The following is a 91,599-nucleotide window of genomic DNA, read 5'->3' on the forward strand; positions in this document are numbered from 1 at the left end:
AATTAAAAAATTAATCAAAAAAGCTATACTTTAATTGATTTTACTGCTAAAAATTAATCTCATTTTGAACAAAGTTGAACTGAACCCCAAAACTGTTTTGGATGGCTTGCAATTTTTCACTTGTGTTTTAACGCTAGGTTCATATATTATAACTTCCCCCCGTTATTTTCTAGATATGTAAATGTAGCGAGTTTGAAATCCCCCCTTTTTAACAGCATCTTTATACTATTCTGGCTGTTTATTAATAAGTCTTTCTTAAATTAAACTACTTCATTAGGTCAATAAAGAAAAAAGAGTTGCCTATGCAATTCAACATTATTCAATTAACGCACCTTGATAGATTAATAAGTCTTTAGTTTTGTCCCCATTTATTTTCGAAAATAAGATGTTCTAAAGAACGTCTTTTTTCCCAATTAGCTAACTCTAAAATGGGCTTTTCTGGGTAATTTTCAGTGTAACCGATTGATATAAGAGCAATGGGATCGATGTGTGGTGGTATTTCTAAAATGTCTCTAATATCATTCTTTTTATAAAAACTTACCCACCCCATCGCAAGTCCTTCAGCACAAGCTGCTAACCACATATTTTGAATAGCACAGGCTGTTGATAATATATCTGTTTCAGGAATTGAATTTCGTCCTAATACATGGGAACCTCCTCTTGTAGGGTCACATGTAACACAAATAGTTATAGGAGCTTCTTTTAAACCCTCAATTTTTAAATCAAGGAATTTCATTTTTTTCCCCCCATCATAATGAACAGCTAATGCTCGGCTTTCTTTTTCTGCTGCCCAAGCCAATTTTTCTTTAATTTCGTCAGTGGAAATCAAAATAAAGTTCCAAGGTTGCATAAATCCTACTGAAGGTGCATGATGAGCTGCATTTAATATTCTATGTATAATGTTCTCAGGGATAGGAGTTGATAAAAAACTTCGAATATCTCTCCTATTATAAATAACTTTATAAATAGACTCTCTTTCTTCATTAGAAAACATAAATTTCTCCCCTTTTCTATTTTTAATATTAACTAATTTTTCATTATTCTGCCACGTAAGTTGAAGTAAAAATGCACCAAAAAGCGTGGTTTGGGTATGTTTGTCCTTATCGTTGTATCCGCATAAATCTGACTCCACCTCTTCTTACTTCGGATTAACATTCGTCAAATCGTTTACCACAATTCCGTTCAGTTTCATATATGGATAATGGCACCATTAATAATAGACCGGTTTAATAGTAATTAGTTGCATAAAATTAAAATATTTTTATTATTCTATTTTAATCTAGGTCTGGCTACAAAGCCACAATCTATCGCTATTTGAAACAAGAGCAAACACAACACCTAATAAGGTTGTGCTTGCTCTTGTTTATTCATATTTGCCTTAACGTTGTAAATCCACATTTTTCTAAAGGGACCCCATTTAAATCTAAATGATTCACCAATATTTTAAAACAGATTTATCAATTGTTCTATATATTATGTAACTCAATTAAGAAGAGTCGAACATACAAATTTGCACGTTCGACTCTTCAGATATTCCCGTTCTAATATCAATAATATATGTATTTATTCTTCAACCAACATGTATCTTGATTCTGTAACAACCAGCTAAATTTGTCACTCTAATGAATATTTTTTATGAATATTGGACAAGTCTACATTGAACGATAATTAGCATTATTCAAACGAATAATCCCCCTTTGAACGATAAATTATGAGAAACATCCGATAATTAGAAAGCTGTGACCAAGGTATTTATATTATGTAAACTAAAATTATTTGGCGAGGAGAAGGGATTGGATACGTCAACTCCCCATATGTGTATTTGGACAAGAATGTCCGGACATTTCTTATGTCTAAAATCTAAAGACACCGAAGTAAAATCTTTGGTGTCTTTAGATTACTTAATTCTTAGTAAACGAAGCGAGTTTAGTGTAAAAGGACACAAGGATGTCTCACTTCGGGACACAAAGTTTACACAGTTAGTCATTCCGACTTTTTTATATTTAAAATTAAGTCCACTCTATTTTACAGTAATTTATACTCATATAAGGTGCATAAAAAATGTATAAGTTCCTTATGGTTAAAAGGACAAATAGTTCTGATTCTGTAATGGTTAAGTTAATTCATTTAATATATACGAATAAGAATGTCCAGACAACTAAAATTACTATTGAGGAGAGGATAAAAGAAATCAATAAATATTAAAAAGCATAAGCTTTTTACGCCTACGCTTTTTCAAAAATTAATGTTAAGACATCGTTATTCTTTTACAAGCTATTTTTGCTGCTGGAATTCCAACACCAGCACCAAGTGCTGCATCTACTGAATCCCCCCAAGAACCACTGCTAGCCTTTATTTCGTTCCCTGCTGTCAAAACTCCCTCTGCTACAATTTTTACACAATCATAATAGTCTGGATTAGGATTACTTTCAAGATACTGTGCAGCAAATTCGTCTGCTTTCTTTTGTATTGAAAGTCGACCTGGTTCAGCCAATGAACTAAAAACACTCTCAGCTTGCCCACCAAAATGTACTATTACGTCGTTAATGTCTCGACCAGTACGATGTATTTCTCCCATTTCAGATGACATGTTTAGTCCTCCCAATCCTTGAAATTTGAACTTTTTAAGTTCGCAAATATTTTATCCAACTGAGAAGGATCTTATCCATCAACAACTATTTCTTTATAAAAAATTTAACATGTTTGTCTGGACATTCTTGTCTTTGAATTTTAAAGAATACTATCTTGTTAATGATTTCACGCAATTTACTAAAATTTGGTATTAAGATACTTAATAGGACATCTATTCCCATTTCAACATAATCCAAAGTGTTTTGTTTATAGCAACAATCATAACTCAAATGCACTCATTTAAAGGCTGAGTTTGTTCTAAAGTTCCCTTCATCAGTGTTAATCTCGACTAAACAAATAAGTATAAGTTTCGAATGATTCTCTCTTAAGTTTATTTTCATAGTGAAAACAGTCTTTATTGGTTACGTTTAAATATACTGCAATATTCGTGTTTTATTATAATTATGAAGCATCCAGCCGATGGACGAATAGCACTTATATTGTTTAAACACGAACTTTTTATTCATATTAACTAAAAATAGTTCGTGTTTAAAAGCGCTTTTTATTTAGGGCTATGAGAGCAATTGAGATAAGCGACGGTACATCTTATTGATTCTTGATGCGTCTCAGGCTTTTTAGTTGTAGCGACAGCTGTGCCAGCAGAAGACTAGATTTTGCCAATTTACTTGTCACTGTAATGATGATACGGTGTAGCACTGATCAAGAGGAATACTTCCCCTTCAAAATAGCACTACTATAAAAGCGTATTCGAAAAAATCCCGAATACGCTTCATTTAATCTTCCGTTTCTAAATAGCCTTGCTGTAAACATGTATCCGTCAAAAACTTCTTAATCCCGGAAGCAAATGACAATTCAATCGTGCTACTCGTAACAGCTAATATTTCCCCTTCTCCAAAAATCATATGCTTTACTTTTGAGCCAACGATTAACGTTGACTCGGTTGTAATCGTCCGCTCATTACGGTACTGTTTCAGTTCTTTCCTTGGACTTTTCGGCGCTTTCTTTGGCAATTCCTGCGGTGAGACGATTTGTTTTAACGCCTTCATGAAAATCGATGGCACCACACTTGTTTTAAAGCGCTTACTATACGAAATTAATTCCAAATGGTGAATCGCTCGCGTGATACCGACATAAAAGAGTCGTGTTTCTTCCTCGATTTCTTCTTCTGCCTCACTAGGTAGAATCCCCTCAATCAAGTCAATCAAATACACACGGTCAAATTCCAAGCCTTTTGAACTGTGCAATGTTGTCAGTGTAATTGCATTCAATTCATTTTTCATATGAGACGAACGTGCTAAATTTTCAAGCTGCTTCAAACGACCCGCAAATTCGGTCATCGTCGGCGTATAACGAGCAATTAAACAAAGTACATTCACTATATCTAGCAAATTTTCATAATTAAAACCGAGTTTCTCACTCATTTTCTTTAAAGTACGCTCATAACCAAAATCATAACGGATATGCTCTAGCATGGCTGTTGGTGTCGTTTTATCAAATTGAATGCTATCATATGTTTTACGAATCCGCTTAATATATTCAGGCTGATAATCCTTTAATTCAACATGCTCTAACAACTGTGTGAATACACAGCCATCCTCCGGCACTTTCTGTAGTGCCTTCAATTGCATTGGTGTAATATAAGCATTCATTTTTCTGTAAACTTTTTCAAATACCTTGATGTTTTTTGTATTGTATGCTAGACGCATGAAGTTCTTAATATCCTCCACGACCCAATGCGTGAAAAAGCGAATCGTGGAATCTTTCATATAGAAAGGCAGACCTGCTCTGTCAAACGCGTCCATAAGCGGAATGGCTGACGTATTATTTCGATATAAAATCGCCGTTGAGCCGCGCTTAGACAGATTTTTCAACTGGTCCACTAAATATTTGGCCTGTAAATTATAATTCTCTAGGATTTTAAACGAGATGGGCTCTGCTGCAGGATTTTCCGTAAACATTTGTTTGTTATAACGCTTTTTATTTCGTTGAATGAATATATTGGCTGGCTCTACAATCGTTGCAGATGAACGATAGTTTTGCGTCATAAGTAACACATGCGCCTCCGGATATATCTTTTGGAAATTCAACAAATAATCTGGCTCTGCACCGCGCCAACTATAAATGGCCTGATCCTCATCCGCAACGACGCATAAATTTTGATGGACTGCGACGAGCTTCGCGATGAGCGCATGTTGAACGGGCGATGTATCCTGACTTTCATCCGTTAAATAATAATCGTAGCGGCGTTGGTATTGCGCCAGCACCTCTCGATTTTTCGAGAAAATATCATTCGCCATTAATAGCATATCGTCAAAATCAATTAACAAACGGTCACTTCCTGTGCGTTTATATTCCTCATAACGATGTAAAATCTCGACTTTTCTTGGCACCTTTACTTCTGCAATATCCCATTCCTGTTCTGGCAGCATTTTATTTTTGATAAACGTTATGTACGTTAGTAGATCATCTAACTGATCTTCAGTAATTTTTGTGCCATTTAACTGTTCAAAAATCCCGCGAAGCACTCGTTTTTTTGAAACAACATCAGGCTTGTCCGATTCTTCAATGATGCCGTACGAAATAGCCTGGCGTTCAAGTGTCTGTCGCACAACTTGAAATGCTAAACTATGAATCGTCGAAAAATCAACCGGTGGCAAATGCGGGAAAAACGTTGCAAAACGTGCCTTCATATCACCGGCCGATGCCTTACTAAACGTGACAGCCTTTATGCGAGAAGGTTTCACACCAAGCACCTCGATCATATAGCCAATACGCATAATAATCGTTGTCGTTTTTCCTGAACCCGGAGATGCCAATAGTAACAGCGGCCCATTCGTTTGCAACACTGCCTTCGTTTGCACATCATTTAGACGAACGCCAAGTGAACGCTCCTTTTCTTCAAAAAACGCTTTTTGCGCTACATTCATATCAATCGCTCCGTTCCCAAAAATCTACACTTTATTATATCAAATATAAGGATTCATCCGAGGAAAGCCGCACAATTTTAAAGCAAAGAAAGAATAAATGGAAGCGTCAAATAGCACCCACCTTTGTTCAGAGGGCGCTATTGTATCATAATTTAAATCATTATTTTTTCGGCACCTTTATTAATAATAATTGCTATATCATCCACCTCAGACCGTCAAATCATTTTCTGATTTTATATTAATCGCTTCTTGTAGAAGCCGTTGGAGGATAGCAGCAAAAACGGCGATAATCAACGAAGCAAAAATGATAATGAGTCCCATTATTCCAATAGGAGGGTCAACTTTTTTTGCTATAAAATGGAAGATCGGCAAACCTAATACATACAAACCACTGATTAAAATCGCACAGCACTTTATGTTCTTTAACGCCTTTACAGATAATTCCGAGAACGCCGTGTTCTCGTCAATGTATCGTAAAAGATTAAAAGCCTGATAGAAAGCAAAGTAAAAAGGCACAGCCGATCCATACATCACGATGAAAATGAGATATTGCCGAACCATGAGAGACCTTCAAATACAAGATAAAAGACACTTTCCTTTTTACAGAAAAGCGCCCTTTTATGGAGTAACTAAGTTATGTTCACCGTTACCAAGCAATGGTGATTAAGTCCGATTCAACGAATTCTATTACAAATCTGGGTGATGGGCTAAATACATACTGTGGATAGGCCTCTTCTGCTGCTAGATTAATACTATTTTCAATAATCTTTGATAGTGGCATCTTTACCCACGGCCATGTGCTAAAAGGTGGCAGGTCGTCTTGTAAGAAAAGATAAACTGAATTCTCCGTGTATAGTTCTTTATCTTTAAAAAACGATGCCACCTTATCCCTACTAACATTGTGTATCACGAACTTGTTATTCATTTTCTCTAAATCTAGACTTACCCACTCAATTATTGGGATGCTCTCTATAAGTTCAGTTTTCATTTTTTCCCTTTCCTTATCATCTAACAACCTAATACCTTCTTTAGTTGAGAAAGGTTCTAACATCCAAACTAATCGCATCTGTATTTCATCATTTTTTTCTTTCTCTTTTTGCTTTTGTAAGAGCAGCTCTAATCTGGCTTTTCGTGCATTCATGTCCATTTTTCCCACCTCTTTTCCTCATTCTTCTCTAATAATAACTTACTTTTCCCTTATTCAACTATATGGTCCTTCCCCAAAGAAAAAGACACAATTCTTGCTACAGAATTGCGCCCGTTAGCTGAATAAGAAAGTAACTCTGCTTTTCATATTATTGTATAATAAACATATTTTTTCGGTGTAAAGTCCAATCTCACTTTTTATGTTATTTATTTTGGGACGATGCCTTGCAATCTTCTACCCATTAGCCATATTGCAAGACCAGTTCCCCACAAAATCAGGGCAGAGCCAAAGCCCACTACAGACATAAATGCATTGATCTGATGTTCCCCCAGTGTGACTTTTGTAGGTACAAACAGCCATGTAATAATAGCAAGTAAACAAAGGAATGTGCCTGTAAAATAATAGAGTCTGATTTGAAAAAGAGGTGCCAATGGGAGAAAATGAACACCGACAATAATAGCTATTACGACAGGTATAAGTTCAGGGTGACGAGTAGCGTTACTGACAGCAATCGTGATTGCTATAGCCAAACCCTCTGCCGCAAAAATAATGTTAAACCAAAACCTCGTACGCTTCCCATGCCTTAAGGCTGTTTTTGAAACCTGATTCGTCAATTCTCCAGATGCGCGTAATAATGAAACACCACCGATGAACAACGCTATACCTATGGCAACAGCAGCAACTAACAATAATGGAACTCCCCAGCCCTGCAATCCCATAATTCCTGTGTACGCCCACAGAGTACCAAAAAACGCCATGAAAAATACACCAGATGCCGTTCCGCGTACTGCGGCATCAGGAATAGTTCTTGATGTTTGTGTCACAAATAAAAACCTTCTTTCAACCTAAGTATGTGTTCATTACAACCGCATATCAGCCTACATCAGTAATAGGTTTAGTTCATTCGAGAAAAAATCCTATATACCTTATTATAATTATATTCATGCAGGCAAATTGCTGAACTATTCTGCCCGGTTATCTCAATACACCTTATTCAACTAAATGGCTCGATTGTTGAACAAAGACATACTTAATAAAATTCTTCACTACATGAACATCAGTTTTAACATAAATGTCCAATAAAAAAATCATCTCAAAGAATAACTTAAGAGATGATTATTATCAAACTTTATTACTAATTATCAATCTTTAATATAAACGATCAATCTTCTTTACAAAGCTACATTTTAAAAATCTAAAAAGATTGTGTTTATAGTAGCCCAATCAAAAAAAAATCGACTTTGTCTGAACAGATAACAGTAATTGGTTATCTGTTTTTTTCATTAGTTTTTACATTTTTTTATTACTTCATGTTTCCTTTGTAATTTAATCAATCAATAACTTTCTTTTTAATCTTTCATATTTTGGGTATGTCTTTGTTAAAATCAATTTAATTTTGACTTACGCCTCTTTTATTTTCATTCACGTTCAATTGAAATACATCTTTGCGTGCATAATGCCCTACTACATCAAAGTCAAAATGCCCACGTGTTATATCATCTAAATTTAAAGTAGCATACAGAATTTCTTCTTTGCCAAATACAGGTTCAACCAAAAATTCACCAAATGGATTTACAATACAACTGCCTCCTCTTGTGATTTCATTAGGCATCTGTTGCATTTCCTCTGTTTCTAGTAAATCCTCCTCATACATTTCCTTTGTGCTGTACTGGTTGCATGATAGTACAAAGCAACGTCCTTCAATGGCAATATGTTTCATAGATGCAAACCATGTATCACGCGCATCGGCAGTTGGAGCAATATAAATTTGTATGCCCTTTTCATACATAGCAGCACGTGCTAAAGGCATATAGTTTTCCCAGCAAATAAGAGTTCCTATTTTACCATACGGTGTATCAAAGACTGGGAGCGTGCTACCATCCCCCTCACCCCAAATGAGACGTTCACTACCAGTTGGTTTTAATTTTCTATGTTTACCAATCAGTTTTCCATCTGGACTAAAGAAAATTACAGTACAATAGAGTGTTCCTCCACTAGTTTGAGAGTCGCGTTCAATGACACCGATAACTGTATAAGCGCCAGCTTTTTTTACCGCAGCACCTAATTGTTCTGTTTCTGGACCAGGTACCGTTATAGAATTTTTTGCATACCGTAAAAAATCATTTCGTCCACTGTCTGACCGACTTCCAACCAATGCTCCAAAGCTCATTCCACGTGGATAGGCTGGAATAAAGGCTTCAGGAAAAACAATAATATTGGCATTTTGTTCACCTGCCTCTTTAATTAATTTCACTGCCTTGTCAATAGTCTTCACTTTACTCATAACTACTGAACCTGCTTGAACTACGGCCACTTTACAAGTTGTCATGTATCATCCCTCCTATTTTTAAACATTTTAAAAGAAATCAATTATAATGGACAATATATATTAATCATAATGAGTATAACTAAATAGAATAATGAGGGAAAAAATAATGAATATACGTGAACTTGAGGTATTTAAGACCATTGCAGATTGCAAAAGTTTCTCAAAAGCAAGTGAAAAATTATTTATTGCACAACCCTCTCTAACTAAGACCATTCAAAGGTTGGAGAGAAATCTTGGTGTAAAATTATTTGATCGTTCAAACCGAATTTTTCGTTTAACTGATGAAGGTGAACTTGTCTATGAAAAAGCCATCATAATGTTACAACAAATGAAAGAGTTATCTATAGAACTAGAAGATACAACAAAAAACATTCAAGGACATTTAAGAGTAGGCCTTCCACAAATTATTGGTACCTTTTTCTTTCCGCAAGTTGCTAAAGCTTTCTCTCAGGCTTTCTCCGAGGTTACTATTGAAATTGTTGAAGATGGTGGTTTGACTATTGAAAAACTAGTTGAAAAAGGAGAAATAGATGTAGCTTTTGTTGTAATTCCAACTAAAAGCAAAGAACTAGAAGAACAATTATTATTTGAAGCACCGTTTGTTGCTTGTTTACCCGAGAATCACATTTTACAAAATGAACAGTCTATTACACTTTCACAACTACAAAACGATGATTGGATATCTTTTGATTCGTCCTTTGCCCTTAGTCAAGTAATTTTAGAAAGTTGTTGCAAAGAAAATTTTGTGCCTAATACTGTATATAAAACGACTCAATGGGATTTGTTAATGGCGTTGGTTCGTCATGATTTAGGTGTTACCATTCTTCCAAGTCCCCTAGTTAAAGTACACTCACAGGATCTTTGTATTAAAAGAATTAGTAGTCAATATATACCTTGGAAAATAGGTATTGTAGTTAAAAAAAATAGCTATAAAACGCGTGCATTAAAGGCATTTCTGAAAACAGCTTCGAATGTTATATTGGTAAATGAAAGCTATGATGAAATGGGTTAAATGGGTAACTTAGTTTTATTCACTAAGTTTATATAGGGAAAGCTTCTCTGTCGGCAATTTTTACTACCTTCATTTACTTCACTCCTTGACTGAAAATTTATAAGAATCACCACTTGTACAATTAACACAAATGGTGATTCCCGTAATATTTATTTGATTATTATGAATATAAAAATACTTTTTCTCAGTTTAATTTCCCCTTTTTGGCTAATGATTTAGAGTAGATGGATTAGTTTCAAAAAATTGTAAGAGCCTTGCTACATTTTATTTGTAGTAAGGCTCTTTAAAGTTGTTTAACTTCTGTTGGCATCTTATGAAAAATAATAAATTGAATAATTAATATTTCAAAATAATTATATTTTAAGGGTTATGCCGTATAATTCCCAATAAAAAAGGGATTCTGCGCCAATGTTTTATTAAAATTAGGCAGATCACATTTAAATGTATTTTTAATAGGGACAAGAATGTCCAGATGATTATAAAGCCACTTAAGTAAAATCAGGCATTATTCATTTACTGGGTAAAATCGAGATAGTCTACAAGCTTCTAGTTCTTCTAACTGCACATTATCTACGATCTCCTTCGCAACCAATCGACTAATAATAGGAGATAACGTGATTGCGGAATGCATTACTGCTAAATAAAGTCCTTTTATTTGATCATGAAAACCAACAATAGGATAGCCGTCCTTAGGCATTGGTCGTTTACCTACTTGAATACTATCTAGCTCGAGATATTCTCCTTTTATAAAATCATTTCGAAGGGTATCAAAAGCTCTTCTTCCAACCTCTTCTGGTCCGTTTTCTCCATGGTCATCCAAATAATCTTCAGCAGCAATTATAGTAGTATCAGATAGTTGTCTTGCCTCAAATCTTGAATTAGAAATTAATGTGTGAATAAGCTTTTTTGGAGATTTCATACGAATAATAATAGAAGGTGATGACTCAACAGGAACATCGATACTAAGAGGCTTACAAAGCTCAGGTATAGCTGTACCAGTTGCCAATACAATGACATCTGATTCTATAAAGCCTTTTGAAGTATGTATGCCAACAACTTTAGCGTCCTCCTTTTTAATTTGTGTTACTTTTGTGTCGAACAATATATTTACCCCATTTTCTTGCGCTTTCTTTACTAAAAGATTCGTTAGAATATTAGGGTCAACCGCACCTTCTTTAAAAGCATATAGAGCTTCCTTTGGATATTCTTTTAAATGAGGTTCTAAGTCTGATACTTGCTGGCGAGTTATTTTTTCTATATAAGATTTATGGCTGTTTACAGGAATTCCCCATGAAAGGGAGCCGTTCCAATCTACCTTTAATTCTGGGATCTCTTTTTCCAATACATGATATTCTGCTAATGACCCGTCATACAAATGTTGAAAGTTATCTGGAACACGCCCTGAAGGATTAATCCAAGCAAAGGAAGTTGATGTTACACCACATCCTGCTTTTGAATGGCTCTCAACTAAAGTGACATCCTGATTTTCCTTTGATAGATTATAAGCAATAGATGCACCAACAATCCCTGCACCAACAATTATAACTTTTTGCTTTCTAGTCATTACTTTCCCTCCTTGTTCTGTTTGTATAATTTATAGTATACATTGAATCGTCTAAACTCAGTTTACCCTCTTGCTCTATTAACAAAATTGCAAATATTTTAGAGACGGATGCGAGTTTTTTTCTATCGATTATAAACCAATATGAAAGTATGGAAATTCTTGTGTTTATTATACAAAGTCCGGAAGTTCTTGTCCACGTACAAGTGGCTAATATTCTTACAATCAAAAATCAAACAAGCATTAACCCCGTCCTAAATTTAGAACGGGGTTATGTTTGTTTGAGCTTAAATACCTTTTTTGTCTTTTTTACAATTTTCTCGGTATAGTAAGCTAGAAATTAGGTTTTTTTTAAAACTCCAGTCTGTGGTTGGTGTATTCTATAATAAATTATAGTCTAACCTTAACCTCAGTACCGTCCTTAGCTTTGACATCTACTAGCACGATTCCCTTATAATTTTTTAGTTCCTTGACAATAGGCTTTAGCGATTCTTTGTCTATTAGTGGAAAGGTAAAGTCGATTTTTTTTCTTTCAAAGTGCTCTTTTGACCATTTGTTTACATTTTGCTGTAAAAATTTTGACGATAAAATGGAAATAGCAATATTTAAAATAACATATGGAACTGGGATGGTAAACCGAACGTCTTTTGTTTTCACTTTTACATGCATCATAAGCAAATCACTAATCAATGATGACCGAAACGGTGTCTCCGTTTGCCGATTTAATATCAACGATTTGGCCATCTAGTTCGTTTTCGATTGCTTCAATAATAAGGCTGATGTCGATATCTTTCACGTATTTTTCCGCTTGAGGAATACTCGCTGCGATGCTGTGTCCAGCCATTAATACGACCTTGACAAGTTTTATAGGCAAATTGACCGTGACGTTATCATTTTCGGTTGATACTACACGAATTTTTAATGTTTTATCTAAATATTTCGTCGGTTTTTCCAACAGTTTATTACCTGTTTCTTCTTTTCCTTGTAATATTTGAATCAGTTCTGATCCCTTATCTGCATCAATCTTCCCTTCTTGAACCATTGTTAACACTCTTGTAATTTCCTCTTTCATGATAAATTCCTCCTTATTCCTCTTTTAAGAGCTTAATGGCTTCTTCTGGTGTGATTTCGCCATTTTCCAACATGGTAACAACTTTTTTCTCGTCTACTTCATTTTTCTTCTTCTTTTGTACATAGCCAAGGGATGAAATGATGTCTGTTAGCTTGCCTCGAACCGTTGGATACGAAATACCCAGTTCCTTTTCAACATCTTTGATATTCCCTCTGCATGTTAAAAATACTTCCACAAAATGAAGCTGATCCGTCGATAAGGATGCCAGCTTAGATAATTCAAACTCATTTTCAATCGTAGTGTGACAATGAGAGCACTGCAACTTTGTAATTTTTAATGTTTTACTGCAGACAGGACAATTTGTGATTACTTTATAAGCCATTATGAAATTCCTTTCTTTTAGTTGATTTGATTATATAACAAGAAATCAAAAATATAAATAATAAAATTAAATTTTTTCATTAAAAAAATTAATAATATTAATTAGTTGTTTAATATTATTAATTATTTGTTTTCATTATTCATTCAAGTATTATTTACCATAATGATTGAAAATTGTAGACATAGCTGTTGGTCAAAATTACCCTTTATAGAATGAGCACGATTCTTAGATTCTGAGATGCTGATTAATAATCCATGGATATTTGATATTTTTGCTACAGTATTGTCAGTTGGGTGATTAATATCTGTTAAAACTGATAGAGCATATTTTTGATTTTGTATTGACACAACTGACAATTCCATTTTGTATGTATTAAACTTTTATTATCCATTTGGATACTCCTTTCGTACGAAATCGGTTGACCAGACCAGACTTTATTGTACGAAAGGTTTTTTTTGTCCATTGCTAAAGCTTTCCGGAACCCCCTACACAGCAGAGGGTTTCAGTTATACAAAAAAAAGCAATTCTTATAAAGAATCGCTCCCTTCATTTCATCTGTGTTGGTCCAAAAGAATGGTATTACCATCAGGATCTTCAATTGTAAAATTCGCAGGCCCATCGCTTGTTTCATCTGCTTCAGACAGTATTTTAATTCCCTTTTCTTTAAGTTGATTTTGGATGTCTCGAATGTCCGTAAACGAATCAAGATTTTCGGCATTGTCATTCCATCCTGGATTAAACGTCAAAATGTTCTTTTCAAACATTCCTTGGAATAGACCAATTATGCAACTATCATTTTTCATAATGAGCCATTTTTGGGTAATGTCACCCATCAATACTTTAAATCCTAGATTTTCGTAAAATGATTTTGATATATTAATGTCCTTTACACTTAAACTTACAGAGAATGCTCCTAGTTTCATATTATTCCTCCGATAAAAAATTAATTGCATACATTAAGTATACACTATTACTTTGAAACTATTATTTAGTTTGTCCGAATTTTATGAATTAATACCAAAGTCCAGTTAGCTGTTTGTAAGTGGTTATTGTTCTTTTATGAAAGCTCCCGTTCGTTGAACAAAGCCTCTACTACCGTCTACATTGTATATACTTGCATCTACATGCGGCCATTGAAGAATTTTTTTGTATATTGAAATCATAAAAAATTACTCGGTTGATACGGTCTTGAGTTTTGCATATGATTTACAGCTCTTCTTAACCATTTAACGAATTATAGCTGTACAACCTGTTTACATGCGATTACCAACAACAAAAGGGCAAAAGTGTGTTTTGCTCAACACCATTTGCCCTTTTCGTTCAATTCTATCAATTTGTTTCAATTAAATAAGTAATTATGCATCTAATCCTAAGTGTGAGCGCAAAGTGTTTCCTTTGTATTCAGCTCGGAATAAGCCACGTTCGACTAGCATCGGTATAACATCGCTAAAGAATAAATCTAAAGATTTTGGAGGACCACCTGGCACAGCAATAAAGCCATCCAATGCTCCCTCTTCATAAAAAGTGACAATCTGATTCACAATATCTTGTGGTGTACCAATTGCTACTAGATGTGCAGAGCCAATTACTTCTGGGCGTGCTAACAATTCTTCAACAGTCGGTTCATTTTCAATGATATAACGGCGCACAAGTTGTGCATGCGTTTTGCTACGAACTTTTTGATCCTCTGGTGGCAACATTACTGCTGTTACATGATCCACAAGAGATAAATGACGAATGTCCATGCCTATTACGGATTCTAAGGCGGTGTAGCGGCGTTCCGTTGTAAGATGCTCATGTGCTTTACGATGCATTTCTAATGCTTCTTCATATGTATCACCAATAAAGAAATACAATCCAGGTAATAAACGAATGTCATCTGCCGAACGACCTGCTGTAATAGCACGTTTACGCAAATCATTACGTAATTCAATACCTACTTCCATCGCTGGCGTGGCAGCAAAAATCGCGTTCGATACTGTCGCTGCAAATTGACGCCCTGTTTCCGATGCTCCTGCTTGAAATAGCGGAATATCACCTGCTGGATGCATCGGAATATTTAATGGGCCTTTTACATGAAAATACTCTCCCTCGTGGTTAATTGGCTTGACAAGCTCATTAATTATCTCTAAATTACCGTCTGCCTCTAATATTTCATAAGGGTTACTATGCCAAAGCTGCTGTACAATTTCCTTACATTCAGCTGCCTTTGCATAACGCTCTTCTGATGAGGGCATTGGCTCGTTGCTGAAATTATACGCCCCATCAATGGATGTTACGAGGTTCCAACCTAAACGTCCCTCACTAATCCAATTCAAGGATTGTAATTGCCTTGCTATAATATAAGGTGGAATAAATGATGTTGAAACCGTTGTGACTAAACCTATTTGTTTAGTTTCTCTTGCTACTGTCGCAAATAAAAAACTAGGATCTAGCCCTGCTGTTCCTTTCGTTTTAGCCATTAACTCCGGATGGGCTATTAAATAATCTGCCTTAAATACAAAATCTAATTTTGCTGCCTCTGCACGTTGGGCAAATGCAATATGCTCATCAATAAACGTCCCTTTCTGGCCTTGTTCACCATTAACTGCTAAATGCATGCCAATTATAAGATGTCTTTTGGTTGTCAATTAACTCTCTCTCCTTTTTAATTGAAAATGATTATCATTATCATCTTATAATGTATTTTCTAAGAATGCAATAAATACTTTTCCAGTTTGTAACCAGCCACTTGTAGAATTTGCTGGATTTGGATTCCTTCAAGTACCTGTCACAGCAATAACAGCTTTAACATCAATGACATTTATGCCATCTCAGACTATAGAAAGTAACAATAATCAGGTTAGGAAAAAGCCACTCGCTTTCCGCGGATGAACTAGCTAGCCTTCTCCTTGTTTACGTTTCGTGCAGAATTTAGCTAAACGCTCAGCTACAAGCAACATCCACTTGAAACGATGACGATTGCTCAAGTGGTTCCACAACAACACTTAGTACGCAAATTAGAAGCTGCGATTGATTTTTCATTCATTTAATTTATCCAATGGTTGAAACGCTCTATTCACCAGATGGTCGTCCTAGTATCGATCCCGTTGTCTTAATTAAGATGACGTTTATTCACTCTGTCTTTGGCCATTTTGTAATTCACAAGGTCTCTCTAACTAATCTTTATTATTTCAGAAAAACAACCTACGCTGTCCTTTAGTCATCCAATTGTTCCTCTTCTGAAAAGCATAAAAACTCATATGCAATTTATCATTGCACATGAGTTTTCTTCACTGATTGACAGCTAGCTCAGTATTTAATTATCGCTTGTGTGAATCATTCTAATTTAATTATTTTGCTCAAGGAATTGGTAAATTGCCATCATTTCTTGTTTATTCAATTCACGGATACGTTTGAAAATTAGAAGCTCTGCAACAGCCTCAAGATTTAAGCATTCCGTAACAACGTCACTTACTTTACCAGTTAGCCATGTTTGCACGTCTATGCCCTCGACGATTTCCTTTCGCCCTTCATCATTGATACCACTTGCATAACAACTCACACATGGTACCGATAATTTATAAACGCCATCATGGAGCCCATCCTCCGATATGACTTTCTTCCCTTTGCAGAATGGACATGGATGACTTGCTTTAACTTTATTAATGAGGGTGACAATTTTTTTGTAACCGAGCGCTTCGTAGACATACGTCAATTTTTTGTATTTTCCATTGGTGAAATACTTATCAATGATGGTTTCTCTCGTTTCGGTAATATTGTCAAAATCACAGATGGTGATGCGATTATTCATGCTGATGGCTTCGATATTATCGCTAATACTGCCCCAAAATGGTAGGACATTTTGTAAAACCATTTCATAATGGGCAAAGCTTCCCTGCTCCAGTTCAAACATTTTCAGTGCGACCTGTGTTTCCCTAGGCAATAGGGAGACATCTTCAGTCAAAGTCATATCACCGCCGACGATAGCCTTTAGTTTTTCTAGTATGTGTAACTTACCAACTGTTTTCATCACTTGATTTATTGGTTGCTGAATAATGTCACGTATATCCGTGTCGCCAAATGTAAGCTTTTTATGATGGTTTAGCACAGTCCCTTGACAGATTGGACAGGTAATCATCTCTTTGGATGCTTTTATGTGCTCTTTAATAATCGATTTCGATACAAATATATAGCGCCCAATGATTAAATTAAAGCCTTCCCATGTCCTCGATGCCTTGCCTGCTTTATCATAAAATGACTTTTCCCAATACCCATATAAGAAGGTATGTTTTTCTGCTTCCGTCATATCATGATAACTTTTGCTTATATCTTGACCAAGCTCATTTTTAATCTCATCAAAGAGGAATTGCAATTTCGGATATTGATAGTATTTTAATACTTCCATGACGTCAGGATGTAATAGGCCATCCCAAAATGGCACGGTTTTGTCCTGGACAACTACATCAAAGTCAAATTTTTCAATCACCCCACGGCCTGAGCAGCTTGGACAATGATTGTCTTGATAATAGAAGTCAAAGCTATTCGTATCTTTATTGGTTGGATGAGCCGCGACTATATGGTTAATTAATCCACCGATTTCATAGAGAAAACTATATTGACTATACAAGTGACGTTCCAGATCAATGGCGATGACGGGTGCAATGGTTTCAGATTCGAACTCACCATAAATCAAACGAGCCATTGATGATAGGCTTTTCAAGATGCCGCCCTTATAGACGTTTTCTGCATTTTTAAAATAGGCAATATGATGTTCTTTTAAATAGTTAATGCCATTTTGTTGATGGATAGTTGAAGAAATTTGCAATGGAGCAACTCTATTCGCACTGTTTGGTTGACGATAATAATCAGCATGACTGACAACAGCAAGATGCGCTATAGGTGCAGGCTGTCTTTTACCAAAATCAACGATAAAATCAGAGTTTTCTAGCATATAGGCATTATGTTCAATCATTATCATTGACACGGATTCATCTTGTAGAATGACCCTAACACTATCAATGAATTGATTTAAAATATTTTGTGATAAACCTTTTGAAGGTTCGTCAAAAATAAAAAGCGTATGTGGGTTTCTTGAGTTGGCAAACAGTTCAGAAACTAAATGGACACATTGAAATTCACCAGTCGATAAAGATTGTGTTTTTCTTTCCAATGTCAAATAACCAAGTCCCAGTTTGATTAATAAGCTCAAACGTTTATGAGCGATGTCTTCATTTGGTAATTCATCAATAATATCTTCAATCGAGCGCTGAAAAATATCATCAATATCGTTACTATATTTTGTGAGTTTCTTCTTAATATCAAGAAACGTCGCAACGGTTGACCGACTCGTAATCGATTGGTTACGATCTTGCCCTACCATAACGAGTTTATCTTTTGGATAGCGCTTCACAAAATCTTTGGCCATACATTCATTGACAAGTGTAGATTTACCACATCCAGACTCTCCCGTAAATGTGACAATTCTATTTTTAGGAATGTGAATTTCAGCCATTTGAATATTACGACAGTAAAGATCATGAAATTGATAGTATTGCGTTGGTATTGCCTGATTTTGTTCACAAATGATTGATTTTGGACGAGGGGATTCATCAACAATTTTCCCACCATATTTACCACTACCAGGTCCGAAGAACAATTGCTCTTCCGCTGTGTTAAGCACCGTGTCAGAATGGTCAATAAGCCAAATTTGATTTTTATAGCCCAATTGTTTAATCTCTTGTAAAATTTTCAATAGTGTTTGGTGATCAAGACCCACGGAAATTTCATCAATAATAATAACGGTATTTTCACTTGTTGCCATGAATTCGGCCAAGTAAAGGCGTGTCAATTCTCCACCTGACAAAGTACCCATAATACGATTTAATGTTAAGTAACCAATATTCATATTGATGATATTTTTTAGAATATGTTGTTTTGCTTCACTAATATTTAAAACTTCTGCTAGTGAAAAAATGGTTTCAATGCTTAAGTCGTTGATATCGGAAATATTCTGTGCTTTATCAAGTAATTCAATTTTATATTGCTCAACTTCTGGATTATAGCGCCTGCCCTGACACTTCTTACATTCAACATTTTTGGTAGTACCGCGCCCTTTACAATCTGGACACCAGCCTAATGCATTATTAAATGAAAAAACTTCTGGCGAAAGATTAAATTGTTCAGCAAGCTGTTCGCGAATCTCTTTAAAAACACCCGTATGTGTGCCAATTGTTGAACGAGGATTGGAAGAAATGGATGATTTCCCGAGAAAAAGTACGAGAGGTATGTCTTCCATCTTGATGGCACTGAAATTTGTTTCCATAATATTAGGAAATAAATACTGATATTCTGCCTTTGGCAATAAGGAAACAAGACGCTTCTTGGATTCTTCACCAATTGTTTGGCAAAAAGTCGTTTTACCAGATCCAGACAATCCAGCAATTCCTAACGATTTATTTACCGGTAGTACTGCATCTAATTGGTTAATATTGTTGGCAATTAATTGATTTATGTTCATAGTGATATCCTTTCTGTTGTCTAAATTAAGTATTACCATGTTAGTAAAACTGCAGCATAAGTTGTGTATTTTTCGAATCGACAAATGCATACGAATTGTAGACGAAGATTTCTATATTTCTTGTTATCTATGCACTTATCCGGTTTTGAAGAAATAATTGCATGGCTCACATCCAGCAGTTAGTGATCCTTTTTTCAGTCTCAAACCCACAAAGTATATTTACTCAAATTACAAAAGTTTCTACAACCAACCATCCTGCTCATTTGCTAAATAACCAAAATTGTTATTGGACTCAATCCTTTGTCCCATTAAAAATGACGCTTTCCGTGTTCCTGAAAAGCGTCCGATTGTAGAAAATCGTTTGAAAAATACTGACTGCAATTATATGACAGATAATTGCATAAGAAGGGCGCCTTTCTTTCTTGCTTTAGAAAAGCGCCCTTTATTGTTAATGTCTCGTTAACGAGGATGAAGAAATCTCTTTTACAGTGCTAACACTTTTTCGAGCTGTTCACTCATATTCATCCAAGCATATTTAGCTCCCTCGATGGCTCCCTCGCGAGCTTTTGTTTCTTCACTAAATCCAGTTTGATCGAGATGTAGAAGGACAGTGCCATCTGAATCTTTTGTCAAAGTCCAAGTAACAGTAGTGCTTTCTCCAGCACTTGCCCAAGTGTAAGATAATAGATGAGGCTCGTTCACTTCGAGCACCTTACAATCTACAATTCCATCCCACCATTCATTTGGCTCAGCTCGGAATTGAAATTGATGACCTACGAGTGGTTTAAAGTCATTTTTCCATATCCATTTTGCGAGAGTATCCGAATCTGTTAATGCGTTCCACACCTGCTCAATTGAACTTGTAAATTTAAAATCTAATGATACATCTGATTTCATCGTTTTTCCTCCAATAAAAGTTTTAATTTATCAATTCTTTCTTTCCAGAATCCTTCGTAATAAGATACCCAATCTTGAATTTCTTTCAACGGTGTAGCATTCAACCGATACCTCGTTTCTCTACCAACCCTTCTAGTAATTACGAGATTTGCATCTTGAAGGACAGCCAAATGCTTAGAAACTGCTGTACGACCCATTCGAAAATGAACCGTTATCTGATGTAGGGGTAATTCTTCAACATCTGCCAACATTTGAAGCAATTTTCGCCTTGTTGGATCGGCAACAGCGGCAAAAACATCCCTCACTTGACTTTTTTCGTTCAAAATCCCCCCACCTTTTCATTATTATTCCCTGTAATGCCAGCGATTAAACTTCTTAATAATATGACACCTTTTGTTGTCTTAATAATTATAGGACACCAAAAGGTGACATGTCAAGTTCCCTTGCTATACCATTATCTGGCACTTTAATGAGGTAAAAATAATTTGATTATGATCGTTTTTTAGATAATGAATCTCGAGATAGCTTTGTCATACTTGACCCTCTCCAGAAGGTAGTGGTCAAGTCACTAGAATGTGCTCACCTTTTCCCCCTAACTTTGTTGAGTCAAAAAGGACTGCTAGCTTTCGCTAACAGTCGAATTATTAACAACATGTATTTGATTTATTGACAAGATTAATACTGCATACGCCTGTTTCTGGTAACACCAATTCCACACGTTGCGAAGCTTCTTCATCACCTGATAAATAGGCTGTTATTGAACGGACTTGTTCATAGCCTGTTGCCATTAAAAATGTTGGTGCGCGACCATAGCTCTTTGCGCCCACAATATAGAAATCTTTTTCTGGCTGTCGTAGTATTTCTTCTCCATGCGCTCGAACTGTTCCACAACTATGCTCATTAGGATCAATTAGTGGCGCTAATGCGTGCACACTTTCTGTTGCTGTATCAATGGAAAGACGTAGTTCGCTATTAATAGTAAAATCTGGTCGATTTCCTGCATTGACAATAAGTTCATCGAATCCTGTTAATACTTTCTGTTCTCCGTTAATAGTACCAACAATATTGATGTTCTCACCTTTTTTTACCTGTGAAATATAGAAGGGTGTAACTACCTCAATCTTACCTGTATCTACTAATTCATGCATACGTATACCGAGAGCACCCCGTGCAGTCAGCGCATCTTTTTCTTCGCCACCATAGGCTTCTTCTACAGATTTTTTACGCATAATCCAAACAAGTTTCGTTGAAGGATCCTCTTGTTGTAATTCAGCAAGAGCTAATAAGGTATTGATAGCTGAATGACCGCCTCCAATGACAGCAATCTTCTTCTTAGCATATCTTGTAGAATTCATTTTTATTTCAGGAATGCCATACTCAATATGATCTGCTAATATTTTTTCATTTTGGAGCCAAACACCTGTACAATTTGCTGGGTTTGGATTCCCCCACGTACCTGTCGCATCAATAACAGCTTTCGCCTCAATGACATTGATGTCGTTCCCCTGTTCCACATAAATCTTAAAGGACTGATTTACTCGATTTTTTGATTTCATCTTATCATTCAATTGACGTGAAATCCCTACTACTTTTGAGTTTAGTTGAATACAAGGTTTTATTTGTGCTAACGCTGCTAAAGGCTTTAAATAGAGATCAATTAACTCATGCCCAGTAGGTATTGTTTCTAAGTCAGGCTCTTGCCAATCCGTGTCCTCAAGTAAAGCTTTAGCAGCTTTATTGATGTTGTATCGCCATGGAGAAAATAGTGTGACATGGCCCCACATACGAATATTATGAGCAATTTCATTTCCTGCCTCTAGTAAAATAAACGACTGATTTCTTTCCACTAAATGAGCAGCTGCTGCTAATCCGATTGGACCAGCACCAATTATTACAATAGGGAAATTCTTATTTAAATCATTCATAGCCTCTTGCACCTCAATGCCTTTAGCCGTGGTACAACAAGAATCATTTTGTTTGATTACGTTAAGTGTTTTCATAAATATACCCTTCTTTTCTTTAAAGTTTCAATATAAGCATTCTCTTATATATAAAGTATTTTTTTCGTCTAGCATGAAGCTAGACGTAATATTGAAAAAGCTTTATGAATGGATGAACATATCTGAATTTCACAGTAGACAATCGTTCGTTCTGTGTCAGTAGATGGTCACATAAGCCTGTAGAGCGGCTCATTGCTGGCTCATGAACATGAATTTCCTTCAATTTATGTCAGCTCCTCAGCTACGAATTGTTCAATACGTTTTCCTATTGCATCGCGTACATTTTGGAAAACCGCCCACTTTTCTTCATCTGTCCCAGGTGCTTTCGCAGGATCTTCAAACCCCCAGTGCTCACGACGAACGTGCGGTGGCGTCATCGGACATTGAGCAGTCGCATCTCCACATAGCGTAACAACAAGCGTTGCGTTATTTAATGTCTCAAAATCAGTTAAATTAGATGTATGATTCGAAATATCAATTCCTACTTCTGCCATAGCTTTGATAGCATTCGGATTCACGCCGTGTGCTACAATGCCAGCGCTTTTTACGGTCCAATCTTTCGGTAGTAATTTTCTGGCCCACCCTTCAGCCATTTGACTACGACAAGAGTTCCCAGTACATAAGAAATAAAGTGTGCATGTCATATTGAGTGCTCCTTAGTTTTTAAAATATTTTTTCTGCCAGCGTAAGGCAACCCATACAAGTCCAATAAGAACGGGTACTTCGACAAGTGGACCAATTACAGCGGCAAACGCCACCCCACTATGAAGTCCAAAAACACCAACAGTTACAGCAATGGCTAACTCAAAGTTATTACTAGCAGCTGTAAAAGAAAGGGCTGCAGTGACAGGATAAGATGCTCCAGCTTTACGAGAAGAGAAGAATGATACTGCAAACATCACCACAAAGTAAATAAATAATGGAATCGCTATACGTACAACATCAAGTGGTAATTCGATTAGTTGCTCACCCTTTAAGGCAAACATCATCACAATGGTGAAAAGCAGTGCGATTAAAGTTAGTGGCGAAATCTTTGGTAAGAGTTTTTCCTCATACCACTGTTTCCCTGTTGTTTTGATGCCTATCCAGCGGGTTAAGAATCCGGCTGCAAATGGTATCCCTAAGTATATCAGGACACTCTTTGTAATTTCCCACATGGAAATGGACACATTGAAATTCTTTAAGCCAAACCAACCAGGTAAAACATTTAAGAAAAAGTAGGCAAAAATCGAATACGTTACAATCTGAAAAATGGAGTTAAAGGCAACTAGACCAGCTACATATTCTCGATCTCCACGAGCTAGGTCATTCCACACGATGACCATGGCAATACATCGAGCTAATCCAATCATAATGAGTCCTGCCATATACTCTGGATAATCATGCAAGAAGAGTATCGCTAAAAAGAACATTAAGAACGGACCAAGTAGCCAGTTTTGCAAAAGTGACAGTAAAAGTACTTTCCAATCTTTAAACACACGCCACATTTCCTCATATTTAACCTTTGCCAGTGGTGGATACATCATAACAATTAACCCTATGGCAATCGGTATGGATGTTGTACCCACAGACATGGATTCTAATGCTTCGCCAATTGTGGGCATGGTAATACTTAATAAAACGCCAATACCCATAGCAACAAAAATCCAAAGCGTTAAGTAGCGATCTAAAAACGAAAGCTGTTTTGTTAAAGATTCATTACCCATTAATTTTCCTCCCCTATGTGTGTACAGTCAGAGCCACAATTGCATCCTGTTAACGGCTCAATTTGTTCTAAAATACCTTTCATCAGCGGCGTTTGATCCTCCACTAAACGATAATGTTTCCATGTTCCAACCTTGCGTTCTGTAATAATGCCTGCCTCCTTTAATTTTCGAAGATGCTGACTAACTGCTGGTTGTGAAATCCCTAGCACATCCACAAAATCACATACGCAAACCTCCCCATTTTTCATGCATGCAAGTAATTTAATACGATTCAAATCTGCAGTCGCTTTTAATTGTTTTTCTAGTCGTGTGTTTTCCATTTATCTGCTCTCCTTATATAATCATTTACTTATATATTGTTTGAAATAAAATCCCCCAACCAAAGACAGGTGATTACATTCGTATATAACTATATACTTATATTATATTTTCTCATTTTAAATTGCAATAGGCATGTACCTATGCAAAAAAATACTTTTCTTAAGGTCTTAATTGGCCTCAATCTATGCTAAAAAAGCCTCCTACCGTTTTGGAGGCTTTAGAAAACCTGAATGCTCTTCGGCAACATTTTTTTGGAAAATGTACCCATCTTTTTAGCCTTATTTTTGTGCCCTCAACAAAAAGCCTTTACTTTTATGTCCACATAATGGGATAAAAAAAGTGAAGGCTTCTTTTGTAAAACGCACATGGTTAAGTTAATTTATACTGATGCACTATTTAAAATTGAATTCATGAAGTCCTCCACTGACAACGGTTTGCTAAAGTAATAGCCTTGAACAAAATCACAGCCATGTTCACGCAGCACCTTTAATTCAGCTTCTTCCTCGACACCTTCAGCTACAACTTTTAGGTTTAACGCATGTGCTAATGAAATCATAGCGGAAATCATTGCAATCCCTGATTTTTCAGGTACGATGTCACGTACAAAAGCACGATCGATCTTTAGCACATCAACCGGGAATTTCTTTAAGTAATTGAGCGATGAATAGCCTGTCCCAAAATCATCCAAAGAAATGGTGATTCCGAGTGATCGTAACTGCTCTATCGTGTTAATTAGATCTTCGGTGTAATCCAGCATGCTCATTTCCGTAATTTCGATTTCTAGTGTATGCGGATCTATTTTTGTTTCTGCAAGTACGCCACGTACCATATCAACAAAGCCAAACGTACTAATATGAATCGGTGAAATATTCACTGCTACTCGTAAGTTTAAGCGGTGGCTTTGATTCCAGGTATAAGCTTGAGCACAAGCTTTCTCTAATACCCATACGCCAATATCATTAATAAGTCCACATTCTTCAGCAAACGGAATAAAACGATCTGGTGGCATTTGTCCTAGTTCAGGGTCATACCAGCGAAGCAATGCCTCCATACCAACTACTTTATCAGTCTTTAAATCAATTTTCGGTTGATAATGTAATTCTAAAATATCCTTTTTTAGCGCCTGGTGTAGTTTTGTTTCTAGTAATAGCCATTTATCATTCGACTCATCCATATTCGGGCGATACAAGCGATACTGATTACCACGTGTGGTTTTTGCAGCATACATCGCTATATCAGCATTTTTTAGCAGCTCTTCAATGGAGTTTGCATGGTCTGGAAAGACACTAATCCCAATACTAATGCTGGCATAAAATTCATACGTATCCACGATAAAGCTCTCATCGAAAACACTAATAATTTCCTTTGCCTTTTCTTCTATTCGATTGACATCATTTAATATCATGACAAATTCATCACTATTGTGACGATAAAAGGAATTGGCAGTGTGATCGATATTTCGTAAACGGTTTGCCATTTCCACAAGGAACATATCCCCGATGATGTGACCCAGGCCGTCATTAATGTTTTTAAAACGATTCACATCAATGAAAAATAACGCAAACTTCTCACTCGTACGTCGGGATTGATGGAATTCATTTTCTAAACGCTGTTCTAACTTACGACGGTTTGGCAGTCCTGTTAATTCATCGTGATAAGCAATGTGGGTTATTTTTTTTATGTCTTTTTGTGCGGTAATATCAACTCGGATAGCGATATATTGATAGGGTTTACCATTATCATCTAGGAAAGGGATAATCGTCGTTTTAACCCAGTATAGGCTACCATCTTTAGCACGGTTGCATACCTCACCATTCCACATTTCCCCTTTTCCTATTGTTTTCCACATCTCTCTAAAGAAAGACTTTGGATGGAAGCCTGAATTGAGTAACCGGTGATCTTGGCCCATTAATTCTTCACGCGTATATTTAGAAATTTTACAAAAATGATCATTAACAAATGTGATTCTCCCTGTTCGGTCTGTAATCGCTACAATGATTGAACTGTTCATTGCTGAAAAAATGTCTTGTAATTCCTTCAGGCTGTAGTTCACTTGATTTATACTACCAGGCGTGATATTCATCATTTTCATTCTCCGTTCATTGAAATAAGATGGGTTTGGTACTTTTGCTATATGTATATAGTGAGGTATAAAGTTGTGGTATATCGCCCTTTTTTATGTAATTATATTATAGTCTTAGAAAAGCAGTTAATTCAACCCAAATCTAAAATCTGTATCTTCATCATTTCATAGATTTCTATAAATTAGACAAAAAATAGTTACTTTACAAATACTATTATTCCAAAAAAACAATTACCTTAGTACTAACTGCAATGTAAAAATCAGGCTATTTATCATATACAGCCTATCATTTGAAAATGCCTTACTGTCACAGTTTGGCAGTAAGGCATTTCACAAGTTAAGACACATCATATTCAATTTCACCTCCCAAAGCTTTTGCTTGTTCATCATTATATGCATCTAATTGTTCTTGCGATAAGTTTAAAATATAATAGTGAAAATTAATTGGCTCCAAGCCATGTTTTTCACTCATTTGTCGGTAAAATTCATAGCCTTTTCGATAGTCTGTCATCCTAATAACTTCCTTTCATAAATAACGTTGCGCTGTAGTAGACTTCTAATCACCGTTGCACATAATAGTAGAAATTGATTGGTAAATCACACTGCTGGCACTTCATGATGTGACATTTCAATTTCATGTCATGTTGTACTATAACAAAATTATTATTTTAAAAATAATATATAACAGAATTATTACTAAGTCAATAATAAATTTTCAGATATTTCTCATAAAAAATATAAAAGCCCAGTCCATATCTATTAGTATGGCTGGGCTTTTCATAAAATATTCGCGTCGACTTCCGTAGTAACCACATCCTTTAGTGCAATAATAATTAGATGCCTAATTGCTTTGCTTGCATGTTATATGCAGATAACTGTTCTTGAGATAGTTGGATTACATAATAGCGGAAGGAGATTGGCTCCAAACCATAACGTTCACACATTTCACAGTAAAATTCATATCCATCACGATACTTTGTCATAATAAAATCCTCCTTAGGTTAAAACTGTTTTATAACAGTTGTTTTTATTTCTATTTAATATATAACAGAATGTTTCATTCGTCAATTATTTTATAGGAATTTTCAAAAATGAAAGCGATAGTCACATTCGACTATCGCTTTCACGCACAATATTAAACGGATTATTTTCAAGTACCTGTTGCAACTCTTCATCTTCAATATGTGTATATATTTGCGTCGTCGCAACGCTTGAATGGCCCAGAATATGCTGTAGGCTTCGTATATCTGCCCCTGCCTTATACATCATAGTAGCGGATGTATGGCGTAACTTATGAGGTGTCAGTCTCTCTTTTTGTAGCCCAGATTGTTTGTTAATTTGCTTCACAATTTTTGCAACTGTTTGTCGTGTAAAGCGTGTACCCTTTTGAGATATAAACAGAGGCTCATCACCTTGTCCCCTATAAACTGTCTTGCCACTTTGCTCATAATCTGCAAGCGCCTGCATGCAACTATCGTTTAAATACACGGTACGCTCTTTATTACCTTTGCCGATAACTGTTAGGTATCTACCTTGCAGCGATGATTGATTTAGCTGACAAAGCTCTGTTACTCGAATACCTAGATTCAAGAAAAACATCATCATGCAATAGTTTCGGGGTGAAGCGCGATTTAGCTGAATGCCGTCTATAAATTGACTTGCCTCATCCATATTCATATAAACTGGTTTCCTGCGCGCTATTTTTGGTGTTTCTAATTCATCTGCTGGATTTTCCTCAATGAGACGACGTTTTCCTTTAATGTATTTAAAAAACGATTTTAATGTCGCCACTTTTCGCGCTCTAGCAGCAGCGGAATTTTGACGATGCACTTCACAATACTCCATAAATAAATACAGATCCTCCAGTGTAATTTCACGGATTTCTTCTATTGTAATGGTAGCAATATTTATTTTAGCTATTTGTGTTGTGTCAATGTCGTTTTGTACGGCTATATGGAAACGAAAAAACAATGTCAGATCGTATTCATATTCCTTTCTCGTTCGCTGGGATTTCCCTTTGATGGTTGTTAAGTACACCAGGAAATCCTTCATTATTTTTGGGAGCTGTGTATTTTGCATAAAATCACCTCTATACGCTCCATTTTACCACGAAAAACGCTCCCAAATATAAATTTGGGAACTTTATTGCAAAAAAAGTGCCCTTTTTAACCACAAGGAACAAATGTTCTATTTTTTTACGAAAAAAAAGATGATTTACTAAGTCCCTAGATAATCATCTTTTTAACGTTTTTAATTAAATTAAATCGATTTTAAGCATAAACAGCCAACTATATGAATATTAAACTCTAGGATGGAAAAACGCTGTGAGGCGCTTTGAAAAATAACTAGATGGATAACTATACGTGTCGAATCGTCTCATAACGCAGGTGGAATTATTTGGCTCAACCTAATGATTTAACAAAAATACTATAGGTTCCATCGACATGTTTCGAAAGATGCCAATTAGCTGATAGCATATGTTGTAGCTTTGTCACGATTTCCTCGTTACAGGACAAATATTGAATGCCTGTTTCTAATAATTGATAATCATCGCCTTCTTCTAGTTGAAAGCGAAGTTGTAGTAAACGTTGAATACCTGGCAATGTTACATACTTCACACGATAATTGCCATGCAACGCATCAAGGAACGAATGTTCCCCCTCTTGAAAAAGAGTTTGCGTTTCATGAAATTCAAATTGAGGTACCTTTTCCTGCCAAACTGTTACATCTCCAGATTGCAAAGTGCGTACTATCTCCTCATCCGTTAAACCTAGCTTCGAAAGTTTGTCTAGCTCGTATGCTTGCATTAGATTAATGATTGTCATTTTACTAGCTCCTTTTATGTATTTCTTACTAAGTGTAGCACGTTTTCCTTACTACTTAAATTTGGAGGCGATTCTTATATGAAATTGTACGAATCCGGTTTGTTTTTTGATGAAATGCTAGATGGAGATCAACCTAAACCACATTACCGGTCCTTCCATCGTAAGTTAAGTGCATTTTCAAAAGAACAGCTACAAGAGAAAAATCAACAAGCCCAATCAAGCTTCCTTAGACAAGGTATTACTTTTACTGTATATGGTGCACAAGGTGGAACAGAGCGTACAATGCCTTTCGATTTTGTACCGATCATTATTCCTCATCAGCAATGGACAGTAATCGAAGCGGGAATGCAACAACGTGTTGAAGCCTTGAATTGTTTTTTACATGATGTCTATCACGAACAGTTCATTCTACAAGATGGTGTCATTCCGAAATGGCTCGTAGAAAGCAATCCATACTATTTTAAAGAAATGCTTGGTGTACGAGTACCCATTGATAATCACATTTTTTTAGCGGGCATCGATTTAATACGCGACGAAAATGGCGTGTACAGAGTATTAGAAGATAATTTGCGTAATCCCTCTGGCATGTCGTATGTATTTCAAAATCGCTATGTCATGAAGGAAGTGTATCCTGAATTTTTCTCAAAGCATACAATTCTTTCACTTGAAAAACAAATGGCGTTTATGAAAAAAGCACTCCTTGCGCATCGCCCCCGTCATTTAGCGGCAAGTGCTGAACCTAAAGCTGTCTTATTAACAGCAGGCATGTATAATTCGGCTTATTATGATCACGTCTTTTTAGCTCAACAGCTGAATATTCCGCTTGTAGAAGGGCGAGATTTAATTGTACAGGGTGACAAGGTGTACATGAAGACAATCCATGGGCTGGAACAAATCGATATTATTTATCGCCGCATTGATGATGATTTTTTAGACCCTGCAATATTCCGTGAGGATTCGTTATTAGGTGTAGCACATATCATGGATGCCTATAAAGCCGGTAATATTGCTATATTAAATGCTGTAGGTAATGGTGTAGCGGATGATAAGGCAATGTACACATATGTACCTGATATGATCCGTTACTATTTAAAGGAGGAACCAATATTAGAAAATGTAACAACGTATCTGCTACATGATGATATGCAACGAGCATGGGTCCTCGATCATTTACACGAACTTGTTATTAAAAATGTCAGTGCCTCAGGTGGTTATGATATGCTGATCGGTCCACATGCTAGTGACGAGGATTTAGCTATTTTCCGGCAAAAAATTTTAGAAAATCCATCTCAATATATTGCTCAACCAACCATTCAATTGTCACGCGCCCCAGCTTATCAGGATGGTCGATTCTATCCTTGCCATGTTGATTTACGTGTGTATGTCATGAAGGGTGATGACATTTATGTACTACCGGGTGGTCTATCACGCGTTGCCCTAAAAGAAGGTTCATTAGTTGTCAATTCTTCACAAGGTGGAGGCGCAAAGGATACGTGGATATTAAAGGAGGAATGGCAGCATGCTAAGTCGAGTAGCAGATGCACTATATTGGATGGCAAGATATAGCGAACGCACAGAAACGAACGCACATATATTACAAGTACAGCTGTTGAATATGTTGGAGCAATCTGGTAATGAAAATGAATATATCGATCACTGGGAAGCCATATTAGAAATTTGTGCATCAAAGGAAGAATTTATGTCGTATTATGAATCTAGACGCGTCAATCCACTTATTGAATATCTGCTTTTTTCCGAAAAAAATAGCAATGCCCTTCTTGTAACCTTGCGTGCAGTTCGAGAAAATGCTCGCATAACACGAGATAGTATCCCCATCGAGCTTTGGGAATTGCAAAATTCTTTTTATTTGTACTTGCAGCAAGAAATCATCGAACGGGAAAAGCCTTTTCCGCTAATATCACTTAATTATTTTTTACAAAATGTTCGGAAGACCTCCTTGACTGTTACAGGGTTAATTGAAGGTTCCATGGAACGGGAATTACCGTTTTATTTTATTCAAGTTGGAAAATGGCTTGAACGGGCGGAAAAAACGATTCGGATGGTATTAATTATGTTGGAGCAACAAAAACAGCTTACTACTTCCATACAAGAAGCAGACGGAGAATTTTTACTGGATTTATCGAAAGCGACAGAATCTTACTTCCGAAAGCACAGGCAAACCAACTTGGCTAGTGTCATTCAATATTTATTGCATGATGAACATTTTCCGCGCTCCGTCATGTTTTGTTTAAAAAAATTGGAAGATGCCTTTATGCAAATCGAAAAAGACCATCAAAGCGCTCGATTTTTAGCAGTCCATAATCCGTTAAAAGCTTTATTAATGGCAATGCTAAATATAGACTTATGGACAATTACATTAGAAGAAGCTATTTTTTCAATGGAGGAAAGATTGTGGCAATGTACTGATTTTAGTCAAACATTTGCAACAATTTATCATTTATATGAGCCCAGGCTACAATCTTGAAAGAAACAATTTAAAGCTCCCTTTCAACATGCAAGTCAGTAATCAAAAGGAAGCGGACACTATGAAATTTGAAATTCAGCATACAAATGTTTTTCAATATGAGTCTGAAGTCGATCAAAGTTTGAATACAATCCGCTTAAAGCCTCGGAGCGATGAACGGCAGCGATTACTAACCTATCGTATTACAATTACACCTTCTTCACTCACGCGCGAGCATTTAGATATTTGGGGCAATACTGTTGGAACTTTTTATATCCCAGAGCAACATCAGGAGCTAGAAATTCAGACGACATCTATAGTTAGTATTCAAAGAGCGCCATTTATTCACCGTATTCAATATTCACCAGAGATGCAGACAATATTCCATTCTCAACTTTTTTATGAGCATTATTTACCCTATTTAAAGTCCACTAGCTTTACTTATATGACTGAAGCACAATTAGAGGAAGTTTATCATGCAATTGGTCATGCGGAAAACCCGGTATTATTTTCTCTTAATTTAATGCAATATATATATTCAACATTTGAGTATGACCCACAAGCAACGAACGTAACCACCACAGCAAGTCAGGCTTTCATTTTAAAACGAGGCGTGTGTCAGGATTTCACACATGTAATGCTTGCCGTTTTACGTGCAAAAGGCATTCCCGCACGTTATGTAAGTGGTTATTTATACGTTGACGAAAACTCTGGTCTAATCGGTGATATAGCTACACATGCTTGGGTAGAAGTGATGATTCCTGGTATTGGGTGGATTGGCTTAGACCCAACAAACAACGTGGAAGTACTAGAAAATCACATCATTTTATGCATCGGGCGTGATTACTCAGATATCAGCCCTGTCGAAGGGGTTTATACTGGCGGTAAACACGATTTATCAGTCAAGGTAAGTGTTAAAGCTTTAAATCACTTGTAACATAGCATGCAGCAATTAGTGTAAAGCGAAAAGTGAAACTTCAATCAGTAGGGATTGTTTTCTTCATCCCCACTGATTTTTAGTTGAACTAATCGAACTTTTGACAGTCCACCACATCAGATCGTACTTTTCCTTCTAGGCTTTATTGAAAACGTCCACCTCGTTCAGTTAATACCCACTTTCGGACATAGCCCATTGTTTGTTGAATATTTTCGATTGTTTTTTCACTTTGCAAGGCCTTTTGCATAACTGTATAGCGTAAATCGGTTGCTCGAACAGCTGTCCCGATGTCCTTTGAAATCGTTTGAAAAATGCGTTCCACGGTCTTTGTTGTAATGGATTTTGTTTGGCTCGCTTCACTTACCCATAGCCATTCCCCAACCTCCTCCTGATGAATTTCTGCAGTTGCTTCTTTGTATTGCTTTAACATCTCAATTAGAATAGTTGAAAGTTGAATTTCTCTGCGGCCATTTTGGTTCGACACATAGATTAGCGACGCATCTGCATGTAATTGTGTCCATTTCATGCGTACAAGCTCTGCTGGTTTGCACCCTGTCTCCAGTAACATTTGGACAATACAGCCGTTTCGTCTTGCTAACCATGCATGCTCCGTTGTTTTTGCATATTGAAAATACGTTGGCCATACATCCATAATTTTGATTAACTGTTCTTTGGACAGTATCTTTAATGCCTCTTTCCCTCTCTTTTTAGGTTGCAAAATCATTTCATAATCAAATGGTTCAACCCACTCTCGTAAAAATACAAATTCTACAAAACTTCGAAGTGTAGCCATTTTATGATTGTATGTATTAACATTTGGATATGTTTCCTTTAGATAACTACTATACTTAAATAATAATTCTTTGAATTGTTTGTCCAAATATAAGATGCTTTCCTCATTAGCAAATGCTAAAAATTGCTGTCCATCTAAATTATACTGCTTTTTCGTTGCTGCACTTTTCTTCAAAGAACTTAATAATAATAAGTAACTTTCCCAAGCATCCCTTAATGTGATCATCTAGATACCTCCTTATTTGCTGGTGCAGGTATTTTTCTTTCTATTTCATAGTAACTTGAGGTGTGTGTAATGTATATAATTATAACTATAGTGTCGGATAATCTGTAATATTGTAGTCGTCGACTCTTCTACTAGGAAATGCCCCTTTCGCAATAAAGAAACAAACGTTCCCACAAGAGTTTCTCATATCTTTTGCTTTATTACAATAGTAAATTATACTTGTGCTATTGTAATACATTTTCATCAGTATCACTCTATTCTTGTATAACAAGCTGGATTTATATGAAAATTCGTATAATTTAGTGTTTATCGCCGTTTGTGTTATATAATAAATGTATTATCTTAATGTAGGGGGCTATTCAATTATGCAAGTAAGAACGACACGACTTGAAGCAGAAGATGCAAAAATTATCTATCAGGAAACTGCTGGACTTGCCATCATCACAATCCATCGTCCTCAGGCAAAAAATGCATTAACGGCAAATATGTGGGATCAATTAGCAAAGATTGCATTACAAGTATTAGATAATGCCAAAAATAAAGTGCTTATCCTACGGGGTTCTGGAGAAAACTTCACAGCAGGTTCTGATATTAAAGAATTCAACTCCATTTCCCTTGAACAAGCGGAAGAAGCGTTTGTACATATGGAAAAAACAATCTCAACAATTGAACGATTGCCCATTCCAACAATCGGGGTCATCAATGGACCTGCGATGGGTGCTGGTTTGGAACTAGCTTTAGCCTGTGATATTCGCATTGGCTCTGAAAAAACAAAATTAGGCATTCCAGTGGGCAAATTGGGGATTACCCTCAATAACAAATTTGCTCAGCGCTTAGTGCAACTTGTTGGCCCTTCTACAACGAAAGATCTCGTATTCACAGGTCGTATGTTTAAAGCGGAAGAAGCCTTTAAGCTGGGCATGTTAAATTATTTAGTCGCTGAAAAAGACTTGAATAAATACATGATTCGTATGGGGAAGCTAGTCGCTGGCATGTCTCCACAAGCATTACTTGCTGTAAAGCAATCTGTACAAGAATGTGTAGATAGTGTGCCACAACTATGGCAAGGTACTACACCATTTGTAGGAGCTGATTTTTCAGAAGGCTGTGCTGCGTTCGTTGAAAAGCGCCAACCACAATTCAAGCGTCAATCTAACTAAAAAACAGGTACTCTTCTCGCCTTTTGGCAAATAGAGTACCTGTTTTTACTTTCTCATTAACATCACTGACTTAATATGAAGATGAATGGCATCGAGTTCATAGCCAAAATGCTGATAAAAAGATGCTTGCACCGCTTCTTGCACATGATACAGACGCTCTGGTAATGCATAATTAATTGGCAGCTTTAGTTGCAACGTAATGTTAGCTTTAGCCTGCTCTCCCAGCAAAAATTGCACTTGTTCCACTTTATGCACAATTTCTTGTTGTGTACAGCAATAATCGATTAGTTGCACATACACTTGTTTTTCTATGGCGATATATTGTTGTTGAAAATCTGGTCGAACGATTGTTGTTTCACCAATCTTTTCGCGTTTTGGGGAGAAAATCTCTTTCCCTTTTTGAACCAATCGTTTAAAGAAATTTTGCTCCACTTGACGATATGGTATGGGCATTACATGTTTCCCCTGTGTTTCTCGAATAAAGCGTGCTTTTTGGATTTCTTTTTGTGAACGGACATCCTCTACATAGTAATACGTGGTAATTGGCCCAAGCGCTAATCGTTTGGCAATACTTTTCGTCATTTTATCGGACGTACCAATTAGCAAAATCGATTGAACGTTATATGTACCGAGTGCTTTTTTCACTTCCTCACAATGTGCGTCATCGGAAAAAATGGCACGTCGGACCGCTGTTATTGTATTTTTCTCAAATTTTGCGGATATGCCCGCTACTTTGAGACCATTTACGATAAGTAAACCATCATCAATAATGGCCTTACTCCCTATTTTATGAGCAAAAACAAGGGCGCTTGTACTTTTTCCTGTTCCACTAGGTCCACTTAACGAACAAACTTTCATGTAACCACTCCCCCTTCTCTTAGCAATATGATAACAGAATTTCTTCATTTCCTTTAGTTTGGTCCAAGAGTTCTAAAATATTTCCGCTAGCCTAAGCGCTCATCTTCTCCATTACAAAAATATATTCTTTTTTCAGAATATCTTTCCCTTTATACGCTTTAGTATGATAAAATGTGTACTACTATTCTGTTATACAACTATAAGGAGTGTACTAGTTTGAAAATCGTACCATCTAAAAAAATGACATTATTTACTCCGGCTATTTTTGGAGACTTAAAAAACTTCGCAAAACAGCAACAAGCAAAAGGCATGACTATGATTGATTTAAGTTTAGGGAGCCCTGACCTTCCACCACATGAAAGAATTCGCGAACATTTATCATTTAGAGCGAATCTAGCTGAATCATATGGTTACACATTAACTGGCACACAACGTTTTTATGAAGCTGTTAGCAGGTATTACAAAAGACGTAACAATGTGGATTTAGATCCGACTTGTGAAATCATCCAAACGGTTGGCTCACAAGAAGGCTTGGTCCATTTACCGATTGCTTTTTGTGACCCTGGAGACATCGTGCTATCCACAAATCCAGCTTACGTTGCCTACGATGCCGGAATCCATCTAGCAGGCGCTACACCTTATTACATGCCACAAACAGCTGACAATGACTTTTTACCAGATTTAGATGCTGTGCCTGAAGAAATTGCGCAAAAGGCCAAGCTACTTATTTTAAATTTACCTGGTAATCCAGTCCCTGCAATGCCCTCTTTAGATTATTTTGCAAAAGTGATTGCCTTTGCGAAAAAATATAACGTCATTGTATTACATGATGCTGCTTATTCAGAATTTTACTTTACAGGCGAAGGACCAATTAGTTTCCTTTCAGCCCCTGGAGCAAAAGAGGTCGGCATGGAAATTAACTCACTATCAAAAAGCTTTAGTTTAGCAGGGACACGTATTGCCTATATCGCAGGGAACGCTGAGATGATTGCGATTTTAAAGCAACTTAAATCAAATTTAGATTTCGGTATCTTTGAACCAATTCAAGACGCTGCAGTAGTTGCGTTAGATCATGCAGAGGACATCACAGCAAGCCTGCGCGCAACATTCTCTGAGCGTCATAAAACATTGATGAACGGCTTACGTGACCTGGGTTGGGATGCGGCCCCTTCGAATGGCGGAATGTTTGTCTGGGCAAAATATCCATACGATGTTGATTGTACAGACCTTGCATTCAAACTAATTGAGCAAGTAGGCGTTGTCACTGTGCCTGGGACGGTATTCGGAACTGCTGGACAAGGCTATTTACGTTTAGCTTTGGTACAACCGAAAGAAGTACTTCAAGAAGCAATAGATCGTTTAGCACAAGTACAATTACAGCTACAACGATAACGTTAAAACTACTAAAACATCGGGTCTGTCCAATTGTCGATTTGTCGACTGTTGAACAGACCCTTTTTTATAGTATCATCGGTAACTAGGAAATATTACTAGGTACGTCTATACTCAACGTATCATTTGGCACGATGCTATTCAACTTGCATATCATCATCAATCGGTCAGGATGGAGGAAAAAATATGTTGAAAATAGAAGAATTAAAAATAGCCTATCCATACAATAACGAGACGCATTACATATATCCTACGTTGATTGTATGTGATAATGATTTAACATTAGTTGATACTGGATATCCACAGTTTATGCCAATGATTGAACAACAAATCATTCAACTAGGCTATAGCCTGAATACGCTTAAAAACATTATCGTTACACATTATGATGATGATCACATCGGTTCGTTATTTGATTTCAAAGTGAAGTATCCTCACCTTCACATTATTACAAGTGCAATTGAAAAAGATGCCCTTGAAGGAACGACTAAATCCGAAAGATTAATACAAGCCGAGCAAATGTTAGAAGAATTACCAGTTAGTCAACAGGCATTTGGAAAAGAATTTATCAAACAACTAACACATTTAAAACATGTGCAAGTGGACCAGATAGTAAACAATGGTGATTTTATTGTGAACAATGAATGTGTAGTTATTTCAACGCCCGGGCATACATCTGGACATATCTCTCTCTATATTCCTGCATTAAAATCTATCATTACTGGTGATGCAGCCATCGTAGAAAATAATGAGTTGGCAGTAGCAAATCCACATTTTTGTTTAGATATAGCAACAGCACAACAATCGCTAAAACTGCTTAAAGAGATGGATGTAGAGACCTACTATTGTTATCATGGTGGTACATTAGAAAGTGCAATGATTGCTAACAATAAACCCGCTCATTAAGCATCCTTTAAAAACAGTAAAACCCTTCCAACATGCTGCGTATTGGAAGGGTTTTACTGTTGACGGTCAACAGGAAATAATGTGATGATTGCTATTTTTCTTTATCCAATAAAAAACAGCTGCTACAAGCCGTAGCAGCTGTTTTAACTCACACATCGTATTTTTGATGTGTCTCGTCCTCATAGCGGTTGTAACGCTGTTTAAATAGTCTAAACATATGACTGACAAATACTTTTAAGATTGCGTAGCCTGGAATCCCTAAGATGACACCCGGCACGCCGAATAAGGAACCTGCTGTTAACAAGACAAAAATAATAGAAATAGGATGGATACTCAGCGATTTCCCCATAATTTGCGGAGAAATAAATTTACCTTCAATTAGCTGAACAACTGTCCATACTATCGCGAGTTTGATAAGCATGAATGGCGATGTCACAAGCGCAATGATCGCTGCAGGCGTGATCGCAATAACGGGCCCTAGGTATGGCACTACACTCGTAATCATCGCAAGGAAGCCAAGTAACAACGCGTACTTCATACCGATGATCAAGAAACCAATCGTTACCATTGCTCCGATGCACATGGATACTAAAATTTGACCCTGTATGTACGAACTAATTTGTTTGTCCATATCGTGCAAAACCTCATGTAAACCTTTACGCATACGTGGAGGGCAAATCTTAATGACAAACTTCGGTAAGTTTTCGCCATCCTTTAATAGGTAGAATAAAATAAATGGTACCGTTACAAGTGATAGAATAATCCCTGTTAATGTAGATAAAAAGCCGGTAATGCCTGTAGCGACACCTTGTGCTAAATTGGCCGCAGTGTCTTTCACTGTTTCGACTATATCTGTTGTAAAATTCGTAACAACTTGTTCATAGTTAAAGTTAATGTTATCTAGGTACTCATTAATACGTGAATTATTCAGATAATCCACAATTTTTTGCGTTAGTGCCATAAAATACACGGGGAATTCCTGGGCTAAATTGGTGAATTGTTCACGCAAAAATGGATAGACAAGCACGACAAGTAAAGTAAGCACGCCTAGAACACCAATATATAAAATTAAGATGCCCCAAATTCTTGGAATCCGCCAGTTTTCTAAAATGGCGAGTAATGGACGCAATAAATAGTATGCGATGACTGCTAGTACCCCTGGTAAGATAACTACTTCAAATAATACTTGAAGCGGGGTAAATATAAAGGAAACTTTATCAAACATGAAAATAACACATGCGAGTAATAATAAAATAAACAGCGTAAATAATAAGTTTTTACCACCTAGAAAGCGAATAAATTTCGTCGAAAACAAATTTGACCGCTCTTTTGGTCTTTCTTTTTCCATATACTCACCCCAATCCAATTGCTCTCCCTTTATATTACAGGATAATGTTGGCTTTTGCGAAAAATCACTCTAAAGAAATGCCTAAAAATTCACGTAAAAATTCTTTGTTTTTTTCTTCATCTATTACAATCGCAGAGCCAGCGTGGCTAAAGTTTTGGAAATCATAGCTACCTTCAATCGGCACTGTTGCTTTCTCAATCGATACTTTCCCTTTCGATACCATCTTTAGTACTTGCTGAATTTCACCAGCTGATGAATAATCTGTTGTTATATAGCCCTGTGCAGCACCAACGAATTTCGGCAAGTGCAGGAGGTTTTGAGGTGCTAATATTTCATTTTTCAATGCTTCAATTACTTTCTGCTGACGTGCTACTCGTCCGAAGTCTCCTTCGGCATCTTGGCGGAATCGCGCATAACCGAGTAATTCCTTGCCATTTAATTGGTGCACACCCTGCGTAAGCGTAACGCCAATTTTTTCAGACATATCCTTTTCTACATCCATTTCAATACCATCTGGTGCTAAAATATCAACGAGTGATTCAAAATTTTTAAAATCCACCAGTGCATAATGATGAATGGGTAATCCAAACATATTGCTAATGGTGTCCTTTAACAGTTGGACACCATCTAAATAGTAGGCTGTGTTTAATTTATAGGACTGATAGCCAGGTATATCTGCATAAATATCACGCATAAACGACACAAGCTTCACATCATTAGATGATTTATTCCAAGACAATACCATCATTGTATCCGTGCGTGATTTTTCTTCACCGCGTGTATCCACACCTAATAACAAATAGTTTTCAATATCGCCCTGCACTTGATCACCGGTAAAATCCTCCTGCAGCACTTTGGTATCCGATGCTAATTGTAAACCGCTTCGATATTGCATGACCGAATAAACAGCTATTACAATGACACAAAGCACTAAGCAAGTAAAAATTGCTCGCCCTTTCCGTAACCGGCGTTTTTTTGGACGTTGCGAGCGTCTTGTATATTCTTCTTCTTCCATAACTCCATGACTCCTCTATTTTTTATAGTAATGTAACGATTGAAAGTACGTAAAGTTTCATTTTTTATACTTCTAACCTCGTAAAACCTATCTACCCGTTATTCTACACCTAATTTACCAGTAATGAGCAAAATAATGCTATACTATTTTCACGAAAGAGAGGATGAGTGTAATGATTGAAAAAGCTACATTTGCAGGCGGTTGTTTTTGGTGTATGGTAAAGCCGTTCGTTGAGTGGGATGGTATACATAAAGTCACTTCTGGCTATATGGGTGGTCATGTAGAAAACCCAACCTATGAAGATGTAAAAAAAGGCACATCTGGCCATTTAGAAGTGGTTGAAATTGAATTCGATTCAGCCATTTTTAGCTATGAACAACTGTTGGATATCTACTGGATGCAAATTGATCCAACCGATGCATATGGTCAATTCCATGACCGTGGTGCTTCTTATGCAACAGCCATTTTTACCTATACGGAAGAACAAAAGCATATGGCGGAAGCATCGAAGGAAAAGCTTGCTACAAGTGGTCGCTTTGATAAGCCTATTGTAACCATTATTCGTGATGCCCAACACTTCTATCCAGCGGAAGATTACCATCAGGATTACTATAAAAAAGAACCCGAACATTATCAGCAAGATCGTACTGTCTCAGGACGTGATACATTTATCGCGCAACATTGGGAGAAATAAAGCCAAGTGTGCCGTACATTCCCATCATTGATAAAACCCAGCCTGCCATCTACTGAATGAGAATCCATTTTTCACAATGGATTCTTTTTATTTGTCCTAAGACCCACTCACCTAGCTTTAGAAAACACAAAAAGTTGCAAAAATTCTTGAACTTTGATATCGATTCTATGATTTGTTATCATGGCGGCTTGTGTCATCAACAGGTAAAAAAACAGCTCCACAGCTCGTAGTCGACGTTCCAGTTGAAAAATAAATTTAAGCGAAAATTTTCATCTATACAGAAAGAAGCTGGCTGTCTCCAAAAAAAATTGAGACACCAGCTTCTAGTCTGTTTCATGTTTATATTTATAATGTCAAACCATTTGCATATTCTTGAAGTTGCTTGGCTTGTAAATAAGCGCATTCATCCCTTTACTCCGTAAAAGCTTGTAATGCATCGAAGAAACGTTTGCCATATTTCTCAAATTTCACTTCCCCAATACCACTGACGTTTCGAAGTCCATCTAGCGCTGTAGGTTTTTTATCACATAACTCACGCAATGTCTTATCAGAGAATACAACAAACGGTGGCACACTTTCCTCATCAGCAATTTCTTTTCTCAACAGTCGTAAATGCTCAAACAATGGATCATTCTCTGCAAGCTTACGTACAGTGACGGCTTCTTTTCGCATTACTTGATGTTCGCCAAGCAGCACTGCTTTGCCTTCTTCAGAAACATAAATCGTCGGAAACGTGCCATGCTTGACGGCAAGTAACCCCTCCGCAATTAAAAACTCAATAAAGTTCGATACTTCCTTGGAAGAATGACCTTTTAAGATGCCATATGTCGACAGTCTGGTAAAACCAAATTCCAAGACTTTTTGGTTTTTTGAGCCAATTAAAACTTGCGCCACCATCGTTTTACCAAATTTCTGTCCCATGCGCACAACACAGGCTAATACCTTTTGCGCCTCTAGCGTTACATCCTTCACTTCACGTCCATCATTACAATTACTGCACCGTCCACACGGCTCACCTGCTACCTCACCAAAATAAGTTAAAATGGCATTTTGCAAACAACCTTCTGTGTGACAATAATCCACCATGGTTTGAAGCTTTGCTAACTCTTGGGCAATTCGAGTTTCATCTTGTGTTTGCTCGATTAAAAAACGTTGTGTCTGGACATCTCCAGATGCATAAAGCAGAATACAAGCACTTGGCAAACCGTCACGACCTGCACGACCCGCTTCCTGATAATAACTCTCCATATTACGTGGCATTTGATAATGAATAACAAAACGGACATTACTCTTATCAATTCCCATACCAAATGCATTGGTTGCCACCATGATGCGGGCTTCATCCTTCAAAAAGCGTTCTTGCTCAGACATACGCATGTCCTCAGATAACCCTGCATGATATTTAGCAACAGATACACCAGAGCGCGATAACACCTCATACAACCCGTCTACCGCTTTCCTAGTCGCCGCATAAATAATGCCCACTTCATTATTGTTTTTTTCAATATAATTTTTTATAAAACGTTCTTTGTTTTCACCAATTAACACTGAAAAAGACAGATTTTCACGTGCAAAGCCGGTAATGACTGTCGCTTGCTCGTCAATATCTAATAATTGTCGAATATCTTCGCACACAGCGGGTGTTGCAGTCGCAGTAAGTGCTAAAACAGTCGGCTTGTGAGACCACAATGTAAATAACTTTTGAATGGCACGATAGCTTGGTCGGAAATCATGGCCCCACTGGGATATACAATGCGCCTCATCAACGGCAACTAAAGGGACATTAAAATGAGATAGTGCTTGTAAAAACGATGTACTTTCTAGTCGCTCTGGGGCAATATAGAGCAACTTTAAATAACCTGCACTCGCTAACTGCATCGTTTCATCTACTTCCTGAGCTGTTAACGTACTATTGATGTAAGCAGCAGGTATATTTGCTGCACGTAACGATTCTACCTGATCTTGCATAAGTGAAATTAGCGGTGAAATGACAATTGTAATCCCCTCTGACATCAGTGCAGGAATTTGATAGCAAATGGATTTCCCACCGCCCGTTGGCATCACGCAAAGACTTGACTGCCCACTTAAGGCCTGCTCTATAATTTGTGCCTGTCCTATGCGAAATGAATCGTAGCCAAAGTGGTGTTGTAACATTTGTCTTGCTTGCTCCATTCTATACCTCACTCCTCAGCAGTAAGACGAATAAGCTTATATTCGCCCTGTTCATTTTTGAAAATTTCATATTTCATCAGGGAGTTGGCAAGTGCCTCCTGCCCCGCTGAATTTGTCAGCACGTACTCTGTGTTTGCTCGTACCACAATATTTTGTCCTACCATGTCAATACTTTTAATATTTGTATTTGAAAAGTGGATTTTTGCATTTTTTGATGCGTAGTAAGCTACCATGCTATCCATAGTACTTTGTAAATCATCTGCACCCGTTACTTTTTTCATCACACTGGCATCATTGATTGTGACGGCAGCTTTTAAATGTTCATGAAAAGTATCAATAAAAATTTTCACTTCATCGGCATTGTAAGCAAAAACATTTTTACCGTACTTTTCTACCGCTTGTTTGACGCCCTCTTTATCCCCTTCTTCAATATAAGGGTACAAGTTTTTGGATTGTGATAAGCGATCCTTTGTTTTCATCCCCTCTGCAATCCATTCATCTAATAACTGTGCAATATCTTTAAATGGCAGTATGTATGGTTGTGAAGCGCCGTTGTGCCGTCGATTAAAATAAATGCCCACGATTTCACCATTCTCTGCTGCCATTACTGGGCTTCCGAGTGGCAATTCTTCATCCGCATCTACATAATAGGCAGCTACTCTATCGCTATATTTATTGATGGTGTGTGGTAAGCCGTCCACATAAACAGCCAGCTTATTTAATTCACCACTATAGACAACTGGCACATTTACTGAAGCTTTGTACTTAACTTGTAAAATCGCGATATTATAAGCAGTAGACATATAGTAAACATCAGCAGCAACTGTTTTATCGTTACTAAGTTGTACGAGTGCAGTAGGCTTCGAAGCAACAAGTGCACCATTCGTCACAATATAGAGCATATTCGGCTCCTGTTTCACAATAATACCTGCACCGATACCGTTCTCCCCAACGACTTTTACCTCTGGTACAATCTTTTGTTCTGAATTACTCACAGACTTTTCCGTTTTTACTTGTGCCTTTTCCGATTTAAACATTTCAGCAACCGATTGATCGCCACAGCCTGTTAATAGCAGACTTGCCGCTCCGATTATGAGCATCTTTTTTCGCATACGTTCACCAAAACTTTCTATTTAAGCATCTTTCCTCTTTCCTATCATAAACAAGGTTTTCAAACGTTTCAAGTTTACATAATATTATTATTTATTCATCTTGTGAAACCTGTCCAAGCTACTATATCTATACACCTATTGAATTTCTATATAGCTATAGTCCTTCATGTACATGTACCTAGAGAATGTGCTTTATTGGCATGAAAAGACATGCTACTTTTTTGCAGCATGTCTCTTAATTATTTTTCTTTAATCTATATGTTGAACCAATAATGCCAAGCATCAAAACGATAAAAATGACATACGTAAAGGTATGATTACCAGTCAAATCATAGCAATAGCCGATTAAAATAGGAATGATTGAACTCATCATAAAGCCACCAGATAACACCATTGATGACCAACTGTTTGCTTCTTCATGATTGCGTGCTTCATCAAGTGGTAATAATAAACCGATCGGAAATAAGCCACTTAAGACAATACCAATGATGAATACGGCTATCCATAACATAGCGCCAAAGCCTATCCATAATAATATAAAACCTATAATCCCCAGTGACCCTAATGTAAGTAGCCATGTTATACGGTTTGACCACTTCTCCATCAGCATCGGAATCAAAATGTTGCCAATCATTTGAACGATGGACATACATGTCAACATAGAGCTGGCTGCAACAAGTGAAAAGCCTTTATCCTGTAACATTGGCGATAGCCATGACATCATCGAAAAAAACAATGATGTTTGTAAACCAAAATAAACTAGGATTGTCCATGCACGACGGCTTGTCCATGGATTGCGTGCCGCTCCTTGTATTTTTTCTCCTTGAATCTGTGAAGGACCCTGCTCGTTTCGCACAACAACCGACCAAACAACGAGTGCAATAACTGCAAGCGCTGCCCAACTGCCAAGCGCTACCGTCCAGTTTTGATTAAAACGATTATAAAATGACACGCTCAATGATGCACTCAAAGTCGCGCCCGTTCCAATGCCAAAAGAATAAACGCCAACGACTGTAGCAAAGCGATTCGGGAATTTCCTCTTAATATAAGCATTAAGAATCGGGCCGATTATCGCAATGGCAAAACCTGCTGTGAAGCTTGTGACGACAAGCAGTAAATAACTTTCCTCTACAAACCGCAAGCCATTTGCTAGGGCGACGATTACTACCAGCAGCATGATGGCCGTCTTTGTTCCAAGCTTTTTTTGCAATGGCACTGCAACTGGTGCAAAGAGCCCCATACAAAACACCGGAATTGATGTTAATAGACTCATCTGAGTATTCGAAACATGAAGCGATTCCATCATTATCGTAAACAGTGGTCCAATAGCGGTCACAGCAGGACGCATATTCAGTGCCACTAGAAAAATACTGACAACTACCAAAACCATCGAAATTGTCCATTGCTTGTTTTTCATACTTTATTAAAACCTTTCCTCATCCAATTCACTACTAGTAAAGCATATTCTAGGAATGAAAACAATTTCAAACCTCTGATTCCTTTTACTGCAAAAGTCAGCCCTGTACACAAAGTCGACTACTTTTCTAAACGTATGTCGTAATCTTGAATTGTCCAGTCGCGTTAAAACGTTTTGGTGTCACGAATTGCCTAGCAATAACCATTTGATTACTCCCAATTCCATTTACGACTCCATAAAGGCACCAAAGAGCCACACCCAATTGGATGTGACTTGCACTGTATTTTTATCAATAGTAAGCACTATATGAGCTATTTCTGATAAAGTCGTAGAAAGCTTTAATAAAATGTCCTTGTGGTACACCATACACGCATACTTAGCTGTTATTCGATGGTGAATCGCAAGGATACGCATAAGCAAGACAACAAAAACCAAATTTTTCGAGAATCGGTCTACTCATCGGACTAGCATCGACTGTAAGATAACGATAACCTTGTTCAAATGCTTTTTGTGCCCTTGCTGCTAGAAGTGCCGAATAATAGCCTCTTCCTCGGTAGTCAGGCAATGTTGAACCGCCCCATAAACTGACAAAGGATGACTTGTTTTCAGTATACATCCATGCCGCACTAACAAGCTGGTCATCTTCATAAACACCATAAAGGTGCAGTGCTTCCGGTATAGCTTGTTTGGCCCGCCATAGTCTGTTGCCCATTTCTAGATGTGACACATGCCAAATAGTATCTTCTAGTTTGACAATATCTTGAATACCTTGTTCATCCTTTATTTCCTGCAAATGGAGCGGTGTTGTCTCCGATAGTAGCACATGCTGTTCTTCCAATTTTAAAACCATCACCGCTTCCGGATCTTCGATTGTAAAGCCTTGCTGAGCAAGCCGCTCCTTTAAATTTGACGGCTTATCATAACTATATACTTTCCATTCAAAAGGCTGATTCAGCTTTCGAAAATAGTTAACTTCTTGTTCAATAACTTTTTCTACATTAACATCGGTTAAGTTAGACGCAATAATAAAACTCTTCTCACCAAACTGGGATAGGTGACGCACAACATCTGCTGTTGCTTCTCTTTTGAAACCCTCTACCTCTGCATATTGTCTTAGCTCTTTATGAAATTTTGAAATAAGCGCTTCTTTTTCCATGTCTAACCCCCGTCCTTCATCGTTGAAGTCTGTTTAATAGCTCAAACCATTCGTTTAAATACCGAATGAACAATCACACATTGCGAACACAATAACTATGTTACTATACCCACACTAAAAAACAAATAATTCCTGTAATTCCAACAGTATACTTCTTATATTGAATGGTTCATGAAAAGGTCCCTTTAAATCAATGAGCTGGTTAAATGTAACATTGTAAAGCTATGGCCGCGTCTGAAAAGAGATGACAGCAGTATCTTTAACTACATATCTACTAACAGTGGATTAGTGGAATAGAAGAAAGTGGTGAAATATGCATACTCTCCTTTTGTTTTATAGAATATAGCATGCGGATGTTAAAGCAATTGCTTATAGTAATCGAGCTTTGAAGAATTGGTGATTGTGAAATAAAAAAACCGGGTGGTGCCAGAGCTAGGCATCACCCGATTTTCAGTATATTTATCACACTTTACCAGTATCTACATGTTGAACAACAACTTCTTCATCCGTCTTATCTTCTTGATTTGGTTTTACTCTTTTAATAAAGAAAGCTAAAATGAGTGCTATAACCGCAATCAATGTAGAAATGAAAAAGGTAAAATTAATACCATGTAACATTGCTTCATTCATGATTTGTTGTTGTATTTCAGTTGTAGCCTGTGCAGATGGTTGAGCTGCACTTGCACCCATATTTGCCATTGCGTCAGCAGCTAATTCCTCTGCTTTTACTGTCGTTTGATTGTTCATTACAGTAATCAACAACGCGGAACCAATGGCACCTGATACCTGTTGTAGTGTATTGTTCATAGCTGTTCCGTGTGGATTATTTATCGCTGGTAGCTGATTCAAACCATTTGTCATGACCGGCATCATGACCATTGACATCCCAAACATACGGAAGGTATACAGCAGCACAAGGGTAGAATAAGCCGTATCCATACCAATTTTGCTAAAGTAATAAGATGTCACAACGGTAATGGTCAACCCACTCACGGCCAAAATTCTTGCTCCATACTTATCAAAGAGTTTCCCTGTAATGGGCGACATAATCCCCATAACAATTGCTCCAGGAAGCATTAATAGGCCAGAGTCCATAGGTGAAATTCCACGAATGGTTTGTACATAGATTGGCATCAAGATCATTGCTGAAAACATGGCGACCGCAATCACGATTGAAATGGCCGATGACAAGGCGAACATTGGATATTTGTAGATACGAAACTCAAGCATTGGATCATCCATCCGAAGTTGACGTACTATAAAGGTAATTAAAGCAAGTGCACCAATTATAATCGTACCGTACACGAGTGGACTATCCCATCCTTTTTCCCCTGCAGAACTAAAGCCATACAGCAAACCACCGAATCCTATGCTTGATAAAACGAGAGACATGAAATCAAGCTTAATAGCGCGTTGTGGTGTGACATCTTTTAATTTAAAGACTGCAAAAATTAAGGTTAAAACGGCAATTGGCAGAACAAGATCGAATAACATTCTCCAGCTGTAATGCTCAATCAACCATCCAGAAAGAGTCGGTCCAATCGCTGGAGCTGTAATCATCACAAGACCAAACATGCCCATTGCTGTCCCTCTTTTTTCAACTGGAAATGCGGTAAGCATGACATTCATTAATAACGGCATCATAATCGCGGAGCCTGAAGCTTGAATCATTCGTGCCCCTAATAACACACCAAATGCAGGTGCAATACTAGCTAGGAGTGTGCCCAAAGTAAACAATAACATTGCTGTAATAAATAACTTTTTATCAGAAAAGCGCTGAATGAAGAACGCACTCGCTGGTATTAAAATACCGTTAATAAGCATGTAACCTGTAGAGAGCCATTGTACTGTAGTTGCATTCACATCGAATTCTTCCATAATAGATGGAAGGGCAACGTTAAGTAATGTTTCATTTAATATAGCAACAAAGGCCCCGATAAATAAAATGGCAATCATGCCGTATGGCGGTTTTTTTTGAACAGAATTGGTTTCCTTTGACAAATAGAATCAGTCCTACTTTCTACGATTAAATAAAGTGCATTGTTGTAAGGCGGCCACTCTTGCCGCTGCCGGCTGCGCCCACTTCCCTCGATTATAAGGAACCTCCTGCCAACTGTGCAGCGCTGACAATTTCTTGTATACATGTCTTTTGGTGCTTTGGTTTATAGCGACGCTTGAACCTCTTTTCTTAAGCCAATGATGGTCTTAAGAAAATCGTCGAAGGTATCAATAGGCCCCTTGATTTCATCCTCAATATATTTGCGGATAGTAATCACTTCGTTCTTGCGCTGGCACGTTTCTTCCTCTAATCTGCTGATTCACTCCTTCATTATTTCCATTTCACTTTTCACTCGTTTTTGCTCTTGCAATACTGAATTCATAGCAAACACTCCTTAAAAAATAAATATAAGGGTTGACTAAAGAATTAATTGTATAGTATAATTAAAATAGGGATAATATACAAAAAATAATTATAAAATGTCTATCCATATAAATTTACCACAAGACCTCATTTTTTTCAATGTAATTGTCGATTCATTTATGAGTAACTTTGCTATTTCTTCTAAAGAATCTGCATGATAAAGTTTCTCCTCCGTTTTGATACCATTTCAAGGATTTCTCTTCATAATGACCCATTCATACTTTACCAATAGTATATCGTTTTATGTCAATCGTCTTTTGAGACAAGAAAGCTTCTTCAATTAAACGGTCCTTACATTTAATATAAAAATGAGTAGTATTGAATGTTCTCAACGTCAATACTACTTTTTTCTTTTGTCTTCCTCTCGGACAACACCTGTGAACTAAACAAAAAGCATGCTCATTAGACTCACAAAGAGCACTCCTCTTCCTATAAATTACTTTGTAAAGCTAACGGCCTATCATTGTATGTGAAAATAATTTCCGAGAGACTAGGATTACAGCTTTAATATGACTTTTAAAGTGTCTGGACATGTTTTAGTAGAAACGACATTTGTCTCTTTATTCAGTAACAGTTTATAGGTAGCTGGAGCAGGAACTGAGGCCAAGCAATAGCTCAAATAACGATAAACGTCGATTTAATAATGTTTATCGACTATGGAACATATCTCATGATATACTGTGAAAACGATGCAAAGTACAACAACAGTTAGAATAGAAATCCCATAATATCAACACTTTACAGGTTTTATCGTATTTTTGAACTGTGCAAGATAATGCTTATTATTGCTTAATTTTGGGACTGAATTGGAGCTGAAAAATATTGCTTGGCAGCGTATAAATGGGACTATATAATGTAACTTTGAAATAATATATAGGTGAAATAATCTTACGAACCTTGATATATGAACCAAAGAAAAGAACATGTTTTGAAAAAAGAATAGGAACTGAACCCTCTAAATGAGACAGTCTAAAAAAGCATCATCCAACCGGTTGTCGATATTGTATCGGCGACTGGTTGTTTAGTTTTGTGTGAATTCGAGTATTGTTATAATAGATGAGATAATCTCGTACGGTTTGCTCTACAATTACCGTTGTAGTGTGAGTTAATCCGTCGATGTAGAACGTTTCTGACTTAAGTGAGGCATGAAACGATTCAATGGGGGCATTATCAGCGGGCGTTTCTTTGCGGGACATGCTCATGGTATTGCCTTTTCCTTTTACAACTTCTTGATATGCTGCCGATGTGTAAACTTAACTTTGATCGCTATAATATACACCCTTCTAGAAATGAATTAATTTGAGACAAAGTGTCCAAGACGAACGCCGTGTCCTGACAATCGCCAATGGCTTAAGCCACTATCTCTCCGTTAAAAACAAAAAAACGGCCAGTGAAGCCAATCCTCAAGTCAGATTTAAAACATGTATCATGCTCCCGCAGAATACCGTAGTCTCCCACACGCCCCATTTTTCTATTTTCCAACACACGACTCATCATGTGATTCTGCTCACTGGTCATTAACTGTGATCCATACGCTCACGTGCATATGCGTGCCTAAAACCACGACAACCACGCTCAGCTTGCTCACCCCCTTGTTTGCACGCAACATGGACACCATCCCTCACCGTAGAATAAGACACATTCACTATTCGCTCTCCAGGAGATTTATGTGCCATCCAGCTTTCCAGTCGTTACTCTAATCTTTGTGGTGGGAATTTATTAATTCTACTTTTTTTCCGATACTTAAGAAGAACAGGAGTTTAACAAACGCGAAGTTACATACTTTACTTTTTATTACTAATAATAATTCTTACAGCAATGGTGGACACTTGGGGTGAAACCAATAAAACAATTATGTATGGAATTGCGATTATGAGTGTCGTTAGCTTAGTAATTATAAAATCAAAAGAAAAAAAAGCTCCAGCGCTCAGCTCCTAGTCGAAGGCTGAGTGCTGGAGCTTGAATAGTGCTTTTTATGTTTATGGGACAAAAGCTTATGATGCAACTATAGATGGTCAAGGACTTGCATATAAAAAAGATGTCACTACTTATGAAGTATCATTTTAGATAACATTTATATTTAAAGGAGTAATAGCGATGAGTGTGAATTACCTTGATGTTTTTTTTGCTTTTTGGTTATAAAAATATAATTAATTATATTTTTAGCTCTTCTAATTCTAATCTCTTTTTCTCTAAATTTAATTTTTCTTTCTCTAAATTAAACTTTTCTTTATCTAAATTGAACTTTTCTTTTTCGAAATTTAATTTTTCTTCTTTAAATTTATAATATTTTTTAGTTGAAGAAATACCCATAATCAAACAAACAATTACAATTAGTGATGTTAAAAATAAAAGTAACTCCATAATTTCATCTCCCATTCACATTAATTCAGAAAATATTATAAGATATGATAAAAATTATTGAATAACATACAAATAACAAAAAAGACCCTAAAAGGCCTTTTTTTGTTATTTAGCACATTCAAAGCTATACGTATTTCCAATCTTCCACCAAGCTTTTTTCGGTTCTCCAGTAAGACCAGCGGTATCTCCACTATCCAGAATAGGTCGTCCACCATGCTTGTAACATGAATCAACTAAATACTTCTTTTCTTGCCAGTTCATATATTTACCTGTGAAATAAATTGCAGCTCCAGTTAATAAACCAATAACTCCAGCTCCAACCCATACTATTACCGGAATTGCATATACTACAGCTTCATCATTATTTTGAGTACTCATAGTAATTTCTTTTAATTCAGTTACTCTATCTTTAGAAATATTTTTTAATTGTGATTCAATACTATCTAACTCTTGTTGACTAAAATCATAATATGCAAGAGCTCGTTCTTTATCAATATTCATTAAACCATCATCAGTAAAATAAACACTCAATCCTAAAGCTTCTATTTTTTCAGCTGTTAAATTATTAATTTGCAATTCATTTGTTGAATTGATACTTTGAGCAGCCGAAACACCAGTAGTAATTGTGAAATTCACAAACAATAAAACTGAAGCGATAACAAAAAACTTCTTCATAATACTTTTCATAACAATAAAATACCTCCTAATTATATTTAAAAATAAACCTTTTCATTTCAATAGAAATATTATTATCCCTCCTCATCACTTTTTGAACACACATAAATACATATTTTTACATTTAAAGTAAATTTTATGTTTTTATATATATTATGTATATGATAACAGAATTTTACATAAAAGGGTAGTGATTATAAATACTATCCTTTTATATCATTCCTTTAATCACCCGTGTAACGCATAGCCAACACCCAACGATTCTTACCATGCCCCAGTTCTGAATGAATTTGGTCCATCACTTTCTTAGCTGCTGCATACAGTTACTTATCATGCTCCCTCAGAATACCGTAGTCTGCCACACGCCCCATTTTTCTATTTTCCAACACACGGCTCATCATGTGTTCTGCTCACTGGTCATTAACTGATCCACACGCTCACGTGCATATGCGCATTGCACCATCTTATTAAATCAAGGAATGAATGTGAAAGTAATTTCGGAAAGACTTGGGAATACGCCTGATATGATTTTTAAAGTGTATGGGCATGTTTTAAAAGAAATGGAAGTGGAAGCTGTTTCTTTATTCAGTCACAGTTTACAGGTAGTTGGGGCAGAAACTAGGGCTAATAAGTAGTGTACATGACTATAAACCTTGATTTAATAATGTTTATAGACTATGGAACATATTTCATGATATACTAGAGCCATTGTGAAAAAAGGAGGAACTTGCATGATTCAAGTAAGTAATGTAGGTCTTCGCTATGGCGATCGTAAACTATTTGAAGACGTAAATATAAAATTCACACCAGGGAATTGCTACGGTTTAATCGGAGCAAACGGAGCTGGTAAATCAACATTCCTAAAAATTCTTTCTGGTGAAATTGAAGCGCAAGAAGGAAATGTCTCAATGGGTAAGGACGAACGCTTATCAGTCCTTAAACAAAACCACTTCGAATACGATGAATTCAATGTATTAGATACCGTGGTTATGGGCAACAAACGTCTTTGGGAAGTAAAAGCTGAAAAAGACGCAATCTATGCAAAAGAAGAATTTTCTGATGAAGATGGTATGCGTGCTGCTGAATTAGAGGGTGAATTCGCTGACCTCAATGGTTGGGAAGCTGAATCAGAAGCAGCAACATTATTAAATGGCTTAGGAATTGGCGACGAGCTACATTATATGCTAATGGCTGACCTAGAAGGTTCTGACAAAGTCAAAGTCTTATTAGCACAAGCGCTATTTGGTAAACCAGATGTTCTATTACTGGATGAGCCTACCAACCACCTTGACTTAAAAGCAATCCAATGGTTAGAAGAATTCCTAATTAACTTTGAAAATACGGTAATTGTTGTATCCCATGACCGTCACTTCTTAAACAAGGTATGTACACATATTGCTGACCTTGATTTCTCTAAAATCCAATTATACGTTGGGAACTATGACTTCTGGTATGAGTCTAGCCAATTAGCACAAAAAATGATGGCAGACCAAAACAAGAAGAAAGAAGAAAAGATTAAAGAATTACAAGCATTCGTTGCGCGTTTCTCTGCGAACGCTTCGAAATCAAGCCAAGCTACTTCTCGTAAGAAAATGCTTGATAAAATCGAGCTTGATGACATTAAACCATCTAGCCGTAAATATCCATTCATCAACTTCCAAACGGGTCGTGAAATCGGTAATGATGTGTTAACGGTTGAAGGTCTTACAGCAAGTAATGAAGGCGAAACATTACTGAATGATATTCGCTTCTCGATGAACAAAGATGATAAAATCATTTTACTTGGTAACCCAATGGCAAAAACAGCGCTTCTTGATATTCTAATGGAAGAAAGACAAGCAGATGCTGGTACATTCAAATGGGGTGTGACAACATCTCAAAGCTACTTTGAGAACGATCACGATAAATACTTCGAGGGTTCAGAGAAATCATTAGTAGAATGGCTACGCCAATATTCACCTGATGATGAAACAGAAAGCTTCTTACGCGGCTTCTTAGGTCGTATGCTATTCTCTGGTGAAGAAGTGAAAAAATCTCCTTCTGTATTATCAGGGGGCGAAAAAGTACGTTGTATGCTTTCTAAAATGATGCTTGCCACTGCAAACGTTATTTTACTAGATGAGCCTACGAACCATCTTGACCTTGAGTCAATCCAAGCACTTAATGAAGGCTTAATCCGCTTCAAAGGTGCGATGATCTTCACATCTCATGACCACCAGTTCATCCAAACAATTGCGAACCGCGTCATCGAAATCCGTGAAGACGGCACAATTCTAGATAAATTATTAACGTATGATGAATTCCTTGAATGGAAAGATAGCCAAGGTTTAAGCTAAGCTGTTTTCCATTCAACCAGTGAATTTTCTACTTTCATATCGGTTACGTTCATTCTCCCCCACTTGTTTGGGGGAGTTTTTTATTTACCCAAAATTCTTACCTGAGATAACGCCTTATCAAGTGCCAATTGCCTGTCATTTAAAATGACAAATGGAAGATATATGGTGCTGTCATGACTTATTTACGAGGCAAATGCTATGTATTCCGTTAGACGTACACTAGTTGATTGGAGCGCAGCGACGAAGAGACTGATGCCATGCGTCCGCCGTAGCGGAAGTCAACGGGTTCTTATAGAAACTTCTATTTTAAAAGAAAAAAATTGTAGACAAACTCCATTTTTTGAGTTTGTCTACAATCTGAGCGGATACTCAACGTATCTGCCGTTTTGATTATTTTTGCATTTCCTTTGTCGGCCCCATCACGCCTGGTACTGGTAAATCTGCTTGACGTAGGAGTACAGTCATTTGACCACGATGATGCGTCTGATGATCCACGAGCGTTCGTAATAATGCCCCTCGCGAAATTGGGCCATCAAAGCCCTTTACTTCTTCTAGCAAATCTTCATTTGATAGCTTTGCTACTTCTTCTTTTACACTTTTTGCAGCCTCTTCATATGCAGCTACAATTTCGGCAGCCGTTGCAGGTACTGGATCCTCTTGACGAAGCATTGGTACTTTTAGGCCTGCTAAATAGCCAAAATAACCTATCGCGCCAGCTAAATGCCATCCTAACCACCCGAGTGTACTGTGGCCTTCCACAATACTTTGATTTAGTTTTTCATCTGTCACTGCCTGTAGTACTTGAGCAGTCCCTTGTGATGCATTAGACCATTCATTTAGAAAATCCTCTACTTGACGATACATATAAACGCCCCCTATTTTTGGCTTAACTCTATCATATAAAAATCTCATCTTTCTAGCAAGTTTCCAACACCTTTGTTTACATAATATAATTATAGTAAACAAAATGTTTCTACATCAGCAATATATACCAGTTAATTTTTACTGCTCTTTCATAAAATCATCATAATCCCCCAAATAATTGTAAACTCATGTATAATGGCAAAAACTATGTAATTAGAAAGAGGTATTTTATGTTTTCCCCATTAAAAAAGGGCGATACAATTGGTATTTACTCACCCTCAAAGCCCGCTTCTGTCATCGCACGCGCACGCTATGAACGAGGCAAGGCCCGTTTACATGCTTTTGGCTTCACCATTAAAGAAGGTGCATTAACTGGTAAAACTGATTTTTATCGTTCTGGTACACCAAAAGAACGTGCTGATGAACTGAATACCCTACTGCGCGACCCAAATATCAAAATGGTTTTACCTACAATGGGTGGAACTAACGCCAATAGTATGCTGCCTTATCTAGATTACGAGGCATTTCAACAACACCCTAAAATACTTGTAGGATTATCTGACGTGACAGCCATACTACTTGCCCTATATGCCAAGACAGGCATCCCTGTGTTCTATGGCCCGTCCGTTGCTTCAACATTCGGTGAATTTCCACCTTTTGTTCATTATACAGCGCAATATTTCAAAGAACTCTTTGTAGATTCTCTCACGTTCCCCTATGAAATGCCTATTCCTCCTATTTGGACAGATGATCGCGTAAATTGGCTTGAAAAAACAGCGGAAAAAACGCAACATCGTAATTCCTGGATTACTGTCCAGCATGGCGTAGCTGAAGGGCGATTGATTGGTGGCAACGTCAATACGATGTACGGTTTTATCGGAACGCCTTACTTCCCTCAAATTGAAAAAGGCGATATTTTACTGTTAGAAGACACATCGAAAACCATCGCAGTTGTGGAGAAGAACTTTGCAATGCTAAAATTGCATGGCTTTTTTGACAAAGCTTCAGCCATTATTCTAGGCAAGCATGAGCAATACGATGATTTAGGCACCGATCGACAGCCATATGATGTGTTAATCGAACAGCTCGATGGACTTACTATACCGATTTTAGCTGATGTAGATTGCTGTCATACTCACCCACTTCATGCCATGCCACTTGGCTTACGTGTGCGTGTCGATACAACAAATAAACGCATTACCTTTTTGGAAAACTGGTTTTCATAATATTCGTATACCATAGGAACTTCGCGTATACTTAAAGAAAATAGCAGAAGGAGCTTGCTTATGCGATCTATCTTGTTTGTACTCTCTCTAGCAATACTATTAGTTGGTTGTACGACAAATAAAGTTACAGAACTTTCAAAACAAGCTGTGACGGCTGAAGCATCTAAATTTGAAAAAACAGCTGAACCAAAAACAGCAGAAAATCTTGCTAGTTTTATCCCACCCGATGGTTCAACTGCATATTATGTAGGTCAAGGCAATGAATTTGCTAGCTTTTCGCTGCAAACTACCTATATCGATGACACACATATCGCTCAAATAGAAGATAATGGCGGTGTCATCATGTTAAAGGTTTATCGACTAACTGACTCTGCGATTGTCCTCATCTATAAAGCGGCCGTGGATAATACTCCATCACTTCCGACAGCACAAGAAGCGGCTTCATTTCCAGTCATCGAACCTATTTTACAGCTGCCTTTCGAAGTCGGAAACAGCTTTGCTGGTTGGACCATCCAGTCGACTACTGCAACAGTCGATACTGGAACAAAAATTTATCACGATGTTATTCAGCTTACACGAACAAAAGATACGATGACGACACAAAAATATTTCGCTAAAGATGTTGGACTCATCCGTATAGAAGATACGATGCAAACAGATAACGAAGAGCCATTTGTCGTAACATCAACACTGCGAACAATAGAATAATGGGCTTCACAGGCGTCCGGCTTGGACGTCTTTCATTTTGGGAGAAGGAGGTACCTAATATGAATGATTTACATAAGTCGTCTACAGAGGAAGAATTAACGGAAGAGGAATTTATTGAGCTCGTGCTTGAAGAACAACAAAAGGCATTAGCAGCAGAACGTGAACAACGCCTGCAAGGCAAAAAGCCAAAGAAGCAACGGCCAATTGTAAAATGGATTGTATGGAGTATGGCGTGTGTTTTATTTTTCAATACTTTTGCACTTATATTCCAAATTTACTCCATTCCAGCTCTTGAATTCATAAAAGTATCTACAAAATTATCTGCACAGGAAGATATCCAAACATATAAAAAGGCTGTCGTAGAAATATCTACAGGTACTAGCAAAGGGACAGGCTTTGCCATATCCTCCGATGGACTTATTGTAACAAACGCCCATGTAGTTGAGGATGCCCTCACATTGTCGGTTGTGTTTCCAGAAGAAGGTCTAATGGAGGCGCAATTATTGCAAAGCTTCCCAGATGTCGATTTAGCACTATTGCAAGTGACTGGTGACAACATCCCATCTTTAACGCTCGCTGACAATCCTCATTATGCCAAGAATGAGCATGTGTATTTTATTGGTAATCCACTGGCCTTTACGGGGATCGCCAATGAAGGTACATTACTTGAAACAACTTTACTAGAAGATTGGCAGGTACCCGTTATGATGATGCAAGCACCTGTTTACAAGGGCAACAGTGGCAGCCCTGTCCTTAATGCGGATGGTGAGGTAATCGGGGTCGTTTTTGCAACAATGAAACAGGAACCATTTGGTCGAGTTGGCTTGTTTGTCCCGGTTCAAGTGTTACAAGACTTATTAAATTCGCATACTTTTAACTAGCTTATTAAGGTGAGTTTAGGTTGTAAAAAATTTTCATCATTAAATAATGTGGAAATTTTAGTTGGAATTTTTCCAATAATTGTGACATCACTTTATAATAATGAGTAAGGAGTGATTATAGAATGATAGCACAGATGAAAAAAGTGGAGTTTGATGCTTTAGGTGATATCGCATTGGTCCATGCCTGTTTTAAACCGTTAATTTTGGATTATAAAAGGAGAATGGTACAAGAGAATAGTTCAATAGTTAAAGAACTTTTTTATAAAGACTTAAACATTGGACATAAAGCGTTGTTTATTTTTCATGTGTACTATGATCATGCAATTGAATCAAAGGAAGAGTTCTATTGGTGGAGTGCCTATTATATGGCGCAACCTAAAATTTGGTCGGCAATTAAAATAGGTTTACAGTATTTTGGAGATGAACCTATGTATCAACTGTTAGAAGAAACTGAAATAATACTTCAGAGGTACCATTGCCCTAATACTTTAGAGAAGTTTGCTGTCACACGTGAGGATCTTGGAAGTAATCGAGAACTTGCTGTAGCAATGGATTCCCTCTATTTAAAATTCACCAACATCGCTCCCCTAACGGTTATTGGCATAAGTAATTTCATACGAGGCAACCATGAAATTTTCGTTAAAATCGAGCACTAATTTCTCTTGACACTACAATTTTTTGTCCCAACGATTGGGTATGTAAATCCCGTTGTAAAATAACAACGGGGTTTACGGTGTTTGAAGTTTTAATATTTATTCACTTTCGATCACTTTGCCCATGTTAACTGACGAACAATTAATTAGTTTACATAATAATATTATTTATTATTCCCCTTCGTTTCATGCCTTATATATTGTGTAAACATCGATTTTACCGGTATCTTACTAATAATTTGATCACTCGTTCCCGCAATTTTTTGTAAAACATCAAGGAGCTTATTATCCCCTGTCCAATGTTTCTCAATCACTTCGGGTCCCAGTTTATTGATAATCGTGTTGACGACAAAAGTTGCTAATACAAGATCATCCATAAAACCACCAAATCCAAGAACACCCTCGGGCATAAAATCCATTGGGAAGATAAAATAAGCAATAGTAGCACCAATCAGTGAACGACTTTTTGTATCAATAGCAGGGTCCATCAATGTTTTTATTAATAAATGAAATACATCAGGTACAAACATCAAATACTCTGCAAATTTATTGTGCCTTCCAGTCTTTGATTCAAGAAATGTAACTAATTTAGTCCGCAGCTTATGATAAAAATCCCGTTGTTCTTTGTCATTCGGTATATTTTGAAACGTATCCATGTTATCTTCCTCCTTTACTCCCTATACCTATTACCAAAAAAACAAAAATGTAATCCTTTTATGTTGAAAGAATGAAAAAAAGGCATCCTATTTACATAGGATGCCTTAATTTAACGAAAGTATTTTTAATTACTGAGAATTAAAGTTTAGTTACGTTAGCAGCTTGTGGTCCGCGGTTGCCATCTACAACTTCGAATTCCACTTTTTGACCTTCGTCAAGAGTTTTGAAACCTTCGCCTTGGATAGCTGAGAAGTGTACGAATACGTCGTTTTCGCCTTCAACTTCGATGAATCCAAAACCTTTTTCTGAGTTAAACCATTTTACTGTACCTTGTTTCATTTAAGATAACCTCCAAAAAAATAAAAGTGAACAATATGTAATTTCTTCAGGAAATGAAAAAATTCACATATTACAAAGAGTACCGAACTAACGCGATCACTTTTTGTAATATGTGAATCCATGTTTCCGGTGAAGCAATTAAATTGTTAACCTAAGTATAACTAGCATTCAATAATTTGTCAAATAAAGAAAAAAGTTTTTTTATTTAATTTGCAATTTTCCGTTTAAATCTAAATCTGTCGTTTCAACTGCAATAATTCCATGATAAACTTGTGCATCATCATCACAGGCTTCGCAATAAAAGCTTTCTTCTTCTGACCAAAATGCCCAGTACTTGCCTTCTTTACTCGCCTCGTGTTCATATACTGGTCTAAAGCTATTTAATTTTTCTTGTAGTGCTTGCTCAAACTGTTCTTTCGTCTCGAACGTTTCTTGTGTTTGAATAAAAGCTTCCCAGCCCTCAAATTTCCACCAAGGCTCATAATCAGCTTTCATGTAAAGTATTGTATACATATTTGCCCCATTCCTTGTTGTCATCAGATAATCTCATTTTAGCAAACACACATGAATTGTCTATTAAAACACCCTGAAATATGCTATTATTACCTTATTATTCATTATTACTTTTGGGAGGTATTTTTTTATGTTTTCAAGTATTCGACCTAAGGCAGAGCTCGAAGAATTACTAAAGCGCGGTACAAATTTAAGTGCAACAGGCCGTTTCAATAAAACGTTGGCGTTTAATCATTTTAATTCACAAGATGAAGTGAATTTAAAAGCCCTCTACACAAAACTAAAAGATATCACTCCTTCTATGAACGGTATTTTTAACAATTATTTAAGGGAAATCTCTCCTTCCTCCCAGCACACAATCAGTGAAGAAAATATAGATCGATACTTGACTCAATTTTTCTTAGCAACTCGTGATGATGAATACGTGGATGAAACGATTAAATTTTTCAATTTATTCAGAAAAAATCAATTCGAGCCTGGCAAACTAATTGTCGTATTTAATCAGTTTGCCTTTTATATTACAACGTATATTTTACATAATTTTGGTTTAAAGCCAAACAAGGCATTTGAATACATGAAATCTTTCCAGTCGGCTGTCAACGTTGACCAAGAATTACTTTTCGAAGTATTAACTGAGCGTATTATTGAGAATGTAGTGGCAGAGGTTTCTTCATTAATGGATGTAAACGCAAAAATTATGTATATGAAGGATTTAGTATTCAGTTTAGATAAACAAAATGAAGAAATACAGTCCTCTACAGCAGCGACAGAAGAAATTGCCGCCTCAATCAATGAGGTTGCGCGTATGTCTTCTCGCATTTCTGAGAAGACAACTGACTCTGTTGATCATGCTGTGAAAGGGAAAAATGCTATTGAACATGCGTTAACCGAGATCTTCAAAACGGAAGAAACTTTTGCTACCATCGTTGACTCGTTTACAGAATTACAAAAACGTGTCAATGATATTGAGCATGTTGTAACCTTGATTAACCAAATCGCTGATCAAACAAACTTGTTGGCATTAAATGCATCCATTGAAGCTGCCCGTGCCGGTGAACATGGTAAAGGCTTTGCAGTAGTAGCCCAAGAAGTTCGTAAACTCGCTGAAGGTACAGTATCTGCACTGAGTGAAGTATCAACGAATGTGCATCATCTAAAGAGTTACTCCAATGATGTATCGAAATCCATAACAGAAACGACCTCTATCATAAAAGAGGCAACCATTGAAGCGAAAGAATCGTTACCATTACTAAATGCTATTGTAGGTGCAATTGAAGGGATAAATATTGACGTTACAAATACGGCCGCTATTTCCCAAGAACAGGCTGCGGCAATTGACGAGGTATCGGCGAGAATGATAGAAATTTCTAGTCTTCAGGATGATATTCGTGAATACAGTCACAATACATCAAGCGATATTTACTTATTAGGTAAAGAGATTAACCGCTTCCGCAACGACATTATCTCAAACAATAATGTACAACTCTCTTCTATCGCCCTATTACAATTATCAAAAGCTGATCATATTTTATGGAAATGGCGTATTTACAATATGTTCCTTGGCTTAGAGAATGTACGTCCAAGTGAGGTATCTTCGCATAAAGATTGTCGCCTTGGCAAATGGTATACAGCTAAGAGGACAGTCGAACGATTCGGTCACTTACAGGATTATTGTGATTTAGATGCATATCACGCACGTGTGCATGAATCAGCGAAGCTTGCAGCACAAGCACATGAGGCCGGTAATATTCAAAAGGCTGAAGTCTATTTACAAGAGGTAAATCAGGCTTCAGAGCGCGTTCTATACTTTATTAATAACTTAATCACTCATTTAGAAAAAGAACGTGTAATGCAATAAGCAAGGGGAGGCTTCTCCCCTCTTCAATAAGTAGGAGGTTATGGCGTGAATAAACGAGCGCTGATTAAATTTTTCGGAGATGTGTATGGGACAGGCTACCGCTTTTTCATTAAACAAAAAGCAATTGAGCTTGGCTTAAAAGGCTATTGTAAACTAAATGACCTAGAACAAATTGAGGTAGAAGTAGAAGGCTCAAAAAAAGCCGTGGATGAATTCCTCATCTTTGTTCAAAAGGGTGTTAGCCCACAGGCAGATTCCAATTCATTTACGTTAGAGTTATATGATGATTTAAAAGGTTATGTACGTATGGAGTCAGACATTGTATAGTCTGGCTTCTTTATTTTTGTAATGTTATTTTAGCAAGGTTTATCAAGCTTTTCGGGTATTGTCGTTAATGAATACGGTTTTGAATACGGTTTTGTTTTATGTGGAATTTCATTTAGACGGACCATTGTATAATTCTTCCGCTATTTCATCTACAGACATCGTCATTTTTTTATCAACATGATAATTTATATTGTTGTCAACTCGTGTTGTAGATGGCTTTATAAATTCAAAATCATTCGGTAGCTCTATTAACAATTCTAATTTTAGATACTGTTTCACGATTATACTCCTATCGTTTTCTATTATCATTGCCAGGTATTAAGCAGCATAAAATAAAAAAACACTCTCGGCTCATAATGCAGCTGAAAGTGTTTTTGTTTTTTCGCCATACTGTCAGCATCCTCTTTCTCATTAGAGAAATCGCAACTAATAATAGCATGAGATTGTTTACTTTTTTAATGTTGCCAATTACGTATAAATGCAGGTAGTGTCGGATGATTCGGATTGCAACGATTTGCTGATGTTAGCTCCAATATTTCATCCATGTCATCATCAGTCACCGAAATAAAAGCAAAAATGTTTTCGTCAATAACGCCCTCCTGTTTCAATTCATACATCGTATCACTCATTACTTCATGAACCATCACTTGATGTTCAACAAATTCTTTATCTTCGGCATACAATATTTTATCTAATAGTTCACGACTCACCTTTTCTAGCATATCCGTTTGATCGTAGTGTAAATATTCATCCTTCAAAAAGCGATAATTTTCTGGGTTGTCCCCATATTCCTTACCAATGTTAATAAGTGATTTTTCTGTCCCCATTGTTAAATAAAGACTGCCACAATCTCCATCTGTCACTAAGACAATCGCATAGATTTGTTCATCCTTTAAGGCACTATACATTGCATTATAAGCCTCTTGCACAGCTTGCTTGATTTTCTGTTTCATGCATACTCTCCTTTCTTAATAATGAATATTAATGGAACATCTATTGTTTCTATACTACTAATAGTAGCAATTAAAATTTTTTATCTTAACTAACATATGTATTTTTTGTTGGATATCAATGGAGACACTGATGAAATGTTCTGCTTGATCCATGTTTTCAGACAGGATTTCACCCATTGTTCTCCCTTTAATATATTCCATTATTATAGCCTGTTTTCCATCTATTTCTGTAACATCCAACACTTTAGGAACATTAAGGTCATGTGAGTAGGCAAGACTTTGCTTATTTGCTTCGTACAATGATTCCGTTACAGGCAAATAGTCGTTTTATACTTTGACAATCTTACCCTCATAAAGATAAATCTTAGCTGTATTTCCTATTGCCATTGGAGTGCCTAAATTCATTGGCTTTCTCTCCTTTTACACTTATTTTAAATATGTTGTCATAAAACTTGTTTCTTAGTCTTCTTACCCTAACCTGCGCATTTAGTTTAATAATACCTCATTTAAAATTTATTTGGATAACTTTTTCCATTTACCATTCTAGCCAATTAGATGGCTACATAAGTAAAACCACCCTTCACACACGGAGTGGTCTTATTTTAGTTCTCTTCTTTATTTTTAAAAAATAAAAACCTTTCAAAAGCAATGAAACTTTTACAGATGGAAAAACGTATAAGTATTGGTAGCAAAACCAATATAAAGGAGAATTAAATTTACAATGAAAAAACCAATCAAAAAAACTTGGATGATTGCTTCTGCACTTACTATAGGAATGGCTGTTCTAACGCCACTTCAAGCAGGAGCTGCATCAGCAGAAAAAACAATTGAAGCATCCGTTCAAAAGGAACAACAAATTAAAGGGACTATTAAAAATATTTTCTTCGATGGAATGAACCTTAAAGGAAAAGATGGTAAAAAATACTTCATCAGTTTCAATAATTTTTCTGCAGAACAACTAGAAAAAATGAACTTAGTTGAAGGACAGGAAATTGCTGTTGAAGGTAGCGTTGTTGAATATTATAATGACTTCGATACATTTGAAGCTTATAAAAAAGACTTGCCTAAAGAAGTAACAAAGGAAGATTTAACAACATTAGAAAAATTGTTTAGTGAAATAAAGAAACTGCAAAAGGAACTAAATGAAGATAAAAAAGCTTCAGATGAAGAGATTGAAAAGAAATTTGAGGAAATGGATAAAATTTATGACGAAATGTATAAAATTAAAAAGCCATATGTATTAGCTAATTGGCAGCCTCAATCATTTGATGAATTTATAGAAGATTACGGATTTAGTGAAAGTAACATAGTTATTAAAGAAAACGATAAAACACAGCTTAAAGCTATTTATGAAGAATTAGTAAAGCTTGAAAAAAGTGGTGATGAAGAAAAGGCTAACAAAAAATATGAAGAATTTTTCAAAATCCTTAAGCCATATGTTGATGAGCTATATCCACCACGAACTTTTGAAGAATCTTTAGAAGGCCTAGAATCAGAAATCCCTGCTGAAACTTTAGCAAAACTAAAAACAATCTTTGAGGACGCTCGAAAAGCAGATAAAGATGAAAATGAAGAGTTGTCTAATAAGCTATGGAATGAATTCTATGAAATCCTTGATCAGTTCTATAAGCCTTCCACTTTTGAGGAATACATGGCTGACTTTGATTTCGAAGTGAGTGAAGCCGATAGCAAGCAATTAAAACAGCTTTATGAAGAAAGCTTAGCACTTAATAAAAAAGAGGAGCTTGAAAAAGCAGAAGAAAAATGGGATGCCTTCTACAAGATTTTAGACCCATATATTAAAGCAAATGAAGAAATTCTTATCTCAGCTTCTAAATTAACGATAAACGGTCAAGAATATTTTCCACAACATTAACCAGTAAAGAATTCGGGGTTGTCTCAATAGTCATTGGAAAATGATTTTTGGTATAACCCCTTTTCTTTTTTCTTATCTCTTTGTATTTCAAAAAGAGCCATCTTCTATCCCCAACCTTGCAAATGTATCTCTATCACCAGCATCATGATCAACCACTGAGTCCATATATTCATCAGAATCATAACTATATTCATGTAAGTAATTTCTTTCATCTGCATAAAACTTTAATGTTTTCAATCAATATTTCTCATTAATTTTACTTCTTTAAATACTTTGAAGTTTTTAAACGAATCCTAAATGCTTCAAAAGTATTTGATTTTTGATTAAACACAAAAAAGACCAGGACTCATTATATAAATAAGCGCCTGGTCATTTGTTTATATGGCTTAAAAGACTCTTCTACTTGTATTTTTAATGCTTGTTGCAACAATTAAATAATTCAATGCTAATTGGGTTTGTTTCATTGCATATATATACAAAGTTAGACAATCATGTTGTGAATAATACACAAAAATTACTCATCAAATTATTTTTATACTGACTTTTTATAAGCTTTGAGTGTTGTCATAAGTTTATGATTTGTTACACTTTCTTGTGAATTAAACGAACCTAAAAACTCCGTTCCCTTCGAGAAAGGAGCCAATAATCCACTTCCTGAAGCACTTTTTAACATTTTAATTTGATTAGAGGATAGTTTTAAACTTTTATTTCCATCAAGAGCCGTGTTTGTTTTCTTTGCATTATTAATTGTGTCTTGTAATTCACGCATATTATGCATCCTCAATGGACCCATTCCCTTCAAAAAAGGAGCCAAAGATTTATTTCTTGAGGCATTTTTGAATACTTCAATTTGCTCTGAGGATAGTTTCGAACCTTTATTTGCATTTTTTAGTGCTTCTTGAATAACCTTAGAATTACTTTTATTGATGTTACCCGTAGTTTGTTCAGAAAAATTGCTGTACCTATATGCTCCTCTATTCATTAAATAGTGCATGCTTGTACTTCTCATAGATATCATAGTATTAATTTCACCGTCCAAATTTTTTATTATATCAACAGCACACTTCCCTTTAAGTGTTAAGTAAATAGTAGAAAAAATGTTCTTTGATATTACTTTCTTAATATCGGGATATATACATAATTTTCAACTAGAATAATATATTTCTATATATGCTATATTTTATATTTTTGCTTTTCGGGTTCATAAATGGTGTATTAATAACAATTTTGCGTTCTTCTTTTACGCCACATACTTCACCAATTAATTCTACTGCTAAATCGAAAACTTCTTCAATTGGCTCATATGTTGCCATAAGATCGTTGTATGCCAGTAATAATGCTTCACCTTTTGCATTAAAATCATCTACTAATAGATTGATTGGCTCTGTATATGCTGCTAAATCATCTAATAATGTTGTTTTTTCTTCTTCGGTTATTTCTAATTTCGCTTTATCGACGCGGGTTTATTAGCTAGGAATTTATATAGCTGTAAATCTTTTTTTAATCCTTCTAATTATAGATTACGTACTTAATGCTTTACAAACTGAAGCGAATCAAGCAACTGTTTTGGTTGATGTTTGGATGCCACCTTCTCGACATGAAATGAATAATCAATCTGTATAAAAAAGCAACTGAGTATCAAGTGAATTATTCTCAATTGCTACAAAAAACATTAAAAAATGTAAGAGTGCATGACCCACACAATTGATGTGGGTTTTACTTTTTTTGTATAATAAAAAGCCACCCCCATTGGATATGACTTGCTATCTATATTTTATTCAGGTGTTGAAGTCTCGATAGTTTCACGATTATTACACATAAGACACTTAGCTTTAAATTCTATACTCGTTGAAAGTCTCTGCAACATACTTAATTCATGAGCCAATTTTTTCGCTTCAAGTAATCCCTCACTTTGTAAATGAGCTACAACCAACTCCATTTTTTCCAGTGATTGTTGCATTATTTGTATGTTTTCTTTGTATTGTGATAATGTTTTTTCGATTTCGTGTACTCCGTCATCAGCTTTTTTATTGTCAAACACTAATCTGTTTCGTCCTCTCTCTATATATGGAATTAGTTAACACTATTATAAGATGATATCCTCCTATTTACAATTTTTTATAAAAAAAGCCATACCTAGTTTAGATGTAACTTGCTATGTATTCTTAGAAAGAATACGAGCTGTTAAAACAATCTGAGTTGAAAAGTATTTTTATCATGTTTTCAAGAGTTACTTTATCTTCGCGTCAACATTTTAGTTCTTGATTGTGCCACTTTCATCATCTCCATTTCATTTAATCATAATCTATTTGGTAGAACATGCCTATAATACAAATCTGACAATAGCAAGGCCACATCTAGTTAGTATGATTATCGTTTTAAGCTAGCGCTATTCCAAATCTTTAACCATCTAAATATTTGACATAAAAAAACATCACTTCGATAATTAACGGGGGAGCTTTAAAAACAGTTATTGTTTTTTTCAAAACGCTTAACAGTTTATTGCAAATCTACAACGCCTTGCTTTCGCCACACAAAACATTTGTGGCTATCTCTTCGTCGCTCCCCCTTCGTTTTTGTGCAGATACATAGCCATAGGACGTGCCATTGGCGTTCTCTGTTGGGTCTCATGTACTTTACTTTCCCTACTCCTGTCTCTACGTTTCGCCCACCCTGTCGTCGCAAATACGATTCGCAGGATTCTACATAGATTTTTAACTTGTATCAAATAATAAATTACCTCCAAGTATAGGGTTTTCACTTTTGACCGTGTCTTTTTTTAATTACACCTATTGGTTAGTCCCTGTTTAACTTGTTAATACTTTTACTTGAAATCGCAATCATCCTTATCTTTAAACTGGAGGTGCCAAGATGAAAACATATGGTAAATTATTTTTACTACTATCAATCTGTTTATTGTTAAGTGGTTGTTGGAGTAAAAGGGAATTAAACGAACTTGCGATTGTCATGGCACTCGGAGTAGATAAAGTAGATGACGAATACGAAATTTCTGTACAAATTGTAAATCCTGCTGAAGTATCTGCAAATAAACCTTCTAGCGGGCGATCACCAGTCGTAACCTACCATGCAAAGGGAAAATCTGTATTTGAAGCAATCAGGAAACTGACTACAGTAACACCTAGAAAAGCTTATTTTGCTCATCTTCGAGTTGTTGTAATAGGAGAAGAATTAGCTACAGAAGGAATAGTCCAAACGATAGATTTATTAGCAAGAGACCCTGAAACTAGGAATGACTATGATATCATCGTTTCTCATCAGTCCACTGCTCATGAAGTATTAAACGTCTTAACTCCCGTAGAAAAAATACCTGCAAATAAAATGGCAAATTCTATCAAAGGGGCAGAAAAAGCTTGGGGTACTACATTATCTATTACTGTAGAAGATCTAGTCACGATTCTTAGTAATAAAGAAAAAAGTTTCGTGCTCTCTGTAATTGAAATACAAGGCGATACACAATTAGGCTTGGATAAAACGAATGTTGAGAGAATTAAAACACCCACGCTATTAAAGTATGAGGGCTTAGCTGTATTTAAAGAAGATAAATTAATGGGTTTTTTAACTGAAGAAGAAAGTAGAGGCTTCAATTTTTTGAAAGATAATATTAAAAGTACAGTTGAACTTATTTCTTGTCCTAAGGGAGGTAAATTGACAACAGAAATAACAAAATCAACAACTAAAATTAAAGGGACATTTGAAAAAGGTGTCCCCAAAATAAATGTGCAAATTGTGGTAGACCAAAATGTTGGAGGAGTTGAATGTTCTATAGATTTAACCAAAAACAAATCACTTAAGTACATTAATAAAAAAACGGCAGAGTTGATAAAAACACGAATTGAAAAAACACTGATGACAATTCAAAAAAATTATCAAGCCGATATTGTAGGATTTGGAGATGTGCTTCATCGCGAAGATCACAGCGCATGGAAAAAAATCAAAGATGATTGGCCAACGATATTTCCTGAACTAGAGATAAAAGTTAAAGTCAAAGTACACACAAGTGGATTAGGCACGATGACAAATTTGAAATTAAAGGAGTAATCTCACCTATTACTGTTATGTAAAAAAACACTAAGTTCACAATGAAGTGAACCTAGTGTTTCGAAATGAATAATATTTACAACAACCAAATGTTATAGATTAATAAATTTACTTTTTTTCTTCTTTCTCCATATGAGGCATTGTTATCAAGGGACAATGCAGTAACTTACCTAAAAAAGTAAGTATATTGAATAGCATATCATGGTTAACATGTGGAAGCTTCATTTTATATTACGTATTATCATTGTGAAACTTGGCAATTAGAAGTAAAATTTAAGTAAGGGTTATTTCAATGAAACTTTATGTCGAATATTTCGTATAAGAAGATAGACATATTTAAAAGCAAGGAGGAAGAAACTATGCTTAGTGTCGGACAGTTTTTATCTAGACATACCGCTAGCTTACTTTTATCGTTATCAACTGTTTCCATCGCAACAATTGCAGCAAATCCAGGATTCTTCCTTGGTGGTTTATTGTTCGCTGGAACTTATGCAACGAGTACAACGTTGCTGAAACATAGCCAAAAAAAGAAAGTCATGCTATTAGCAGATATTTCAAAGGAAGAATACAAACATATCGCATCACAAATTTCAACAGCAAATAAGCATATTCAATCTTTAAGTCAAAATTACTTACGCGTTCGTTCTGTTGCTGCCTTTAAACAATTACTCGAAATGACTCGTATTTCAAAAAACATTGTGAAAATGGTAAAGACGGATCCTCGAAAGTTTTACAATGTGGAACAATTTTTTTACGCGCATCTTCCTTCAGCAGTAGAATTAACCGAGAAATATACCATGCTTTCAAGACAACCTGTAAAGGATAAAGAAATCCAAATTACATTGTCGAAAACACGAGAAACATTAACGGATTTAAATGATACCATTCACATTGACTTAAAGGATGCGCTCTCAAATGATATCGATCATCTGCAAATGGAGATTGAATTCGCTAATCGTTCCACTAGTCGACGGAAAGAACAGTTGGAATGGCGAGGCGATGATAAGTGACAGCAAATAGTGATCGTATTTTTCATTTAGACACATTACATGGTGTATCACCGCTTGTGCAAACTTATTTAGAAGCAACAACTGAGGAGGCGATGGCGACTTATAACACGCTGTCGCCTCTTGCGCAAAGCCGCGCGCTTCTTTATGCTAGTAAAATTAACCTTGCTAATTTCGAATCTGTATTATCTTTAGGCCAAGGTTCACAGCGTGCCCTTTCTCAGTTTGCTGATCGTATGCTTTCACAGGTAAAACAAAAGGACGTCACGAAGATCGGCCAAATGCTTGATTCCTTAATGCAAACGTTAGACCGTGTTGATCCCACTGCTTTAGAACCTAAGAAACAGTCCTTCTTTAAAAAAATGTTTAGCAAAACAGGTCCTACGATTAAGCAAACGTTAACTGAATTTGAGCGCATCAGTATACAGGTAGAGCGAATTGGCGTACAGCTTGAGCGTGCTCAGCTCCAACTCTTTGATGATGTAGATATGCTTGAGCAACTTTATGCGCATAATAATGGGTTTTTTGAGGAATTAGCAACTGCCATTGCAGCAGGGCAAATGAAGAAGAAGCAAGTGATTGAAATGGAATTGCCCGAAAAAGTAGCAAGTGCACAATCGAATAATCAGCCGCTTGTTATCCAGCAGCTTAACGATTTTGCTACAGAAATTGAACGTCTCGATCAACGAATTTATGATTTACAGGTTTCTCAACAAGTAGCCCTACAGACAGCTCCACAAATACGTATGATTCAGCAAGCTAATCAAACACTCGCAGAAAAAATTGAATTTTCAATTGTTACGCTTATCCCGCTCTGGAAAAATCAATTGGCCATGATGTTATCGATGAATATGGACACTCATTATGCACAGCTTGAGGAGCGGTTGGCACGTACAAACGAACGCTTAACTAACGTTACCTTTGAACAACAGGTAACGAGATTTAAAGAAACACAACGTGAGCTTCAATCGGCTATTCAAGATGTCTTTGCACTGCACACGGCAACAGAAAAAGAAAAGCAACAGCTCCAAGATGTAACCGAACTGAAAAGATAGATAGTAGTGTACTGTAATAATCCTAAAAGTGTTACTCGTTATAAACACAACAAGGGGGTGTCTCAAAAATAAATTTGAGACACCCCTTGTTTTTGGCTCAACTAAAATAATCTTTATAGTAGCCGCCAATATTCCCAGTATTGTCGATAATGAAGACGAATTCTTCTGTTTCATTTTTCACTTCATATTCTTTCCCAACTGTTAATACGTTTGAAACTAAGTATTTTGATGCATTTGTATGTTTACAAGTGACTGTGCGTAGTGTTGGCGCATCTTTCCATTTTAAATGTAACATAATCTCTTTACCTCTCTTTACTAGCACTTGGCTAACGTCTATTTTTATTGTGTACAAACAGTGATCAGCGTCTCACTTAAAGCGAAGTATAAGTAGAGACATCTACCTGATAGCTGAAGTACCAGATGTTCAACGAATAATCACTGGAGAACTGATAAATACCCCATCAATTATGTTTCACTTTATTTTATACGATTTTCGTACTTTTGTGGAGAAAAAAACCATAGAAGTTGATATTTTGTCCGTAAAGACAGTTTGCATGTCCTTTCAAACCTGATACAATTCTAACAAGAGGTGTTTGTTCATGAGCTTTGGTAGTATACCGCAATGGTTTTTTATTATTGCAATTGCATTTGTGATTTGCTTTGTTTTATATTCAGAATGGAATTCCAGAAAATAAGTGAGCCTGATTAAACAGACTCACTTCACATTGACGACAAAAGGTATTTGGTATGTCATCATGCCGAATACCTTTTGAAATTTTATCAGAAATAACAGTTGCAAATCGCTCTTACTAACGACAGTCGTACGCTAAGAGCAACTATTGTCTGCCATTTTTGGACTTTGTCATGGCAATTGGGATTGCGTTCATCTTTACTATTTTTCGTCATTCTATCCATTCCCCTAATCATTTATAGACATACACTAGTGGATTGAACGCAGGCGCAAAAGGCCCCGTAGGCGTGTAGCGGCGTGGTGATTGAAGCCATACCCGGGCCCATAGCGAACAGCAACTTGTCCATATAGACGCTTCTATTGTAAAAAAGACTATAAACAAACTCTATTCTTGAGTTTGTTTATAGTCTGATGTGAGCCTAATTTAACAGGCTCGCTTTTCATTTTACCGTGTCCTAAGACGGCACTAGTATATATAGTCACTTTTGCAAAGCAACTGATGAGGCATTTTTTTATTTCAAAGTTCGTTTTAAAAACTCTTTTGTTCGTTCATGCTCTGGATTTACTAACACTTTGGATGGTGAGCCCTCTTCTACAATCACACCTTTATCCATAAATACGACACGATCTGCGACTTCTTTTGCAAACTCCATTTCATGTGTAACAATGAGCATCGTGTTCCCTGCATCAGCTAGTTGACGCATTACTTTTAATACTTCCCCGACCATCTCAGGATCTAGGGCAGACGTTGGTTCATCAAAAAGCATTACTTCGGGATTCATCGACAATGCCCTTGCTATGGCAACACGCTGTTTTTGACCACCAGATAGCTGACGAGGCTTCGCATTAACGTATTGTGCCATACCAACGATTTCAAGGTATTTTAAAGCCGTTTTCTCAGCTTCCTCTTTCGAACGTTTTAACACTTTGATTTGACCAACTGTACAATTTTTTAGAACATCATGATTATTAAACAAGTTAAACTGCTGGAATACCATTCCTAAATGCGTACGATATTCTTGAATATTATGTTTTTCATCTAAAATATTTTCGCCCTTGAAAATTATTTGACCACCACTTGGCATTTCTAATAAATTAATACAGCGCAGTAGTGTTGATTTACCAGATCCTGAAGAACCGATTAAACATACAACCTCTCCTTTTTCAACCTGGAAATTTACATCTTTTAACACTTGGTTACGTCCAAATGATTTACTTAAATGTTCAATTTGAATGACTGCCATTTGTGCGTCCCCCTATACTGTTTCTTTCTGTTCTTTTTGATAGGCATCTGGGCCATCAAGTCTTTTTTCTACATACAATAAAATACGTGATGCTGTAAATGTCATGATAAAGTACAATACACATGCGACGAAGAACGATTCAAAATAACGGAAATTATTGCCGGCAACAGATTTTGTTTGGAAAAATAATTCCGTTACACCAATAACATTTAATACCGCTGTATCTTTAATATTCATAATTAATTGATTACCTGTCGCAGGTAAAATGTTACGGGCCACTTGTGGTAAGACAACATGCATCATAATTTGGAAATGATTCATACCAATCGCAGAAGCTGCTTCATATTGTCCTCTATCAATAGAAACAATACCACCCCGTACGATTTCAGCCATGTATGCACCTGTATTTAGAGAAACTACTAAAATACCAGCTGTAATAAAGTGCATATCAATACCAAATGCAATGTCTAATCCGTAATAGACCACCATAGCTTGTACAATCATTGGTGTACCACGGAAAAATTCAACGTAGCATGTCAATATAAAGTTAAAAAGCTTTAAAATGTAATGCTTTACGCCCTTTTTACGTGTTGGAATGGTATGCATAATCCCAATGAAAAATCCGATGAATGCACCAATAATTGTACTAATCGTTGAAATAAGTAACGTATAATACGCACCCCGTAAAAACATTTGCCAGTTGTTTTCTATAATAGAAATAATCCATTCAAAACTCATGATGCTCCTCCTAACAACTTCTTGTTGCTTGTTCATATCAATTTTGTCTCGGCCTAAAATGTCTTACATTTGAATTGAGCATGCTTCTTTCAAATTATGTGACTTTCACCCAAGACATTACTACTATTCAATGAGGCTTCACCGAATAAAAATCGTCATAGACTGCACGGGCTAAGTTGCCCGTGCAACCACGTTATTGTGCTGCTGGTTGTTGAAGAATTGCATCTTCCATAATCTTTTGTCGATCATCATCTGAAATGCCTTTTAGAATTTCATTGATTTTATCTAAATTAGCATCTTCTTTACGTAAACCAACCGCAATAGACGTATTTGAGATATCTGTATCAAAGCCTTCTTCAAATGACACAAATGCAAAGTTTTCATTTGCAGCTGCAGCTGAGATACCTTCAGGTCGTTCAGCTACATAGCCATCGATTTTACCAGCCTCTAATGCAACACGCATTGCTGAGAAGTTTTCCATTGCTGTCTGTTTGTTAACACCTTTGATTTGATCGATTACGTTGTAGTTAGAAGTGTTTAATTGAGATGTAACTTTAGCACCTGAAAAGTCTTGGATTGATTTGGCATTTTCAAACTTGCTACCTTTTTTAATAACCATAACAAAATCTGATGTGTAGTAATTCTCAGTGAAGTCAATTGTTTGCTTACGTTCCTTTGTAGGAGACATGCCAGCCACAATGGCATCAATTTTATTTGATTGTAATGCTGGCACTAGACCGTCCCATTCAAGTTTCACAATTACTAATTCTTTCCCTAAACCTTCAGCCATTTTTTTCGCCATTTGTACATCGTAACCGCCGGCATACTCTGCATTATCAGCAATTTTCACAGCACCATTTGCATCGCCTTGCTGTGTCCAGTTAAATGGAGGATAGCCTGCCTCCATACCTACACGGAATTCGCCACCTTCTTCGTCCGTACCAACGTCTCCAGTCGTCTTTTCTTTTTTGTCGCCAGCACCACATGCAGCTAATACAATTGCAGTCATTGCAGCGAACATAAATAACAACCATTTTCTTTTCATCCAAAACTCCCCTTTTCTGTAAAAAAATAAAACAACTGTACAAAAAAACGACCTAAGTTCAGAACTTAGGTCGTACCTTTTATTAACAGTTGCCCAAATCCTCACTATAATTTCCATGTTTCCGAGATAGCACAACCTAGTAAACTGGAATTATATTTACTAGGACAGTCCTGCACTTATTCACTGCAGACCCAGCATAAAAGTACGAGCTCCTTTTATGCTTCGGCGACATTTCCTTCTTCATTGCGTCCTCGCTTGCTTAAACTCAACAATGAACTAATAAATATCGCGCCTCTACCTCACAATAGAACGTGAGGTTTATTTATTTAATTGATATTTAGATACTACTATAAAAATAGTCTATACGTCAAGCGAATTTTATCATTTTTCAGACTAATGATTTAATTCTAAATATGGGTTTTTAGTAATTTTCTATTAAAAAATCCCGTTTTTTCCAAAATAAATACCACATATTTACTGATACGAAAAAACTCCTCCAAAGCTTTGGAGGAGTTTACTACTTTTCTTAAGAATTTAACAATAAATCTTCTGGATTTTCAAGTAATTCTTTAACAGTTTTAAGGAAGCCTACAGAATCTTTACCATCAATAATACGGTGGTCATAAGATAATGCTAGGTACATCATTGGACGGATTGCAACTTCGCCATCAACTTCAACTGGGCGTTTTTTAATCGTATGCATGCCAAGGATAGCTGCTTGTGTACCGTTCATAATTGGTGTAGACATTAATGAGCCGAATACACCACCGTTAGTGATTGTGAATGAACCACCAGATAGGTCACTTAAGCCTAATTTTTTGTCGCGTGCTTTTTTCGCTAAGTCTGCAATTGAATCTTCAATTTCAGCAAAGTTTTTACGGTCAGCATCGCGTACAACTGGTACTACTAAACCTTCTTCAGTTGATACAGCTACACCGATATCGTAGAAGTTGTTTAAGTGAATTTCATCACCAACAATTTGTGCGTTGACATATGGGTATTTTTTAAGAGCTGCCACTACAGCTTTTGTAAAGAATGACATGAATCCAAGTTTAGAGCCTGTTGATTCAAAGAATTGGTCTTTTTTACGAGAACGTAATGCCATAACGTTCGTCATGTCTACTTCGTTAAATGTTGTTAACATAGCAGTTGATTGCTTAACTTCAAGTAAACGTTTTGCAATTGTTTGACGACGACGGCTCATTTTTTCAACTGTCACTCGTGATTCGTCAACAGCCGCTACTGCTTTAGGTGCTGCTGGAGATGCTTGTGGTGTTGCCACTGGTGCTGTACCATGAGCTGCAACATCTTGTACACGTACACGCCCTTGTGGATCTACTGGAGATACAGCAGCAAGGTCAATGCCTTTTTCACGCGCAAGTTTACGAGCTGCTGGAGATGCGATTACACGCTCACCAGAAGTTTCTTCTACAACTGGAGCTGCTGCTACCGGAGCAGGAGCTGCTTGTGGTGCTGCAGGTGTCACTGCTGCTACTGGAGCTGCTGGAGTAGGAGCTGCACCTTCGCCAGCTTCTACAACTGCAATAACTTGACCTACAAGAACAGTATCGCCTTCTTCAGCTAAAATTTGTGTTAACACACCCGCTTCTTCTGAAATGATTTCAGCGTTTACTTTATCTGTTTCAAGTTCAACGATGAATTCACCTTTTTCAATGCGGTCGCCCACTTTTTTTACCCACTGTGCGATACTACCTTCTGTAATCGATTCTGCTAATTCAGGGACTTTAATTTCAGCCACTTTCATTTCCTCCTTTGATTAACGTGCATAATGCACATAAAAGGGCTACCGCCTAAGGCAAATAGCCCCGTTTTCAGTGATCATTATCTGTTTATTTTACTTTTACTGATTCAGCAACCGCTTCATCAATAATTGCTGCCTGAGCTGCTTTATGAGAATCTGCATCGCCTTCTGAAGTCGAGCTCATTGCAGGACGCCCTACATAACGAAGCTTTTTACCTTCAGAAAGTTCATATAATGTTTCTAATGCGTAATTCCAAGCACCTTGATTTTTAGGCTCTTCTTGTACCCAAGCAATCTCTTTTACATTTGGATACTTAGCTATAATATCAGCTACTTGCGCTGTTGGGAATGGGTAAAGTTGTTCTACACGCACAATGTGTACGTGATCGAAGCTTTCTCCATCTTTTACGCGGTCTGCTAAATCGATCATTACTTTACCAGTACCCAATACAATACGTTCTACAGATTTAGTTTTATTACCTAAACCAGGTTGCTCAATTACTTCTTGGAATGAGCCATTTGCTAATTGTTCAGCATTCGCTGCTGCTAATGGGTGACGCAGTAATGATTTTGGCGATACGACTACAAGTGGACGTACTCCTTCTGTTTCAAGCATTGCTGCTTGACGGCGTAATAAGTGGTAGTAGTTACCTGCATTCGAGCAGTTTGCTACAAACCAGTTATTTTCAGCTGACATTTGTAAGTAACGTTCCACACGACTTGAAGAGTGTTCAGGACCTTGCCCTTCATAGCCGTGAGGTAAAAGAATAACGAAACCAGATTTTTGACCCCATTTAGAGCGTGCCCCTGAAATGAAGTTGTCAAACATTACTTGCGCCATGTTCGCAAAGTCACCAAATTGTGCTTCCCAAACTGATAATACATTCCCTTTTTCTAAGTTGTAACCATATTCAAATCCTACTACCCCAGCTTCAGTAAGCGGTGAGTTGTGCACTGTAAATGATGCACTTGCCCCTGAAATATGGTGAAGTGGTGTGAATACATTACCGTTGTTTTTGTCATGTAGCACTAAGTGACGTTGTGAGAACGTACCACGTTGTGCGTCTTGCCCAGTAAAACGAACAGGTGTGCCATCTTGAATAATTGTAGCATATGCTAAAGTTTCAGCATGGCCCCAGTCGATTTTTGCAGATGCAAAAGCATCACGACGTTTATCTAAAATTTTACCAAGTTTATTTTGTGGTTGGAAGTCTTGCTCAAATACTAAAAGCTCTTCGTTAATTTTATCTAATCGATCAGCACCTACAGCTGTTTCGATTTGAGGGAATGCTACTTTTAATTCTTCCGGCATTTCTAAATGTGTATGCTCATCTTTATCTGCCATTTCTTTCACATGGTCATAAGCGGCTTGCATTTCTGCATAGATAGCTGAATCAAGTGCAGTTACGTCATCATTAGAAACAACGCCTTCAGCAACTAATTGAGTACCATATAAAGCACGTACAGTTTCATGTTTAGATACTAGTTTATATACTTCTGGGTTCGTTACTGTTGGATCATCCGTTTCATTATGTCCATGACGACGGTAACCAATCAAATCGACGATAATATCTTTCCCAAATTTTTGACGGTAGCTAGCCGCAAAACGTCCTACTTGTACAACCGCTTCCGGCACATCTGCGTTAACGTGCACAACAGGTACTTCGTAACCTTTTGCTGGGTCAGAAGAATAGACAGACGAACGAGAGTCATGTAACTCCGTAGTGAATCCGATCATATTGTTGGCAATGATATGAATTGTTCCGCCAGTTGAGAAACCTTCTGTTTTCGCATAGTTTAACACCTCTGTAACAATCCCTTGACCTGGGAATGCAGCATCACCATGCACAAGGATTCCTAATCCTTTTCCTGGGTTATGAACAGCTTGCCCTGGTTTAGAAGTGTCATCTTGAGTTGCACGTGTAGAACCTAAAACAACTGGGTTTCCAACTTCTAAGTGAGATGGGTTATAAGCAAGTTTTACATTCATACCAGACTCACGATTATATGAAGCACCCATATGGTATTTCACGTCGCCAGTCCAACCTTTTGTAATTTCAAGACGACCATGTTCTGGTAAAAATAATTCATTTGAAACGTGCGCAAAGTCAGAGAACATCATATCATATGGTTTATTTAAAATATGTGTAAGTACATTTAAACGACCACGGTGCGCCATACCAATACGCACATTCTCGACGTTGCTTGTTTCTGCTGTTTTTAAAATTTCATCGAAAAGGATAATTTGTGTATCAAGACCTTCACCTGAGAAACGTTTTTGACCAACGAATGTTTTATGAATAAATTTCTCAAAGTTTTCAACGCGTGTTAAACGGTCTAATAACGCTTTTTTCTCATCAGAAGCTAATGTTTGTTTTAAAGAACCAGATTCAATTTGTGCTTGAATCCACTCACGTTCTTCTGTAGCCATTACGTGACCGTATTCAAATGCTACTTTATCTGTATAAACAGATTTTAAGTAATCGATAGCATCCTTACCATTTTTCACGCCTGCTGGCACATCTTTGAAGAAGACAGCAGCAGGAATTTCAGCTAAATCCGCTGAGCTTAAGTTGAACGCGCTTTCTTCAATTTGAGCTGTTTGAAGTGCTCGGTTTTTTAGTGGATAGATATCTGCTGCCAAATGACCGTGTGCACGAATTGTATCTGCTAATTTAACAGCTGCTAATACTTTTTTGTAGTCGCTTGCAGGAGCGGCTGAGTTACCTACTACAGCTCCTTCACCCTCTGCTACTACTGGTGCACCAAATTGTTGGAATAATGATACTAACTCCGGTTCTACTTCTTCAGGAGACTGTAAGAATAAGTCGTATTGCTCCATCACATATCCTAGGTTAGGACCAGAGAAAGCTGACCATGGAGAACTTACAGTTGTAACGTTGTTCGACATGAAAAATGACCTCCAAATTTTGCCTATCGGCAGTTCCATTAATTAAATTACAATTAATTATATAATATTTCTTCGCTCATTAAAAGGATGTTTGACACTACTTATCCATAATTTAATGAACGTTTTTTCCATCTCAATCTTACTACTCTTCACAGAAAATACAACTCTTTTCAGCAAATTAAGCAATTTTTTTCCCAAAGAATAGAATTATGAAATAAAGCGTGTACTTTTCTTAATATTTCAGCGGTATTTTCACAAAGAAAACGGTTCCAACATTCTTCTCGCTCTTGACTTCTATAGAGGCGTTATATTTTTCAAGTAACAATTTTGAAATACTTAAACCTAAGCCAGTACCGCCAATTTGACGATTTCTTGCCTCATCAATACGATAAAAACGATCAAAGATAAATGGAAGGTTTTCTTCCTCTATACCAATCCCATTGTCTGCTATTTGCAAATGCGCTTCTTTGTCATCTGCGGAAATCGAAATATTGACCTCAGGAATTTTTTCACAATAACGAATTGCATTCTCTATTATATTACGAACAATTTGACTAAGTGCATTTTCAGTTATAAATAAACGACCGATTTCACCATTATTCGACAGCGTTATTCGAGCTTGTGGATGTAACAGTTCTATTTCTGAAATGACTCCTTGTAAAACTTCGATTGCATCCGCCTCACTCATGTCGTCCTTTTCCTCACGTCGCGCAAGCTGTAATAGTTCTTCTATCATCTTACGCATGCGTGCAATTTCCGTTAGTGAGGTATCGATGGATTCTGCTAAAATTACTGGATCATCCTTGCCCCATCTTTTCAACAGGGATAGATGCCCTTCAATTGCTTGAATAGGCGTACGTAATTCGTGTGAAGCATCTGCGACAAATTGTTGCTGCTGTGTAAATGAAATTTGTAGTTCATTCATCATCGCATTGTACATTTTTAATAGATCACCAATTTCATCATGTGATGTATACGACAGTTGTATAGGTTCGTTAAACCCATTATCCATCACCATATTCATAGATGAGCGTAGTGCATGAAGTGGTTTCATTAAATGATTCGCTAGATAAAAACCGATTGAACCAGATAATAGCAGCGCCCCAACACCCGCAATAAGCATTGCTGTCAGCAAGTATTGCATAAGTGATTCAAAGCCCGTTAGCGGGTGAATGACTTGAATATAGCCTTGAAAAAAACCAAGGCGAACGGGTTCATTGGCAACAAAGACATCTTTTTTATCAACCGTCATTTGTATAATTTCTTGCATTGGTGTGAGCGGTGCTTTTTGAGAAGTACCATTAATTCGCAAAATCTCAATTCCATCTATATTAAATAGTCTTACGGATTGATTGCGATCCGCAATTGAGTTTAGTAGCCCCGTGTTTTGCTGAATTTGCTGAATCGAAATATTAGGACCCTGTGACTCTAAAAAAGACACTAAGTCATCGCTTGTCCGCCTTACTTTACTTTCTTCATCATTTAATAACCATGTATGAAGTGATACATACACCACAATACAAATAATGGCATAGCTAAAAAAAATGACGGCACTAGAAGTGAACATCCATTTTCTTTGTAATGATTGGTTGAGAAAGTATTCTTTTAATTTCATCATTCACGCATCACATACCCTACTCCTCGGACCGTTTCGATATAGGCATTCATATCACCCGGCAGTTTTGTCCGTAAATGGCGGATATATACATCAACCACATTCGTCTCAATGTCTGTATCATAACCCCACACAGAAGTTAAAATCAGTTCACGTGTACAAACTTTGTTTTTATGTTCTATTAATAGCTTTAGCAAATCATATTCGGTTTTTGTTAAGTCAAGCTTTTCACCTTGTACAAAGACCTCATAAGCCGCAATGTCAATGGCAATATCACGGAAATCTAATGTTCCACCTGTTTTTTCTTCTGGTGTAACACGTCGCAAAATTGTACGAATTCTTGCAAGTAGTTCTTCAATGGCAAATGGCTTGACAATGTAATCATCTGCGCCTGCATCTAAGCCAGCTACTCGATCCATTACAGCATCTCGTGCAGTTAGTAAAATAATCGGCACTGCGGATTGAGTGCGTACACGGCGGCAAATTTCAATTCCATTTAAACCTGGAAGCATAACATCTAGTAATATCACATCAAAATCCTCTGACGAAGCAAGTGCCAATCCTTCACGACCTTCAAAAGCGACCGTAACTATGTAACCCTCATGCTGTAATTCTAATTCAACAAAACGCGCAATATGTTTCTCATCTTCTACTAATAATATCTTTTTAGGCATGTCATCACCTTCTATTTCAAAATAACTGCTACAATTATGACCTCTGCTATAGCATAACACCAACTAAAAAGTCTGTACCACAAGTAAATACTCGTTCGTACAGACTTTTTCTAGTGCGTTTCAGTTATATATAATTTATTCTTCCCAAATTCTTTCGCTTTATATAACGCTTGGTCTGCTAAGTCTATTAGCGCGTCCAATGTTTTGGCATGATCTGGAAAATACGCAATGCCTATTGAGGCGGTGGGCGCAAAATGACGATGATTAATGGTCCACCCCTTTTTCAATCCATTGCGAATACGATCAATAATATGCATCATTTGTGCATTTCGTGCCTCATGATCTCTCGTTAACCCCGTTAAAACGATAATAAATTCATCGCCTCCGATACGAATAACTAAATCATGACTACGAACCGATGCGATTAAGACATGGCCAAAGTTACAAATAAAGTCATCACCCGTATCATGCCCAAATTGGTCATTTACAACTTTAAAATCGTCCCCATCAATGTAAAGCATGGCTAAACACACATTATTCGTATGCGCATCCGCTAATATTTTAGGAAATTCCTTCATTAGATAACGGCGATTAGGTAATTGCGTTAAGCTATCATGATAGGCTAAATATAACAGGTCATTTTCTCGTTCTTTCCGGTGTGTGATTTCACGTGAAACCATCATAATTTGAGAAACCGTTTCACGCTCTGGATCATGTACGACAGTGACATTCCCTTCTGTCCAAACAGGTGTACCATCTTTTGCCTTCAATAAAAGTTCTAATTGTGTATCTGTTTGACCAGTAAAATTATTTAAAAATGTTTGCCATGCCTTTTTACTCTCCATATCGACAATGTTACTGTAAAACTGCCCTTGTAATTCCACAATTTCGTAGCCCAGGTAAATTCGATAGGACGGCGAAGCATAAATAATAATGCCATCTTCGTTCGTAATAACAATTAAATCATTTGTATTTTCCGTGATGAGACGAAATGTTCGTTCAATATTTTTTAATTCCGTTAACATTCTTTTCTTGTCCGTAATATCATAGTTAATGGATAAATATTGTTCAACTTTGCCAAATTCATTCTTCAACGGTACAATGGCTGCCTCTACCCAATAATCCGCATGGTATTTAGTACGGTAGCACAACTCGCCTCGCCAAATCTCCCCTTCATCAAGTGTTTCGTTTATCGTTTGTAAAAAGTTTTCTGTATGATAACGCGGTTCAATTAAATTATAGGGTTGGCCAATAAGCTCACTCGCTGTAAATCCTGAAGCTTGTAAAAACAATTCATTTACTTCAACGATGTTACCTTCAATATCTAAAATCGCAATAGATGTTGCCGAATTTAAGGCAGCCTTGAAGACTTCAAGTCCATGGGATTTCGAACGTAATTCCGCCTTTTGCTCAGTAAATTGCGTGAAATCTTGCATGATGAGAAATATCGCAAACGAATTATCTCCCAGCATAACTGGAGAAAGCGACACCAAATACATGCGTTGTCTTTTTTCCAGTGTATGAAACTTGATAAGCTTCTCCTCGATATTTTCACCCAAAGCAGCTCTTTTTAAATAGTGTTGTATGTTTTCAATTTCTTCTTGCGGAATAATTGGTAAATCAATAAACAGTTGATGTTTCAATGTGTCATTACTTAACTCAAAGTCTTCCATGAAGCTTGCATTCGCTTCATAGATAACACCATCCGCTGATAAAATGACCGTTGAAAAAAATGCATGATCAAACATTGATCGCATAAACAAAAACTTATCTTCAATGTTTCTGTCATATAAGATTTCTTTTGTAATAGCTAAAATATAATGGTCATTACCGAACTGAATTGGTCGGACAGAAGTCTCGTATTTTCGAACTTCCGAGTCAAAATATGCATAATCCATATAATCGACCTGCGCATTAAGAGCGATTGCTTGATGATAATTTTCTTGAATAATGGCAAAATTACGACGAGAGGAGATTGCAGAAAGCATTTTCCCGATGGCTTCTTTTGATAATAGTGATTGCGCTGCTTGATTTAAGCGAATATATTGATAATCGTCCTCAACTCTTTTCATGAGATAGACAAAATCTTTGCCGATGAATAGCTGATTAAAATGCGCTTCACTTAAAAAATACTCCATGCTGTCACCTCCCATAATAAGTCGCTGTTGTCTATAGAATCGCAATAAAACAACGGATATATACAAAAAAATCCATGTTACTATTATAACATATTTACAGAAGATTAACTTTCTTCAAAAAGAAATTTTCTATCCTTTTATGGATAAAAATTGATGATTTCCAATTTTAAAAGTATATTAAATAATACAAATGGAATGTTATATTAATCAATTAATTGGATTTAATTACTATGATGTACTTTATGCCCATAAAAAATTTATCAAATATTTAGTATTTTCAGAATTAAATAATTATTAAACTTAATTTTTGTTTTAACGAGTAAATTAATTGCATTAAGCAGTAGGTTTGTTATATTATATTAAAAAAACTAGCCATTTTTCGGTATGGTCGCAAAATCAGTAAGACAGCGGGAGATTATGGATTTCATAGTTATAACGTCTAGTTCTTTGGGTTTTTAATTCCAGTACGAATTTTAGTTTTCTTCTTTATGCTTCAACGGAATTGTTTTAACTACCCTAGTAAAGGAGGCGTTTCGTATGCTTAAACATCGAGACCTACATGAATGTACAGAGCTTTATGAGCTATTATCACACCCTTCTGTTTTCCCTTTTGTTCGTCAAAAAGCCGCAACTGCTGATGAGTATTGGTTTATGACAAAACAACTGATTGAAGATGAAGCGAGAGGACTCGCTGTATCTAGGACAATAACTGATGATTGGGGTCAACCAATCGGCACCATTAGCATTCATGATGTCGAAGACGGTGCTGGCTTTCTCGGAACGTGGATAGGACTCCCTTATCAAGGTAAAGGTTATAACCAAAAGGCTAAAATGTTATTTTTGAATGAATTATTCTTTGATTATAATTTCCATACGGTGTTTCTCCGTATTCGAGTTGAAAATACAAAATCTCATCGAGCTGCTTTAAAATTGCCATACGTCATCAATGCTAACGAGAGTCATCCTACTTTATTAGCACAAGTGAATGGTGGAGAAGCACAATTCGATCTATATAAAATACCTCGTGATTTGTTCTACCTGACAACTGCCAATCAATTGCAAGAAGGCGAAGAACAAGCGATGTAGTGGTACATCTCATTCTTTCAACGAAAAGAAGCTATGTATTCTGTCAGCTGAGACAGAACACATAGCTTTTTCTATTTTTTATATTGCAAAATTAATTTTGCCATCTCATCTGGCGTTTTCGGTCTTTGGGTTTTTTCCATCGTTGCAGTCATTGCTGATTTACGTGCTGTTAACGTATGCACGGACTTGATAAACGTTTCCTTTGTTAATTCATCTTCTTGTAATACTTCTGCATAGCCTTGTTTTTTAAATAACTTGGCGTTTAAAATTTGGTCACCCCGACTTTTTTGTGCAGAAAGTGGGATTAATAACATCGGCTTATGAAGTGCTAAAAATTCGAAAATCGAATTGGATCCTGCACGCGATACGACAAAATCTGCCGCATGCAGTAAATCAGGTAATTCTGTTGTAACATATTCAAATTGCTTGTAGCCCGGCAGAGAACTCAGTGTTTGGTCGTTATTTCCTTTGCCGCATAGATGTATCACTTGGAAGGTTTGTAATAGTTCGGGCAAGTTTTGACGGAGTGCATCATTTAAGACAACCGATCCTAGACTCCCGCCCATTACAAGAAGTACTGGTTTTGACGCTGTAAAGCCACAAAGCGATAGCCCCTTCGCTTTGTCACCTATAAATAGCTCTTGACGAATAATCGAACCTGTACAAGTAGCCTTTTCTTGTGGTAAATGCTGAAGCGTTTCTTCAAAAATAGTAAAGATATGTGACGCAAATGGTAGGGCAATTTTATTTGCCAAGCCGGGCGTTACATCTGATTCATGAATAACGACTGGAACGCCTGCAACTTTAGCCGCCATCACGACTGGCACAGAGACAAAGCCGCCTTTTGAAAAAATGACCTGGGGTTTTACTTTTTTGATGATACGAAAAGCCTGCATGATTCCAGCAAGTACTTTAAAAGGATCCGTAAAATTTTTCATTGAGAAATAACGACGCAATTTTCCACTTGATATCCCATAAAACGGAACATTAGGAAATGCCTCGCCGATTAATTCTTTTTCAATACCTTGCTCTGAACCAATATAGTGGACATCATAACCTAGTTCAAGTAAAGACGGTAGTATCGCTTGGTTGAGTGATACATGGCCTGCTGTCCCACCACCGGTTAAAATGATTGTTTGTTGTTTCACGTAAATTCTCCTATTCCTAAAAAGCCATAGTAGCAATTGCTACTTTTTCGTTTACAGTCTTTTATTTTACTATATGCGGACGAAAAGATATAGATGAAGCCTTTAATTTTTGCTCCATTGTACTATCTATATGCTATACTAGTTCATTATGATTAAACACCCATCAGTATATCCACTGGTATCACCTCGTAATGTATCGTCACACAGGCGTGCTGCTTACCTACGGACCAAGACGGATTTTGCCATTCAACCTTTTAGATTATTATAAAAAGGGCATATTGGACAGCACGATCTTCAAGTGAATAAAGTAAAAGGAAGATGCATTATGTACGAAACAACGACCTTGAAAGCAAAATATGTGTTAATGCTGAAAATGATTGTACCGATTTTGTAACACAAGTGGCCATATATTTAATCTCATTCTTCCATATTTTAATGTCAAGCCGCTATGGTACAACAGATTTAGCTGGCGTTTCCATCGGTTCATCCATTTGGATGCCTGTCTACACAGGACTTTCAGGGATTTTATTAGCCATTACGCCCATTGTCTCCCAACTTGTTGGTGCTAAAAAAGAATTGGATGCGAAAAAAGCCGTACAACAAGCTGATATGTCGCCATTGTGATTGTCATTATTATTTCTATCTTATTAATAACAAGCATTGACAGGATTCTTGGCATTATGCAGCTTGAAACAACAGTACATCACATTGCTAAATCCTATATTTACGCTATGTGTGCTGGGTTGTTACCGTTATTTTTATTTTTTGTACTGCACTGTTTCATCGATGCACTTGGGCAAACAAGGGTGGCGATGATTATCACATTGCTCGCAACACCGATTAATATTTTGTTCAATTACATATTTATTTTTGGTAAGTTTGGCGCACCTGAACTTGGTGGTATTGGAGCTGGCGTGGCTACTGCTATTACCTACTGGTTGATATTCTTTTTCACAGTATGGATTGTGGCGAAACGGATACCTTTTGAACGTTTCCGTATTTTTCACGAATGGCCAAAGCTTGAATGGCTACGCTGGAAGGAAATTTTAATGATTGGTGTACCAATTGGCGTATCTTTATTTGCAGAAACCAGTATTTTTTCTGCCGTAACCATGATGATGAGTTGTTTTAGTACCGAAATCATTGCCGCACATCAAACTGCACTGAATTTTACAAGCTTAAACTTAATAAATATTTCTTCTTTAAACCTCTTTGGGCGTAGTTATATAAAAACCGCTAAGCTGAAGATAACGAATCTGTGTTATCCGCTTAGCGGTTATTTTGAATCGTAATATACAAACCTAACAATCAGTCGCTTGTCATCACACCATTCTGTAAATCTTTCAAATGAGATTCCAGAATGATTTCATCCTTTACAGCCTTGGCAATAAAGTTCTCTACTTCAGTTTTCATAGCTGGCGAACCATCCAAAGAATAAGAAACCAATGTGCCAATTACATAGGTTTTGAGACTGATAAAATCAGTATATTTACACATAAAAAAGCCTCAAAAACGGATGTTTTTGAGGCTTGAAAGTTAAATATTATGGGTAAGTTATTGAAAATTGAATATTAACATGATCATTTCCAGCGTCAGGACCATAAAATTCAACAGTCGTATCAGGTGGTCCAACATTCACTGGTTTATTAGGATCTGCGAGCACTTCATCTTTACTTGTACTATCATCTTCTTTTACATCTCCATAAAAAGTATAATTACCAGTACCAGGTGCATAAAACTCTAAGTTCGTAATAGACGCTTGTTCTTGACTAGAACCATCTGACTTGCTCCATATAGTAACTTCATTGGCTTTTTGGATTTCTAAGTCTGTAGAATAAAACTTAATCCAACCATAAGGCTCTATTTCATTACCTGGATCCCCTTCCTCATAAAAATTTATAGTTCCATTCATTATAAGTCTTTGCCAGCCTTTTATATCTACATTTTGTTGATTGTACCACAAGGCTACTATAGATTTAACTGTTGGGTCATTCTTATATATAGCATTAACTTGAATTTTACATCCAATATCAATATCATGAATATTGTAGTTAGAAAAATTTATAGTTAGAGTACCATCCTCTTTTATTTCACAACTAGCAGTTCCATGACTTGTATTGCTAACAACTAATTCGTAATCACATATATACTCTGGATTAATTTTGAATTCTACGGAATCAACGTATGAATGACCCGGAACCGTTGATGTATTCCACCGCGTAACAGAATGTGCTTTTTGTACGATTTGTTCTGTTATATCACTTGTTAACGTTTCAAATTTTGTGATTGTAATGTCATCAAAATAAATATCCCCATTGTCTGAACTGACACAAATTTGATCAGCTATAGTTGCATCATCAAGAAGGGTAAATTCAAAATCTATTCTTTGCCAATCGGAATTTAGTTGAACTTCACAAGTTTTTTTCTTGCTATTTGTTGAACACATCATTCCTATTTCTACTGTTGGATTTGTATCTATAGATTTTGCATACATGCTTAGAACGTATTTTCCATATGGGTCTAATCGTGTTTGTAATGTTCCGCCAGCACTAGTTCCTTGTAAACATCCACCTTCTACTCCAATATTATCTTGGTGTGTTGCACCTGTCCAGGTAATTCCGTTACTTGTAACACTTGCAGAACCATTACAGTCAAAACTAACACAAGGTGTTTTGATTAAAATCTTCATCCCTTGTTTTAATAGTAAATCGAACATTGATTTATCTGGATTCTCTTCTAGTTGGCTCTCAAAATCATCAGCTGTCTGTTGATCGTAAATAAGTTGTACGAGCTCTTCATAGATTGGAATTTCATTATAAAACAGTTTACCTCCATCATTCATAGCTAAAAAAGCAGATTGTATTGCATCTCTAAAAGTAATTTCTGGCGTATAATCAAGTGAATCATAATAATTTTTTGCCGCTACTCTTCTTTCCAATACTTCATTCCCAGTATCTAATATTAGACAGGCAGTAGATGATTCAATTTGTGTGATATATTTATCCCAAGTTGTATCATTATCATCTACATTTCCACTAATTTGGGTTGTTTCTATGAGGAATTTTTCACCAGATTGCAGTTTCTGTAAACTATCATAGTGTATTGTAAAGTCTTTTCCTGGTTCTATCTCGGTTAATGCCATAGCATGTAAGGATTTATCCGGGTATGTTGCCCCGGGAGAAAGCGAGTTACCGATGTTACTAGGTGGAGCTGTAATCGTTATAATTGTTTCATCTTCTATGATAAAGTTATTTGTTGGTGTCACTTGATAAATAGGAGCTGTACCAGTGTTAAAATATCTTACATTCGCATTTAAATATGCAGCTTGACCAGTATTAATATGGACTTGCTCTCCAGTACTTTCTTCAGTTGTTTGTGTTGTTGAAGTTGTGTGTGTGAAGCCCTCAGTAATTTTACCAATAAATTTTTTCCCCTCTGCACCAGCTTCTGCAGTAGTGCTTTCCGTATTTGATTCTGTTTTACTAGAGGAGGTTGAATTTTCTTGAGAGGTTGTAAAATCAGAATTTTGAGATATAATCAGTTTTTCCATACTAACTCCCACCTGTGGATAGGCTGCTACTAATGGATTTCTAGCTTCTAAAGACGTAGCACGGTCCATGTTTCCTGTGATTTTTTCTAAATCAGTATATGGATCTCCCGCTGTACTAGCTTGCTTAGGGTTTGATACATACTTTGTATACGCTCCTTCATAATCAGGACTCCACTGAACAACATTTGTGCCGTCAAACGTATAGCCATTGATTTCCCAATCGTCTAATATCCCATCTTGATCTGAATCAGTAGTATCATCAGCCACATCACCAAACAAGCTAGTTTGCGGATAAAATTCTGTATTTTTAAAATCTGGTGATAATAGACAAACCTCAGGAATAATTTCTTTCTTCTCAGAATACGTCCAACACAGTTCGCAAGTTTTTGTATGATTTGTATCTTTCTCAAAACGACTTTCAATGCGAATTGGATATACTTTATCTTTTTCTAATGTTATTTTACTTCCTAAATTGACAATTTGATTATCAATTTGGATTAACATCTCATAGTTAGATGGCGTGAAAAATACATACTCATCTGTTTGTTCTGGTTTAATAAACCCCAGCCATCTAGCAGATTGAATCTTTTCGTTTTGAATACTAGGTAACGATGTCATTTGAGTTTTATCTAAAGACAGATTACCGTCCCCTTTTTGTGTTATTAACAAGAGGTCATTAAATTGGTTCCCTTTAAAATAAAAACCGATTAAACCATAGCCGGAAAACCGACCTGTATTTTTATTTTCTTCTGCTTTCTTTTCGGTCTTCATCGTTACACTCCTCATTGCTTCACTCCCCATAGATAAGTTAGCGTACAAAAGTATAATAGCAAAAAGACTTGGCAGAAAATGTCACATTACGGATTGCAAATATTTATTCGTAGGAGGGTTCACAAAATCTCCATATTAAACGAAATCCGTTTAAATGTTGGTTACCAATTAAGTTCTATGATATAAATGAAAAAACCCGAATAGGTTCACTTTTTAAAGTGTCCACTGTTCGGGGTTCATTTCACCACAATTGGAGGTGCAGTTTTTTTATGGTTAAATTTACACTAGACGATAAAATAAATGCGATTGAACTTTATTTATCAGAAAAAGAGAGCTATGAAAGTATTGGACGATTGCTGAAAACCGATGGAATTACGATTATGGAGTGGGTGAAACGATATGACTATCATGGACTCGAAGCTTTTAAAAAATCCTATACAAGATATTCGAT

General features: G+C 36.6%; 82 protein-coding genes, 3 pseudogenes and 1 riboswitch. Of the genes and pseudogenes, 24 read left to right on the forward strand and 61 right to left on the reverse strand.

The annotated features are described in order from the left end of the window. Positions 1–352: 352 nt before the first annotated feature. The 7 genes from bluB to ACOMCU_RS18720 all read right to left on the reverse strand — a co-directional run bounded on the left by bluB (position 353) and on the right by ACOMCU_RS18720 (position 8,995). Entirely contained in the window at positions 353–994 is a 642-nt protein-coding gene (bluB, locus tag ACOMCU_RS18690) for a 5,6-dimethylbenzimidazole synthase (protein ID WP_036130192.1), read from the reverse strand. Positions 995–2,248: 1,254 nt separating this feature from the next. After that, positions 2,249–2,590 carry a hypothetical protein gene (locus tag ACOMCU_RS18695; protein WP_010859360.1) on the reverse strand — a complete coding sequence of 114 codons (342 nt, stop codon included), beginning with the start codon at positions 2,588–2,590 and terminating at the stop codon, positions 2,249–2,251. Positions 2,591–3,365: 775 nt separating this feature from the next. Beyond that, positions 3,366–5,519, reverse strand: a complete 2,154-nt coding sequence (locus tag ACOMCU_RS18700; RefSeq protein ID WP_010859359.1) for an ATP-dependent helicase — start codon at positions 5,517–5,519, stop codon at positions 3,366–3,368. 207 nt (positions 5,520–5,726) lie between these two features. Continuing rightward, a complete protein-coding gene (locus ACOMCU_RS18705) occupies positions 5,727–6,080 on the reverse strand; it encodes a DUF2975 domain-containing protein (RefSeq protein WP_421051022.1) in 354 nt (117 codons plus the stop codon). Between the two features lie 85 nt (positions 6,081–6,165). Continuing rightward, the gene (locus ACOMCU_RS18710; protein ID WP_421051024.1) at positions 6,166–6,666 is read right to left on the reverse strand and encodes a hypothetical protein; all 501 of its coding nucleotides are present in this window, start codon (positions 6,664–6,666) and stop codon (positions 6,166–6,168) included. A gap of 206 nt (positions 6,667–6,872) precedes the next feature. Next, positions 6,873–7,490 (reverse strand): DUF7010 family protein, encoded by a 618-nt coding sequence (locus tag ACOMCU_RS18715; protein WP_421051025.1) that lies wholly within the window; start codon positions 7,488–7,490, stop codon positions 6,873–6,875. Positions 7,491–8,056: 566 nt separating this feature from the next. After that, positions 8,057–8,995: a carbon-nitrogen hydrolase family protein gene (locus tag ACOMCU_RS18720; protein WP_010859355.1), complete on the reverse strand. Its 939-nt coding sequence runs from the start codon at positions 8,993–8,995 to the stop codon at positions 8,057–8,059. 106 nt (positions 8,996–9,101) lie between these two features. Here ACOMCU_RS18720 and ACOMCU_RS18725 point away from each other — a divergent pair, with 106 nt between their 5' ends. Further along, a complete protein-coding gene (locus ACOMCU_RS18725; RefSeq protein WP_421051027.1) occupies positions 9,102–10,007 on the forward strand; it encodes a LysR family transcriptional regulator in 906 nt (301 codons plus the stop codon). Positions 10,008–10,512: 505 nt separating this feature from the next. Here ACOMCU_RS18725 and ACOMCU_RS18730 read toward each other — a convergent pair. The 6 genes from ACOMCU_RS18730 to ACOMCU_RS18755 all read right to left on the reverse strand — a co-directional run bounded on the left by ACOMCU_RS18730 (position 10,513) and on the right by ACOMCU_RS18755 (position 15,652). Continuing rightward, complete coding sequence (locus ACOMCU_RS18730; protein ID WP_421051028.1) at positions 10,513–11,571, reverse strand: NAD(P)/FAD-dependent oxidoreductase; 1,059 nt, start codon at positions 11,569–11,571, stop codon at positions 10,513–10,515. 387 nt (positions 11,572–11,958) lie between these two features. Further along, on the reverse strand, positions 11,959–12,240 hold the full coding sequence (locus ACOMCU_RS18735) for a hypothetical protein (RefSeq protein ID WP_421051029.1): 282 nt from the start codon (positions 12,238–12,240) through the stop codon (positions 11,959–11,961). Positions 12,241–12,250: 10 nt separating this feature from the next. Beyond that, entirely contained in the window at positions 12,251–12,640 is a 390-nt protein-coding gene (locus tag ACOMCU_RS18740) for an SHOCT-like domain-containing protein (protein WP_010859352.1), read from the reverse strand. Between the two features lie 13 nt (positions 12,641–12,653). Then, positions 12,654–13,022 (reverse strand): DUF2089 domain-containing protein, encoded by a 369-nt coding sequence (locus tag ACOMCU_RS18745; RefSeq protein WP_219362690.1) that lies wholly within the window; start codon positions 13,020–13,022, stop codon positions 12,654–12,656. A gap of 551 nt (positions 13,023–13,573) precedes the next feature. Then, the gene (locus ACOMCU_RS18750; protein WP_421051031.1) at positions 13,574–13,945 is read right to left on the reverse strand and encodes a VOC family protein; all 372 of its coding nucleotides are present in this window, start codon (positions 13,943–13,945) and stop codon (positions 13,574–13,576) included. Positions 13,946–14,377: 432 nt separating this feature from the next. Continuing rightward, positions 14,378–15,652, reverse strand: coding sequence for an NtaA/DmoA family FMN-dependent monooxygenase (locus ACOMCU_RS18755; protein WP_421051033.1), 1,275 nt, complete (start codon positions 15,650–15,652; stop codon positions 14,378–14,380). 324 nt (positions 15,653–15,976) lie between these two features. On the opposite strand from ACOMCU_RS18755, the pseudogene ACOMCU_RS18760 reads away from it, so the two are divergent. Further along, positions 15,977–16,152, forward strand: a pseudogene (locus tag ACOMCU_RS18760) (IS5/IS1182 family transposase); the annotation flags it as partial. A gap of 198 nt (positions 16,153–16,350) precedes the next feature. Here the strand turns inward: ACOMCU_RS18760 and ACOMCU_RS18765 are convergent. The 12 genes from ACOMCU_RS18765 to ACOMCU_RS18820 form a co-directional block, all read right to left on the reverse strand. Further along, on the reverse strand, positions 16,351–19,521 hold the full coding sequence (locus tag ACOMCU_RS18765; RefSeq protein WP_421051034.1) for an ATP-binding cassette domain-containing protein: 3,171 nt from the start codon (positions 19,519–19,521) through the stop codon (positions 16,351–16,353). Between the two features lie 483 nt (positions 19,522–20,004). Continuing rightward, positions 20,005–20,418 (reverse strand): SRPBCC family protein, encoded by a 414-nt coding sequence (locus ACOMCU_RS18770; protein WP_010859347.1) that lies wholly within the window; start codon positions 20,416–20,418, stop codon positions 20,005–20,007. Continuing rightward, positions 20,415–20,741: an ArsR/SmtB family transcription factor gene (locus ACOMCU_RS18775; protein ID WP_421051035.1), complete on the reverse strand. Its 327-nt coding sequence runs from the start codon at positions 20,739–20,741 to the stop codon at positions 20,415–20,417. The genes ACOMCU_RS18770 and ACOMCU_RS18775 overlap by 4 nt, the downstream gene beginning before the upstream one ends. A gap of 321 nt (positions 20,742–21,062) precedes the next feature. After that, a complete protein-coding gene (locus tag ACOMCU_RS18780) occupies positions 21,063–22,418 on the reverse strand; it encodes an NAD(P)-binding domain-containing protein (protein WP_421051036.1) in 1,356 nt (451 codons plus the stop codon). 224 nt (positions 22,419–22,642) lie between these two features. Further along, entirely contained in the window at positions 22,643–23,062 is a 420-nt protein-coding gene (gene arsC, locus ACOMCU_RS18785; RefSeq protein ID WP_421051037.1) for an arsenate reductase (thioredoxin), read from the reverse strand. Between the two features lie 12 nt (positions 23,063–23,074). Continuing rightward, on the reverse strand, positions 23,075–24,124 hold the full coding sequence (gene arsB / locus ACOMCU_RS18790) for an ACR3 family arsenite efflux transporter (protein ID WP_421051038.1): 1,050 nt from the start codon (positions 24,122–24,124) through the stop codon (positions 23,075–23,077). Further along, the gene (locus ACOMCU_RS18795; protein ID WP_010859342.1) at positions 24,124–24,444 is read right to left on the reverse strand and encodes an ArsR/SmtB family transcription factor; all 321 of its coding nucleotides are present in this window, start codon (positions 24,442–24,444) and stop codon (positions 24,124–24,126) included. Before ACOMCU_RS18795 ends, arsB begins: the two co-directional genes overlap by 1 nt. Positions 24,445–24,824: 380 nt before the next feature. Continuing rightward, positions 24,825–26,531 carry a putative bifunctional diguanylate cyclase/phosphodiesterase gene (locus ACOMCU_RS18800; protein WP_421051039.1) on the reverse strand — a complete coding sequence of 569 codons (1,707 nt, stop codon included), beginning with the start codon at positions 26,529–26,531 and terminating at the stop codon, positions 24,825–24,827. A 334-nt stretch (positions 26,532–26,865) separates the two neighbouring features. Next, positions 26,866–27,039 carry a hypothetical protein gene (locus ACOMCU_RS18805; protein WP_010859340.1) on the reverse strand — a complete coding sequence of 58 codons (174 nt, stop codon included), beginning with the start codon at positions 27,037–27,039 and terminating at the stop codon, positions 26,866–26,868. Between the two features lie 322 nt (positions 27,040–27,361). Beyond that, positions 27,362–27,511 carry a hypothetical protein gene (locus ACOMCU_RS18810; protein ID WP_010859339.1) on the reverse strand — a complete coding sequence of 50 codons (150 nt, stop codon included), beginning with the start codon at positions 27,509–27,511 and terminating at the stop codon, positions 27,362–27,364. A gap of 121 nt (positions 27,512–27,632) precedes the next feature. Beyond that, the gene (locus ACOMCU_RS18815; RefSeq protein ID WP_421051040.1) at positions 27,633–28,607 is read right to left on the reverse strand and encodes a tyrosine recombinase XerC; all 975 of its coding nucleotides are present in this window, start codon (positions 28,605–28,607) and stop codon (positions 27,633–27,635) included. Between the two features lie 323 nt (positions 28,608–28,930). Further along, a complete protein-coding gene (locus ACOMCU_RS18820) occupies positions 28,931–29,353 on the reverse strand; it encodes a hypothetical protein (protein ID WP_010859337.1) in 423 nt (140 codons plus the stop codon). A 78-nt stretch (positions 29,354–29,431) separates the two neighbouring features. Here ACOMCU_RS18820 and ACOMCU_RS18825 point away from each other — a divergent pair, with 78 nt between their 5' ends. From ACOMCU_RS18825 to ACOMCU_RS18835, 3 genes are all read left to right on the forward strand, one after another. Then, entirely contained in the window at positions 29,432–30,919 is a 1,488-nt protein-coding gene (locus tag ACOMCU_RS18825) for a circularly permuted type 2 ATP-grasp protein (RefSeq protein WP_010859336.1), read from the forward strand. Next, positions 30,873–31,838, forward strand: a complete 966-nt coding sequence (locus ACOMCU_RS18830) for an alpha-E domain-containing protein (RefSeq protein WP_010859335.1) — start codon at positions 30,873–30,875, stop codon at positions 31,836–31,838. Before ACOMCU_RS18825 ends, ACOMCU_RS18830 begins: the two co-directional genes overlap by 47 nt. Positions 31,839–31,899: 61 nt before the next feature. Next, on the forward strand, positions 31,900–32,754 hold the full coding sequence (locus ACOMCU_RS18835; protein ID WP_010859334.1) for a transglutaminase family protein: 855 nt from the start codon (positions 31,900–31,902) through the stop codon (positions 32,752–32,754). A 142-nt stretch (positions 32,755–32,896) separates the two neighbouring features. On the opposite strand, the gene ACOMCU_RS18840 is transcribed toward ACOMCU_RS18835, so the two are convergent. Next, a complete protein-coding gene (locus tag ACOMCU_RS18840) occupies positions 32,897–33,772 on the reverse strand; it encodes a tyrosine-type recombinase/integrase (RefSeq protein ID WP_010859333.1) in 876 nt (291 codons plus the stop codon). A gap of 365 nt (positions 33,773–34,137) precedes the next feature. On the opposite strand from ACOMCU_RS18840, the gene ACOMCU_RS18845 reads away from it, so the two are divergent. After that, positions 34,138–34,932 (forward strand): enoyl-CoA hydratase/isomerase family protein, encoded by a 795-nt coding sequence (locus ACOMCU_RS18845; protein ID WP_010859332.1) that lies wholly within the window; start codon positions 34,138–34,140, stop codon positions 34,930–34,932. A gap of 45 nt (positions 34,933–34,977) precedes the next feature. Here ACOMCU_RS18845 and ACOMCU_RS18850 read toward each other — a convergent pair whose 3' ends face one another. Continuing rightward, a complete protein-coding gene (locus tag ACOMCU_RS18850; RefSeq protein WP_421051041.1) occupies positions 34,978–35,790 on the reverse strand; it encodes a hypothetical protein in 813 nt (270 codons plus the stop codon). A gap of 216 nt (positions 35,791–36,006) precedes the next feature. Between ACOMCU_RS18850 and ACOMCU_RS18855 the strand changes: the two genes are divergently transcribed. Both ACOMCU_RS18855 and ACOMCU_RS18860 read left to right on the forward strand, forming a co-directional pair. Next, a complete protein-coding gene (locus ACOMCU_RS18855) occupies positions 36,007–37,182 on the forward strand; it encodes an aminotransferase class I/II-fold pyridoxal phosphate-dependent enzyme (protein WP_010859330.1) in 1,176 nt (391 codons plus the stop codon). A gap of 189 nt (positions 37,183–37,371) precedes the next feature. After that, positions 37,372–38,088, forward strand: coding sequence for an MBL fold metallo-hydrolase (locus ACOMCU_RS18860; RefSeq protein WP_421051073.1), 717 nt, complete (start codon positions 37,372–37,374; stop codon positions 38,086–38,088). A gap of 148 nt (positions 38,089–38,236) precedes the next feature. On the opposite strand, the gene ACOMCU_RS18865 is transcribed toward ACOMCU_RS18860, so the two are convergent. Together ACOMCU_RS18865 and ACOMCU_RS18870 are read right to left on the reverse strand one after the other, a co-directional pair. Beyond that, positions 38,237–39,436 (reverse strand): AI-2E family transporter, encoded by a 1,200-nt coding sequence (locus ACOMCU_RS18865; protein WP_421051042.1) that lies wholly within the window; start codon positions 39,434–39,436, stop codon positions 38,237–38,239. 64 nt (positions 39,437–39,500) lie between these two features. After that, entirely contained in the window at positions 39,501–40,451 is a 951-nt protein-coding gene (locus tag ACOMCU_RS18870) for an LCP family protein (protein ID WP_010859327.1), read from the reverse strand. A gap of 172 nt (positions 40,452–40,623) precedes the next feature. On the opposite strand from ACOMCU_RS18870, the gene msrA reads away from it, so the two are divergent. Further along, complete coding sequence (gene msrA, locus ACOMCU_RS18875; RefSeq protein ID WP_010859326.1) at positions 40,624–41,145, forward strand: peptide-methionine (S)-S-oxide reductase MsrA; 522 nt, start codon at positions 40,624–40,626, stop codon at positions 41,143–41,145. Between the two features lie 411 nt (positions 41,146–41,556). On the opposite strand, the gene recQ is transcribed toward msrA, so the two are convergent. The 9 genes and pseudogenes from recQ to ACOMCU_RS18920 form a co-directional block, all read right to left on the reverse strand. Then, on the reverse strand, positions 41,557–43,317 hold the full coding sequence (recQ, locus tag ACOMCU_RS18880; protein WP_421051043.1) for a DNA helicase RecQ: 1,761 nt from the start codon (positions 43,315–43,317) through the stop codon (positions 41,557–41,559). A gap of 8 nt (positions 43,318–43,325) precedes the next feature. Next, positions 43,326–44,429 (reverse strand): TcaA NTF2-like domain-containing protein, encoded by a 1,104-nt coding sequence (locus tag ACOMCU_RS18885; protein ID WP_421051044.1) that lies wholly within the window; start codon positions 44,427–44,429, stop codon positions 43,326–43,328. 235 nt (positions 44,430–44,664) lie between these two features. After that, positions 44,665–45,846 (reverse strand): CynX/NimT family MFS transporter, encoded by a 1,182-nt coding sequence (locus ACOMCU_RS18890; RefSeq protein WP_421051045.1) that lies wholly within the window; start codon positions 45,844–45,846, stop codon positions 44,665–44,667. A 376-nt stretch (positions 45,847–46,222) separates the two neighbouring features. Continuing rightward, a complete protein-coding gene (locus tag ACOMCU_RS18895) occupies positions 46,223–47,002 on the reverse strand; it encodes a GNAT family N-acetyltransferase (RefSeq protein WP_010859322.1) in 780 nt (259 codons plus the stop codon). A gap of 462 nt (positions 47,003–47,464) precedes the next feature. Beyond that, positions 47,465–49,003, reverse strand: a complete 1,539-nt coding sequence (locus ACOMCU_RS18900; protein WP_010859321.1) for a DHA2 family efflux MFS transporter permease subunit — start codon at positions 49,001–49,003, stop codon at positions 47,465–47,467. A 1,401-nt stretch (positions 49,004–50,404) separates the two neighbouring features. Further along, positions 50,405–50,801, reverse strand: a pseudogene (locus ACOMCU_RS18905) (IS3 family transposase); the annotation flags it as partial. 140 nt (positions 50,802–50,941) lie between these two features. Then, a complete protein-coding gene (locus ACOMCU_RS18910; protein WP_010859319.1) occupies positions 50,942–51,070 on the reverse strand; it encodes a hypothetical protein in 129 nt (42 codons plus the stop codon). 508 nt (positions 51,071–51,578) lie between these two features. Continuing rightward, a complete protein-coding gene (locus ACOMCU_RS18915) occupies positions 51,579–51,788 on the reverse strand; it encodes a hypothetical protein (protein WP_010859318.1) in 210 nt (69 codons plus the stop codon). A gap of 105 nt (positions 51,789–51,893) precedes the next feature. Further along, positions 51,894–52,475: a hypothetical protein gene (locus ACOMCU_RS18920; RefSeq protein ID WP_010859317.1), complete on the reverse strand. Its 582-nt coding sequence runs from the start codon at positions 52,473–52,475 to the stop codon at positions 51,894–51,896. A gap of 719 nt (positions 52,476–53,194) precedes the next feature. On the opposite strand from ACOMCU_RS18920, the gene ACOMCU_RS18925 reads away from it, so the two are divergent. Next, complete coding sequence (locus tag ACOMCU_RS18925) at positions 53,195–54,799, forward strand: ABC-F family ATP-binding cassette domain-containing protein (protein ID WP_155591103.1); 1,605 nt, start codon at positions 53,195–53,197, stop codon at positions 54,797–54,799. 390 nt (positions 54,800–55,189) lie between these two features. Here ACOMCU_RS18925 and ACOMCU_RS18930 read toward each other — a convergent pair whose 3' ends face one another. Beyond that, positions 55,190–55,663 carry a DinB family protein gene (locus ACOMCU_RS18930; RefSeq protein WP_421051048.1) on the reverse strand — a complete coding sequence of 158 codons (474 nt, stop codon included), beginning with the start codon at positions 55,661–55,663 and terminating at the stop codon, positions 55,190–55,192. Positions 55,664–55,893: 230 nt separating this feature from the next. On the opposite strand from ACOMCU_RS18930, the gene ACOMCU_RS18935 reads away from it, so the two are divergent. The 4 genes from ACOMCU_RS18935 to ACOMCU_RS18950 all read left to right on the forward strand — a co-directional run bounded on the left by ACOMCU_RS18935 (position 55,894) and on the right by ACOMCU_RS18950 (position 59,134). Then, positions 55,894–56,889, forward strand: a complete 996-nt coding sequence (locus ACOMCU_RS18935) for a S66 family peptidase (RefSeq protein WP_421051050.1) — start codon at positions 55,894–55,896, stop codon at positions 56,887–56,889. Between the two features lie 60 nt (positions 56,890–56,949). After that, the gene (locus ACOMCU_RS18940; RefSeq protein ID WP_421051051.1) at positions 56,950–57,597 is read left to right on the forward strand and encodes a hypothetical protein; all 648 of its coding nucleotides are present in this window, start codon (positions 56,950–56,952) and stop codon (positions 57,595–57,597) included. Positions 57,598–57,656: 59 nt separating this feature from the next. Then, complete coding sequence (locus ACOMCU_RS18945; protein WP_421051052.1) at positions 57,657–58,478, forward strand: S1 family peptidase; 822 nt, start codon at positions 57,657–57,659, stop codon at positions 58,476–58,478. A 122-nt stretch (positions 58,479–58,600) separates the two neighbouring features. Beyond that, the gene (locus ACOMCU_RS18950; RefSeq protein WP_421051054.1) at positions 58,601–59,134 is read left to right on the forward strand and encodes a hypothetical protein; all 534 of its coding nucleotides are present in this window, start codon (positions 58,601–58,603) and stop codon (positions 59,132–59,134) included. Between the two features lie 161 nt (positions 59,135–59,295). Here the strand turns inward: ACOMCU_RS18950 and ACOMCU_RS18955 are convergent, their stop codons facing one another. The 3 genes from ACOMCU_RS18955 to ACOMCU_RS18965 all read right to left on the reverse strand — a co-directional run bounded on the left by ACOMCU_RS18955 (position 59,296) and on the right by ACOMCU_RS18965 (position 60,664). Beyond that, entirely contained in the window at positions 59,296–59,787 is a 492-nt protein-coding gene (locus ACOMCU_RS18955) for a YkvA family protein (RefSeq protein WP_010859267.1), read from the reverse strand. 139 nt (positions 59,788–59,926) lie between these two features. Beyond that, positions 59,927–60,127: a cold-shock protein gene (locus ACOMCU_RS18960; RefSeq protein WP_004230088.1), complete on the reverse strand. Its 201-nt coding sequence runs from the start codon at positions 60,125–60,127 to the stop codon at positions 59,927–59,929. A 201-nt stretch (positions 60,128–60,328) separates the two neighbouring features. Next, positions 60,329–60,664 carry a DUF1033 family protein gene (locus tag ACOMCU_RS18965; protein ID WP_421051056.1) on the reverse strand — a complete coding sequence of 112 codons (336 nt, stop codon included), beginning with the start codon at positions 60,662–60,664 and terminating at the stop codon, positions 60,329–60,331. 106 nt (positions 60,665–60,770) lie between these two features. Between ACOMCU_RS18965 and ACOMCU_RS18970 the strand changes: the two genes are divergently transcribed. Further along, the gene (locus ACOMCU_RS18970) at positions 60,771–62,498 is read left to right on the forward strand and encodes a methyl-accepting chemotaxis protein (RefSeq protein ID WP_421051058.1); all 1,728 of its coding nucleotides are present in this window, start codon (positions 60,771–60,773) and stop codon (positions 62,496–62,498) included. A gap of 45 nt (positions 62,499–62,543) precedes the next feature. Beyond that, positions 62,544–62,825 (forward strand): acylphosphatase, encoded by a 282-nt coding sequence (locus ACOMCU_RS18975; RefSeq protein WP_010859264.1) that lies wholly within the window; start codon positions 62,544–62,546, stop codon positions 62,823–62,825. A 108-nt stretch (positions 62,826–62,933) separates the two neighbouring features. Here ACOMCU_RS18975 and ACOMCU_RS18980 read toward each other — a convergent pair whose 3' ends face one another. The 3 genes and pseudogenes from ACOMCU_RS18980 to ACOMCU_RS18990 all read right to left on the reverse strand — a co-directional run. After that, positions 62,934–63,104 carry a hypothetical protein gene (locus ACOMCU_RS18980; RefSeq protein WP_421051059.1) on the reverse strand — a complete coding sequence of 57 codons (171 nt, stop codon included), beginning with the start codon at positions 63,102–63,104 and terminating at the stop codon, positions 62,934–62,936. Positions 63,105–63,280: 176 nt separating this feature from the next. Next, on the reverse strand, positions 63,281–63,778 hold the full coding sequence (locus ACOMCU_RS18985; RefSeq protein ID WP_421051060.1) for a DUF4303 domain-containing protein: 498 nt from the start codon (positions 63,776–63,778) through the stop codon (positions 63,281–63,283). A 90-nt stretch (positions 63,779–63,868) separates the two neighbouring features. Then, a pseudogene (locus ACOMCU_RS18990) lies at positions 63,869–64,183 on the reverse strand (aminoglycoside phosphotransferase family protein); the annotation flags it as partial. Between the two features lie 316 nt (positions 64,184–64,499). On the opposite strand from ACOMCU_RS18990, the gene ACOMCU_RS18995 reads away from it, so the two are divergent. Continuing rightward, positions 64,500–65,654, forward strand: coding sequence for a hypothetical protein (locus tag ACOMCU_RS18995; RefSeq protein WP_010859261.1), 1,155 nt, complete (start codon positions 64,500–64,502; stop codon positions 65,652–65,654). A gap of 87 nt (positions 65,655–65,741) precedes the next feature. Here ACOMCU_RS18995 and ACOMCU_RS19000 read toward each other — a convergent pair whose 3' ends face one another. The 4 genes from ACOMCU_RS19000 to ACOMCU_RS19015 form a co-directional block, all read right to left on the reverse strand. Next, positions 65,742–65,891 carry a hypothetical protein gene (locus ACOMCU_RS19000; RefSeq protein WP_155242412.1) on the reverse strand — a complete coding sequence of 50 codons (150 nt, stop codon included), beginning with the start codon at positions 65,889–65,891 and terminating at the stop codon, positions 65,742–65,744. A gap of 295 nt (positions 65,892–66,186) precedes the next feature. Beyond that, the gene (locus ACOMCU_RS19005) at positions 66,187–66,636 is read right to left on the reverse strand and encodes a hypothetical protein (RefSeq protein ID WP_196228883.1); all 450 of its coding nucleotides are present in this window, start codon (positions 66,634–66,636) and stop codon (positions 66,187–66,189) included. Positions 66,637–66,802: 166 nt separating this feature from the next. Further along, entirely contained in the window at positions 66,803–66,967 is a 165-nt protein-coding gene (locus ACOMCU_RS19010) for a hypothetical protein (protein ID WP_155242410.1), read from the reverse strand. Between the two features lie 461 nt (positions 66,968–67,428). Beyond that, the gene (locus ACOMCU_RS19015) at positions 67,429–67,695 is read right to left on the reverse strand and encodes a hypothetical protein (RefSeq protein WP_010859259.1); all 267 of its coding nucleotides are present in this window, start codon (positions 67,693–67,695) and stop codon (positions 67,429–67,431) included. A gap of 830 nt (positions 67,696–68,525) precedes the next feature. On the opposite strand from ACOMCU_RS19015, the gene ACOMCU_RS19020 reads away from it, so the two are divergent. The 3 genes from ACOMCU_RS19020 to ACOMCU_RS19030 all read left to right on the forward strand — a co-directional run bounded on the left by ACOMCU_RS19020 (position 68,526) and on the right by ACOMCU_RS19030 (position 71,775). Further along, entirely contained in the window at positions 68,526–69,713 is a 1,188-nt protein-coding gene (locus ACOMCU_RS19020) for a Ger(x)C family spore germination protein (RefSeq protein WP_010859258.1), read from the forward strand. A 359-nt stretch (positions 69,714–70,072) separates the two neighbouring features. Further along, complete coding sequence (locus ACOMCU_RS19025) at positions 70,073–70,723, forward strand: 5-bromo-4-chloroindolyl phosphate hydrolysis family protein (protein ID WP_010859257.1); 651 nt, start codon at positions 70,073–70,075, stop codon at positions 70,721–70,723. After that, entirely contained in the window at positions 70,720–71,775 is a 1,056-nt protein-coding gene (locus ACOMCU_RS19030) for a toxic anion resistance protein (RefSeq protein ID WP_421051061.1), read from the forward strand. Before ACOMCU_RS19025 ends, ACOMCU_RS19030 begins: the two co-directional genes overlap by 4 nt. A 97-nt stretch (positions 71,776–71,872) precedes the next feature. Here ACOMCU_RS19030 and ACOMCU_RS19035 read toward each other — a convergent pair whose 3' ends face one another. The 9 genes from ACOMCU_RS19035 to ACOMCU_RS19075 all read right to left on the reverse strand — a co-directional run bounded on the left by ACOMCU_RS19035 (position 71,873) and on the right by ACOMCU_RS19075 (position 84,593). Next, positions 71,873–72,070: a DUF6501 family protein gene (locus tag ACOMCU_RS19035; RefSeq protein ID WP_010859255.1), complete on the reverse strand. Its 198-nt coding sequence runs from the start codon at positions 72,068–72,070 to the stop codon at positions 71,873–71,875. 908 nt (positions 72,071–72,978) lie between these two features. Further along, a complete protein-coding gene (locus ACOMCU_RS19040; protein ID WP_010859254.1) occupies positions 72,979–73,710 on the reverse strand; it encodes an amino acid ABC transporter ATP-binding protein in 732 nt (243 codons plus the stop codon). Between the two features lie 12 nt (positions 73,711–73,722). Continuing rightward, positions 73,723–74,448, reverse strand: coding sequence for an amino acid ABC transporter permease (locus tag ACOMCU_RS19045; protein WP_010859253.1), 726 nt, complete (start codon positions 74,446–74,448; stop codon positions 73,723–73,725). Between the two features lie 193 nt (positions 74,449–74,641). Then, complete coding sequence (locus tag ACOMCU_RS19050) at positions 74,642–75,493, reverse strand: transporter substrate-binding domain-containing protein (RefSeq protein ID WP_010859252.1); 852 nt, start codon at positions 75,491–75,493, stop codon at positions 74,642–74,644. A gap of 119 nt (positions 75,494–75,612) precedes the next feature. Beyond that, positions 75,613–75,798, reverse strand: a riboswitch (Lysine riboswitch). A 221-nt stretch (positions 75,799–76,019) separates the two neighbouring features. Beyond that, positions 76,020–77,252, reverse strand: coding sequence for a 2-oxoglutarate dehydrogenase complex dihydrolipoyllysine-residue succinyltransferase (gene odhB, locus ACOMCU_RS19055; protein WP_421051062.1), 1,233 nt, complete (start codon positions 77,250–77,252; stop codon positions 76,020–76,022). Positions 77,253–77,343: 91 nt separating this feature from the next. Continuing rightward, the gene (locus ACOMCU_RS19060) at positions 77,344–80,166 is read right to left on the reverse strand and encodes a 2-oxoglutarate dehydrogenase E1 component (protein ID WP_421051064.1); all 2,823 of its coding nucleotides are present in this window, start codon (positions 80,164–80,166) and stop codon (positions 77,344–77,346) included. A gap of 232 nt (positions 80,167–80,398) precedes the next feature. Beyond that, positions 80,399–81,784, reverse strand: coding sequence for a HAMP domain-containing sensor histidine kinase (locus ACOMCU_RS19065; RefSeq protein WP_421051066.1), 1,386 nt, complete (start codon positions 81,782–81,784; stop codon positions 80,399–80,401). Further along, positions 81,781–82,455: a response regulator transcription factor gene (locus ACOMCU_RS19070; RefSeq protein WP_010859248.1), complete on the reverse strand. Its 675-nt coding sequence runs from the start codon at positions 82,453–82,455 to the stop codon at positions 81,781–81,783. The genes ACOMCU_RS19065 and ACOMCU_RS19070 overlap by 4 nt, the downstream gene beginning before the upstream one ends. A 110-nt stretch (positions 82,456–82,565) precedes the next feature. After that, entirely contained in the window at positions 82,566–84,593 is a 2,028-nt protein-coding gene (locus ACOMCU_RS19075) for a diguanylate cyclase domain-containing protein (RefSeq protein ID WP_421051067.1), read from the reverse strand. Between the two features lie 537 nt (positions 84,594–85,130). Here ACOMCU_RS19075 and ACOMCU_RS19080 point away from each other — a divergent pair. Continuing rightward, complete coding sequence (locus tag ACOMCU_RS19080; protein WP_010859246.1) at positions 85,131–85,679, forward strand: GNAT family N-acetyltransferase; 549 nt, start codon at positions 85,131–85,133, stop codon at positions 85,677–85,679. Between the two features lie 71 nt (positions 85,680–85,750). Here the strand turns inward: ACOMCU_RS19080 and ACOMCU_RS19085 are convergent, their stop codons facing one another. Next, on the reverse strand, positions 85,751–86,827 hold the full coding sequence (locus ACOMCU_RS19085) for an undecaprenyldiphospho-muramoylpentapeptide beta-N-acetylglucosaminyltransferase (RefSeq protein ID WP_010859245.1): 1,077 nt from the start codon (positions 86,825–86,827) through the stop codon (positions 85,751–85,753). A gap of 318 nt (positions 86,828–87,145) precedes the next feature. Between ACOMCU_RS19085 and ACOMCU_RS19090 the strand changes: the two genes are divergently transcribed. Then, complete coding sequence (locus ACOMCU_RS19090) at positions 87,146–87,451, forward strand: MATE family efflux transporter (RefSeq protein WP_421051068.1); 306 nt, start codon at positions 87,146–87,148, stop codon at positions 87,449–87,451. Further along, the gene (locus ACOMCU_RS19095; protein ID WP_421051070.1) at positions 87,448–88,119 is read left to right on the forward strand and encodes an MATE family efflux transporter; all 672 of its coding nucleotides are present in this window, start codon (positions 87,448–87,450) and stop codon (positions 88,117–88,119) included. The genes ACOMCU_RS19090 and ACOMCU_RS19095 overlap by 4 nt, the downstream gene beginning before the upstream one ends. Before the next feature lie 16 nt (positions 88,120–88,135). On the opposite strand, the gene ACOMCU_RS19100 is transcribed toward ACOMCU_RS19095, so the two are convergent. Further along, entirely contained in the window at positions 88,136–88,324 is a 189-nt protein-coding gene (locus ACOMCU_RS19100; RefSeq protein ID WP_010859242.1) for a hypothetical protein, read from the reverse strand. A gap of 46 nt (positions 88,325–88,370) precedes the next feature. Then, positions 88,371–91,148, reverse strand: coding sequence for a binary toxin-like calcium binding domain-containing protein (locus ACOMCU_RS19105; RefSeq protein WP_421051071.1), 2,778 nt, complete (start codon positions 91,146–91,148; stop codon positions 88,371–88,373). 269 nt (positions 91,149–91,417) lie between these two features. Here ACOMCU_RS19105 and ACOMCU_RS19110 point away from each other — a divergent pair. After that, positions 91,418–91,599, forward strand: a 182-nt coding sequence (locus ACOMCU_RS19110; RefSeq protein WP_421051072.1) for a helix-turn-helix domain-containing protein, incomplete at its 3' end; no start/stop codon positions are given.

The organism is Lysinibacillus sp. UGB7, from assembly GCF_049058285.1.
GTDB lineage: Bacteria > Bacillota > Bacilli > Bacillales_A > Planococcaceae > Lysinibacillus > Lysinibacillus sphaericus_B.

Excerpts from the sequence above, each read along its gene's own strand:
- bluB (WP_036130192.1), bottom strand. The coding sequence starts at position 994 with ATGTTTTCTAATGAAGAAAGAGAGTCTATTTATAAAGTTATTTATAAT.
- ACOMCU_RS18695 (WP_010859360.1), bottom strand. The coding sequence starts at position 2,590 with ATGTCATCTGAAATGGGAGAAATACATCGTACTGGTCGAGACATTAAC.
- ACOMCU_RS18700 (WP_010859359.1), bottom strand. The coding sequence starts at position 5,519 with ATGAATGTAGCGCAAAAAGCGTTTTTTGAAGAAAAGGAGCGTTCACTT.
- ACOMCU_RS18705 (WP_421051022.1), bottom strand. The coding sequence starts at position 6,080 with ATGGTTCGGCAATATCTCATTTTCATCGTGATGTATGGATCGGCTGTG.
- ACOMCU_RS18710 (WP_421051024.1), bottom strand. The coding sequence starts at position 6,666 with ATGGACATGAATGCACGAAAAGCCAGATTAGAGCTGCTCTTACAAAAG.
- ACOMCU_RS18720 (WP_010859355.1), bottom strand. The coding sequence starts at position 8,995 with ATGACAACTTGTAAAGTGGCCGTAGTTCAAGCAGGTTCAGTAGTTATG.
- ACOMCU_RS18725 (WP_421051027.1), top strand. The coding sequence starts at position 9,102 with ATGAATATACGTGAACTTGAGGTATTTAAGACCATTGCAGATTGCAAA.
- ACOMCU_RS18730 (WP_421051028.1), bottom strand. The coding sequence starts at position 11,571 with ATGACTAGAAAGCAAAAAGTTATAATTGTTGGTGCAGGGATTGTTGGT.
- ACOMCU_RS18735 (WP_421051029.1), bottom strand. The coding sequence starts at position 12,240 with ATGATGCATGTAAAAGTGAAAACAAAAGACGTTCGGTTTACCATCCCA.
- ACOMCU_RS18740 (WP_010859352.1), bottom strand. The coding sequence starts at position 12,640 with ATGAAAGAGGAAATTACAAGAGTGTTAACAATGGTTCAAGAAGGGAAG.
- ACOMCU_RS18745 (WP_219362690.1), bottom strand. The coding sequence starts at position 13,022 with ATGGCTTATAAAGTAATCACAAATTGTCCTGTCTGCAGTAAAACATTA.
- ACOMCU_RS18750 (WP_421051031.1), bottom strand. The coding sequence starts at position 13,945 with ATGAAACTAGGAGCATTCTCTGTAAGTTTAAGTGTAAAGGACATTAAT.
- ACOMCU_RS18765 (WP_421051034.1), bottom strand. The coding sequence starts at position 19,521 with ATGAACATAAATCAATTAATTGCCAACAATATTAACCAATTAGATGCA.
- ACOMCU_RS18770 (WP_010859347.1), bottom strand. The coding sequence starts at position 20,418 with ATGAAATCAGATGTATCATTAGATTTTAAATTTACAAGTTCAATTGAG.
- ACOMCU_RS18780 (WP_421051036.1), bottom strand. The coding sequence starts at position 22,418 with ATGAAAACACTTAACGTAATCAAACAAAATGATTCTTGTTGTACCACG.
- arsC (WP_421051037.1), bottom strand. The coding sequence starts at position 23,062 with ATGACATGCACACTTTATTTCTTATGTACTGGGAACTCTTGTCGTAGT.
- arsB (WP_421051038.1), bottom strand. The coding sequence starts at position 24,124 with ATGGGTAATGAATCTTTAACAAAACAGCTTTCGTTTTTAGATCGCTAC.
- ACOMCU_RS18795 (WP_010859342.1), bottom strand. The coding sequence starts at position 24,444 with ATGGAAAACACACGACTAGAAAAACAATTAAAAGCGACTGCAGATTTG.
- ACOMCU_RS18800 (WP_421051039.1), bottom strand. The coding sequence starts at position 26,531 with ATGATGAATATCACGCCTGGTAGTATAAATCAAGTGAACTACAGCCTG.
- ACOMCU_RS18805 (WP_010859340.1), bottom strand. The coding sequence starts at position 27,039 with ATGACAGACTATCGAAAAGGCTATGAATTTTACCGACAAATGAGTGAA.
- ACOMCU_RS18810 (WP_010859339.1), bottom strand. The coding sequence starts at position 27,511 with ATGACAAAGTATCGTGATGGATATGAATTTTACTGTGAAATGTGTGAA.
- ACOMCU_RS18815 (WP_421051040.1), bottom strand. The coding sequence starts at position 28,607 with ATGCAAAATACACAGCTCCCAAAAATAATGAAGGATTTCCTGGTGTAC.
- ACOMCU_RS18820 (WP_010859337.1), bottom strand. The coding sequence starts at position 29,353 with ATGACAATCATTAATCTAATGCAAGCATACGAGCTAGACAAACTTTCG.
- ACOMCU_RS18825 (WP_010859336.1), top strand. The coding sequence starts at position 29,432 with ATGAAATTGTACGAATCCGGTTTGTTTTTTGATGAAATGCTAGATGGA.
- ACOMCU_RS18830 (WP_010859335.1), top strand. The coding sequence starts at position 30,873 with ATGCTAAGTCGAGTAGCAGATGCACTATATTGGATGGCAAGATATAGC.
- ACOMCU_RS18835 (WP_010859334.1), top strand. The coding sequence starts at position 31,900 with ATGAAATTTGAAATTCAGCATACAAATGTTTTTCAATATGAGTCTGAA.
- ACOMCU_RS18840 (WP_010859333.1), bottom strand. The coding sequence starts at position 33,772 with ATGATCACATTAAGGGATGCTTGGGAAAGTTACTTATTATTATTAAGT.
- ACOMCU_RS18845 (WP_010859332.1), top strand. The coding sequence starts at position 34,138 with ATGCAAGTAAGAACGACACGACTTGAAGCAGAAGATGCAAAAATTATC.
- ACOMCU_RS18850 (WP_421051041.1), bottom strand. The coding sequence starts at position 35,790 with ATGAAAGTTTGTTCGTTAAGTGGACCTAGTGGAACAGGAAAAAGTACA.
- ACOMCU_RS18865 (WP_421051042.1), bottom strand. The coding sequence starts at position 39,436 with ATGGAAAAAGAAAGACCAAAAGAGCGGTCAAATTTGTTTTCGACGAAA.
- ACOMCU_RS18870 (WP_010859327.1), bottom strand. The coding sequence starts at position 40,451 with ATGGAAGAAGAAGAATATACAAGACGCTCGCAACGTCCAAAAAAACGC.
- msrA (WP_010859326.1), top strand. The coding sequence starts at position 40,624 with ATGATTGAAAAAGCTACATTTGCAGGCGGTTGTTTTTGGTGTATGGTA.
- recQ (WP_421051043.1), bottom strand. The coding sequence starts at position 43,317 with ATGGAGCAAGCAAGACAAATGTTACAACACCACTTTGGCTACGATTCA.
- ACOMCU_RS18885 (WP_421051044.1), bottom strand. The coding sequence starts at position 44,429 with ATGCGAAAAAAGATGCTCATAATCGGAGCGGCAAGTCTGCTATTAACA.
- ACOMCU_RS18890 (WP_421051045.1), bottom strand. The coding sequence starts at position 45,846 with ATGAAAAACAAGCAATGGACAATTTCGATGGTTTTGGTAGTTGTCAGT.
- ACOMCU_RS18895 (WP_010859322.1), bottom strand. The coding sequence starts at position 47,002 with ATGGAAAAAGAAGCGCTTATTTCAAAATTTCATAAAGAGCTAAGACAA.
- ACOMCU_RS18915 (WP_010859318.1), bottom strand. The coding sequence starts at position 51,788 with ATGGAGTTACTTTTATTTTTAACATCACTAATTGTAATTGTTTGTTTG.
- ACOMCU_RS18920 (WP_010859317.1), bottom strand. The coding sequence starts at position 52,475 with ATGAAAAGTATTATGAAGAAGTTTTTTGTTATCGCTTCAGTTTTATTG.
- ACOMCU_RS18925 (WP_155591103.1), top strand. The coding sequence starts at position 53,195 with ATGATTCAAGTAAGTAATGTAGGTCTTCGCTATGGCGATCGTAAACTA.
- ACOMCU_RS18930 (WP_421051048.1), bottom strand. The coding sequence starts at position 55,663 with ATGTATCGTCAAGTAGAGGATTTTCTAAATGAATGGTCTAATGCATCA.
- ACOMCU_RS18935 (WP_421051050.1), top strand. The coding sequence starts at position 55,894 with ATGTTTTCCCCATTAAAAAAGGGCGATACAATTGGTATTTACTCACCC.
- ACOMCU_RS18940 (WP_421051051.1), top strand. The coding sequence starts at position 56,950 with ATGCGATCTATCTTGTTTGTACTCTCTCTAGCAATACTATTAGTTGGT.
- ACOMCU_RS18945 (WP_421051052.1), top strand. The coding sequence starts at position 57,657 with ATGAATGATTTACATAAGTCGTCTACAGAGGAAGAATTAACGGAAGAG.
- ACOMCU_RS18950 (WP_421051054.1), top strand. The coding sequence starts at position 58,601 with ATGATAGCACAGATGAAAAAAGTGGAGTTTGATGCTTTAGGTGATATC.
- ACOMCU_RS18955 (WP_010859267.1), bottom strand. The coding sequence starts at position 59,787 with ATGGATACGTTTCAAAATATACCGAATGACAAAGAACAACGGGATTTT.
- ACOMCU_RS18960 (WP_004230088.1), bottom strand. The coding sequence starts at position 60,127 with ATGAAACAAGGTACAGTAAAATGGTTTAACTCAGAAAAAGGTTTTGGA.
- ACOMCU_RS18965 (WP_421051056.1), bottom strand. The coding sequence starts at position 60,664 with ATGACAACAAGGAATGGGGCAAATATGTATACAATACTTTACATGAAA.
- ACOMCU_RS18970 (WP_421051058.1), top strand. The coding sequence starts at position 60,771 with ATGTTTTCAAGTATTCGACCTAAGGCAGAGCTCGAAGAATTACTAAAG.
- ACOMCU_RS18985 (WP_421051060.1), bottom strand. The coding sequence starts at position 63,778 with ATGAAACAGAAAATCAAGCAAGCTGTGCAAGAGGCTTATAATGCAATG.
- ACOMCU_RS18995 (WP_010859261.1), top strand. The coding sequence starts at position 64,500 with ATGAAAAAACCAATCAAAAAAACTTGGATGATTGCTTCTGCACTTACT.
- ACOMCU_RS19005 (WP_196228883.1), bottom strand. The coding sequence starts at position 66,636 with ATGAATAGAGGAGCATATAGGTACAGCAATTTTTCTGAACAAACTACG.
- ACOMCU_RS19010 (WP_155242410.1), bottom strand. The coding sequence starts at position 66,967 with ATGGCAACATATGAGCCAATTGAAGAAGTTTTCGATTTAGCAGTAGAA.
- ACOMCU_RS19020 (WP_010859258.1), top strand. The coding sequence starts at position 68,526 with ATGAAAACATATGGTAAATTATTTTTACTACTATCAATCTGTTTATTG.
- ACOMCU_RS19025 (WP_010859257.1), top strand. The coding sequence starts at position 70,073 with ATGCTTAGTGTCGGACAGTTTTTATCTAGACATACCGCTAGCTTACTT.
- ACOMCU_RS19035 (WP_010859255.1), bottom strand. The coding sequence starts at position 72,070 with ATGTTACATTTAAAATGGAAAGATGCGCCAACACTACGCACAGTCACT.
- ACOMCU_RS19040 (WP_010859254.1), bottom strand. The coding sequence starts at position 73,710 with ATGGCAGTCATTCAAATTGAACATTTAAGTAAATCATTTGGACGTAAC.
- ACOMCU_RS19045 (WP_010859253.1), bottom strand. The coding sequence starts at position 74,448 with ATGAGTTTTGAATGGATTATTTCTATTATAGAAAACAACTGGCAAATG.
- ACOMCU_RS19050 (WP_010859252.1), bottom strand. The coding sequence starts at position 75,493 with ATGAAAAGAAAATGGTTGTTATTTATGTTCGCTGCAATGACTGCAATT.
- ACOMCU_RS19060 (WP_421051064.1), bottom strand. The coding sequence starts at position 80,166 with ATGTCGAACAACGTTACAACTGTAAGTTCTCCATGGTCAGCTTTCTCT.
- ACOMCU_RS19065 (WP_421051066.1), bottom strand. The coding sequence starts at position 81,784 with ATGATGAAATTAAAAGAATACTTTCTCAACCAATCATTACAAAGAAAA.
- ACOMCU_RS19070 (WP_010859248.1), bottom strand. The coding sequence starts at position 82,455 with ATGCCTAAAAAGATATTATTAGTAGAAGATGAGAAACATATTGCGCGT.
- ACOMCU_RS19075 (WP_421051067.1), bottom strand. The coding sequence starts at position 84,593 with ATGGAGTATTTTTTAAGTGAAGCGCATTTTAATCAGCTATTCATCGGC.
- ACOMCU_RS19080 (WP_010859246.1), top strand. The coding sequence starts at position 85,131 with ATGCTTAAACATCGAGACCTACATGAATGTACAGAGCTTTATGAGCTA.
- ACOMCU_RS19090 (WP_421051068.1), top strand. The coding sequence starts at position 87,146 with ATGCATTATGTACGAAACAACGACCTTGAAAGCAAAATATGTGTTAAT.
- ACOMCU_RS19100 (WP_010859242.1), bottom strand. The coding sequence starts at position 88,324 with ATGTGTAAATATACTGATTTTATCAGTCTCAAAACCTATGTAATTGGC.
- ACOMCU_RS19105 (WP_421051071.1), bottom strand. The coding sequence starts at position 91,148 with ATGAAGACCGAAAAGAAAGCAGAAGAAAATAAAAATACAGGTCGGTTT.